Genomic DNA, 113,260 nt, shown 5'->3' with positions numbered 1-113,260 from the left:
ACGTCGCTACCACGCATTGCATGAGTCACGGGCCAGACGGTTAAAACGCTTGCAGGCTTTGCTGGCTCAGTTAAGGCGAAAACGGGAAAGAGTAAGCATCAGCGTGTCCGTATGCCTCAGGCACGCGAAATGACCGCTGGCTTAAGTGAGCGGATACCGGCCATCGCAGGATAAAAATCAGCCCCGTCGGGTGACGGGGCCGGGATTTTAAGGTTGTTCAATCCACACCGTCTGCGGATTGGTAAACTCACGCAGGCCAAAGTGCGACAGCTCGCGGCCAAAGCCGCTGTTTTTTACTCCGCCGATCGGCACGCGTGGGTCGGAGAAGCTCGGGCTGTTGATAAACATGCCGCCGGTCTCCACGCGCGACGCCAGCTGCTGCGCTTTCTCCAGATCGCGGCTCCACAGGCTGCCGCCCAGGCCAAATTCGGAGTCGTTAGCCAGCTCAATGGCGTGATCGGCATCTTTTGCCACCACCAGCGAGGCGACCGGGCCAAACAGCTCCTGCTTAAAGCTGGTCATCGCCGGCGTGACGTTAGCCAGCACCGTTGGCGCATACCAGTTACCCACGCCCGGCAGCGGCTTGCCGCCCAGCAGCAGTTCAGCGCCTTCGCGCAGGGTCGCCTGTACCTGACCGTCCAGCTCGTCGCGCAGATCGTAACGCGCCATCGGGCCGATCCAGACGCCGCTTTCACGCGGGTCGCCAATTTTCATTGCCTCAACCGCGCTGACAAACTTGTCGCGGAAGGTGTCATACACCGATTCCTGCACGATAATGCGCTTGGCGGCGATACAGATCTGGCCGCTGTTCTGGAAGCGCCCGGTGATGGCGCCTTTTACCGCAGCATCAATGTCCGCATCCGCCAGCACGATAAAGGCGTCCGAACCGCCCAGCTCCAGCACGCATTTTTTGATGGCGGCACCGGCCAGCGCGGCAATCGCCGAACCGGCGCGCACGCTGCCGGTGACGGTGACCGCTTTGATGCGCGGGTCGCGGATCGCCTGCGCCACGCCGTCGTTACCGGCGTTGATCACCGAAAACAGACCGACCGGCACGCCGGCATCCTGCAGCACCTGCTGCAGCAGCAGCGCGCAGCCGATAACGTTAGGGGCCGGCTTCAGCAGGTAGCTGTTGCCTCCGAGCAGGATCGGCACCGCGCCGCGCAGTACCTGCCAGATCGGGAAGTTCCACGGCATCACCGACAGCACCGGGCCCAGCGGCAGGTAGTCAACAAAGGCTTTGTTACCTTCCACCAGCGTCGGTTCGCGCGCGATATAGGCCGGGCCGTGCTCGGCGTACCAGTCGCACAGCTTCGCGCTCTTCTCCACTTCAGCCAGCCCCTGGTCGATCGGCTTGCCCATCTCGGCGGTCATCATCTCCGCCAGCGGCCGGGCGTGCTGACGGATCGCCCCGGCCATGGTGCGCAGCAGCTGCGCGCGATCGGCTACCGGACGGCTGCGCCAGGCCTTAAAGGCAGCATCCGTCTGCGCCAGCGCGGCGTCCACGTCGGCCTGGCTGGCAAACGGATAGCGCGCCAGCTCTTCACCGGTTGCGGGGTTACGGGATACGGCGACGGTTGTCTGGGTCATGATTGGCACCTTTTATCAGAGTTGACTGTGAAGTATGGCAGCCAGCGCCAGCTTCGAATGGACTTATCATAGGCTTGCGATACCTTCATGAAAAATGAATAATTAAGAAAATAACCGTACTGAAAAGAGAAAGATGATGGATCTGACCCAGCTGGAGGTATTTCGCACCGTGGCCGAAGAGGGCAGCATTACCGCCGCCGCCGGGAAGCTGCACCGCGTGCCGTCGAACGTCTCCACCCGCCTGCGCCAGCTGGAAGAGGAGCTGGGCTGCGAACTGTTTCGCCGCGAGAAGCTGCGGCTGCATATAACCGACAGCGGCCGCACGCTGCTCGACTACGCAAGGCGGCTGCAGGCGCTGGCGGACGAGGCGCGCGCCTGCGTTTCCGGCCAGCAGCCGGGCGGCATTTTTACGCTGGGGTCGATTGAGAGCACCGCCGCCGTGCGCCTGCCGCCGCTGATTTCGCGCTATCATCAGCGCTGGCCGCAGGTAGAGCTGGACCTGACCACCGGCCCGTCCGGGGCGATGATTGACGGCGTGCTGAGCGGCCGCTACAGCGCCGCCTTTGTTGACGGCCCGCCCAGGCATCCGCAGCTTGAGGGGGTGGCGGTGTTTGCCGAAGAGCTGGTGCTGATCTCGGCGCTCCATCACCCGCCGGTGCCGGACGCCGCCAGCATCTCCGGCGCGACTGTCTACGCCTTTCGCGCCAACTGCTCCTATCGACGGCGCTTTGAGAACTGGTTTGCCCGCGACGGCGCGGTGCCGGGTAAAATTTTTGAGATGGAGTCCTATCACGGCATCGTCGCCTGCGTCAGCGCCGGTGCCGGGCTGGCGCTGGTGCCGGCCAGCATGCTGGCGAGCATGCCGGGGCGCGACAGCGTGCGCGCCTGGCCACTGGCTGACGGTCAGGGTGCCGCCGAAATCTGGCTGGTGTGGCTGAAGGACAGCCAATCGGCTAACCGGCGGGCGATGACGGAGATGTTCGAACCGCTTGTTTAAGCAGCGAGGCTGGTGGGGCAAAAGATCTGAGGAACCACAGGGATTCTCTTCAGGATGCTGAAGATCAGATCGGTATTGCAACAGGGTTTGCGATTAGCGCATCAATTTGAGATTGAACAGGGGTCAGAAGGTCTACTTCAGTGCCCGGCACATGGATGGATACAATCAGGCTGTATCTCGCTTCCGAATCATATTTTTCAAGCGCCTGACGGGTTCTCCACCATCCCTGCCCCGGAAATACGGCCAGAAAGCCACAGTTAGCCAATTCAGCGGCGGTGCCCTGCCAGATGTCCTGATGGAGCGAGCCCTTATGGCGCTGAGTCTTACCCAGCAGCCAGTTTTTATCATTACCTGAAGCCATTGCCTCTTCGCCCACAACCTGGGCGGCAGCATTAATACGTGCTCTGAAATCATCGAACTGTTCTGTAGGGCGCTTCATCGCGAAACGCAAACGATGCGAAGGGTAATAGAATTTTGACACAGACCCTCGTGCCGATGGGTTGGGCTCAATGAAATAAGAAAGCGTCACCCTCATTTCAACAGGCGTATCACGAAGCTCAAGCAACTCCTGGACAGGCCAGGGAAGTGCATGAACGTTCATTTGATGGGTTTTAATACCCTCACGGGTTCTGTGATAGGGCCGCAGGCTGCTTTCTTCAATCAGGGACAGGCTGTTGTTGACGCTCCACATAGCTAGATTTTGGTCGGGTATACCCCAACCGCAGTGTCTGATGAGCCTTGCATACCCGGTCTGATTGTTCGGCGGATACATATCCAGCATTTTCGGCGTCCAGCGAGCTGAATGCGTCATTAACCCGCGGACGGTTTCAGGACGAAGGTCCGGAAAATGAGCCATCAGCTTCGCGGCCATGCTGGCAGCCAGGGCAGAAGCCGCACTGGTGGCATTGATAGTGGTAAATAAATTCCGGTGAAACCGGGCGTTTACCGTCAATAGCTCCAGGCTTTCGAAGTTATCGGACATTGTGCCATCAGTACCAGCATTACCGCCTTCAAATACAACATCCGGCTTAAGCGGCCAGACGTTGTCCCAGCCAGATGAAGTTGAGGTGAACGGACTAAGCCCACCTTCAGCTGCCAGCACGTTAAATCCGGGTTCATCCAGCGAGGTTTTTCTGGTGCTGGCCCCCACCGTCAGAGCATTCCACGCCTGCGCCGGATCGTGGATACGATTTACTGAAAGGCTGTCCGGGTATCTTTGCCAGTGGTCAGAATCGAAGATGTTACCGGCAGACAGGACAAACAGCCGCGGAAAAGCAGGTTCCGCTCCTGAGTCAGCAGCCAGGGAATCCACCATTGCAGACCACGATGAAGGTTTACCAAAATCGCGATAATCTGTGGCCGTTACTGCCGAGCTGAATACCCGCCTTCTCTCTGCAAAACGAATCTCCGGACGCGTTACGGCCATGCTGAACAGATAAGCGTGATCGTGGGCGTCACCATTTTGTTCTTCAGACGCTGAGTAAAGCTTCACAGACTCCAGTCGATGGCTAATACCGAGTTCGCCCGGAGAAACGAGTACGTCAAACATGTCGCCATACAGTGCCAGCCCGGCAAGTCCGGTGCCGTGACTGACGCGATCGTCGGTTCCCCAGGCCTCGTTAACGGTATAAACGTCATCTTCATGCACCAACGGGGAAATCAGAGGATGGGCACGATTTAGGCCCGAATCGAGCAGGCAAACATAAGGGATGGCCTCCCCCTCATCTGGCACGCACAGGCGTCCCAGCATTTCTTCAGCCCACAAGCTCTGCTCATTTAGGGATTCACGTGTGAAGAACTCTGCTGTCTCTTTTGCCCGGCGCAGCTCTGCCACGCAGTTGAGAAGCAGTCCTGAACGGGAAAACTCACGCTGCGAACCAAACATCCAGGTAACCGTTCGCTCCGGGAAAGTAACGGCATGCCCGCTGGCCTTACAGCCTGTCGTTGAGATTATTGTGCGAAAATCGGCGAGTACGGCGTCACGATTACCACGCACCGGCAGCCAGACTTCCCACCAGAACGATTCTTCCTGATCGGTTGGCAACAACTCATCATCATCCGTCCAGAGAGAGCGAATAGTGGAGAGACGGATAGCAGAGAGGGTATTAATTAATGGCTTGTGTGCGAGTGAAACGCCACTTACGCTCCGCCTGTCTTCCAGATAGGCTTTCAGGTATTTCTCAAAGTGGCTTATTTTACCGTCAGGGATGAAGACGTTTGCCGAGGTAATATCTTCTTCACTGACGTGCAGGCTCAGTACTTCAATGTTCCTGGAGCGGTCACGACTTCGTTCGTTGCTGAGGCTCTCAAAGGCCAGAGCAACGTCTGGCTGACCAACAAACTCAACCTGTATACCAATACCGCTTTGCAATGCCGCTGCTCTCTGCTGATCCCGAGCCTGCTCCGCCTTCTCACTTACCTGCCTAAGCTGGCCACTGAGCATTTGCCCGTGCTGCTGACGATCTCTCTCAGGCAATGGAGGAGAGCCACTACTACCCGAAGGAGGAGTGGTAAAAGGTTCGTTCTTTGCAGTACTCGGGAGAATGAAATGCGGTCGTTTATTTGCGGCTGGTTCCGTCATGATTCAAATTCTTATTTCCATTTTTCGCAAGCTTTAGGCTAATCTGATGCCGCTCTTCCAGCGCATGTCTGAGCAGAGTGATATCAACCGTAGTACGGTCGCTCATTAACGCATCTTTGATCGACTCATCCACCGCCCGGCAAATTTCCGCATAGTTCAGCCCATCGAGCAGGGCTGGCAGGCCAGTCTTCCTGAAGGGTTTTGGACTAAAGGCACCCAGTCTTACCCTAAGCAGATCCATTCCCTGTTCCGGCGTTGGCAAATGGTATTCAATCACATCATCAAATCGCCTGAAGAGTGCGTAATCAAGGATTTCCGGATGGTTAGTGGCGGCAACAATCACGCTATTAGAATTATCCTGCTCGATCATTTGCAGAAAGCTGTTCAGTACTCGACGAATTTCACCAACGTCATTCGCCAGGCTGCGCTGTGAGCCAATAGCATCGAATTCATCGAAAAAATAGACCCCGCGAATATCCGCCATAGCGTCGAACACCTGGCGAAGCTTGGCGGCGGTTTCGCCCATAAACTTGGTGATGAGAGCATCGAAGCGTACCTGAAACAACGGGATACCGAGTTCACCGGCCAGAGCGGAAGCGGTAAGCGTTTTTCCCGTTCCCGGCGGGCCGACCAGCAGAACTTTACGCCGCGGCGAAAGGCCGTGTTCACGGATGCGCGCCATCATTCGCTGTTCGCGAACAAGGCGGTTTAACTGTGCTTCCGCAGATTTTTCAAGCACAACATCTGAGAGGCGATAATCCGGCTCGCTTACGTTCAGCAGGTTCCCAAGATCGGTTCGCGATTTGGCTGCATTGGCAAAGGGCACCAGCTTGCCGTTTTTATCACCGGCCAGTTTTGCCTTACCTTTGTCGAGCATACTCACCAGCTCATCGGCTAAACGGCCATGGCCTTGTTTAGCTTCGTGCGCAGCAACTTGCATGGCCACCGAATAGAAGTGTCCATCATCGCGACTGATGTGCGATTTAATCAGTGCTTTAAGTTGGTCTGCGCTTGCCACGTTAGTAACCCTGTGTTCTGGTGCCTGAGAAAAAATATCATCCTTTAAGAGTTTAGAATGAAGCCGATCCTGAGTAAATGTGATTTAACTCTTGGGTTGACTACTTCTCCTGATCCCATTGGCCTGCGCATAAGATTAGATACAACTCACAGTTTGATCTGGAGTGACCCTGACCCGAAATCCTGCACACTTGTCCCTCCGCGCTCCTAACGTTCAGTAACGCATCATCACTGATTTCAGCCGGGTGTAATCCTGAATAAAGGCGCTGCCAAACTCGCGTCCGTTGCCGGAACCTTTGATACCGCCGAACGGCAGCGCCGGATCGAGGATGTTATGCATGTTGATCCAGACGGTGCCCGCCTGTATACCTTCGCTGTAGCGCAGTGCCTTGCTGAGGTCGTGGGTCCAGACGCTGGCGGAGAGTCCGTAAGGGGAGTCGTTAATCCACTGCAGCGCCTGTTCCTCCTGCTGCCAGGCGAGAAAGGCCCCGACCGGGCCGAAGGTTTCCTGCTGCATAATGGCGGAGTCCGCGCTGCGGGCGGCGATCGCCGCCGGCAGCAGGTAATATCCCTCCCCTGCCGGGCGGGTACCACCAAAGACCAGCCGGTCTCCGTCCTGCTGCGCGGCGGCAATCAGCCCCTGTACTTTTTCCAGATGCGGCGCGTTGGCCAGCGGGCCGAGCAGGCACTCATCATCCAGTGGCGAATCTGGCTTCAGAGCCGCCAGGCGCAGGCTGAGCGCCTGCAGCACCGCGTCTATTTTCCCTGCCGGCAGATAGAAACGTTCGGCGGAAGAGCAAATTTGCCCCTGGTTGAGATAACCCGCCTCCATAATGCCGTCAACCATCTCCTCAACGCTAAGATCGTCAAGGAACAGTGCCGCGTTTTTACCCCCCAGTTCCAGCGTGACCGGGATGCCGCGCTGGCTGGCGGCGTCCCCAACCACGCGTCCGGTTTTCATTGAGCCGGTGAAACTGACCTTCCCGCAGGCGGGGTGAGCAATTAACAGTGGCCCCAGCACCTGGCCATCGCCATTGACAACGTTCAGGGTACCGGGCGGAAACCCCACCTCATTCGCCAGCTCCGCCACCCGCAGCAAGGTTAGCGGGGTATACTCGCTGGGCTTCAGCACCACGGTATTGCCACAGATCAGCGCGGCAGCAAACTTCCATACCGCAATCATGATCGAAAAATTCCACGGCAGAATGCCAACCACCACGCCCAGCGGTTCGCGCACGGTGAAGGCGCGGTATTTCTCGTCAGCGAAGGGGGGGATTGATACCGCCAGGGTTTCCCCGTTAATCTTTCCGGCCCAGCCGGCGAAATAGCGCAGAAACGCCACCGACTGATCCAGCTCCAGCCCGCGTGACAGCGCGATGGTTTTGCCGGAGCAGAGGGTTTCCAGCTGCGCCAGCTCCTCACGATGTGCCTCCAGCGCTGCGGCCAGCTTCAGCAGCAGGTTGCCACGCGCCAGCGTTGGCGTGGCGGCCCATTCGCCGTTAAAGGCCGCCTGCGCGGCGGCCATCGCGGCGGTGACCTCTGCGGCACCGCCGTCGTGCACTTCTGCAATGCGCTTACCGCTGGCCGGATCCACCACCGGCCGCCGTGCGCCGCTGCCGCTGCGGCGTTGTCCGTTAATAAAGTGGCCGTGATCGCGCGGTAAAAACTCGCTTACCGTCGTGAGAAGTTGTGCCCTGCCCATATCGCCTCCGCTGAATTCTGACTGGTCAGATCATCTCAGCACCGGACAGCGGCGAAAAAAATCCCCCATACGGATGAGCGGCACAAAAGGTCAGTCGGCCAGCAGGCTCTTTAAGGGCAGCATCGCCAGGGTCACCGCCGCATTGAGCCGTTCGCGGCTGGCACCGTCGCGCGCCTGTACCGACAGACCATGCAGTACGGTGGCGTAATACTCCCCCAGCGGCTGCGCGGCCGCTTCCGCCCGCAGCTGCCCCTCCGCCTGCGCCTGTTGCAGCCGGGCAACGATTTCTGCAGTACGATCTTTACGTTGCTGTGCCAGCCACTGCGCCAGCGGTTGATTCTCCTCGCTCAGCCCGCCCGCCGCCGAGACCACCATACAGCCGGCGGGCGGTTCGCTGTCGGTGTACAGCACTACCGCCTGCTCCAGCATCTGGCGCACGGCGCTGAGGATCTGCGGATGCTGCAGCGCGCGCGCGGCAAATCCTCCTTCGTACTGTTCGTAGTGACCGATCGCCTCACGGTACAGCTGCTCCTTTGAACCGAAGGCCTTATAGATACGCGCCGAGGCAATGCCCAGCGCGGCCACCAGATCGGCCAGCGAGGTGCCCTCATAGCCGTGACGCCAGAACAGATCTCTGGCGGCAATTAACGCCTGCTCACGGTCAAATTCTCTTGGTCTGCCCGCCATCATGGCTCCATCGTTGGGTGCTGGTTGCCGGTTATTATGCTAATTATTCAGCCTGTTAGCACCTTAATCCGCTAATAAATACGCCGCGGGATGAGCGAATTGTGCGGCACACGGCCAACAGCCGTTGCCCAGGATGCTGATTTTACCCTATTGTTTGTCAATCAACAAACAATAGGAGTTCAGTATGCAAACCATTAAGGGTCCAAGCCTGCACCTTGCTCAGTACAGCGACGACGCGTTTCCGTTTAACAGTCTGGCGGCGGTGGCCGCATGGGCGCAGGAGAACGGCTTCCGGGCGCTGCAGATCCCGGCCTGGGACCGGCGTTTTATCGATATTAATCTGGCGGCGGAAAGCCAGTCGTACTGCGATGAAATCCGCCAGCTGATGGCACGGCATCAGCTGCAAATCAGCGAACTGACCAGCCATATCTTCGGCCAGCTGATGGCGGTACATCCGGCCTATGATGCGCTGTGCGACAGTTTCGCCCCGCCGCATCTGCAGGGTAATCCCATAGCCCGCCAGCAGTGGGCGGCCGGTCAGATGCTGGCGGCGGTAAAGGCGTCGGCGCGCTTCGGGCTGACCGAACTTGGCACCTTCTCCGGTTCGCTGGCCTGGCCCTATATCTTCCCGTTCCCGCAGCGCCCCGCCGGGCTGGTAGAGACCGCGTTTGACGAACTGGCCCACCGCTGGCTGCCGATCCTTGACGCCTGCGACGCGCACAACGTCAATCTGTGCTTTGAGATCCATCCCGGTGAAGATCTGCACGATGGCATCAGCTTTGAGATGTTCCTGCAGCGCACCGGCCACCATCCGCGCTGCCGGATGCTGTTTGATCCCAGCCACTTTGTGCTGCAGCAGCTCGACTACCGCGCGTTTCTGGAGATTTACCAGCCTTACATCCGCATGTTCCACGTCAAAGACGCCGAGTTTAATCCGACCGGCCGTCAGGGAATGTACGGTGGCTATCAGCCGTGGGCCGACCGCGCCGGGCGGTTCCGTTCCACCGGCGACGGCCAGGTCGATTTTAAGGCCATTTTCGCCACGCTAACCCGTCAGGGTTATGCGGGCTGGGCCACGCTGGAATGGGAGTGCTGCCTGAAAAACAAGCTGGACGGTGCACGGGAGGGCGCGGCGTTTATCCGCAGCCAGATTATTGAGGTTGCCGACACGGTATTTGACGACTTCGCTGCCGCACCGCTTGATCCGGTTGGCCTGCGTACGCTGCTGGGGATGACATCATGAAGACAATCTTTTCACCCGTCAGCCCCGATATGCTGCCGCAGGGCTGGCAGCACCACTATCCGCAGGTGTCCGGCCGTAAACTGCATCTGGTCACCGCCGGCGAGGGTAAACCGGTGCTGCTGCTGCCGGGCTGGCCGCAGACCTGGTACACCTGGCGCTATGTGATGCAGGCGCTGGCCGCGGCCGGCTTTCAGGCGATTGCTATCGACCCACCGGGTTGCGGGGAGTCAGACACGCCGGCGGCGGGGTATGACACCGGCGCGATTGCCGCCATCCTGCATCAGATGATGCTGCAACTCGGGCATCCGCGCTTTGCGCTGATCGGTCACGATATCGGGATGTGGGTCGGTTACGCGCTGGCGGCCGATTTTCCACAGGCGGTCGAGCGGCTGGTGCTGACCGAAGCGGTGATCCCGGGACTGGCCCCGCCGCCGCCGGTTTTTGTCGCGCCGGAAGAGAATATTTTCCTCTGGCACTTTATGTTTAATCAGCTGGCCGATCTGCCGGAAGCCTTAACCGTTGGCCGTGAACGGCAGTACCTCAGCTATATCTTCGACCGCTGGTCGTGGCGACGCGATGCGGTGGCGACAGAGGTTTATATCAACGCCTACAGCGCGCCAGGGAGGCTGCACGCGGGTTTTAACTACTATCGCGCGATCCCGGAAACGGTACAGCAGAATCTGCAGCGGGCGCAAACCCCGCTGGCGATGCCGGTGCTGGCCATCGGTGCCCGGCACGCCACCGCAGAGGCACCCTATCAGACGCTGCTGCCGGTGACCCGCGATTTGCAGCACGCCATCGTCGATGACTGCGGCCACTTTATTACCGAAGAGTGCCCGCAGGCGTTCTGCAATCTGCTGCTGCCGTTCCTGCAACAGGGAGCAGACCATGTCGCTTGATCCCGCCGTTGCCGCCTGGCTGGCGGCGCAATCCGGAGTCCCTGCCCCGCACACGCTGGCCGGGCTGCGTCAGGCCACCGATGCGTCACTAATCCGGCAACAGGGTGGCGATCGCGATGCGCACTATCAGTATCGCCTGAGCCTGCCCGCCGCGGACGGCACGCCGATCGCGGTGAGGATCTACGAACCCTATGCGCTGGCGAAGAGGCAAAACCGCCCGGCTCTGGTGTACGCCCACGGCGGCGGCTGGTCTCTGGGGTCGCCTGACGCATGGGATCGCCCCTGCCGGCGGCTGGCGGAGGCCACCGGCTGTGTGGTGCTGTCGGTCGACTACCGGCTGGCGCCGGAGCATCCCTGGCCGCAGCCGCTGGATGATTTTTATGCTGCGCTGTGCGGCATTCACCTGCTGGCGGAACCGCTCCGGCTGGATCCCGCACGTATCGCGGTGGGCGGCGACAGTGCAGGCGGCAATCTTGCGGCGGCGGCCTGCCTGCTGGCTCGCCAGCGCGGCGGGCCGGGCATCTTCCACCAGCTGCTGCTATGGCCGGCACTGGATGCGACGATGAGCAGCGCGTCATATCAGTATTTCGCTACGGGCTATGGTTTAACGGCGGAAATGATGACGCGTTGCTGGCAGGGTTATACCGCGGGAGCTTCGCAACAGGAGCCGCTGCTGTCGCCGCTGGCGGCCACGCAGTTGCAGGATCTGCCGCCGGCGACCATTCTGAGCTGTGAATACGATCCGTTACGCGATGAGGCGGAAGCGTACGCCGCACGACTCGCCGAAGCTGGCGTCAGGGTACGTTCTGAACGCCTGGCTGGGCAGATCCACGGCGCAATGCATATGACGGCGGTGACTTCACAGGCAGACCGCTGCTATGACCGGGCGGCGTTTCTTGAGAACCACCACTGATCCCCTTCCCCCCCACCCCAGCCGGTATACCGTACCGGCAATCCACAGGCAAAAAAACCACTGCATCAGAGATGCAGTGGTTTGCTGATTTTACCTGCCGATCGCCCGGCGATTAACGATCGCTGATGGCAATCCCGTTCGCTTCATTCAGCCCCCACAGGGAGGCGGTGCGTAAAGTTGCCTGACGGGGTTGTGGTTTTCCCGTCAGTTGCCCGTCCAGTGACACCAGCGTGGTGCTGCCGGTGACGTTAGACACCACCGCAGAAACCGGTGGAAGTGCCCCCGCAGAAGATGCAGCCAGGCTGGCACCGGACAGGGTGCTCAGGATGACGGCAACAAGGGCTAAAGATGTGCTTTTCATAGTTCCCCCTGATGCACCATCACATTTTGCTGTTACTGGTAGATAACCGCAGTGCCGTGCAGTTTGTTATTGCCGGATGCTGAGGTGATACGGAATGATTTTGCACCGGCCTGCTCTGCTTTTGCTGCCAGACGCGCTTCAAGAGAAGTCAGGTTAGAGGCGCCGCTGGCGGATACCACGCCGATCTCCTGCTGCTGTTCAGGCGCGCTGCTGACCTGATCGGCGGCAAAACCGGCGAAAGAAACGGTAGTCAGGGCGATGGCGGCCAGGGTCATTTTGATGGTTTTCATGATTTTATCTCGCTTTGATTCGTTGATTTAAGGTTGCCGTCGTTATTTATTAACGATCGATAGGTAAATGATAAGCAGAGCGTGGCAACCCGTCAACATCATTTTATTAACGATCGATAATTTAATAGTTAAGATACTGAATTTACGTTGAATAAAGTTAGAATTTTTTGTTCTTACTGCTGTGAAAATCTGCGAGCAATGTCACTCGACAGGCGCATATAATATTTTTATACTGATTGATAACTTAATCTTTTGTGCGCTAATGCGAAGTGAGGAGTAATGACGATGACTGAGCAGGACGCCGTAACACGTAAAGGCCGTGGCCGGCCAAAAACCTTCGACCGCGAGGCGGCGCTGGATAAAGCGCTGGAGCTGTTCTGGCGGCACGGCTACGAAGCCACCTCGCTGGCCGATCTGGTCGCCGCCACCGGTGCCAAAGCGCCAACGCTGTATGCGGAATTTACCAATAAAGAGGGGATGTTTCGCGCCGCCGTCGATCGCTACACGGATAAATTTGCCAGCCAGAGCGAGGCGCAGCTGGTCTGCCCGGAGAGCTGCGTAGCCGGGGGCATCGAGAACTATTTTCGCACCACCGCCGCCTGCTTTACCGACGGTGAAAAGCCTGGCGGCTGCTTTTTGATCTGCACCTCCACCGGCCTGTCGGCCGACTCAACCGAGGTGGCGGAGATGCTGCGTAAAAAGCATCAGGGCCAGGAGGCACAGCTGCTGGCGTTTCTGCAGGGCCGTCAGGCGGCAGGCGAGCTGGATCCGCAGACCCACGTGCAGCAGCTGGCAAGTTATCTTGGCTGCCTGCTGCAGGGCATGTCGGTGCGCGCGCGCGAAGGGGCTTCCCGCGCGGAGCTGGATGGACTCATCGATACCTTAATGCTGCAGTGGCCGCTGCTGAGCCGGCTGGGCTGCGACGCATCAGGCACCGAAACTGACTGAATCTCCGGGCGTGTAGGTTACGCCCGGTTTTTACCGCGGGTAGATCGCCTGCAGGCCGGTTATGCCCGGGCAGCCAGGTCTGATGGCATGGCCCTCAGCTGCGCTTTGCGCGTTCCGCCTGCACCTGCTGCGCGATACGGTCGCCGATCGTCCGATCGATTGCGCGCCAGTAATCAAAGGCGCGCGACAGCACAGGTTCTTCAACGCCGTTCAGCAGATGACCGCTGACGTTATTCACCAGCCGCTGACGGGCGGCGTCATCCATGACCTGATTAATCAGCGTATTCGCCTGACCTACGTCATCGTCATCGCGGCGCAGCGTGTAGGCCTGGCGCACCATCTCGCCGCTGGCCGGCCAGGCAGAATCGGTAGGATAACGCACGCCGTCGGCGGCCGGGCCGCCTTTAGAGTTCGGCGCATAGACCGGATCGCTGACCGGGTTAATCCGCATCGCACCGTCCTTGCTGTAGCTGTTGACCGGCGAGTGCGGCGCGTTGACCGGGATCTGCTTGTAGTTGACGCCCAGCCGTGCCCGGTGCGCATCGGCATAGGCAAAGATACGGCCAATCAGCATCTTGTCCGGGCTGAGGCCGATACCGGGGACCAGATTGTTCGGCTCAAACGCCGCCTGCTCGATCTGCGCGTGGTTATCCGTTGGATTACGATCCAGCGTCAGCCTGCCCACGCGAATTAACGGATAGTCAGCGTGCGGCCACACTTTGGTCAGATCGAACGGGTTAAAACGGTAGTGTTCCGCTTCGGCAAACGGCATCACCTGCATATACAGCGTCCAGCTGGGGTGCTCACCGCGCTTAATCGCTTCAAACAGATCGCGCGTATGGTAATCACCGTCCTGGCCGGCCAGCTGGTCAGCCTGCTCCTGCGCCAGGAACTTAACGCCCTGATCGGTTTTGAAGTGATACTTGACCCAGAACTTTTCCCCGGCGGCGTTAACCCACAGGTAGGTGTGGCTGGAGTAGCCGTTCATATGCCGCCAGCTTGACGGAATGCCGCGATCCCCCATCAGCCAGGTCACCTGATGGGATGACTCCGGCGACAGCGTCCAGAAGTCCCACTGCATATCGTTGTCGCGCAGGTTGTTATCGGCGCGGCGCTTCTGCGAACGGATAAAGTGCTGGAACTTCATCGGATCGCGGATAAAGAACACCGGCGTATTGTTACCCACCATGTCGTAATTGCCTTCCCCGGTATAAAACTTGATGGCAAAGCCGCGCGGGTCGCGCCAGGTATCAGGGCTGCCGCGCTCTCCCGCCACGGTGGAGAAACGCATTACCACGTCCGTTTTTACGCCCGGCTGAAACAGCGCCGCTCTGGTATAGCGGCTGACGTCATCCGTTACCTGGAAATGGCCGAAAGCGCCGCTGCCTTTGGCGTGGGGCTGGCGTTCAGGAATGCGCTCGCGGTTAAAGTTGGCCATCTGTTCGATCAGGTAGTGATCGTGCAGCATAATCGGGCCATCAGGGCCGACAGTCAGCGAATGTTCATCGCTGGCGACCGGTATGCCAGCGTCGGTGGTGGTGGGTTTGCGGGGATCGTGGCTCATCGTTGTCTCCTGACGAATTGAAGAATCAACGATTAAGGGTAGTTCAAACACCCACTTTTGGTGGGTGATTAGTGTACAAGCCGTTAAATAAGGCTGCCGGGCGGTGCAATCCGAGGTGGCATCACCACAAAACCATCCACCGCACGCTGCTGATACCACTGCGTCATGCGTTCCGCCAGTGAATCAGCCGTCGATAAAGCCGGAACCGGCGATCCATCGTCAGCCCGCGTAGCAGACTGTGGTTTCAGGGAACAGCGCCAGATGCATCGTCATATCGTTATCCTTTTGCAGGCTGATTGCTGACGGTAAGGTCACGCTCAAACCACTTTTCTGAAATCTTCTTCAGCGTGCCGTCGGCGCGCAGCTGTTCGATCGCCACGTCGACTTTTTTACGCAGCGCTTCACCGCGTTGATCCTTGCGGAACGGCAGCGCCACGGTTTTCTCACCGAAGGTTTCCCCCACCACCTTCAGCGGCAGGTTGCGGTGTTTAATCCGGCCCAGCAGCAGTACTTCACCGGAAACATAGGCGTCAACCTTGCCCTGCGCTACGCTGTTAATCACCACGTCGGAACCGTCAAAGGTCACCAGCCTGATTTTGTTTTCCGGATCAAATTCTTTCAGCACGTTGGCATAGTTGGAGCCGAGATCGGCGGCCACGGTCTTACCGGCCAGGTCTTTCAGCCCGTGCACGGTGGTATTGTTGACGCTCACCGCCAGCGCGGCGGCTGAGTAGTAGTAAGGCACGCTGAAGTCATACTTCTCGCGGCGCTGCGGGGTATCGGCAAAGTTACCCACCGTATCCACCTTGCCGGTTTCCAGCGAGCCGAGCACCCCCACCCAGTCCGAGGTGACCCACTCAATTTTGTAGTGGATTTTGTCCGCCACTGCCATCAGGATTTCGGCGCTGAAGCCCTTCACCTGTTTGCCTTCCACAAAGTAGTGCGGATAGCCATCCGGCGTGGCGCCGACCCGCAGCACCGGCTGATCCGCCGCGGAGTCAGCGGCCTTGTCGCAGCCGCTCAGCACGGCCAGCGCGCCGGCCAGCAGCGCAATTTTATAGCCTTTCATAACGTGATTTCCCGATGAGTCAGACGAGGTAAGGTTTGCCAACGGCCCGTTCCAGCCGGCGCTGCAGCGCGCTGAGCACGATGGTCAGCGCCCAGTAGATCAGGCCGACGGCAAAATAGGCTTCAAAGTACTTCAGTGATTCGGTGGCAATCAGCTTGCCGCCGGCCAGCAGTTCGCTGACGCCGAGGGTAAACGCCAGCGAGGAGTTCTTGATCAGTCCAATCCAGATATTACCTGCCGCCGGCAGCGCGTTGCGCCCGGCCTGCGGCAGCACGATGCGCCGCGAGGCCTGGAACCCGCTCAGCCCGGACGCCAGCGAGGCTTCCCACTGGCCTTTATCCACCGAGTCGATGGCGGCGCGAAACACCTCGGCCAGGTAGGCGGCGCTGTTCAGGCTCAGGCCGATGATCACCGCCCAGGTGGCGTTCAGGCTGTTCATCGCCGGAAACAGCTGCGGCAGGCCGAAGTAGATGATCAGCAGCTGCACCAGCACCGGCGTGCCGCGAAAGAAGGAGATATAAACCTGAGCGAAGACGGCCAGCGGCCGCGCGCCCCGTAGCAGCACCGCCAGGCCGATGCCCAGCAGCGTGGCCATCACGATGGAGAACAGTGCGATATACAGGGTGACCGGCAGGTAAGTCAGCAGCTGGGGGATCAGCGCCAGCATATAGTTCACATCAAAATTCATCAGCAAAACTCCCTTTTACCGGCTCAGGCAAACTCATGAAGAAAACGGTGGGCGCGGTGGTGCCCGCCGGCGTCAAACAGCTGGTCAGGGGCACCCTGTTCGATGATGCGGCCCTGATCCATAAAGAAAATTCGCTGGGAGATGTCACGGGCGAAGCGCATTTCGTGGGTGACGATCAGCATGGTCAGCGCACGCTCCGCCAGGCTGGCAATCAGGTTAAGGACGTCACGGCGTAACTCCGGATCGAGCGATGAGGTCGGTTCATCCAGCAGCAGCGCGGCCGGCTCCAGGCTCAGCGCACGGGCAATGCCCACCCGCTGCTGCTGGCCACCGGAAAGGGTAACCGGATAGGCGTCGGCCTTATGGGCCAGCCCCACCTGGTCCAGCAGCTCCCGGCCCCTTGCTTCAGCATCACCGCGTGAAAAACCGCGGCCGTAGATCAGCACTTCAGTGATATTTTCCAGCGCGGTTTTATTACGGAACAGGTTGTAGTGCTGAAACACCATCGCGCTCTGGCGACGAAATTCGGCGGTGCCGCGGCGGGTTAAACGCCCGGCGTCGATCTGCTTATCGCCGATCTGCAGCTGGCCGCTGTCCGGTTTCACCAGCAGGTTCAGGCTGCGCAACAGGGTCGATTTACCCGAGCCGGACGGGCCGATAATCGAGACCACTTCACCCCGCTTCACGCTGAAGTTAATGTCGCTAAGCGCCTGGTAATCTTTGAATTTTTTATTTAAACCGCTAACGCTGATCATTACTGTTTCCGCCCTTTTCACATGAAATTCAGTGTAACGCGGGCAAAAAAACAGGACGAATGATTAAAAAATATATGGTTAACCGGGAGATGGGTTAAGGCGAGGGGGCAGCGAACAGGACCCACGGTGCGCCGCAGTCAAAAGAGCAGGCAGGGAAATTCAGGGCGAAAAAAAACCCGACCTGGTAAGACGGGTTTGATTTCTGTTCCTGTTGTGGGTGGTGACCACGTCAGAAACTGTGCCACAGGCAATTTCAGCAAGAGGGTGATATTTTAATCCTGAACCTGGTGCTGTCAATCTGTAAACGCCATCGAAGTGATGAAGCATGCTAATTGTCACGCGGGTAATTATCGCTATGATGTGCTGGCTGAGAAATGTAAGTCATGGCATTCAATCGGGTGGCAAAGCGTCAGGCGCTCAGATTTTCCCGTTCGGCAACAGGTGGTGCTGTCCGTTCTGCCTCCACCCGGTTGAGTGCTACAGACAATTTCAGCAAGATACGCGTCGTGAGGGAGACCCAAAGGCATAAGCGACGTGTGGCACTCTCCGCGTGATGGAGAACGCCCAAGTGATTAATCTGGCAACCATCCTGGTAACGTTGCAGATCGTTTACGTTACCCTGCAGATTATCGTTGCAGTCAGGCAACTGACCGGAAGCCCGTAAGGGCCAAAGGGACTTGAAACAAGGCGGGGGCGACCACCCCTGCCTTTTTTCGTGGAGTGTGGGAAATTCAGGGGGCGAAAAAAAACCGACCCGGTAAGACGGGTTTAATTTCGGTTCCTGTTATGGGTGGTGACCACTTCAGGCGTTGTGCTACGGGTATCTTCTTGCAAAAGTAAGCCTACCCCCGCCATCGATTGTGTCAACAGGTTATCAGTTGTTAACCGGGATCACCGCACCTTTGTACTTGGTGCGGATCCAGTCCTGAATAGCTTTCGAGTGCAGCACGTCGACCAGCGCCTTGATGTCCGGCTTGTTCTCGTCGCCGCGATGCACGGTGATGATGTTGGCGTACGGGTTGTTCTCACCGCTCTCGACGGCGATGGGATCTTTCACCGGGTTCAGGCCGGCGTCGATGGCGTAGTTGGCGTTGATCACCACCGCGTCGCCTTCGTCGTTGTTATACATCTGCGGCAGCAGCGCGCCTTCCACGTTCGCCAGGAACTTCAGCTTTTTCGGGTTTTCCACCACGTCGCTGATGCGCGCGTCAACCTTGCTGACGCCCGGCTTCAGCTTGATGACGCCGGCTTTCTCAAAGATCGACAGGATACGCCCCTCTTCGGCTACCGCGTCACGCATAATGATTTTGCCGTTCTGCGGCAGATCCTGCAGCGATTTGTACTTTTTAGAGTAGATGCCGATCGGCTCGATATGGATCGCACCGGCGCTGACGAAGTCATAGGTTTTGTCGCCCGCGTGGTCTTTCAGCACGCTGTTCAGGTACGGGATGTGCTGGAAGTAGTTGGCATCGATATCACGGCTGGCCAGCGCGGTGTTCGGCAGGATGTAGTCCTGGAACGGTTTGATCTCCAGGTCAATGCCCTGCTTCGCCAGAATCGGTTTAGCCTGCTCCAGAATCTCCGCGTGCGGTACGTTAGAGGCGCCCACGGTCAGCGTGTCTGCCCATGCGCTCAGGCTCAGGGCTCCCAGGGTGGCCGCAGCCAGCAGCGTCAGTGTTTTTTTCATGTTTTAAGTTCCTAAAAGTTAACGTTTATCGAGCCGTGTAGTCAGTACATCACCTAAAAACTGGATAATAAACACGATCACCAGAATCATCACCGTTGCCACCAGCGTCACGTCGCCGTGGTTGCGCTGGAAGCCCTCAAGGTAGGCCAGGTTGCCGAGGCCGCCGGCACCGATCACCCCGGCCATCGCGCTGTAGCTGACCAGCGCAATCAGGGTGACGGTAATCCCGGAGACCAGCGCCGGCGAGGACTCCGGCAGCAATACGCGGAAAATCAGCGTGCTCAGGCGCGCGCCCATCGAACGCGAGGCCTCAATCACCCCTTTATCGACTTCGCGCAGGCCGATCTCCACCAGCCGGGCGTAAAACGGTGCCGCCCCGACGATCAGCGCCGGCAGCGCGGCGTCCGCACCGAGAATGGTGCCGATCAGCGCCTTGGTAAACGGGATCAGCAGCACGATCAGGATGATGAACGGAATCGAGCGGAAGACGTTGACCAGCAGCGAAATCGTCGAGTAAATGGCCCGGTTCTGAAACAGGCCGCCGCGGGCGGTCAGGAACAGCGCCAGCCCGAGCAGAATACCGAGCACAAAGGTCGCCACGCCGGACAGCGCGGTCATATACAGGGTTTCAAGCGTGGCGTTCCACAGCTGGTCGAGCTTCAGGTGGGGAAACAGGGACTCAGACATGGCTTACCACCTCGACAGAAATTTCGTGAGCGTGCAGATCCGTAAGGATGCTCTCCAGCTGGGGACCGCTGGCCGGGACCTGCAGCCACAGCTCACCGAAGGTGCCGTTGCTGGTCTGGGTCATTTTGCCGTGCAGGATGTTGAACGGCAGCGCATATTTCAGCGTCAGTTCACCGACAACCGGCTCACGGGTGCTCTGGCCGACAAAGGTCAGCTTCAGCACGCTGCCCGCCTCTGCATCCACCAGCGCCGGGTTAAACGGCGTGTCAGCATTGCTGTATTCGGTAGTCTGGCGAACGAACTGACGGGTAATCGGCTGCTGCGGATGGGTAAATACCGACAGCACTTCACCCTCTTCCACGATTCGCCCGGCTTCCATTACCGCCACGCGGTGGCAGATTTTGCGCACCACGTGCATCTCGTGGGTGATCAGCACGATGGTCAGCTTCAGCTGACGGTTAATATCTGACAGCAGGTCAAGAATGGCATCCGTGGTTTGTGGATCCAGCGCGGAGGTTGCCTCATCGCACAGCAGCACGTCCGGGCTGTTGGCCAGCGCGCGGGCGATACCGACGCGCTGTTTTTGTCCGCCGGAAAGCTGAGCGGGATAAGCCTGCTCTTTGCCGCTCAGACCAACCAGCTGGACCAGTTCAGCAACCCGGCGCTGGATGACCGCTTTCGGCGCACCGGCGATTTGCAGCGAAAAAGCGATATTCTCGCTGACGGTACGCGACCACAGCAGATTAAAGTGCTGAAACACCATGCTGATCTTCAGCCGCGCCTGGCGCAGCGCTTCGCCGCGCGCCCGGGCAATATCCTGCCCGGCGATGATCACGCTACCGGCGGTGGGTTTTTCCAGGCCATTCAGCAGGCGGATCAGCGTACTTTTACCCGCACCGCTGTAGCCAATAATGCCGTAAATCTGCCCCTGTTCCACACGCAGGCTGACGTCGTCTACGGCGGCGATCGGGCCGCTTCTGGCGTCGAATGTTTTGGATACGTGACGTAATTCAATCATCTGAGCTCTGTTTTTCTGCCGTAAATCAGCAAAATATGCTGATTAATTAATCTGATTATCGGTCGGGAATTATCGATAGCATTAATTGCTAAGCGATAGTAAGCAGCGGTGAAATAGTTGGAAACGACTGAAATGCTATGGCTTATAACGAAATGACATATCAAGGGCGCGGAGCGGATGAACAACAGGCTTTCTGCCGACGTTTACTGACGTCAGCCGCCTGTTCCGGCCTGTGCCGGGATGAGGGCCAGGATAGACTCTGCTCAGCCCACGCCCCAGTCAGAGTCAGAGTCAGAGTCAGAGTCAGAGTCAGAGTCAGAGTCAGAGTCAGAGTCAGAGTCAGAGCAGGTTAGCCCCCCTCAGGTACGCTGCAAGCAGAACACCCTGGGGAAAAGGGGAAGCCAACGTCGGGATCATTAGTGCCTGCGGGGGCCTCCCGCCTGCCGCCGTTTTACAGGCTGTTCACCGCCCGGGCGAAGAAGTCCCGCGCGCCGAAGTTGCCGGACTTCAGCGCCAGCGCCAGCGGCCGGCTGCCGCCGGAGACCAGCGCAGGCACGCCGGTGTCGATCTCCCGGCCGATGGTCAGCGCACCCAGATCCAGCGCGCTGACTACCGCGCCAGAGGTTTCGCCGCCGCCGACCACCAGCCGCCTGACGCCCGCCGCCACCAGCTGACGGGCGGTCTGGCCGAACAGGTCGTCCAGCGCGGCGGCAATACGTTCGCGCCCATACTCTTTCTGCAGCCGTTCGACGGTTTGCGGATCGCCGGACGAGTACACCAGCGGTGCCTCTCCCTGATGCATAAGAATAAATTCCACCAGCTGCTGCGGCCCGATTGTGCCGTTCAGCACCGATTCCACCTCAATCATCAGCACCGGATGCTGCTTCTGATGCTCGTCGATCTGCCCGCGGGTTGCGCCGGAACAGCTGCCGACGAGGATCGCTTCAGCGCCGCCGAGGGGCGTAATGCCCGCCTGCCGGCCGTGCGCCCTGCCCTGAGCGATAAAGTTGTGCGGCAGCGCCAGCGCGATGCCCGAGCCGCCGGTCACCAACGGTGCCCCCCGGCAGGCGCGGCCCAGGGTGGTCAGGTCGTGATTGCTGATGGCGTCCACCACCACCAGCGTTCGCTCTGCCTGCCCCTGCTGTGCCAGCGCCTCGCGCAGCGCCTCGCTGCCCTGCGCCACCTTTTGCCAGCCCAGGTGCGTTACCTTAAGCGAGGTCTGCCGCTGCAGCACCCGCCGCAGATCGGCATCGGTCATCGGCGTCAGCGGATGATGCTGCATGCCGGACTCATTCAGCGGCCGGTCATACACAAACAGGTGCCCCTGATAAACCGTCCGTCCCATCGCCGGAAAGGCCGGGCAGACCACCACGCTCCGCGCGTCAAGCTGCGCGGCCAGCGCCTCGGTCACCGGACCGATATTGCCTTCGTCGGTTGAGTCAAAAGTGGAGCAGTACTTAAAGACGATCTGTTCACACCCCTGCGCCTGCAGCCAGCGACAGGCGGCCAGCGACTGCGCCACGGCCGCGGCGGCCGTGAGCGAACGGCTCTTCAGTGCGATAACCCCCGCCTCAACCCCCGCTGCGGCCGGGGTGGACGGCACGCCCAGATACTGAACGGTGTGCAGACCGCCCTCACCCTCCAGCCCTTTTGACAGGGTGACAGCGATATCGCTGGCCCCGGTAAAATCATCTGCAATCACGCCAATTAACATCATTTCTCCTCGCCACAGTGGTTAACAGTGGCCTTAATCAGGCTGACTGCGGCGTGTGGCGCGGTCAGCACCGGGATGCTGACCCGGCTGCGTACCGCCTCAGCCGCATTAGAGGTCGAAAAGTGCGCCAGCATGATCACGTCGCAGTGCGCCAGTTCGTGCGCCCGCTCGGCCACCAGCCGGTTATGGCTCTCACGGTCACCTTTGCGCAGCAGATCGATGGCGTCCGCCACCAGCACCGTGGTCAGCCGTGCCTCACTGCCTGCCTGCGCCACAAACTCCTCAAATTCGGCGGTCATTGTCTCCACCGCCGGGCCGAAGGTGGCCAGCATGCCGATATTTTTGCCGCTGTTCAGCGCTTCGCGGAACATCGCCTCGTTGGGTTTAAGCACCGGGATCGGCAGTTCAGCGGCAAGCCGGTCAATGGCCGGGCCGAACGCCGAGCAGGTGACCAGGATAGCCGCCGCCTGCATATCGTGGGCGTATTCGCCCAGCCGGACAAAGCGGTCGGTGAGTTCAGCGGTCAGCCCGGGGGTTTTCGCACGGTCAATCGTCAGGCCGTCGTCCAGCAGGTTAACCAGTTCCGCTTCCGGCCACAGATCGGTAAAGGCACTGTGGATCGGTGCCATCGCCACCGGCGTGGCGTGCAGTAAAACAATTCGTGAAGTCATGTCAGTTTCCGTTCAGTCGGGTTCAGCATAATGTAAGGGCTTACAAATGTTCCTGTAAAGTGATGCTCGTCACATAAAATAGCGATACTTCTCACCGCACAGTGTTGAAATTTTATGCCACAGACAGCAATATTGAAAGCGCTTACAAAAATTCCCGCCAGCCGCCGACGACGTAACCCTTGTCGTGGCGCGTGGCAGCACCGCCAATGGAGTGTGAAACCTGTTATGACAACCTCAGTCAGCCCCTCATCGTTGACCGCCGCGGCTCCGGCCGTGACAACAGCCCCAGAGCCGGCAAAGAAAACGCCGCGTGCGTTCCGCGATCTGCTGTCGCTGGACGACTTTGAGCGCCATGCGCGCCGCCGGCTGCCGAATATGATCTATCAGTACGTCGCCGGCGGCGTGGAGAGCGGCCAGGGGATTGCCGGTAACTTTGACGCCTACCAGCGCTTTAAATTTATCCCGCGCATGTTCCGCGACGTCTCGGGCCGCAGCCAGGCCACCACGCTGTTCGGCCACACGTATCAGCATCCGTTCGGCGTGGCACCGCTGGGCGGCGCCTCCTTTGTCGCCTATCAGGCCGATATTGCGCTGGCTAAGGCCGCGCGGCAGATGAACGTGCCGATGATCCTCAGCGCCTCGTCGCTGGTCAGGCTGGAGGACGTGCACGCCGCCAATGCCGATGCGTGGTTCCAGGCCTATCTGGCCGGCGATCAGCCGCGCATTGACCGTCTGGTGGAACGCGTTGAAGCCGCCGGATACCAGACGCTGGTGGTTACCGGCGACACGCCAATGCTGGGCAACCGCGAGCACAACATCCGCAGCGGGTTCAGCATGCCGATTAAAATCACCCCGAAGGTGGCGTTTGAAAGCGCCATAAACCCGCGCTGGCTGCTGGGCACCGTCGCGCAAACCTTCCTGCGCCACGGCGCGCCGCACTTTGAAAACACCGACGCCGAGCGCGGCCCGCCGATGATGTCCGGCAAGGTGCGCAACACCAACGCCCGCGACAAGCTGTGCTGGAAAAACGTTGAGGCCATCCGCAAAAAATGGCGCGGCAATCTGGTGATTAAGGGGCTGATGTCGCCGGAGGATGCGTTTATCGCCCGCGACCTTGGTGCGGACGCGGTGATCCTCTCTAACCACGGCGGACGTCAGCTCGATCACACCATTCCGCCGCTGTATACGCTGGCGGAGATCGCCGCCAGCAAAGGCGCAATGAAGGTGATTATCGACAGCGGCATCCGCCGCGGCACCGACGTGATGAAGGCGATGGCGCTGGGGGCCGACTTTGTGTTTCTCGGCCGTCCGTTCCTCTACGCGAGCGTTATCGGCGGCCAGCGCTGCGTGGAGCATGCGATGCATATTCTTAGCGACGAGATCGACCGCGACCTGGCGCTGATCGGCGTGCGAACCCCGGCAGAGCTGGATGCCAGCTACCTGCGTAAACTGTAAGGAGATGGAGATGAGCGCCCAGCAAACCGTTAAGCTGTTCAGCGTACTGGCGATCCGCGCCGCCTTTGACCGGCTGCTGCCGCTGTGGCAGCAGCGCTGTCCGCAGGTGGAGCTGCAGGTAGAGTGGGCCCCCACCACCCGCATTGAGCAGTGGATAGCCGATGGCCGGCGCGCCGACGCGGTGATTGTCACCACGGAAGCCATGGACCGGCTGGTGGAGCAGGCGGTGGTGGAGGCCGGCAGCCGCCGCGAACTGGTGGATTCAACCATCGGGGTGGCGACGCTGCCTGATGCCGCACAGCCGGACCTCAGCAGCGCGGCGGCGCTGAAGCAGAGCCTGCTCCAGGCCCGCTCGGTGGGCTATTCGCTCGGCGGTGCCAGCGGCATCTGGTTTAAAACGGTGCTGGAGCGGCTCGACATCACCCAGGCGGTGAACGCCCGCGCCAGCACTATCGACGAGGGGTTTACCGCCCGGCTGCTGCTGGAGGGAAAAGCGGATCTGGCCGTGCAGCAAATCAGCGAGCTGCTCACCGTGCCGGGCATCAAAATCGCCGGGCCGCTACCGGATGAGCTACAAAAGGTGCTCTCATTCCCCGGCGCGCTGTTCCGCAACGCCGGCCGGCCCGCTGAAGCCGCCGCGCTGCTGGCGTTTCTGCGATCGGACGCAGCACGCGAGGTGTTTCAGGCCTGCGGCCTGACGCCACGAGCCTGATCGTACCGCGCGATGAAGCAGAGATAAGACAGGCCTCAGCGCGGCTGGCGCGGCGGTGAGCCGGTGCTGCCGCGCACGATCAGCTCCGGCTTCAGCAGCGTCTGGCGCGGCGCGGGCTGGTCGTTCAGCGTCGCCAGCAGGTAGTCGGCGGCGAGCAGGCCTATCTGGTCCAGTTCCACCCGCATGGTGGTCAGCGGATGCTCCAGATGTTCCGCGTACTCGTAGTCGTTAAAGCCGGTGATCGAAATGTCGTTTGGAATACGCAGGTAGCGTTCGGCCGCCGCGCGCATCGCACCAAACGCCAGCAGATCGTTACCACAAATCACCGCCGTTGGCGGCACCGGGCCGTCCAGCAGCCGGAACATGGCCTGACGGGCGTCATTCATGGTAAAAGCGCTGTTGATCAGATTCTCCTCCGCCAGCGTCAGCCCCGCCGCCGACAGCGCTTCGCGCGTGCCGGTAATACGATCGGAGACGCGGTCGTTGGACGGCGGGGTCCCGACGATCACCGCAAACTGCTTATGCCCCAGCCCCAGCAGATGGGACGTTATCTCAGCGGCGGCCTGCTCGTTGTCGTAGCCAATGCTCGGGTGGCCCGCGTCGACCGAGAAGGTCTGGATGCAGGGGATCCCCAGCTGGTTGATGCGCTCCCTCAGGCGCGGGTGGTGAGAATTCCCCACCAGCATCAGCGCATCGATGCCGTACTCGATCAGCTTGTTGACCTCTTTCAGCTCGGTATCCGGGTCGAAATCGGAGTTGGCCAGCAGCAGCGTGTAGCCAGACTGGTGGATCTTCTGCTGAAACGCCGCCAGCGGCCGCGAGAACGTTTCCGTCGCCAGCGTCGGCACCACCGCGCCAATGGTCATGCTGCGCCGGGAAGCCAGCGTGCGCGCCGCGCGGTTAATCACGTATCCCAGCTCCTCGCAGGCGCGTTCCACCGCCTGACGGCTGGCGGCTTTCACCGAGGTGCTGCCGTTAAGCACCCGGGAGACGGTGGCCGTTGAAACCCCGGCGTGGTGGGCAACGTCTTCCAGCGAGACCCGCGCGGGGGCGGGGAACTTGTCGGACATGTTGGAACTCCTGACTGAAATTAGTGACCTCGCCCACAAAATTTGCAGACAATCTGAGGTTCATTTTGAAAGCGCTTACTTTTGGCTTGACTGATTTTTGTAATCGCTTACTTTTAACGACATGTTATCAGACACCCGGAAAATTTCACCCGATGATAACAAAAAAAACCGGGACAACGGCTTCCCTGCGTTTCCACCTCAGCCGTGGAAAACACCGAGATAATAAAGGAATTCACCATGCGTAGATACCCACGAATCCGATGGCTGATGATCGCCTTCTGCTTTTTCGCTATCGCCATCAACTATATAGACCGTATTAACCTGGCCATCGCCGCGCCACATATTAAAGCCGACCTCGGGCTGGATGACACCAGCATGGGGCTGATCCTCGGTGCCTTCTTCTGGACCTATGCGCTGATGCAGATCCCCGCAGGGCGCATGATCGACCGCCTGGGCGCACGCGCCGGTCTGGCCATCGCGGTCGGCTGGTGGTCACTGTTTACGGTGTTCACCGCGTTTGGCCGCGGCTTCACGTCCATTTTCGCCTCGCGTTTAATGCTCGGCATCGGTGAGTCCGGCGGCTATCCCGGTTGCGCCAAGGTGGTCTACTCGTGGTTTGCCAAAAAAGAGCGCGGAACCGCCAGCGGCATCTTCGACGCCGGCCCGCGCGCCGGAAGCGCTATCGCCCTGCCGCTGGTGGCCTGGCTGATCAGCACCTGGGACTGGGAGACCTCCTTCGTGGTCACCGGCGCGCTGGGACTGATCTGGGTGGTTATCTGGCTGATGTTCTACCGCGAACCGGAGGAGATGAAGGGCCTCGACGAGCAGGAGCGCCAGAATCTGCTGGAGGACCGCAGCGTCAACGTGGTCGACAAAAGTGAGAAAGTCAGCATCCGCGCGCTGTTCCGCTACCGCACCGTCTGGGGGATGATGATCGGCTTCTTCTGCATGAACTTCGCCACCTACTTCTTCGTGACCTGGTTCCCGACCTACCTGACCATCGCCCACGGCTTCTCCCTGAAAGAGCTGGGGACGCTGGGTGCGATCCCGGCGCTGATGGGTATCCCCGGCAGCCTGCTGGGCGGTATCTGTTCCGACTGGATGTACCGCAAAGGTTTCTCGCTGACCACCGCGCGCAAAACCTGCCTGATCGCCGGCATGCTGCTCTCTTCGGTGATCGCCTTTGCCGCCTTTACCACCAGCATTCCGCTGATCCTGACGCTGTTCTCACTGACCTACGCGGGCCTGGCCTTTACCGCCTCCAACATCTGGACCCTGCCCGCAGACGTTGCGCCCAGCTCCGGCTATGTCGGCACGCTGGGAGGGATTCAGAACTTTGCCGGCAACCTGGCGGGGATCGTTACCGCTTCATTTACCGGCCTGATGCTGACCCTGAGCCACGGTTCCTTTGTCGTGCCGCTGCTGGTCGCAGGCGGTATCTGCCTGTTCGGCGCGTTTAACTTTATGTTCATCATGGGCAAGGTTGAACCGCTGGTGCTGAAAAACGCGGATGCTGACGCCAGACCTGCCGCCACCCATTCATAACAAACGAACCGAGAAACGCGATGAACAATGAACAACAGCTTCGTGAAGAGATCGTCTGGGCCGGTGCCAGCCTGTTCCGGCGCGGCTACACCGTCGGCACCGCCGGCAACATCAGCGCCCGGCTGGATGACGGCTGGCTGATTACGCCCACCGACGCCTGCCTCGGGCGTCTGGAGGCGGCGAAAATTGCCAAAGTCTCTGCCACGGGGGAGTGGCTCTCCGGCGACAAGCCGTCCAAGACGCTGCTGCTGCATCGCCAGGTGTATGACCGAAACCCCGAGGTGAACAGCGTGGTGCATACCCACTCCACCCATCTGGTGGGGCTGACGCTGCAGGGCGTCTGGCAGCAGAGCAGCATTCTGCCGCCGATCACCCCGTATCAGGTGATGAAGGTCGGCCGCATTCCGTTAATCGGCTATCGTCGTCCCGGCGCGGCGGACGTTGCGCACCAGGTCGCGCAGCTGGCCTGCGAAGTCCGTGGCGTGATGCTGGAGCGTCTCGGCCCGGTTGTCTGGGGCGGCAGCGTCATCAGCGCCTGTGCGGCGCTGGAGGAGCTGGAAGAGACCGCCCGCCTGTGGCTGCTGGCGGCGGAAAAACCGCAGCCCCTGAGCGAGCAACAGGTTGCCGAGCTGTGTGAGACGTTTGCCACCCGCTGGTAGGCGGGCTGCTGAACCCCGTCCACAAGGAGTCACAATGAAAAAAATGCTTACCGCGGCCGCGCTTCTGGCGCTGACCGCAGGCTGCGCCCAGGCGCAAAGCCGGGTTTACGTCTCCAATGACGTCAGCGGTACGGTGACCGGCTACCGGCTGGACACGTCACGCGGCACGCTGGAGGCCACTGGCACCTTCCCCGCCGGAAAAAAGGCGATGTCGTCGGTGGTCTCACCGGATCATAAAATGCTGTACGTTTCGGTGCGCAGCCAGCCTTACCGCGTGGTCGCGTACCACATTGAGGCCGACGGCCAGCTGCAGAAGCGCAGCGAAACGCCGCTGCCGCAGAGCATGGCGTATCTCTCCACCGATCGTTCGGGCCGTTTCCTGCTGAGCGCGTCGTTCGGCGGCGATCTGGTCAGCATCAACGCCATTGACGGCCAGGGTAATGTGGTGGAGAAGCCGGTGCAGGTGGTGCATACCGGCAAGCGCGCCCACGCCGTGCAGGTTGACGCGGAAAACCGCTTCCTTTACGTGACGCAGCTCGGCACCGACCAGCTGCTGCAGTTCCGCTTTGATGCCGGCAGCGGCCGCGTCACCCCGCTCGATCCGCCGTTTATCAATATCCAGCATGAGGCGGCCACCGGCCCGCGCCATTTTGTCTTCGCCCCGTCGCGCGACGGCCACGGTCAGCGCAATATGTACATCCTCAACGAGATGGCGGGCAATATTACCCGCGTCACGCTGGACGACCAGGGCCGCGCCACCGCGCACGAAGACGTTTCGTCCGTCTCACCGGATGAAGACATGCAGCGCGGCGAGGCGCGGCCGCTGACCGGCGATGACGATTTGCCGCCGTCGGCGAAGCCACGCATCTGGCAGGCGGATATCCACATCACGCCGGACGGCCGTTATCTCTACGCCACCGAGCGCACCAGCAGCACCCTGACCTCGTTCCGCGTCGATCCCACCGACGGCCATCTGACCCGCCTGGAAAGTATTAAAACCGAAGCGCAGCCGCGCGGATTTGCCATCGATAACAGCGGCCGGTTTCTGATTGAGTCCGGCCAGAAGTCAGATCACATCTCGCTGTACCGCATCAATCCGGCAGACGGTGCGCTGACGCTGGCCGGCCGCTATCCGGGTGGCGACGGTGCCAACTGGGTGACGCTGGTCGAACCCTGAACGTTCCTCCCGCCCGGCATAAGCAGCCGGGCTTTTCCCCTGCATTAAGGAGTTTTAATGAACCTCAAACCTCACGCCCTGCTCTGCGCCCTGCTTGCCACCGGCCTGATGACCGGCAGCGTTAACGCCGCCACCGCAGAGAAAGCGGCGGTGGCCGACGGCAAAGAGCAGGTGGTGGCGACCGATCTGGAGCCGCTGCACCACGTGATCCTGGAAAACCAGTACGTGACGGTAATGCGGGTGATGATTCGCCCGGGCCAGTCCACGCTGTTCCACGAGCAGCATCTTGACTACGTCAACACCCACGTTGACGGCAGCATGGTGCATATCTCCTACCCGGATAAACCGGCCAAAGACCACTGGATGAAAACCGGCGACGTGAAGTTTGGCCAGCACCAGGGCAAGTCGGACGAAGACAAGGTCACCAATACCGACACCACGCTGAACCACCAGGTTTCCTTCGAAATTAAGCAGAACGGCCCGCAGAACTTCGGCGACGCCAGCCGTCCGGCGGTAGCGCAGTTCCGCCAGGTGCTGGATGAGAAGACCGTGCGCGGCTGGAAGGTTGTCCTGCAGCCGGGGGAAGTCGCGCCGGGCTACGTCCAGCACGGGCCGGGGGTGCGGGTGTTCTTTACCGAAGGCCGCCTGCTGCTGGCGGTGCCGGGTAAACCCAACCGCACGCGGGAGATTTGGGTGCACCGCGGTGACGCCTTCCTGACCGAACCCGGCGAGGTGCAACTGATCAACGGCGGCGACACGCCGCTGCAGTTTAACGACTACGAACTGCTGTAACTCTTTTTTGCCCGCGCGCGGTTGTGCGCCACGCGCGGGCGTTTGCCGTACCGAAGTCCCTATAAAACTACAAAAATTTTTCATTTTACAGGAGCAAGTCAGGTGAGACGTCTTAGTCTTCCGCTGGCCGTCAGCCTGATCCTTTTCAGCGGGATGAGCACCGCTGAACCGGTTGATTCCGGGGATCGGGCGCTGATGGCCAGGGGACAATATCTCGCGACCGCCGCCGACTGCGGAGCCTGCCACACCTCGCCGCACCAGGGTGAACCGATGGCCGGCGGTTATGCGATCGCTTCCCCGATGGGAAGCATATATGCCAGTAATATCACCCCCTCCCCCACCGCCGGTATCGGTGACTGGAGCGAAGCGGAGTTTGCCCGCGCGGTGCGTGAAGGGATCAATAAACAGGGTCAGCACCTTTATCCGGCGATGCCTTACCCCTCCTACGCGAAAATCAGCGATGAGGATATTCACGCCCTTTACGTCTGGTTTATGCACGGCGTCAGGCCGGTGGACGTTGCCGCACCGCAAACCCGCCTGCCGTTTCCCTTCAGCCTGCGCGCGTCAATGGCGGTGTGGAACCTGCTGTTTGCTGATAACACGCGCTTTGTCCCTTCACCGACGGCGAGCGATGAGGTCAACCGGGGTGACTATCTGGTCAACGCGCTGGCCCACTGTGATACCTGCCACACGCCGCGTAACCTGCTGATGGGCCAGCAGAATGACCAGCCGCTGGCCGGCGGCAGCCTCGGCAGCTGGTACGCGCCCGACATCACCCCGGATATGCAGTCTGGGATCGGCAGCTGGAGCAAGGCCGAACTGGCGCAGTATCTGAAAACCGGCCACGTCAGGGGTAAAGCGCAGGCCGCAGGCCCGATGGCCGAGGCGGTTGAACACAGCCTGCAGCACCTGACGGACCCGGATATCAACGCCATCGTGGCCTATCTGCAGCAGGTGCCCGCCTCCGGCGGCGGCGCGGCGCGCTCCCGCGACGGCTTCGGCCAGCCCTCGTCCACAGAGCAGCAGCGGCGCGGCGATAACAGGGCGGATGATGCCGGCTGGCAGATTTACAGCAGCACCTGCGCCGCCTGCCACCAGCCTGACGGCCAGGGCACCGCCCGTTACCCTTCGCTGTTCCACAATACCGCCACCGGCGCAGAACAGGCCGATAACCTGATCGCCACCATTCTGTTCGGCGTGCAGCGCAGGGTGAAAGACGAGGCGGTGGCGATGCCCGCCTTCGGCCCCGCAGCGGCGTGGACCGACCGCCTCAGCGACCGTCAGGTTGCCGACGTCAGCAACTATGTGCTGCAGCAGTACGGCAATCCCGCGCTGCACGTTACCGAACAACAGGTACAAACCGTGCGCGAAGGCGGTGAAACCCCGCTGCTGGTCAGGCTGACCCGGCCCTGGGTGCTGACCGCAGTGGTTATCGTCGCGGGCGCAATCGTCGCGGGCGGCATTGCCCTCGCACGCAGAAAACGGAGGCGCTATGGCGCAAAATAATTCCGGCGCCGGACTGAGCCGTCGCCGCCTGCTGCAGGGGATGGCGGTGCTGTCGCTCAGCGCCGCCTGCAGCGCCCTGTTCCCCGCGGAGATGGCCCGTGCGGCGGCCAGCGCCGCTCCGCTACAGCGCTTCAGCGAAGTGTCTGCTTTCCTGGTCAGCCGCCCGGTCGGGGCGATCCTCAGCCGCCGCTATCTGGACGCGCTGACCCGTCACTACCCGAACTTTCCGGCGCAGCTCGACGCACTGGCCACCGCGCTCGCCCGGCGTAGCGATACGCATGTGGATGCGTTTCTGCAGGACACCGCCGCCGGTACGCCGCTGCACGACACCGCCACGCTGATCGTCAGCGCCTGGTACACCGGCGTGGTTGGCGAGGGGGCGAAGACGGAGCTGATCGCTTATGCGGACGCGATGATGTACCTGCCCACGCAGGGTATTCTGGCGGTACCCACCTACGGCGGCGGGCCGGATTCATGGGGCGAGAAGCCCGGGGTTTCAACGGCACAACAGGGAGCAACGGCATGAACCAGTATGATGCTGACGTGATTATTATCGGATCCGGGGTGATGGGCGGCCTGATCGCCACGCAGCTGGCGAAAGCAGGCAAATCGGTGATCATCGTTGAAGCCGGGCCAAGAGTGAAACGCCAGGACATCGTGGAGCGGTTCCGCAGTTCGCCGTTCAAGATGTCGCTGACCAATATGAAGCTGCAGGGGGTGGGTTCGCCTTATCCCGACCTGCCGCACGTACCGTCCACCTACGGCAGCTACCTGCAGCAGACCGGCCCGGTTAAGTACCCGACCAAATATCTGCGCGTGGTCGGCGGCACCACCTGGCACTTTGGTTCGGCGCTGTGGCGGATGATCCCCAATGATTTCAGACTCCACAGCCTGTATGGCCGCGGCCGCGACTGGCCGATTGGCTATGACGAGCTGGAACCCTGGTACGGCGCGGCCGAGCATGAGCTGGGCGTTTCCGGCGTCGACGGTCAGGATGAGAGCGGCCAGGGCGGTAAAGCATGGCCGCCGCGTTCAACGCCGTTTCCGATGCCGGGCCTGGAGCCGAGCTATCTGTTTAAGCGCCTTTCCGTGCTGCTGGGTAAGGGCGGGTTTAACCCGGTGATGGAGCCTAACGGCCGCGCCACCCGGCCGTGGAAGCGCCGTCCGGTGTGCGGCGGTAACAATAACTGCAACCCGGTCTGCCCGATCGCCGCCAAATACGATGGCTCGATGCACATTGATGAGGCGGAAGAGCACGGCGCGCGGCTGCTGGATAACTCGGTGGTCTGCCATATCGAAGCAGGTGACGACGGCGCGATCCGCGCTATCCACTATAAGAAGCCCGACGGCAGCCAGCACCGGCTGACGGCGAAGCATTTCGTGCTGGCCGCTTACGGCATCGAGTCACCGAAGCTGCTGCTGATGTCCACCTCAGAACGTTATCCCAACGGCATCGCCAACCGCTCCGACCAGGTTGGCCGCAATCTGATGGGCCATACCGGCATCAGCATGAACGTGATGATGAACGAGGACGTCTGGCCGGGCCAGGGCCCGACCGAGCTGCTGGTGTATCTGAACAACCGCGACGGCGCGTTCCGCAGGGATTTCCCCAGCTATAAGATCAAGGTGCGCAATACGGTGCCGACGGCGGACTATGCGGCCTCGCTGATCCAGAAAGGCGTGCTGGGATCGCAGCTGGACGCTGAGCTGCAGCGCCTTTCCGCACGGTCGCTGAACTTTGCTATCGACTTTGAGACGCTGCCGCTGGCGGAAAACCGCGTGGTGCCGAGCAAAACCAGAAAGGACGCCATCGGCATTCCTCTGCCGGAGATTTACTACAGCGTGAACGACTACTGGCACGCGGGTAAGGAACAGGGGCTGAAGGACTTCGCCGAGTTTGCCCGGCTGCTGAACGCGGAGGTGTCAAAGATTGATACCGGCTATCAGGACCGTCAGCACATTATGGGCACCACGATAATGGGCGACGATCCGAAGGATTCGGTCGTGAACCGGCACTGTCAGAGCCACGACCACCCTAACCTGTTTATCGCCGGCACCAGCGTGATGCCGTCCGCCTCCTGCATGAATCCGACGCTGACCGGTGCAGCGCTGAGCCTGCGGCTGGCGGATTATCTGCTGAATACGGTGAAGGTGTAAGCTGAAGGCGGGGAGCCGGGGTTTACCCGGCCCCCTGCCTCAGGTCAGCGGACTGAAGCCGCACGCCATTCCGTCAGAAGTTGTAATACCACGTCATCCAGGTTGAGTTGGGCTCTTTACTGCCACGCGCCGAGAGCGTCTGTTCCAGCGTCACCGAGACACCGTGACCAAAGTCAATGTTGGTTCCGAGATAGGTATGGGTTGCGTGGTACGGGTTTGAGCTGCGCAGCTGCAGGCTGTCTTCAGCCACGTAGGGTTGAATGCTGTTCAGGAAGGGTTTACCCAGCCTAAAGGTATAGCCGACATAGCCCTCCAGCCCGTAGCCTGAACCGGCAAAGTAGTGTGAGAGGTTTTTGCCACGCGTATCCGGCACAAAATCTTTGTAGTAGCTGGCGGTACCCACAATGTACCAGTTATCCGGCTGCCAGGTGGCCGCAAGGCCGGAGAGCTGCTGCCGGTAGCTTTTCTTCTGCGAACGCGCCCTGTCTTCCATCACGGCATCCGTATAGCTGTAAGCCGCACTGAGCATCAGCGTTTTCGTGGCGCTGTAATCAAAGCCAAAACCGCCGCCGCGACGTCGCCGGTAGGTGTTACCGTCCGCCATATGCAAACCGTCCTCAGGCAGCAGGTAATTGGCATAAAGTTTTACCGGCCCAAAGGTATTGGTGTACATAAAGCTGCGTTTGGGGCGGTTGGCACCATCGTAGTCGCCGCTGATGCCGTTAGCGGTGCCGCCCGCCAGGCCGTCGTTGTCCCACATATCACTCTTCATCCCCACCACCGAGTAGTAAATGCCAAACTGGTGGCCGTAGGTCAGCGTACCGAAGCGTTCATCCTTAAAGCCGCCGTAGAATTTACGCTGCCATTCTCGCTTGCTGCTCTCATCGTAGTGACCGCCCCAGCTTAGCACATGGGGAAGATCCACCCCCCACTCATAGTGAACGATCGCCGAGGTCTGTGGGGTCAGCGCGTAGTCGCCGCCAAAACGAAAACGCGTCCCCCCGTCGTGCCCGCGGCGATAATACCCGGGCTCCGGCCCCGCGTTAGAGATCCATTCCGGGCGGATGCTGCCGCCAACGGTCAGGCTGAGGGGGGCCAGCAGCAGATTACTGTTTGGGTTTTTATCTAAAACGGTAATTTCAGCACGTGCTCCTGCAGAAAAAATTAAGGACAGTGCTGATATACCGGAGCAAAGTTTAATTCCACGCATTGTTATCACTCCCTGTAAATTATTATTCAGACGCGTAACAGGCCGTCTGTCGGATCCCGGCGTAAGCGTGCGTCACCCTCATCAGGCGATGAGAATGAGAAACAACGCAGGGTAAAACCAGAGAATTGATAAGAAAAAATAGGATGATCAAACTCTTCCCTCGATGATTCGAAGTCAGATTTGAGCCATCATCAAATAATCGTAATTAATCCATTTTATTACGTAATTAACGCGGAGGATTTTATTGCCTCTGTCCTTAATTAGCATTCAGCCGACAAAAAATGAATAAAAGCAGAAACAGGACGAACAGATAAGAGGTGATTGACGTTATTTGGCGTCAGCTCACAAAATTAACGTTACGGCGAGAAGAAAAACGACGGCTATTTAGCTGGCGTACAAATTCGTATTCAAAATGACGGCATGTTATCTGCGCGCGGGTTCGGAGAAATGCACAGCGATGATACGGCCGCCTTCCCTGGCGACCGTGTGATGAAAGTTAAAGCACGCTGGCAAGAAACTCGCGGAAGCGCGGATGCTGCGGGGCATCCAGCAGGGTGCGGGCGTTGCCGCTCTCCACCACTTTACCCTCATCCATAAAGACGATATTGTCCGCCACTTCGCGGGCAAAGCCGATCTCATGGGTGACCACCACCATGGTGATACCGGAGTGGGCCAGCTGCTTCATCACCTGCAGCACTTCGCCCACCAGTTCCGGATCCAGCGCCGAGGTCGGCTCATCAAACAGCATCACCTCCGGCTCCATTGCCAGCGCGCGGGCAATCGCCACCCGCTGCTGCTGGCCGCCGGACAGCTCGCGCGGCCAGGCCATCGCGCGGTGCGCCAGACCGACCTGCTCAAGCAGTTTCAGCGCGCGTGACTCCACCAGCGGCCGCTTCTGGCGACGAATGCGCAGCGGCGCATCCATCACGTTCTGCAGCACGGTGCGGTGCGGAAACAGGTTGAACTGCTGGAACACCATGCCAATGCTCTGGCGCTGCAGGGCCACCTGATGTTCAGGCAGCTCGACCAGCTGCTGACCTTTGCGGCGATAGCCGATCAGCGTCTCCCCGACGTGGATGGTGCCCGCGTCGAGTTTTTCCAGATGATTGATACAGCGCAGCAGGGTGGATTTCCCCGAGCCGGAGGGCCCAAGGATCACCGTTACCGAACCGGCGGCAATGTCCATATCGATGCCGTGCAGCACCGTTTTACCGGAAAACTGTTTGCGAATACCGCGCAGACGGATGGGCTGACTCATAAACGTTCCTCCTGGGTCCCCGGCGAACGTTTAAACCAGCGGCGCGCCTTAGCGGGCGCGTTGCCGCGGCTGTACCACTGCTCCACGTAATACTGCCCTACCGAGAGCACCGAGGTCATCAGCAGATACCAGGCGGTGGCCACCAGCAGCAGCGGGATCACCTCATAGGTACGCTGATAGATGATCTGCGCCGAGTAGAGCACGTCCTGCAGCGCGATTACCGAGACCACGGCGGTGGTTTTCAGCTGTCCGATCACCTCATTACCCGCCGGTGGCAGAATAGTGCGCATCGCCTGCGGCAGCACGGTCTGACGGAAAATCTGCCCAGGGCGGTAGCCCAGCGCCTTCGCCGCTTCCAGCTGGCCGGGGTTCACGCTCTGGATACCGGCACGAATAATTTCTGCCGCATAGGCCGACTGGTGCATCACCAGGGCTATCACCGCCGCGCTGAACGGGCTGATAATCTCATTGGTGGTGGCACTCCACACTTCTCCCAGCCCGGGAAGGCTGAGCGACAGCTTAGGATACAGCGCGGCAATGTTGTACCACAGGAACAGCTGCACCAGCATCGGCACCGCGCGGAAAAACCAGGTATACGCCCAGCTGACGCCGACCAGCACCGGGTTCGCCGACAGGCGCATCAGCGCCAGCAGCGTGCCGCCGGCAAAGCCAAACAGCACCGAAATCAGCGTCAGCCTGATGGTCATCACCACCCCGGCGAGAATCGAATCCGCCGTCAGGTTCTCGGCCACCACGTCCCACTCAAACCGTGGGTTGCTGACCACCGACGAGGCCATCAGCGCCACCAGCAGCAGCACGATCAGGGCGCTGAACCAGCGCCCGTAGTGACGATGTCCAACGATCGGCAGCCCGGCGGTGTTGTCGTCAGGCCGCAGACTCATTTAGCAATCTCTTCGTTAAGACCGGCGGATTTCACCGCGCCAAAGCCGATTTCCCACTTGTCGAGGATCTGCTGATAAGTGCCGTCCTTAATCAGCGAATTCAGCGCCGCCTGAACTGGTTTTTCCAGCGGTGAGCCTTTCGGCAGGGCAATCGAGACGATGGTGTCTTCAATGGTGATCTCACCGGCCAGCGCCAGCGCTTTCACCTGGCTGGCCTGGTAGCGCAGGCCTTCGTACGGGCCAAAGAACATCGGCACGCGGCCGCTGATCACAGCCTGCACGCCCGCCGGGCGGTCAGGGAAGATCGGGATGTTAATCGCCGCTTTCCCGTCAGCGACGCAGGCGTCGCTGGCCTGCTGCAGGCGGGTCACCTGAGAGGTGCCGGCACCCGCGCCCACGGTCTGACCACAGAGTTCAGTGAAGGTGTTAAACGGCCCGAGGCCGGCGTCCTTGCGTGAAACCAGCGCCAGTTTTGAGGCATTGTAGTAGCCGACAAAATCGACCTGCTGCAGGCGTTTCTTGTTGGCGTCAATGTTGGAAGCCGCCACGTCATAGCGGCCGGACTTCAGGCCCGGAATAATATTGTCAAAGCCGCCGGTATCGCGCCAGCGCACCGGAATACCCAGACGATCGGCCACCGCGCTGACGATATCAATTTCACGGCCCGCCAGCGTTTTATTATCCGCCTGATAGAAGGTGGTCGGCGGCGTGTTCGGGTTAGTCCCCGCCACGATATAGCCTTTTTTAAGGATATCCGCAGGCAGCGTGGCGTGCAGGGCTGCATCCGCTTTGGGCTTAACGCTGCTGCTGAAGGCCACGTCCTGGTCTGCGGCAAGCGCGGAGGTCACCGGGATCAGTGCCAGTACGGCAACGGTCAGGGCTTGATATTTCATTGCTTATTCCTTCTCAGTCGCCAGTGCGGGCACGGCGGCAAAATTGGTTTCCACGGACGGCAGGCCGAGGTTCTCACGCAGGGTCGCGTACTGGTATTCGGTGCGGAAAAGGCCGCGGCGCTGCAGCTCAGGTACCACCAGCTCGACAAACAGCTCCAGCTGGTTTGGCAGCACGGCAGGCATGATGTTGAAGCCATCTGCGCCTTCCTGCTCCAGCCACTGCTGGAAGTCATCGGCGATGTCAGACGCGGTGCCGACGATCACCCGGTGACCGCGGGAACCGGCCGCAACGGCCGCCAGCTGACGCAGGGTCAGGTTTTCACGGGCGGCGAGGTCGGTTAACAGCTTGACGCGGCTCTGGCCGCCTTCGGTGCCGCCGATTTCCGGCACCGGACCGTCCAGCGGGTAAGCGGTCATATCGACGCCAAAGCGGGCAGAGAGCTGCTCAATGCCGTTATCGATATCCACCAGTTCATTGAGCTGGTTCCAGGTTTCCTGCGCCTCTTCCCGCGTGCGGCCAACGATCGGCATCACGCCCGGCAGGATCAGCAGATGGTCCGGGTGGCGGCCGGCGTCACGCACGAACTGCTTCTGGCTGCGGTAGAAGGCCTGGCCCTCTTCCAGCGAGGCGGCGGCGGTAAACACCACTTCCGCCGTCTCTGCGGCCAGCTTCTGCCCGGCAGGGGAAGAGCCGGCTTCGATAATCACCGGGCGGCCCTGCGGCGAACGGGCAATATTCAGCGGGCCCTGCACCTGGAAGTACTTCCCGGTGTGGTTAGCCGCGTGGATCTTCTCTTCGTCGGAGTAACGGCCGGTGGCTTTTTCACGCACGATAGCGCCCTCTTCCCAGCCGTTCCACAGCTTGAAGGTGACGTCGAGGAACTCACGCGCCATATCATAGCGCTCGGCGTGATTCGGCAGGTCGGCGCGGCTGAAGTTGCGCGCGGCGTCGGTGGAGAACGAGGTCACCACGTTCCAGGCACCGCGGCCACGGCTGATATGATCGACCGACGACAGCGCGCGCGCCAGGTGGAACGGCTGGTCGAAGGTGGTGGACGCGGTCGCCGCCAGGCCGATATGGCGGGTCTGCACCGCCAGCGCCGACAGCAGGGTCAGCGGCTCCAGGCGGGACATGGTGGACGGCAGACGGTGCACGCTGGTGGCCAGCGCATCGCCGACGAAGAACATATCGAATTTACCCTCTTCGCCCTTTCTGGCGATCCAGGTAAACCAGTCAACGTCGGTCGGCGAGCCTTGCGCACCTTCCGCGCGCCAGCCGCCAACGTGGTGGCCGAGCGCCTGAACAAACAGGCCAAGACGCAGCTGGCGGGGTGCTGGTTTTTGCACAGACATGGGAGATCCTTTTAATTATTTGCTAAGCAGTGAAATAAGGCGCTGCAGCGCCGCGTCGTCGGCGAGGCGGGCGTCTTCGAAGATGCGTTCCGCCAGCGAGGCGGGCAGTGCGCGAAGCTGGGTGTGCAGCTTTGCCTGTACGTCGGTGGGCAGCGCGGCTGTTTCGCGGCGGGTGACGCAGTGGCTCAGCCGCTGGCCGTTGCGCAGCAGCAGCGTGACGCGGTGGAAGCGCAGATCGGGATCCAGTTCGTCCGCCGGCGCGGTGCGGTCGGGATGGCGGCTGACGCGCGCGGCCAGCGCGGCAATATGCGGTTTAACCGGCTGTTCGGTGTAATTTTCCAGCGCCACGCTGCCGTTGATCAGCGCGTCGGCGATCACGTACTCCAGGCTGAAGCGCGCCTCAACGCCGTTGCGCGGCGTGATGATGTTCGGTGCGGTATCGGCTCCGGGCGGGAAGCTGACCTCGATACGGTCGATCGCGCCGATATCCGGCCCGTCGGCGGTCAGCAGTTGATCCCGCAGCGCAAACGCGGCCTCGGCGGCGCTGTGCGTGCCGCCACAGGTCGGGTAACGTTTGAACTCCAGTCCGGGCGAGACGATGCGCCAGGGTGCGCCCCAGCCTTCCAGCAGCTGCTGCGGCTGTTCGGCACCAAAGCCCAGCGCCTGCAGAAAGCTTTCGACCACGCCATCGGCCTGGCCGGCAAAGCCCGCCTGGGCCAGCAGCGCGCTGCCGACGGCGCTGCGCGCGGCCAGCCCGGCGTGCAACGGCTTGGCCGCGGAGCCAAACTGGCTGCGCAGGCCGGAGGCCTGGGTGGCGGCCAGCCCGAGGGCAATCTGCGTCTGGCTGAGGGTAAGGTTCAGCAAACGACAGGCGGCACCTGTCGCGGCGACGGTACCCAGCGTGGCGGTGCTGTGGAAGCCCGCGCTGTAGTGGCGGGTGCCGATCGCTTTGCCCAGCCGGCCGGCCAGCTCAACGCCGACGATATAGGCGTCAAGGAACGCCTGTACGCCCACCGCGGGCGCTTTATGGCTCAGGGCCATCAGCGCGGAGAGCACCACCGTGGTAGGATGGCCGCGGAACGTTGCGTGGTAATCGTCAAAATCCAGCGCGTGGCTGAGATAGCCAAACTGCAGCGCAAGGTTCTCCGTGGAGTGCTGAGAGGGATAGACGTGGATCACCGGTTCCAGCCCGCTGTCATGCACGCTGCCGTACAGCACCGGCACCATGCTGGCCAGCAGATCGGTAACGCCGTCGCGGGCGTGGTGGCGCTCCTGTTCTCCAGGCTGGCGGGTATGCAGGAGTTCGGCAAGTTGTGCGGTAAGCGACATAACTGGAAAGCACCTTTATTAACAAGGTATTGACATAAATCAAAAGATTATAAATTATCACCATTCTGTTTCCTTCACTGCCGGACAGCCAATAACCAACGGTTATAGCTCATAGCAAAATAATCTAAGCGCCCCCGTTTTATAAATTCCCGTTGTTTCCGGTTGACCACGCCTTGTAAATGGCTGACGCTGTTCCCATATCAGGCACGACCACAAAGACGTTTTGACAGGAGTGATCAACGATGGCGACAGAATACGCAACGATTGCCGGCGGCTGTTTCTGGTGTACGGAAGCGGTGTTTAAGCAGATTAACGGCGTTGAATCCATTGAAAGCGGCTACATCGGCGGCCATACGGCCAACCCCACCTATCGTGAGGTGTGCGGCGGCGATACCGGCCACGCTGAAGCTATCCGCATTGGCTTTGACCCCGGCGTGATTAGCTATGGCGACCTGCTGGATATCAGCTTTGCCACTCACGATCCGACCCAGCTGAACCGTCAGGGCAACGACGTCGGCACCCAGTACCGTTCTGCGCTGTTCCCGGCCACGCCGGCACAGGCGTCAGAGGCTAAGGCGGCGATCGCCCGCGCGCAGGCCGTCCACCAGGATCCGGTGGTGACCACCGTCGAGCCGGATGCGACCTGGTACCCGGCGGAAGATTATCATCAGAACTACTGGGCCGGCGAAGGCCAGGAGAATCGTTACTGCCTGGCGGTGATCCCGCCGAAGCTGCAGAAACTGCGCAAGCGTTTTGCCGCCAGGACCATCGACGGCTAACCTGTGCCCTGGCCTGCCGCGTCCGTTCTCTCTGCCCGGACGCGGCGAGCCGAGCTCAGCGCCGTCAGCGCGCCCGCCAGCGCCAGCGCCGCCAGCAGCCACATCACCCACCGGTATCCTGCCCCTTGCCCCCCGGCCCGATAGATCTGCGTCGCCACCGACAGCCCCACTACCCCACCCAGGTTATGCAGCGTCCACGACAGCCCGATGCCCTGTGCATGAAACGCTGACGGCATGGCACCAAGCGCAGCGGCGACCGAGGGCCCGAGGATCGCCCCCCAGCCCACCCCCATCAGCGCAAACGCCGCGATGGTCAGCACCAGCGGTTGCCCGACGGTGAAAAGACTTTGCAGCAGCGCCGAGGCGGTCAGCATAACGAACCCCAGCGTCAGGACGGGCCAGGGCCCGAAGCGGTCGCCGTAACGCCCGGCCAGCGGCGAAACGATCGCCATTACCAGCGTCACCGGCAGCAACATCAGGCCCAGACGGGCATCGCTCAGCCGGTAGATTTCCAGCAGCCTGAAGGGCATCAGCAGAAACGCGGCGCAGTAAAATATCGCCAGCAGCACCGACAGCAGGCAGGCACGGCGAAACAGACGGTTGCGGAACAGGCCGAAGGCGATCAGCGGTTCCGGCGTACGCTTCTCAATCCTGACCAGCGTAATACCGGCCACGGCACCGATGACCAGCAGCGCTGCCGTGGCCCAGGTCACAGCACCTCCCGGTGACAGCGTCACGCTTGCCAGCAGAACGGGGACCAGCGTGGCCACCAGCCACAGCCATCCGCGAAGATCGACGCTGCCGGCGTTCTCAGGACGCCTGGTGTTCACCACGCCCGCGCAACAGCTGTAGCTCAGCAGCAGCAGCGGGACGTTAATTAAAAACACGCTGCGCCAGCCGCTGAGGCTGACCAGCACGCCGCCGGCAACCGGGCCAAGCGTCAGCCCCAGGCCGTTGACCGCGAACAGCATCCCCAGCGCGCGCCCCCGTTTTGCCTCAGGGATAATCTCAATCAGGATCGCCGCACTCAGGGTATACAGTACCGCGCAGCCTGCCCCCTGTAACAGCCGGAACAGGTTCAGGGCAGCCGGCCCCGTCGTCAGTCCCGCCCCGAGTGAGGTCACGGCAAACAGCAGCATCCCGGCATAAAGCAGGCGGCCGCGGCCATACACTTCACCGAGCCTCGCGCTTAACACCATGCAGCAGCAGAGCGACATAACAAAAAGCGTCATCACCCAGTGCAGTTCATCCACGTTGCTGTTGAACTGACGCCCGATGGCCGGCAGGGCGGTATTCACGATGGTAAAATCGAGGCAGCCGAGAAAGCTGGCGAGGCAGATGCCCGCCTGCAGTCGGATTTGCGCGACGCGCGGCAGCGCCGTGGAGGGTGTGGACATACTCAAACCTCTGTAGACAGTAAAGTATCAGAGTGACATAACGCGCGGCGACGATTGCCGCCATTTCATCGACGGACTGGCGAACGGAGTTCGCCTCTCTGGCACAACCCGCTCCACACGCGTTAAGGTAGAGCCTACGACAACGCTACAGCGCCCACGGCGAACCAGGTCAGTTATGGCCTGGCTAAGGATTTCATATGATCAACACTGACCGCCTTAACGGCATACGGGCGTTTGTTCAGGCAGCGCAGGCCGGTGGTTTCAGCCTCGCGGCAGAACAGCTGGGGCTGTCACGGTCGACGGTCGGCAAGGCAGTCGCCCGGCTGGAGGCACGTCTGCAGGTGACGCTTTTTCTGCGCACCACGCGCACGCTGTCGCTTACCAGCGAAGGACGACAGTTTTATCAGGACTGTGTGCAGATCCTGGCGAACCTGGATGCGGCAGAGAATCGTCTGACCACTCAGGCGCAGCAGCCCAGCGGTCGGCTACGCGTGGCGGCACCGCCGCTGTTTGGCGAAAAATGGGTGATGCCGCAGCTGCTGCCGCTGACCCGGCGCTGGCCGGGGCTGGCGTTAGAGATGCTGTTCTCGGTTAAGCGAATTGACCTTGCCTCGGGGGGAACCGACCTGGCGATTCGCATTGGCGATCCGGGTCACCACAACGATCTTACCGCGCGGCTGCTTGGCCAGCAGAGGTTAGTGCTCTGCGCTTCCGCTGACTACTTCTGCCGGTTGTCCCAGCCTGCCACCCTCGGCGATCTCAGGACGCATGCTCAGCTCGGCCTGCTGGAACGGGGCAGGAGCCAGCCGTGGCTGCTCCGCAGCGGCGATGAGGATATCCACTGGCAGCCCGCTGACCGGCTGCGTTTCAGCAGTATGAGTGCTGTCTGTTCCGCCGCGCTTGCCGGTTATGGCATCGCCCAGCTGCCACGCTGGCTGGTCGGCGACGATCTTGCCAGCGGCCGTCTGGTCGAAGTGCTAGCGGAGTCTGCCGGAGAGGGCCTGCCGGTTTATGCCGTCTGGCTGAAAACAGCCGCGATGCCACAACGCCTGCGCGTTGCGATTGATACTCTGATGGCGGCGCTGTCTGATACGGGATTTCGGGTATATCCACCTTCCGGTAATCCTAATCACAATAAGTCTGTCGCCTGCCGGAACGGTGAATGATAGCGTCTGCTGCATCAACATGGAGACTACTACATGACACAACAACTTCATCGCCCGGTGGCGATTGTCACCGGCGGCACCAGCGGTATCGGCCGCGCGGTGGTTACCGACCTGGCCACCGACCATCAGGTTTATGCGCTGGGCCGATCGCCACAGGCGCTGGCAGAGCTGGAGTCCGTTGCCGGCGTCATTCCGGTTCAGCTGGACCTGATCGATAACGCCGCGCTGCGGCAGTTTATCAGCCAGTTCAGCGCCATTGACGTGCTGGTACACTCTGCGGCGGTTTCCGAACGGCTGAGCCTCGAGCAGGCTACGCCGGTGCAGTGGCAAAGCCAGTTTGCCATTAACGTATTTGCACCGGCAGAGCTGACGCGTCTTGCGTTGCCCGCCCTTCGCCAGCAGCGCGGGCAGGTGGTGTTTATCAACTCCGGCTCCGGCACGCTGGCGCTGGCCGGGCACACGGTCTACTCCGCCAGTAAATTTGCGCTCAGCGCGCTGGCACACTCGCTGCGTAACGAGGAGAGCGGGCACGGCGTGCGCGTCGCCACCGTGGCACCAGGGCCGACGGATACCCCAATGAATCGCAAAAGCCGTGAACGTGCGGGTGACTTTACCGACATCGATCCGCTGGCGTACAGCACGCCCGGGTCGGTCGCTGCCGCCGTTCGCCTGGTGGTCAACGCCACCGAGGATACACAGATTACCGATATTGCGGTAAGACCGCGTCGGGATGTTGCCCGCCGCTGAACAGGAGGACAAATGGTCAACTCAGAACACCGGTGTCGCTCATTGAGGCACCTTCTGCGCTGCTGTTACTGGAACGAACTGTGCGCGTAGTCGTTTCCTAAGCCAGCCGGTCATATTCCCTGTCCTGCCTCTTATTTTTCAGGCAGGGGATATCGCCGGCTGGTTTACTTCTCACTCAACGCTTGCATCACGCTCTCTTCTGTTTTTTTGTACTCTCACCCTCTTCCCATCCGCTAAGCCCTTGCCACAGAACGATGCTGATCCCATGGAGATTTCACGGTGAAATCCCTCTGGCATTCATATCAAAGTCATTATATTTCAATAAGTTAACAATAAAACTTAACTGGAGAACTCAAGGAGTTTCACAGGGGTGTTTCATGTCCACTTGCCTGTGGCACGGGCTTATCCCTAAACGCCTGTGGGGGAACGTTGCAGGGCTAAGGGCATGCATTATCCGTAATAAAAGATGCCTTCCTCATTCGTCAGGCTGTCCTCTTTACAGCGTATAAGTACTTCCACCCTACAGCGGAAATGACGCTTTCACGCTCATCAGGTACGGTCATTCACGCTGAAAAGCGACACTGCTGCCGAGTAGCGTAAATCCGAGTCTCTTATAGATGGAAACACCTGCCTCTGAGGCCTCAAGGAAACACGTCTCAACGTTCTGAGATCTGGCGTATTCCAGTGCATGGCGAATTAGAGCGCTGGCGTAGCCTCTTCCCTGCAACGTGCTCCGGGTCCCGACGTCATCTAAACGTGAAACCCCGCTTTGCATGGATAACGTCAGCGAACAGACTGCCCGGTCTGCGACAAAAAGAGAAAAATGGCGCAGCTGCCGGCCGGCCTCAACGGCATGCTGATGTCTTATCCGATACTGCAGCATGACTCTGTCATCCGTTTCGAACGCACTTGTCAGCGGTGCTCCCCAGTCCTCGAGACGGTAATCAGTAGCACAGATGTGATAATCATCGCTGCGTGGCTTTTGCGTCGTTAACGCCTTCATCGTCAGCTGCATCGGTGAAGATTTCCAGGCGACGCTCAGACCCAGCTCTCTGAGCGAATGCCCGATCCTGTCAGGATCATTATCGGGCAGCACCACGGAGAACGGCACACCTGCAGCGTCAAATAACCGCATGCCTTCTTTGATAATGGATTCTGTTTCAGGATCCCGCTGCTTCACAATCAGCAGATTCAGGCTGCCAGCGTCAACGCCAGTGAGATAAGCCGATGCCGTATTACCCAGAGAGTAAGTTTGCTGACTGACCGAGGAAAAGAAATAGTCCTCCATACTGCGGTAAAGCGTCATCCGCGAAACCTGGCCTGATACATTCATCATCGATGGTCCTGAAAAAAGTTTGTCGAAGTAACACCCGGTTTATTCCGGGTTATCTGATGATATCAGTGTACCCGAATCTCTTCGTGTGTATCGGGTCTTTGGGTCAGGGTACAGGGTACAGGGTACAGGGTACAGGGTACATGTTATTACGCATGTTGACGGTCGCCAGGGGGCAGGATGAAACTCAGCATCGGCAGGAGTGAAATAGTGGAGATTTCATCGTGAAATCCCCACGTAAAAGCACTTTATTTCATGCAGTTAGCGACGAAAATCGCCGGGAGAGGAGAACTTATTTCAGATGTCTGGCCAGCACGTTTGCAATCGCGCCATCGATAGCATCCTGCAGTTCGGCGGGCAGCCGGTTGAACTCATAGCTGAACGCGCGTCCGCGACTCTTTTTACGCGCATAGCGGTTTTTGTCCGGAAACTGCCACAGCGGCGTGGTGACGACCTTCTCTCCGGCTACCGGCTGGACAATCAGCGCGGCCTCTTTGCGAACTTCAGCGACGATTTTGTTTTTTATCTCATCTTCTGCCAGCGATGCCTGATCGCGAATGGCAGACACGGACTCGCTGATGCTGTCCGTCAGGTGGGATAAGGCAATCTGTTTCTCCTGCAGCAGCTCCTGCGCGGTCAGCAGCGTCCTGTAGTCGCCGTAGGTCAGCTCGGACTGAACCGGGAACAGCGCCAGCAGCTCTGCTGACACGCTGGCGGCCTGCAGCGCACGGGTGACTTTCGCCTGAGACATATTCTCATCTTCGGCAATATCCTTCTGCGAAAGGCCGCTGTCGCGCAGCGCCATCAGGCGCAGGCCAATCTCGCGGATGTTATGTTCGCGGGCGGTCTGAATTTCCTGGGCCAGCGTGCGGGCTTCCGCAGCGCTGACCGCAGAGTCGGTCACCAGAACGTCAAGACCTGCACCGGTCAGCAGCGCGGCGGCGCGGCGTCGTGAACCGTCAAGCACTTCAATTCTGCCGTCTGCCCGGCGGACGCCGATCGCCGGAAAGAACTGCTGCAGGCTCAGGGTGCGGGTAATATCTTTCAGCGACTCCGGCGTCAAACCCGCCTGATCGCGACCGTTGTTCTCCTGCACGACGTAGGTCTGTGACGCCACCTCGTCAGCACTCAGGGTAACGCGGCTGAATATCGCCTTCTTGCCTGAAGAGAGCGTAAAGACCTGTTTGAACGGTTCAGAGGCCGCTTCACTGTTCAGTACTGGCGCATTAAAGGTGCGTCCGATAGTGGTTCTTTTCATGGGTACCGGTGCCTCAGTTAATACGGATAAATTCGATACGGTCAAAAACCGCTTTGGCAAAATCTTCTGCCGCGGCGCGTGCGTTCTTCAATGCCTCACTGCTGCCAACGTAGGTCGACGGATTCGCTGAGATCACCGTGTCGAAGGATTCACCACAGCGCTCAAAGCCATCCAGACGGGGCAGGGCGGCGTCCAGCATATCGCCGCCGAAAATCTCCTTGGCCAGGCTGTGACAGACTTTGTGATCGGGCTTATTCGACAGCTTGGACATAAAGCCGATATTGCCCAGCAGGCGGCAGTGGCAGCCCGAAGACTCGATGATGCTGATCAGCTCAGGTAAACGGGTCAGATACTTAAGCGTTGAGTGGAAGTCGACCTGCGCGGGTGGAACCGGCGTCATCAGCAGATCGGCTGCGGCAATGGCGTTCTTAAGAAAAGCATCCAGATGCGGGCCGCTGTCGACAAAAATAAAGTCGTAATCTGACTTCAGTTTATCAATGATATTTTCACGCAGTACGGCGTGAGGATTCTGGCCCGGCAGATGTTCACTGCACAGCACCTCCCAGCCTGATGCGATGAAGGCATCATCAATTGACGCGGGTAATACATCAACGCCGGGTACCACCGATGAGACGATAAACTCTTCCAGCAACTCTTCACGCGTCACGTTCTGTAGCATTGCCTGCGCCGATGTGGTTTCCACCATACCCACAGCTCTTGTGTGGTTAAGGAACATCGTAGCGGATGACTGGGGATCGAGGTCGATCACCAGTATGCGCAGATCTTCAAACAGCAGGTGAGGGTGCGCGCGCATGGCGTGAGCCAGAGAGACGGTGGAGACCGTTTTAGATACGCCCCCTTTCAGATTACCGACAAACACGGTCAGGGCTTCATCATGGCGATCGCGATACTTAGGAACGCCGCGGTGATGGTAGATATCAACGATGTTCTGGATGGTCATCGCATATTTGGAGGACGATCCGGCGGCGCGTTTATCAAAGGCGTAACCGTTCTCTTCCATTTCGCTGACCGCGTAATCAACATTGGCACGGGTCAGTTTAGGCAACTTAGCGAGCGCCGCTTTGGCATAAACCTGAAAGTACTCGTTTTCACGCAGCTCTTCCTTCTGTGCCTGAATGTGCTCGGTCAGTGACGTGAGCATCTTTCCTGCGCGCTGGGCAATCTTGTCAGTCTGATGCGGATCGCTATTCATCATTGACTCCATTTATGTAGCATATCATCTTAAAATCAATAATCCTGCATATCAGTAATAATTGCAACATGATTTTGTTCATAAATAGTGCACTGAGCCGGATAAAGATGACGTTATCAGGTCTGCATCGTGCTGATGACCGAAGGGTGATGTCGATACGGTGTCTGAAATATCCTCAGGGATTTATCCCCGTTATTCACCGATCAGATCCAATTATTCGATCCCAGAGAGATCCTGATAAGATCCTAAAGAGATCCCCGCACCCTCTCAGGCCTTGTCACGCCTGGTCTGGAGGCCTGTTACTATCCACTAAAGAGAGTAAACCAACCGCTGTAAAGAGTAATATAACCGCTGTAGAGAGCACTGATAACCACGCTGGTGAGTGCTGTTTAACCACTGTAGTGAGCGGGCGGGGTATTGCTCTGTGATTAACTTTTCCGGGGTGAAATGCCGGCCAGACCGGATCTGTCGGGGATGTTCAGCGTGCAGTTACGATCCTGAGATAAGTTATTCAGAGATATCCCCATTTTTAGTGGATCGGATAACCGTTTTTATTCACCGATACGATCCAATAACAGATCCTTTTAAGTTCCTGAAAGACCCATAAAGATCCCCGATCGCCGCAAGCCCCGTGCTGCCTGCCCTCAGAGGGGATCGTTAACCACTGTGAAGAGTAAATTAACCACTGAGGAGAGCAGATTAACCGCTGTAGTGAGTAGCCTATCCGCTATAGTGAGTGCTACTATCCACTGTATTCAGTAACGGCGACGCGTGCTTGTGAGTTAAGGGAAACCTGGAAATGACAAAAAAAGAACCTGAAAACAAGATGATAGCTGAAGCTTTCAGTGAGACAGACAAAAGAACGGGTGAGGTTGTTACCCTGACGCCAAACAGCAATAACACCGTTCAGCCGGTGGCACTGATGCGGTTGGGGTTGTTCGTTCCTACCCTGAAATCCACGGCGCGCGGCAGAAAAAATCAGATGGCGACGATGGACGTCACCGATGAGCTGAAACAGCTGTCGATCGTGAAGTCAGAAGGCTATGAGAATATCAAGATCACCGGCGCCCGCCTGGATATGGATAACGACTTCAAAACCTGGGTGGGGATCATTCATGCCTTCGCCCGCTACAAGGTGCTGGGAGACAGCGTAACGCTGCCTTTCGTCGATTTTGCCAAACTCTGTGGGTTCCCCTCAGTGAGGTCCTCTGCGAAGCTCAGGAGCCGTCTGGACGCGTCTCTGACCCGTATCGCCACCAACACCATCGCCTTCAGCAGCAAAGAAGGGGAGTATTACATCACGCACCTGGTGCAGTCGGCTAAATACAGCACCAAATCCGACACGGTGACCCTGCAGGCCGACCCCAAAATCTTCGAACTCTATCAGTTCGATAAAAAGGTGTTACTGCAGCTGAGAGCGATTAACGAACTGTCCCGTAAGGAGTCGGCGCAGGCGCTGTACACCTTCATTGAAAGCCTGCCGCCTTCACCTGCGCCGATCTCGATGTCACGGCTGCGCGCGCGGCTTAATCTGACCTCGCGAACCATCACCCAGAACGCCACCGTCAGAAAGGCGATGGAGCAGCTGCGTGAGATTGGCTATCTTGATTACACTGAGATAAAGCGTGGGCGCTCGGTCTACTTCATTATCCACTACCGGCGGCCCAAGCTGAAGCCGGCGGATATTCCGCTCAGCCTGCCGGATCTGCCGGGTGACGACTTTGATGAAGGGCTGGATGCCATCGAGCCGGAGCCGGAGGGAGAGCTGGTGCTGCTTTCGCGTGAAGAGCAGGAACTGCTGGAGAAGATCCGCAGCGGAAAGATGAAGTAACCACTGTAGTGAGCAGCAACAGGCTTAGTATCCGCTGTAGTGAGCACATTTGTTTATCTTTTATCCTGTCAGATAGCGTTAAGCGCGATATTAACCACTGTAGTAAGCAGTATCTCTCTACAGTGGTTGTATGTATCTTCCGGTTGTTCTCCGTCTGCATTCTTCACTCGCTTATTGCAGCACCACTGTTCAGGTGCTGTCATCGTTCCCCTCATGTCAGTCCCGTTAACACCCCCTGTCATAACCAGCAGTAACCACTGTAGTCAGTTCTTTCTCACTACAGTGGATAGCGGCTTGCCAGAAAAACGAGGGACGTAACGGGCGGCATTCACTTCTGCGCGGAAGGGGAAGGGCATCGTCCTCAGGCCGGTCCGGCCTGCCTGCCACGGGCAACCGCTGCAGGGAGAGAAGTGCAGCCTGCTATGGCTGGCCATGGATACTGCTCTGCTGAATGGCGCGGCTGCCGTTAACCACTGTGGTCAGAGAAATTCGCAAAATATCCACTACAGAGAGCTTCCGGCGAATTATTTCGTAAAATATCCACTGTAGAGGGTAACCCCCCATCAGCGATTTTTCGCTGAGTAAGGTCAGAACCCTGGTAACCACTAACCTGCAACACCCTGATATACAATATGTTAGCATTCACTAACTCTATGGTTGTCAGTGAAGATCTCGCGTTTGCCGAAGGTCTGATGTAAGCGGATTGTCTCTCCACAGTGGATATTTCTTACTCCAGTGGATAGGGCTGCTGAGCCAGAAAACCTGTCCGGAGAGAGAGTTGGCTGATGCAACGTCAGTGATTTCTTACTACAGTGGTTACCAGGCGGACAGCTAACCAGGGGGTTCTCACTACAGTGGATAGCCGGACTGAATGTTCTGACCGTTCTGACCACAGTGGATGACCGATCGGAAACAGAGCGACTCTTCTCACAACAGTGGATTTCCGCTGCTAAAATCCACAATATACGCTCACCACAGTGGATAGTGACCGGGTCACATGGGCACCTGTTCTCATCCGGGAGGATCACCACCGTCTGAAACCTCAGCATTTACTCATTACAGTGGATGTTTATGGCTGAAAACAGTAAGCAGAATCTCACTACAGTGGATAAGGGTAAATCCTGTGTCTGATGACCTCTCTACAGTGGATGTTATCCCCTTCAAATCACATTTACACTCTTCATAGTGGATAGTTGTCTGTTGAAATGCGATCGGCATCTCACCTTAGTGGATGTTATCCACAAACGGCAGTGTCTTCCCTGAGAAGATATGAATGATTCGCCTCAGTAGCTGGCGATTGCCTTCTCACGCCAGTTACTCACTACAGTGGATAGTCTCCGGATCCTCACCACAGTGGTTATTGGTTCCGTTTACTCCCTGCAGTGGATATTGAAGATAACCGCTCCGTGCTGGTGCTGCGTTAAGCCTTGTCAGGGCATCGGTACTGCTTCTACACTACGACGCCTGACGCCCGCTGTTCTCTGGCGGGCGAGCGTTCGTTGATGCCGCAGGCTGGTAAACGGACGGCCTGCTGCTCTGATAAGGAGATTCTGTGTTCAAAGCCATTCTGATACGCCACGATAACGACCATTACAGTGCGGAGCTGACCGACGTCAGCGCTGCCGATCTGCCTGCCGGCGAGGTGACCGTTCAGGTTGATTACTCCTCCATTAATTACAAAGATGCCATGGCGATTACCGGGCGCGGCCCGATCGTGCGCAGTTTTCCGATGGTGCCGGGTATTGACCTCGCGGGCAACGTGCTGGCCAGCAGCAGCCCGGCTTACCGGGCCGGGGATAAGGTGCTGCTGACCGGCTGGGGCGTCGGGGAGCGTCACTGGGGGGGCCTGGCGCAGCAGGCGCGGGTCAAAAGTGAATGGCTGACGCCGATCCCTGAGGGCGCTGACAGCCACCAGGTGATGGCGATCGGCACGGCGGGCTTTACCGCCATGCTCTGCGTTGACGCCCTGCTGTGGCACGGCGTGAAGCCTGCTGACGGCGCGGTGCTGGTCACCGGGGCCAGCGGCGGCGTCGGCAGCTGCGCCGTAGCCATTCTGTCCGGCCTGGGTTATCAGGTCAGCGCCTCAACCGGCCGGCCGGAGCGCAGCGGTGCGCTGCTGCAGGCGCTGGGCGCCGCAGAACTGGTCGATCGCGAAACGCTGAGCCAGCCGGGTAAACCGTTGCAGAAAGAGCGCTGGGCCGCCGTCATCGACACCGTGGGAAGCCACACGCTGATGAACGCCTGCGCCACCACCCGTTACGCCGGCATCGTCGCCGCCTGCGGCATGGCGCAGGGGCTGGATTTCCCGGCCAGCGTCGCGCCGTTTATTTTGCGCGGCATCACGCTGCGCGGTATCGACAGCGTGATGGTTCCTGCCGGTTTACGTGCGGCAATCTGGCAAAAGGCCTCTCAGCACCTGACGCGCGGCGTGCTGGAAAAGCTGACGGAAACGGTGCCGCTGGACAAGGCCGTTGCGGCGGCCAGCCGCCTGCTGGACGGGCAGAGCCACGGGCGAATAGTGGTGGACTGTCGTTAAGGGGGCGTTTCACTCTGCTGCGCCTGACGCAAACGAGCAGGCTGAATTCAGCCTGCCCGGGGTTCAGCTGCCCGGTTGCTCCACCCTCTTAAATGCCGCGCGTAGCGTATCAGGCGTGACCGCGGTCGGCAGCGCATGAACCGACTCCTGCAGGCGCAGGGGGTGGGCGATTACCGCAACAATCTGCTCTGCGTTGTTAATATCTGCCGCCAGCGCGGCCAGGGGGCCGGCAGCCGGAAACGCTTACAGGCGGCGATCGGCTGGCGGTCTCTTTCTGCGACAGCAGCACGCACGGCAACAGCATACCCCAGGCCACTCTGGTGCCGTGCAGAGAGTCCGCGCTTTGCGTCAGCTACGTCCTCCCGGACTAATGCTTTTTTTGAGTTACATATTCCTTTTACTTCTTTGTCAGTGGGTTAGCGGCTGTGAAAAAGTGTCCGGATGGCTCAGGCCACCCGTTTACGCACCGTGCGTTTTTCACCGTCAATACAGGGATCACTGCAATGAAATCATTCGTATCGTTACTGGCGCTGCTGGTTGCCAGCGCATTACCCGTGCACGCCGCCACGCTGGCGCCGGTCCCGCAGGCCATCGCCAGCCATGATGGCCCGGTGCGCATCGCGGTGATCCGCAACCTCGGCTCTGACGATAACACCACCCAGTTTGTGCAGGGCGCGGTGCAGCAGGCGAAAGCGCTGGGCTTTAAGGTCAGCACCTTTTTATCCAACGGTGACGACGCGCGTTTCCAGGATTTTGTTAACCAGGCTATCAGCCAGAAGTATGACGGCATTATTCTCTCGCAGGGACGTGCGCCTTACTCCACCGCGCTGGTGAAGAAGATCGCGGACAGCGGCATCGCCGTATCGGTATTTGATACCGCCGTCGACGGTGAGGTGGCCGGTGCTACGGTCACGCAACAGGACGATGCCTCCCTGACCGAACTCTCCTTCGGTCAGCTGATTAAGGATCACAACGGTAAGGCCAGTATCATCAGGCTGTGGGTGGCCGGTTTCCCGCCAATGGAGCGTCGCCAGGCAGCCTACCAGCAGTTGCTGAAGGCGAATCCCGGCATTCATGAGCTGGAATCGGTGGGCGCCGTCTCCTCTGACGTGCAGGGCGATACCGCCAACAAGGTCGGCGCGCTGCTGGCGAAATATCCAAAAGGTAAGATCGACGCCATCTGGGGTACCTGGGATGCGTTCACTCAGGGCGCGGTAAAAGCGCTGAAGGAGAACGGTCGTAACGAAATTAAACTCTACAGTATCGACGTCTCTGACCAGGATCTGCAGCTGATGCGTGAAGCGGGCAGCCCGTGGAAAGTGACCGCGGCGGTGGACCCGAAATTGATTGGCGCAACCAACGTCCGCCTGATCGCGCTGAAGCTGGCGGGAGAAGCCACCCCGGCCAGCTACGAATTTAAAGCCACGGTGATCCCGCAGGCGCTGCTGGTCAGCCAGCCGGGGCCGGTTAACGTTGCCGGGCTGAGCAAGGTGATCCCGGGCTGGGGCCAGACCGGTGACTTTATTGCGCCGTGGTTTGCGACGCTGGAAGCGAAGGCGAAGAAGTAAGGAGCGACGATGACGAACTTCTTACCAAAGGCGGACTACAGCCGCAACATGCGGCTGATCGGCCACAGCGATCAGGGTGGACGCCCTGACGGCGTGCAGGTGATGGTACACCGCGGCTACGCCTATATCGGCCATATGGTGTCGCAGGGTTTCTCAATCGTTGACGTGCGTGATGCGAAAAATCCGCGCAGCGCGGGCTACGTAGCCGCGCCGCCCGGCACCTGGAACGTGCATCTGCAGGCGCACGACGACCTGCTGCTGGTGATCAACGCCCGCGATCTGTTCGCGGACGTGCGCTTCGCCGATGAGAAAGTCTATTACACCCGTTCGGTGGGGGAGACGGTCAGCGACGTACAGGATCGCGGCTGGAGCGCCGGGCTGCGCATCTTTGATATCTCCTCGCCGGAAAAGCCGCGTGAAATCAGCTTCCTGCCGCTTAACGGTATCGGTATTCACCGCATCTGGTACGTCGGCGGGCGCTGGGCCTACGTCTCGGCGCTGCTGGACGGCTTCAGCGACTATATCTTCCTGACCATCGACCTGGCCAATCCGCAGAAGCCGGAAGTGGCGGGGCGCTGGTGGCTGCCGGGAATGAACACGGCGGCCGGTGAACAGCCGGGCTGGCCGCAGGGCAGGCGCTATGCGCTGCATCACGCCATCATCAGCGGCGACGTGGCGTACGGCAGCTGGCGCGACGGCGGCCTGACGCTGCTGGACGTCAGCGATCGCAGCAATCCGACGCTGCTCAGCCACCGCAACTGGAGCCCGCCTTTTGGCGGCGGCACCCACACCGCGCTGCCGCTGCCGGACCGCGACCTGCTGGTGGTGCTGGATGAGGCGGTGCTGGACAGTCAGGAGGACGGAGAAAAGCATATCTGGCTGTTCGATATCCGCGATAAAACCAGTCCGGTCAGCATCTCGACCTTCCCGCAGCCGGATGAAGTCGACTATGTCGCAAAAGGCGCGCACTTCGGCCCGCACAACCTGCATGAAAACCGGCCGGGCAGTTTTATCAGCTCAACGCTGATTTTCGCCACCTGGCAGAACGCCGGGGTGCGCGCCTATGACATCAGCAACCCCTATCGTCCGGTGGAGACCGGCGCGCTGGTGCCGGCAGCGCCGCAGAAGATGATGGATACCCGCCCGGGCAGGCCGCAGATTATCCAGTCCTGCGACGTGTTTGTTGATGCGCAGGGGATTATCTACAGCACCGACTACAACGGCGGGCTGTCGGTGATTGAGTTCCTCGGCTGACTGGCGGGCGGCCATCGCTTCACGGCTGGTGTACGCGCGGCGGGCTTGTCCGTTTTCGGTCTCATCATGTCCCGAACCTGCCTTTTTTTCGCGCCCGGCCCGATCTAAGGTGAATGACCGTTGCCTGAAGGATAAACACCGTGCTGACACTGCGCCCCAACTGCGAATGCTGTGATCGTGATTTGCCAGCGGAATCGACGCTGGCGGTAATCTGTTCGTTTGAATGTACTTTCTGCCGGGACTGTGCGGAGCAGCGCCTGGACGGCCACTGCCCGAACTGCGGCGGTGAACTGGTGCGGCGTCCGATCCGCCCGGCGGTGAAGCTGGCTACTTTCCCCGCCTCGACGGTACGGGTAAACAAAGAGCATGCCGCCTGTGGACAGGCGTAGCATTAAAAACGCCGGAGCGGCGGCCCGGCGTTAATGGCGGTTGCGTCCGATATCAGCGGGCCGTTCAGACCGGGCTGAAGCGCAGCGCCAGCTGCCCGCCGGACCCTGCGCTGACATGCACACCGCGCTCATCTTCGCTGAACGGAATGTCCCCCTGAGCTAAACTGTCATGCACCTGCGCCAGCGAACGGGTGCGGAACCCCAGGGCGATCATGCGCGCCGAACCGTCATAATCCGCCGGTAACGCACCCCACTCAGCGCTGGCCCGATCGCTGCTCAGGAAGCGCACGACAGCGTCGCCTGCGCCAATCTGCCGCTCCCCGCTGTCCAGCACGTCCACCTGCTGCTCACCAAACAGCTGACCATACACCGCCGCTGCTTCGGCCGGGTCACGGCTGGCGATGACAAATTCGCTGATGTGCGTCACGCCATTCGGGTGCACCTGCCACGCCGGCTGCCAGACCGCGTCCGGGGTCAGATGCTGGCAGAAGAAGCTGCGCCCGTTCGGCACTTTTTCCGCCTGCAGCGCCACGGTGCGAAAGCGCGCTTCCTGCAGCGAACCGTCCGGCAGCGTCACCGGGCGGAAGAAGCTGGCGGCGGCATCGCCCGCCAGTTCGCGCTGCTGCAGGTGGCGGTAAACCGCATCGGCGTCCTGCGTTTTCCACACCAGCCCGGAAAGGCCGGGGGGCGACTGCCACAGCGCTTTGCGCAGGTGGCCGCGGCCGGGTTCGAACCCCAGCAGTTCAAGGTAATTATTGTGAAAAATGGCCAGATGGTTGCTGGAACCCAGCGAATGGTGGCCACGTTCGGTTAGCTGAAAGCCCAGGCGGCGATAGCGTTCGGCAGCCTCATCCAGCTGCTCACCCACGTTGATCACCACGTGATCCAGTTCAGGAATCAGTTCAGACATGACTTACTCTCCGGTAACGGGCAGGCGTTGCGCCTGCCCGCAAAAGCGGCACGTCAGGCGGCCGGGATAAAGGGTTCGCCCAGCGTCAGCATCAGGCGGTTGGCCCAGGCAAAGAAGGCGGTGCTCTGCACCAGATCCACCAGCTCCAGCTCGCTCAGCCCCAGCTCGCGCAGTTCCGTCAGCTGCTGCACACTGGCGGTCGGCGGCGTGGCGGAGAGCGACGCGGAGAACGCGATAATCGCCTGCCAGCGCGGCTGCTGCTCAACGGCCAGCGGCTGGCCGGGGGCGATAGCGATTAGCCGATCGATATCCTCTGGCTGCTTTGACAGCTGCGCGGCTTTGCGCGCATGCACCGAGGCGCAGAACACGCAGCCGTTGACCTTACTGGCCACGGTGGCCGCCAGCTCGCGCTCTTTGCGCGGCAGCCCGCCGGCGGTAAAGAAGATCCCTTTATCTGCCAGCGTGCGCTGCTCCAGCAGCGGCAGGTTGCGACCGAGCAGGCGGAAGTAGTCAGAGTCAGTGTGGCCGAACTTTGCCAGCGTCGCCTGTTCGACCGCGCTGAACTCCGCCAGCGGTTTGGCGGCGATCCACGGCTCCCAGCCCAGCTCGTCGCGGGTGAAGGCCGGCGGGGCGTTCTTACCGCTCAGCGTCAGTGGTTCGGTACGCCACGCGGCGGCCACCGCCGGTTCAGCGCTGGCTGCGGCGCCGTTCTCGCCGGCCAGCAGACGATAACCGCGCAGCAGGCGGCTCTGGTAGCTGACGAACGCCACCAGCTGCGACAGGGTGACGATCGCGTCCAGGCTCAGGCCGCCGTCAGCCAGCGCCTGCAGATGGGCCGGATCGGCGGCGGCCGGTTTAAAGGTCAGCAGTTCGGCGTGGTCGCGCAGCGGCTGCAGCCCGGCGTCAGGCTGACGCCCGTTCAGTTCGGCGGCATAGTGTGCGGCCAGCCGCTCTTCACCGTGCCAGCTGGCGACCTGCTGCGCCAGCGCCAGGCGTGAGGTCAGCGGCAGGCCGTGAGCGGCGGAGGGGCTGAACAGCACCTCGTAGCTGCCCTGGGTATTTTCGGTGGCGGCGTCGCGGGTCAGGCGGGCCTCGGCCAGCGCACTGCCGGGGGCAATATCGGCCAGCTGCTCTAACAGATCGGTGCTACGGGTCATACGCGCTCCTTGTGGGTCACTCTGGATACGGGCTTACGCCAGCCGAGCGCCGGGGCAACCTCGCTGGCCAGCAATTCAATTGAGGTGAGGATCTGTTCATGCGGCGGATCGATGGAGTGTACCTGGAATGACACATCGGTCACCCGTGCCAGGCTGCTGTCCTGCCGCAGAGAGGCCTCTACCTGTTCCGGCGTGCCGAGATGGACATCGAACGCGGCGATATAGTCATCAAGGGTGTCGCCCGCCACCTGATGGCCAGCGCGGCGATGATGCTCCGCCTGCGCGGTCAGCCCCGGCAGCGCCAGCCGCCGGGCCTCTGCGCCATCACGGCTGACAAAGGCGGTGCGTGAGGCGAGGATGCGCGGCTCCACCCCCGCAGGCAGGGCGGCGAGGTATGCGTCAATGATCGGGTTCTGGATCGCATCCAGCGCCAGGCGCGGCTGTCCGGGCGGGCGGGGCTGAGTGCGCGAGAGCATCAGCCCGTGGCCGGCGGCACCGGCGCGCGCGGCGCCCGCCACCGAGAAGGTGGCCTGCCACAGGCGATCGGCCAGCTGTGGGGCAGCAGGGTAGAGCCGGTTCTGTTCATGGCCGAGGGCGTCGCCACGCCATGCCTGTAACAGCGTCTCCAGGTTGGCAGAAAACGCCTCTGTACGCCGATCAAAAGTCAGACCGAACGGCAGAAACGAGTCCGGCGTGCCGCCGGAACCCAGCCCCAGCTCCAGCCGGTGGTCACTCAGCAGGTCCAGTACCGCCGCATCTTCCGCGACGCGCAGCGCATTCTCCATCGGCAGGGTGATGATCGCGGTGCCGAGGCGGATGCGTGAGGTCTGCGCGGCGACGCTGGCGAGGAACAGCAGCGGCGAGGGCAGGCCGCCTTCGGCCTCGTGAAAATGGTGCTGGGCAACCCAGGCGGTATCAAACCCCAGCCGCTCCGCGTGCAGGATCTGCAGGGTGGCGAGGCGGTAACGTTCCTGCGCGCTGGTTTGGTCCAGCAGGCGGGTAAAGAATCCAAGACGTTTGGCTGTCATGCGGTGTCCTTAGCGCGTGTCAGGGTGGGAATGGCGGCGATCAGCTCGCGGGTATAGTCGCTGACGGGATTGCTGAAAACATCGCCGGTGTTACCGTAATCGATCTGCTGCCCGGCGCGCAGCACCGAGACGCTGTGCGCCAGCTGACGCACGGTGGCCAGATCGTGAGAAATAAACAGATAGGTCAGCCCGAGGTCCTGTTGCAGCTGCCGCAGCAGAGCGAGGATCTGCGCCTGAATGGTGACGTCCAGCGCCGAGGTGGCCTCATCCAGCACCAGGATCTGCGGGCGCAGCACCAGCGCGCGGGCAATTGCCACCCGCTGACGCTGGCCGCCGGAGAGCTCGTGCGGTTTACGTTCCAGCAGCGGCAGCGGCAGCGCCACCCGGATGGCTGCCTCCTCCACGCGCTGACGGCGTTCGTCGCGGCTCAGGGGTTCAAAGTTCAGCAGCGGCTCCTCAATAACCCGGAACAGCGTCTGTGAGGGATCGAGCGAGGCAAACGGGTTCTGATAGACCAGCTGAATTTTGCGGCGCAGCTGCCGCAGCGCTTCGCCCTTCAGCTGCGTGGCATCAATGCCGTCGATAGTCACCCGGCCGCTGTCTGCCTGCTGAAAGCCGAGCAGAATACGTGCCAGCGTGGTTTTGCCGGAACCGGACTCGCCGACCAGCGCGTGGGTGGTGCCGCGCGCGACGCTGAAGGAGACGTTATTCAGCGCCTGGAAACCTTCGCCGCCACCGAGAGAGAAGTGCCTGCTGACGCCCGCAATCTCAATCGCCGGCTGGGAAAAGCGCGCCGCAGGGGGCGGCGGAATGGCGGCAGAGAGCGCGGGCGCATCGGCAAACAGCTGGCGGGTGTAAGGATGCTGCGGCCGCCGCAGGATATCGTCGGCCAGCCCCTGTTCCTGCACTTCTCCCTGACGAAACACCAGGATGCGATCGGCGCGCGCGGCGGCCACCGCCAGGTCGTGGGTGACAAACAGCACGGCGGTACCTGACTCGCGGCGCAGCTCGTCAATCAGGTCGAGAATGCGTTTCTGCACCGTCACGTCCAGCGCGCTGGTCGGCTCATCGGCGATAATCAGCGCCGGTTTCAGCGCGATAGCGATAGCGATCAGCACCCGCTGTTTCATGCCGCCCGACAGCTGGTGCGGATACTGCCCGGCCCGCCGCTCCGGGTGCGACAGCCCGACGCGGGTCAGCAGGGCCACCACGCGCTGCTGACGCTCCTGACGCGACAGCCGCTGGTGCAGCTGCAGCACTTCCTCAACCTGCTGGCCAATGGTTTTCACCGGGTTCAGCGAACTGCCGGGATCCTGCGGGATCAGGCTGACCACCGCGCCGCGCACGCCGTCCAGCCGCTTCTGCGACCAGCCGCCGATCTCCGCGCCGTTCAGCCAGATTTCGCCGGACTCTCGCTCGCCATTCCCGGCCAGCAGGCCAATTATCGCCTGGGCGGTGGTGGTTTTGCCGGAGCCGGACTCGCCGACCAGCGCCACCACCTCGCCACGATTCACCCGGAACGAGACGTTATGCACCACGCGCTTGCGTTGCCCGCCGCTGCGGTAGGCGATGCTGAGGTTGTCCACCTGCAGCACCGGATGGATGGATTCACTCACCGGCGACCTCCTGAAAAGTGATGACTGATGCGGTTGGTAGCCAGCACCACCAGCACCACGACGACGCCGGGGAAGGTGGTCAGCCACCAGGCGGTGGAGATATAGTTGCGCCCTTCGGCAATCAGCAGGCCCCACTCCGGGGTTGGCGGTGGGGTGCCGTAGCCGAGGAAGCTCAGGGTCGAGATAGCAAGGATCGCGCTGCCGAACTGCAGGGCCGAGAAGGCCAGCACTGGCGTCAGCGAGTTGGGCAGGATGTGCCGCCACAGCACCGAGAAAAAGGTGCCGCCGCTGCCGTAAGCCGCTTCAACGTACTCCGCGTGACGCACGCGCACCACCTCCGAACGTGCCAGGCGGGCAAAATTCGCCACCGAGGTGATGCCCACGGCGATGGCGGCGTTAACCGTGCCAAAGCCCAGCAGAATAATTATGCTCAGCGACAGCAGCAGGCCGGGGATCGCCAGCAGCACGTCCACGATGCGCATCACCACGCTCTCGCTGCGCCCGCCGAGCGCGCCGGCCACCACGCCGAGCAGCGTGCCCACGGTCAGCCCCAGCGCCACGGCTACCAGCGCGCCGCTCAGCGAATGTGATGCGCCCCAGACGATGCGCGCATAGAGGTCGCGACCCAGCTGGTCGGTACCGAGCCAGTGGCCTGCCTGCGGGGCCAGCCGCTGCGCGCCCGGCGTGCCCTCGGTCGGGCTCCACGCGGTAAACCAGCCCGGGGCCACCGCCCACAGGATCGCCAGCGCCAGCACCGCCCACGCCAGCAGCAGACCCGGCTTCAGCTGACCGGGAAAGAGCGCCCGCACGCCGCGCACGGACTTGAGGCTGTTGTCTGCGATCAGACTCATGATGTTGCCCTCTGGTAATGCCGGATGCGCGGATCGAGCAGCGGTGAGACCACGTCGACCAGCAGATTAATCGCCACAAAGCCGGTAGCGGAGATCATCACCACCGCCTGCAGCACCGCCACATCCTGATTATTGACCGCCTGCTGGGTCAGCTGGCCGAGTCCGCTTAAGCCAAACACCGTTTCAGTAATCAGCGCGCCGGCGATCAGCTCGCCGAGCAGCAGCCCGGCAATGGTCAGCACCGGCAGCAGAGCATTGCGCGCCACGTGGTGCCACAACACCCGGCGCTGGCTTGCGCCTTTGGCACGCGCCACCGCGACAAACGGCTGGGTCTGCACCTGGTCGATGCTGCGGATCAGAATTTGTGCCAGCGGCGCTGAAATCGGTATCGCGAGGGTAAGCACCGGCAGGATCAGGCCGGCGATCTCTCCCGGATTAATCACCGGGATCCAGCGCAGCTGGAAGGAAAACACCTGAATCAGTGCGATACCCAGCCAGAAGGTGGGTATCGAGATAAACAGCGCGGGCAGCGACTGCAGCGCATTACGCAGCCAGCGCAGCCCGGTAAGGCTGGAGACAAAAGCGATGGTCACGGCAAGCAGGGCCGCCAGCAGAAAGCCGGGCAGCGCCAGGCGCAGCGTGGCCGGGAAATTCTCGGCCAGCAGCTCGCTGACCGGGACCCCCGCCTGCACCGAGAAGCCAAAATCCCCGTGCAGCATGCTGCCGAGCGTGTGCAGATACTGCTGCCACAGCGGCGTGGTCGCCCCGTAGGCCTGGCGCATCTCTTCGATCTGCGCCGGGCTGAGGCCGAGGTCCGGGTTCTGAAACTTAATCAGCACCGCATCGCCCGGCAGCACCTGCAGCAGGAAGAACGACACGGTAAACGCCGCCCATAAAACCAGCAGGGCCTGGCCCAGCCTGCGCGTGAAATAGCCTGTCATCATGGTCAGCCTTACTTTTTATCCAGCCAGACGCCGTAGAAGCTCGGGCGGCCCACGGCCTCAAAGCTCAGCCCTTTCAGCCACGGCGCGCTGGCGAACACCTGCGGCTCTTCGAAGATCGGGATGTTATAGGCGTTATCGATAAGGTAGCGCTGCGTGTCGCCGGTCAGCGCGAGCCGTTTCTGCGGATCGGTTTCCGCGGCAATGCCTTCCAGCAGCGCGTTCAGCCTGTCATCACGGAAGTTTTTCACCAGGCTGCTGGAACCGCCTTTCTGCAACAGCGCATCGCGGTTGGTCGGGTAGAACTGGCTTTTCACCACGTCCGGGTCGGCGCGGCCGACTTCGGTGACGTTAACCGGGGTTTTCAGCGGATCGAGGCTGTCGACGGTTTTGCTGCCGGCATCGCCGGCCTTCACCGCCAGCGCCACGCCGACCTGCTTCCACTGCTGCGCCACCAGCTGCAGAACCTCTTTGTTCTGCGGCTGCGGCAGGGATTCGTACACCGTCAGCGCCAGTTTCTGGCCGTCTTTCTGGCGGATGCCGTCGCTGCCCGCCTTCCAGCCTGCTTCGTCCAGTAATTTATTTGCCAGCGCCGGATCAAACTTCAGCCTGTCGCTGAGATCAACGTAGCCTGCCGCCGAGGCGGCCAGCACGGACGTGGCCACCGGGTAGTTAGGCGAGAACAGCGTATCGACGATCTGACGGCTGTTGGTGGCGTGCAGCAGCGCCTGGCGCACTTTCAGTTCAGACACCAGCGGGTTATCCGGGCGGAAACTCAGGCTGTCATTGATGCCGCGGGTTGGTGCGGCGTAGATCGGGAAGTTCTGCTGCTGTGCCTGCTTCTCATCATAAGCCTGCACCTGACGGATCGCCCCGGCCTGGCCGGCCAGCAACGCGCCGATGCGCACGCTGTCTTCCGGCGTCACGATAATTTTGATCGCGTCGAGGTTAGCGCGGCCCTGCTGAGCGCCATTTTTCGGACCCCAGTTATAATCTTTGCGCACGCTGAGATCGACTTCACGTCCGAGCTTTTCGCCGGTGACCACAAACGGGCCGGAACCGATAATATGACGCGCATCGCCCAGCGCCTCAAAATTACGCGCAAGGGTGCTGAGAGAAACCAGACCGGAGCCTATCGTGGCTGTCCCCTGCAGAAAGCCCGGGGAGGATTTCTTAAAGTAGAATTTCACCGTCAGCGGATCGACCACTTCGCTGCGTTCATAGTTATTGATCACTTCTGATACCGGGAGGCGCTGCGCTTTATTTCCCAGACCATAGGTATCAAAGTTTTTCGCCACCGCACTGGCATCCAGCGGCGTGCCGTCGGAGAAGGTCACGCCCGGGCGAATTTTAAAGGTATATTCCGTTTTCTCCGCGTTGCTGCTCCAGCTTTCAGCAATCCAGGGTTCCACCTGCAGCGTTTCGGGATTTTGCCAGGTCAGCTTATCGGTAATTTGATTAAGAATACCGCCGTTAGGATAAAACCCACCGGCAGGGGGGTAAAGATTGGTGTGTGCCTGTTGCTCTAAATAGATCAGCGTACCGCCCTGCACCGGCTTATCTGCCGCATGGGCGATAACAGAACCGGTTAAAAGTGCCAAAGCCCCGGCAAGTGCCTGAAGGCGAAACGTGTTGCGCATAAGGAATTCCTTTATTGTCAGTTTGATGTGCCTGCTGGCAACCAATATCAGGCCTGACAACGGTCAAGGTGAAGCAAGGAATTCTTCTGGCTATTTGCGTTTTGCGCATAAGGCTGTGAAGGAGAAAGCTGAAAACAGAGCGTGTGACAGGGGATGGTTAAAAGGCAGGGCACAGATACCGCAGCAGAGGTGTCGATCGGACGGCAGTGGGGGGTAAATCTCAGGGACAACTGAGGTGGAAAACTGAAAGACGAGGGGAGTGGCAGGAAAAAAAACGGCCACCTGACGGGTGGCCGGTTTTGTTACTTGATCAGGAAATCTTCAAGTTTTTTGCCTGCGTCCAGCGCCTGCTTAATTACCGCCGGGGTACGGCCCTGGCCGGTCCAGGATTTGGATTCGCCGTTTTCGTCAGTATATTCATACTTAGCCGGACGCGGTGCACGCTTGGCACGGGTCTTGGTAGTGGTATTATCTGCAGCGGTCAGTTCGCTCAGGTCGATACCATCTTCCAGCAGCATCTGGCGGTATTTTGCCAGTTTCTGTTCTTTTTCTTTAATCTCAGAGGCGATAGCGGCATCTGCTTCACGTCTTTCGTTCACTACCGCTTCCAGTTTCTCCAGCATCTCTTCGAGCTCAGCTAAAGAAATTTCACGAGCCTGCGCACGCAGGGTGCGAATGTTATTTAATACTTTCAGCGTTTCGCTCATAACGGAATCCGTAACCTGTAAGGTGGTTTAAATTTAGTCAACATAGGTACCAGTGACAAGTGTACATTCAAATGAATGAGGAAAAAACAGTAATTTAAAAAAATGTTCAATTAAAGGTGAGGTTGTGCACATAAGTCAGCGGAGATGCAATCGAGGATGTAGCTATATTTACATCGAATGGGATGAATCTTAACACTATACTTCGAGGCCTTACGTGGCTTGTTGAAACTTTACACGGAAAGATCGGGTAAAACGCGTTGAATTACGTTAGCGAAGAATAACTGACTATCCTGCTGTTAATGATTGATTTTCTTCAGAGTATGCCACCTGTTCTTAGCGCAAAAAAAGCTAACTTTTTTTGCGGGTGTTACGCTGTCACCCGTGTAGCCTTATGGCAGGTGTGAAATAAACCGTCACCATCCCGTGTAAACCAGAAATCCCGCTATTCGTTCTCATTTTTGCGCATTCAATCTGATGATGCAGGCGTCTCTTAGCTGCTCAGCCCGCGAAGGTCGGCAGGGAGGAAAGTTAACCCAGGTTATTATTCCCGGTATCTGCGGGTCAGGTGAGCAGTCAGGTAACGGTCATTCTGGTTTGTCGGGGGGACGGTTTCGGACTATTCTGCTGACCGGATATAAAACGGCTTCAGTCGCTATATCCACTTTTTAGCCAGCGGGTTGCCGGTAAAAAGATATCATCAGCGCGTGAACAGAGTCAGTTTACGTTAAGCCGGTATGAAATCCCGTTACGACATTAACTAGTTACAACATACTTTTAACTTTTTAATGCTCCGCCAACAACAGCGTGCCTGCCTGCAATATTAGGGTCAGACAGGCTCTGTTCATGCGGGTTACGCTCTCCTGCTCGCGTTATTTCTTAACCGGTAGCTGGCCGCAGTGGCAATAAGGATGATGAGTGCGCCGCAGAACTGCCCTAACGTAAGGCGGTGGGCAAAGACCAGCCAGTCTACAACGATAGTGACCACCGGATAAATAAATGAGAGCGCGGCCACCAGGCTGCCGCTAAGTTTACCGATCCCCGCATAAAGCAAGGTCGACATCAGCGCAGTATGTACCACACCCAGTATTAACAGCAGCGACCATACCTTAACCGGGTTTTCTGCCTCAATCGGTGTCATAAAAGGCAGTAACAGCAGCGTCCCGGTAATCAGCTGGATGAGGACCAGCTTTTGGGGGGAGATATGCTTTACGCTACGGGCCACAATCGCAACCAGCGAGTAACAGAACGCGGCACCCAGCGCCAGCAGCACCCCGGAGAGATAATGCTCCCCGCCTGACCGGACGGGCTGCCCTCCGCTGACGATCAGTACGACACCCGCGAACGCCACCCCCAGCCACAAAGCCGCCTGCCGGGAGATTTTTTCGCGAAACAACAGCGCACTCAGCGCAGTCAGCATAAAAGGCTGAGTGTGGTAGGTCACGGTTGCGACACTGACCGAAGCCGACGCGTACGCTGTAAACAGTAACACCCAGTTTAAAACCAGTGCGATACCGCCAGCGACAACCAGCAGCCACTGATGCAGGGTTATTCTCACTTGCCACGATCCGGGCAGGGTAAAACAGACCAGCGCCATCGCCACTGCGCCAAACAGGCAGCGGTAAAAAACGGCGGTTAACGCATCCTGCCCGGAAGCGATTACCAGCCAGCCGGTGGTACCGGCGACCAGCATTGCCGCGGTCATTTGCAGTGTTCCCGTGGTTGAGACCATTTCTTGACTCCTTATCAGGTCCGTAAAGGTTTTCAGGTGTGGATTAACAGGTTAAATTGAACGAGCGGACATTATAATGAACGCATAAGAGGCGTTCGTCAAAAAGAACATTTGTACGATATGGAGAACACTATGAGTGATTTAACCCCGCCTGAATCTGCGGCAGGCTCACCCATACTGCTGCTGGCACAGGCGCTGCGCCGTGAACGGGAGCGGCTGGCGGTCAGCGTGACCGAGCTGGCAAAACGCGCGGGCATTGCCAAATCCACGCTTTCACAGCTGGAGAACGGCATTGGCAATCCGGGACTGGAAACCCTGTGGGCGCTGGCGATGGCGCTGAACGTGCCGGTCAGTCGCCTGATCGCCCAGCCGCGACAGCCGGTGCAGGTGATACGCGTCGGGGAGGGCACGCCGCTGGTCTCCGGCCAGGCAAACTATCTGGCCACGCTGCTGGCTACCTGCCCACCGGGGGCACAGCGTGATATTTATCGCCTGCAGGTGCAGCCGGGTGAACCGAAGATTTCTGCCGCGCATCAGCCCGGCACGCTGGAGCATGTGATCCTCAGCAGTGGCCGGGCGAGGGTGGGGCCGCTGGAGGGCTGGGTGGAACTGACCGCCGGTGATTACATCAGCTACCCGGCTGATGAACCGCACCTGTTTGAGGCGCTGGAGGAGAACACCACGGCGGTGATGCTGATTGAACAGGGATAAGGACCACGCGGCTGCGCACTGCAAAATATCGCACAACCGGTTATTTGTCAGATATGTTGTCGCATCCATCAACGGGCGTTAAATGAACGGCTATCACATTCTCTCTTCCACGGTTAAGCGGGTAAAAAACCCCCAGGATTTAACCCGGTTAACAAGGAGAGAAAATGAAAAAAACGGCTGTTTTACTGCTGTCGCTGGGCCTGACAGCGGTGGTTTCATGCCGGTCAGCGCAGCCCGCGTTTCAGACCGAGATGGACAGCGCTACCGCGCAGAAGGTGAACACCCTGCTGCGTACGGTGACGATCCCCGGACGGAACAAAAGCCACGGCGAACGGGTGCGCGACCTGTCGGCGGCCTTTCTCGGTACGCCGTATCAGGCCGACACGCTGAAGGGCTCTGCGTTAACCCCGGAAGTGCTGGTGGCAAATTTTAACGGCGTCGACTGCTATACGCTGATTGATTACGTCGAGGCACTGACGCGCGCAACCAGCGCGGATAACTTCCTGACCCGGCTCATCCGCGTGCGCTACGTCAACGATAAGGTCAGCTACCTGAGCAGAAAACATTTCTTCACCGACTGGTATGCCATCAGCCCGCACAACGCTGAGGATATCACCCGCAGCCTGAGTCCTGCGGCGATCGCGGTTGAAAAGACGCTGAACCGCAAAGCCGACGGCGGTGAATACATTGCCGGGCTGGGCAGCGTGCCGCGGACGATCGCCTACCTTCCCGGTAACGCCATCAGCCAGCAGGTCCTCGATAAGCTGCACACCGGCGATTACGTTGGCGTTTATTCTCCGCTGGCCGGTCTGGACGTCTCCCACACCGGGATCGTGATCAAACGGGATGGCCAGGTGTGGTACCGCAACGCCTCATCGCTGTCGCGTAATATGCGGGTGGTCGATACGCCATTTCTGGAATATATGGCGAAAAAGCCCGGCATCGTGGTGCTGCGGGTGAATTAGCGGCGGCATTATCTGCCCGCTGCCCGCTGGCGATCCACTGAACAACGGTATTGCGGCGTACGTGCAGCGGGCACAGGGTGGCAGGATTACCCCGGCAGCAGCCATCACCCTGCAGAGAATTCTGTAAATAACAGGTGAGGTACCTGCCATTCAGTCATTCGTGGTCAGCCTCAGGTTGATTTACGCTGATAAGTAGGTAGACTGGTCTACCTACTTTTTACTGAAACAAGAAGGCGACAATGACCCCCGACCGCGAAAGCGCCCACGATAAGCTGCTCCGCGCCGCGCAGGTGCTGTTTTACGCCCATGGCATCAGCAGTACCGGCATTGATGCCATTATTAAGCGCGCAGGCGTGGCAAAGAAGAGCCTCTACAATAACTTCAGCTCCAAGGATGCGCTGATTGCCGCCTATCTGCAGGTGCGCCATCAGGAGTGGCTTGACTTCTACCAGCGGCGGGTGGCACAGGCGGCCACGCCGCGTGAGAAGGTGATCGCGGTATTTGCTGCCTACGGCGATCACGCCGAATTCGCCTATGAGCACGGCTTTCGCGGCTGCGGCCTGCTAAATGCCGCCGCCGAATTCCCGGCCGATTCCGCGGGGCGTCGTGAAGTGCGCAAGCATAAAGAGCAGGTTGAAGCGATCCTGGTTACTCACCTTGCAGAACTGGCTAATCCGCAGGGCAGGGATATTGCGCTGCTGGCGAGGCATTTTTCCTTCCTGCTGGAGGGCAGCATTTGCCGCGCCGGGCTGGAGGGCAACAGCGCCTGTATCACTCAGGCCTGTGCGATGGCGCAGCAGTTAATGGAGGCACTGTGAGCAACACGGCAGAACAGCAAACCTGCACCACTACAGACGCCCGATCCGCGCAGCAAACCCTCGGCACGTTCGGCGTTCTGATTGCCGCCATTCTGTGGGGAACCACCGGTACGGCCGCGACCTTTGCGCCGGAGGTCAGTCCGCTCGCCGTCGGCGCGGTGGCGATGGGCTTCGGCGGTTTACTGCAGTGCCTGATTGCCCTGCGGCCGGTGGTGGCGCAGCGGCGTAAAATTCTGGCCCAGCGCCGTTATCTGCCGATCGGTGCGCTGGCCGTGGCGATCTACCCGCTGGCGTTTTATGCCTCGATGAACCTGGCCGGGGTAGCGGTGGGCACGGTGATTTCCATCGGCTCTGCGCCGCTGTTATCGGCACTGCTTGAGTACTTTTTTGACCGGCAGCGCTTAAGCCGCCGCTGGATGTGCGGTGCCGCCGTGGGCGTGGCCGGAATGGTGCTGCTGACGCTGGCGGAGAGCGGCCATGCCACCGCCGGCGCAGAACGCCCACACGCGCTGGCCGGTATTCTGCTGGGGCTGGTGGCCGGCTTAACCTATGCTCTCTACTCCTGGTCGGCCCGGCAGATGATGCAGAAGGGGGTCAGCGGCCCGGCCGCGATGGGATCGACCTTTGGCGCAGGTGGCCTGCTGCTGATGCCGGTGCTGCTGCTGACCGGAGCACCGCTGCTGCAGTCGTGGAGCAATGCTGCGGTGGGGATCTATATGGCGCTGGTGCCGATGTTTATCGGCTATCTCTGCTACGGCTATGGCTTAGCCCGCATCCGCGCCAGCACCGCCACCACCATCACCCTGCTGGAACCGGTGGTGGCCGCGCTGCTGGCCGTAACGCTGGTGGGCGAGACGCTGCCGGCCAGCGGCTGGGCCGGGATGGCGCTGATTGTGATCTGCCTGGCGATTATTACGCTGCCTGCGGGACTGTTTTCGGGGCGGCGCGTGCGGCCTGATCGTGAACCGGTCTGAATAAGCGGGTCAGCCCGGAGCTGACCCGCTTATTCTTCCGGCCGGAACCCGTTACACCGCTGCCCCCTCTTCCCGCCGCGCCGCAAACTGGTTTTCCGGTTCGCGGAGCCCCAGCTGTTCGCGCAGGGTGTTGCCTTCGTACTCGCGGCGATAGAGGCCGCGCGCCTGCAGGATCGGGATTACCTGGTCAACGAAGTCGTTAAACGCCGTCGGCGTGCCGCCGCGAACGATAAAGCCGTCCGCCGAGCCGCCGGTAAACCAGGCTTCCAGCCCGTCGGCCACCTGTCCGGCGGTGCCGGAAAAGGTCGGGCGCGGGGTGGCCTCTTCCAGCGCCACCTGGCGCAGGGTCAGGCCGCGCGCCTGCGCGTTGCGTTTGATGGTGTCGGTGGTGCTGCGGAAGCTGTTCTGGCCGAGATCGCCGATATCCGGGAAGGGCGCGTCCGCATCGTACTGACTGAAGTCATGATGCTCAAAGTAGCGGCCAAGGTACTCCAGCGCCTTTTCCAGTGATACCAGCTGCGCGGTCTGCTGGTAGCGCTCTTCTGCCTGCGCTTCGCTGTCGCCGATAATCACGCTGATCCCCTGGAAGACGCGGATATCATCGGCGTCACGGCCGTTGACCACCAGCTGGCGGCGCACGTCTTCACGGAAAGCGCGTGCCAGTTCCGGCGTTTCCTGGCGGGTGTAGATGGCGTCGGCGGTTTCAGCGGCAAACGCCTTGCCGGACTCCGACGCGCCGGCCTGGAAGATCACCGGCCGCCCCTGCGGAGAACGGCCGACGTTAAGCGGTCCCTGCACCGAGAAGTAGTGGCCTTTATGGTTCAGCGTATGCAGCTTGTCGGCGGCAAAGAACTCGCCGCTCTCTTTGTTGCGCACGAAGGCGTCCGCCTCCCACGAGTCCCAGAGGCCTTTGGTCACCTGCAGATACTCGCTGGCGATGCGGTAGCGCTCGCTGTGCTCCGGGTGGCGATCGCGTGAGAAGTTTTTAGCCGAACCTTCCAGCGGTGAGGTGACGACGTTCCAGCCCGCGCGGCCGCCGCTCAGCTGATCGAGGCTGGCAAACTGACGCGCCACGGTAAACGGCTCGCTGTAGGAGGTGGAGAGGGTGGCCACCAGGCCGATTTTCTCCGTCACCAGCGCCAGCGCGGACAGCAGCGTGATCGGCTCAAAGCGGTTGAGGAAGTGCGGGATCGACCTGGCGTTGATATACAGGCCGTCGGCGACAAACAGGAAATCGAATTTCGCCGCTTCGGCCTGTTTTGCCAGCGCTGTGACGAACTCAACGTTGATGCTGGCGTCGCTGACCGCATCCGGGTGACGCCAGGCGGACATATTGCCCGACGGGCCCTGTATAATTGCGCCGAGGCGCAGCTGTGTTTGGGTCTGACTCATGGCTGGTTTCCTTACGGGTTATTCAGGCAGCGCGGCCCGGCAGCGCCGGCTGCGCATCAAGAAGCTGTCGCGTCCACGGATGGCGCGGGTGGTTAAATACCTGGTTCACGTCGCCGCTCTCCACCACGCGCCCCTCCTTCATCACCAGCAGCTGGTCGGAGAGGTGGTGGATCACGCCGAGATCGTGCGAAATAAACAGCAGGGCGGTGCGGTGCTCCGCCTGCATATCGGCCAGCAGGTCGAGGATCTGCGCCTGCACCGACACGTCCAGCGCGCTGACCGGTTCATCGGCCACCAGCAGCGCCGGGTTGGGCGCAAAGGCGCGGGCAATCGCCACGCGCTGGCGCTGGCCGCCGGAGAGTTCACGCGGGTAGCGCTGCAGCAGCGACCGGCTGAGCCGCACTTCGTCAAGCAGCTGCAGCACCCGTTTACGCCGCTCCGCGCCGAAGATCTGCACCGCATCCAGGCTTTCGCCGATGATGCGCTCCACGTTGTAACGCGGATCGAACGAGCTCAGCGGATCCTGGGCAATCAGCTGCAGCTGCTGGCGGCGGCTGCGGCGCAGCGCTTCCGGCTGATGGTCCCAGCGCTGGCCGGCAATAACGATCTCGCCGCACTGCGGTTCGCTCAGGCCGAGCAGCAGGCGGGCCAGCGAACTTTTGCCGGAGCCGGACTCACCGACCACCCCCAGCGTTTCCCCGGCGCGCAGCGTGAAGGAGACGTTATTGACCACGTGGCGGTCGCCGTAATACTTATGGACGCCGTTGACCGCCACCACGATCTCTCCGGCCGGGGCGCGTTCGGGCAGCGCCTCCGGCTGCGGTGACGCCAGACGAAAACCGCGCGTCTCCGGGCGGGGGATAGCCTGCAGCAGGCGGCGGCTCCACGCGTGCTGCGGGGTACGCAGCACCTCACGGGTGGCACCGCTCTCCACCACTTCGCCGTCGCGCATCACCAGCACCCGGTCGGCCAGTTCGGCCACCACCGCCAGGTCATGGCTGATCAGCAGCAGCGCCTGGCCGTTATCGCGGCGCTGCTGCAGCAGCGACAGGATCTGTTTCTGCACCGTCATATCCAGCGCGGTGGTCGGTTCGTCGGCAATCAGCAGCGCCGGCTGCCCGGCCAGCGCGCAGGCGATCAGCACCCGCTGGCGCAGGCCGCCGGAGAGCTGATGCGGGTAAACCGCCAGACGCTGCTCTGCGTCGGCAATGCCCGCGTGCTGCAGCAGCTGAATGCTGCGCGGCACGATTTCGCGGGCGGGCAGCGGCTGGCTGGCCAGCAGGGCGTCGGCCAGCTGCTGGCCGACGGTACGCAGCGGATCGAGAGAAACCAGCGCGTCCTGCAGCACGTAGCCAATCTGCTTACCCCGTACCTGCCGCCACTGGCGCTCGCTGTTGCCCAGCGCGGGCTGGCCGAGAATATCGAAACGGTCGGCGCTGATGATTGCGCCTTTGGCCTGCAGCCCCAGCAGCGCGCGGGCGGTGACGGTTTTACCGGAGCCGGACTCGCCGACCAGCGCCACCGATTCCCCCGGCTGAATGGTCAGATTCAGCCCGTTAACCACCGTCTGTTCGCCAAAGCGGATGGCCAGGTTATGAATATCTACCGCAGCGGTCATGGTTGTTTTCCTTCAAAACGGGCCTGCCAGTAGCGGCCAACGGTATTCACTGCTACCACGGTCAGGGTAATGGCAACACCCGGCCAGACGCCGGTCCACCAGGCGTTACGCAGATAGTTACGGCCTTCCGCCAGCATCAGCCCCCACTCTGCCGTCGGCGGCTGCGGGCCCATGCCGAGGAAGCTCAGCCCGGCGGTGCCGATGATCGCCGTACCCAGACCGAGGGTGGCCAGCGCCGGCACCTGCGCCACCGCGTGCGGCAGCACGTGACGCAGCACCAGCTGCCAGCGCGGCAGACCAAAGGTGCGCGCCTGTTCCACGTAGCCGGACTGCGCCACCAGGAACGTCTGCGCGCGCACCACGCGGGCAAAGCGCGGCACCGAAGCAACGCCCAGCGCAATAATCAGGTTAACGGTGCCGGGGCCGGTAAAGGCGATCAGCATCAGCGCCAGCAGCAGGTCCGGGAAGGCGGAGATGACGTCGACCGTGCGGCCAGTCACCTCATCCACCACGCCGCGCGCCAGCCCGGCCAGCAGGCCCAGCAGCGTACCCGCCACCACTGCCAGCGCGATCGCCGCTACCGAAATCAGCAGCGAGTAGCGGCTGCCGTAGATCACCCGGCTCAGCAGATCGCGGCCCAGCTGATCGGTGCCCAGCCAGTGTTGCCAGGAAGGGGGCAGCATGGCGTTGAGCGGGTCGGCCTGCAGCGGATCGAAAGGTGCCAGCCAGCCGGGAAACAGGGCGGCCAGCGCCAGCAGCACCAGGAATAACAGGGCGGCCAGCAGGCCGTAAGGCAGGCTGCGCGCAAGGCGCAGCGTTAAGATTTCAGACATGATTCACTCCCTGCCCGGCTGGTGACGCAGGCGCGGGTCGAGCAGCAGGGCGAGGATATCGACCAGCGTGCTCATTACCACGTAGATCAGCGCCGACAGAATGGCGACGGCCAGCACCACCGGCAGATCCTTGCTCAGCACCGCGTCCATCGTCACCTTGCCGAGGCCGGGACGGCTGAACACCGTTTCGGTGATCACCGCACCACTCAGCAGGCCGCCGACCAGCCAGCCGGTCAGCGTCACCGCCGGCAGCGCCGCATGGCGCAGCGCGTGGCGCAGGCGCACGGTGCTGCCCTTAATGCCCCAGGCGCGCAGCGTCAGCGAAAACGGCTGATCCAGCGCCTCCTCCAGCCCGCGCCGCAGCACCTGTGACACCACCGCCCCCTGCGCCAGCCCCAGCGCCAGCGCCGGCAGCACCAGCGCGGCAGCGTTGCGGTCGCCGGCCACCGGGAACCAGCGCAGGGTAAAGCTGAACACGAACAGCAGCACAATTCCCAGCCAGAATGAGGGCGTGGAGGCCAGCAGCAGTTCAATGCCGTTGGCAACGCGACGACCCCAGCGACGGTGCGCGGTACTCACCGCCAGCAGCACGGCAAACGCCACGCTGACCAGCAGTGCGGCAGCGGTCAGCTTCAGGGTTGGCACCAGCTGCGAGGCCATCAGCTGGCCGACGTCGACATTGAGCATATAAGAGCGGCCAAAATCGCCGTGCAGCACGCGCCACAGGTAGCTGAGGTACTGCTGCCACAGGGGCTGATCCAGCCCCCATTCGGCGCGGATCGCCGCTTCAATTTCCGGGGTGCGGATCTGTTCACCGATCAGCAGGCTGACAATATCGCCCGGTGCCAGCCAGACGCCGATAAAGGACAGCGTCACCGCTGCCCACAGCACCATCACGCCGCCGCCCAGACGCCCGGTCGCCCGCCACAGCAGGGAGGAGGGCGCCTTCAGGCGCAGGGCCGAAGGGCTTTTGATCAGGGGAGTGGTTTCGCTGCTCATGATGACTCCGTTATCAGTGTTTGCTCAGCCAGACGCCCCAGGCGTTTTCCGGCAGCTGCTTAAAGGCACGGAAACCGACGCCGTGGACATATTTCGCCGAGGCGATCTGGTCTTCCGGCTCATACAGCGGTACCGCCACGGCCTGGTCCAGAATCACGAACTGCTGCAGCTGCGCGTAGGACTCGCGTTTTTTCGCCTCGTCCAGGGTGGTGGAGGCGGCTTTCAGCAGCGGCAGGATCTCCGGTGCCGAGGTGCGGCTGTAGTTGATGGCCCCGCCCGCTTTCACCGGCAGGTAGTGGTTTTCAATGTCGATGCCGTCGGTAGGCGTGTTGGAGTTGGCAATCGAACCAAACTGGCCGCTGTTACGCAGCTCGACGTAGGTGCCGGAATCGACGTAACGGATGTTCAGATCCACGCCGAGACGCTGGCGGGCCTGTGCCTGCAGCGCCTGCAGCAGCACGCCGCGCTGGTCACGGACGGTCGCCTGTGCCTGGACGATATCGATGGTCAGGCGTTTACCCTCTCTGGTGCGGAAGCCATCGGCATCACGCTGAGTCCAGCCTGCTTCATCCAGCAGTTTATTGCCCAGCGTCGGATTGTTGCCGTATTTGCCTTCCAGCCCTTTGTCATACAGCGGATCGATCGGTGAGGTGATGCCCCAGGTACGGGTGCGTTCGCCGCGATAGATCGATTTCAGTATGCCGTCGATATCCAGCCCCTGCAGCAGGGCCTGGCGCACCTTCTGCTCGCGGGTCGGGCCATATTCCACGTTAAGGAACAGCGAGTAAGGGGTGCCGGTGTTCAGCGCATGCCGGTAGTCGAAGTCCGGGTTATCTTTGAATTCACCGGCGTCATTACCGGAGATCCCTTCAATCAGATCCACCTGGCCGGAGAGCAGGGCACCGGTACGTACGGAAGATTCCGGCAGGAAGCGGTAAGTTACGCCATCGAGATACGCCGGGCCCTGGCGGCCGGCGTTGGCCGGTGCCCAGTTGTAGTCCGGGTTTTTCTTAAAGACGATCTGCTGGCCTTTTTCATAGCGCTGCAGAATAAACGGACCGGTACCGGCCACCTCAGCACCACCGGCTTTTACCGTTGGTGACTCCCAGGATTTCGGGGAAATCAGCTTCAGCCCGGCGGCGAACGACAGGAACGGCGTATAAACCTCTTTCAGGTTCAGCACCACGTGCTGCTCATCCGGGGTTTCAACGCTGGCCAGATGGCTGCCCAGCGCGTACAGGCTGGTACCCGCCGCGTAGGCGGGATCCTGAATGCGGCGGAAGTTTTCCGCCACCGCTGCCGCATTAAACGGCACGCCGTCGGTGAACTTCACCCCTTTACGCAGGGTGAAGGTGATGCGTTTCCCCTCGTCTTCCACCTTGTAGCTTTCGGCCAGCCAGGGTACGTAACTGCCGTCGGCGTTACGCGCCAGCAGCGACTCATAGGCGGCGCGCAGGATCAGCTCGGCTTTATCCTGGCCGTTCAGCTGCGGATTCAGCGGGCTGGGTTCAACTTCAACACCCCAGGTCAGGGTACCGCCGGTTTGCGGTTTTTCTGCGGCAAAAGCCGCGGAGACGGAAAGGGCCAGCAGTGAAACGGTGGCCATCATGGCCACGTTATTATTTACGCGCATAGTTTTCCCGGAATAATGTTTAAGAAGCCAGTCAGGCGGTCAGTTTGTTATCAGTAAAATCGTGCAGGGTTTCTTTATTTTTAGCCTGCTCATAACGCTGCTGGTCGAGTACGCGGGTTAAATAAACCAGCTCCACGCCCAGCGGATTTATTGCCCGGTGGAACGGCTGATAGCCGCGACGCAGATAAAGCTGCGACAGCCACGGATGTTTAATCGCGGTTGCCAGATACACCGCCGGTGCCTTCAGCGTGTCGCGCAGAAAACTCTCCTCCACGTAACGGATAATGCGGCTGCCGTAGCCCCTGCCTTTAAAGTCCGGATCGACGGCAAACCAGTGCAGGAACGGCCAGGGCGCCACCTGCTTCTTATCCGGCGTCCACGGGAAGCGGGCGGTCAGCGTCGCTACCAGCTGGCCGTCGCTTTCCAGTACAAAGGTCGATTCGCTGGCGATGACCGCCCGCACGTCTTCAACGCTGGAACGGGTAATGGTGAAATGTATTCCCTGCGGAATTAACGGCGCGTAGGCTCGCTGTAATAGAGCATGCAGAAATTCCGCCTCTTCAGGCTGGGCTAAACGAATACGCTCGGTCATAACGTGCCACCTTAACGGGTGTGAGAATGGCGTGATTATTAGCTGGCTGTTACGACACTGTGAACGATGAATATCTGATAAGGATACGCGGTTAAAAGCTTAATCCGTGGTTTAGCGCGGTAATGACCCCGGACGTTCACGGGGTCCGCGCGCGGTCATATGCCGCTGGCAGAGATAAAGCGTGGCCGATCCGCCCGCGCGGGTAAAAAAGCACTGCCCGTGGGCTCAGAGGTGATTGCCGGCAGCCAGCTCCCGCATCGCCTGCTCCAGTACCTGGAATACCCGCGGATCGCTGAGGTGCGCCACGTTAAAGCGCAGGAAATTTCCGGCGCTCTGCGAGACGCTGAACACGTTGCCCGGCGCGAGGATCACGTTCTCCTCACGGCAGCGGCGGGCCAGCGCGGTGGAGTCGATACCGGCGGGCAGCCGGCACCAGAGATAAAAACCGCCGCGTGGGATCAGCCACGGCGTCAGACCGCTCCGGGTCAGCCTCGCCACCGCCTCGCGCTGCGCCCGCGCCAGCCGGCGGGTGACGTCATCGAGGTGTTTGCGGTAGCTGCCGCCCGCCAGCACGCTGGCCAGCAGTTCGGTGGTCAGCGGACTGGGGCCACCGAAATTGCAGGCAATCTGCAGATCCACCAGCCCGTCGATCCACGGCTGGCGGGCGGCGATATAGCCGCAGCGCACCGAGGCGGAAAGCGTCTTGGAGAAGCTGCCCATGCGGATCACCCGCTCCAGCCCGTCCGGTATCGCCAGCCGCGCCGACATCTCCGGCTCAAAATCAGCGAAAATATCATCTTCCACGATGATCAGATCCTCGGCTTCGGCCGCGCGCAGCATCCGCCAGGCGGTCTGCGGCGACAGGCTGGCGCCGGTCGGGTTGTGCAGCGCCGAGTTGGTGATATACAGGCGCGGCCGTTCCGCGGCGAGAACCTGCTCAAAGGCGGTGATATCCGGCCCGGTCGGGGTCCAGGGGACGCCGGCGATCTTCACCTGATGGATCCGCAGCTGGGTCTGAAAATTAAAGTAGCAGGGGTCATCAACCAGCACGGTATCCCCCGGCCGCAGCAGAAAGCGGCAGATCAGATCCAGCGCCTGGCTGCCGGAGCCGGTCAGCATAATCTGTTGCAGCGGCACGTTCAGCCCGTCGCGGGCAAAACGGTTTTGCAGCCACTGGCGCAGGGCCGGTGCACCTCGGGTGCCGCCGTAGTCCACCAGCAGGCTGGCGTCCGACCGCGCCAGCTGGCGCAGCCCTTTACGCAGCGCTTCGGCGGGCATCCAGTCTTCAGGCAACCAGCCGCAGCCGGGCTTGAGCACCTCTTCTCCGGCATCCAGCGACTGGCGCGACACCCAGAACGGGTCGATCTCCGGCGGCAGCCGGGTGGCGCTCTCCACCAGGCTGCGGGGAGCCTGCTGACTGCTGCTGACGTAAAACCCCGCCCCCCGGCGTGAGCGGATCAGTCCGGCCGCCGCCAGCCGTTCATAGGCTTCCACTACCGTGGAAGGGGAAACCTGCATCAGGGCGGCATAGCGGCGGATCGACGGCAGTCGCTCACCGGCGGCCAGCGCACCGCTGCTGATTTTACGGCGAATATCGTCGGTCAGGCTTTCGGTTCGGGTCATTGACGGGGGTTCCGTGACTGTGAACACTGAACTGTATGGCTGGCGTTAGCCATACAGTTCGGGAGAATTGTACTGCATTGTATCTTCGTCTTGTTCGTCACGCATCCTACTATCGTTCGAAGCTAAAGCCGTTAACGGTGGGAAACTATGCACAGAGGAACCATGCAGCAAACAACGGAACAGACGCAGCAACGCACGACGGCAGGCTGGTGGAGCGGGCTGGCAGGCGTGATTATTTTCAGCGGTTCGCTGCCCGCCACCCGGGTGGCGGTGATGGATTTTTCGCCGTGGTTTTTAACCTCGGCGCGGGCGGTCATTGCTGCCGTGCTCGGTGGGGGGCTGTTGTGGCTGCTGCGGCAGCGGCTACCGACGCGCAGCGATCTGCTGCCGCTGCTGATCGTTGCCGCCGGGGTGGTGGCCGGTTTCCCGCTGCTGACCGCCATGGCGCTGCAGCACATCAGCGCCGGGCACTCGCTGGTATTTATCGGCCTGCTGCCGCTGGCCACGGCGCTGTTTGGCGTGCTGCGCGGCGGTGAGCGGCCTAAGCGCGCTTTCTGGCTGTTTTCGCTGCTGGGCGGCGGCACCGTGGCCGGGTTTGCGATCGGCAGCGGGCAGGGCGGCGCGATCGGCGGCGATCTGCTGATGATCGCGGCGGTGCTGGTGTGTGGGCTGGGCTACGCGGAAGGGGCCGGTTTGTCACGGCGGCTGGGCGGCTGGCAGGTGATCTGCTGGGCGCTGCTGCTGTCGCTGCCGCTGATGGCCGCGATCGGCATCGCCAACTGGCCCGTCAGTCTGGCCGCCGTTAGCGCACCGGCGTGGTTTGGCCTGGGCTACGTGTCTCTGTTCAGTATGCTGATCGGCTTCTTTTTCTGGTATCGCGGGCTGGCGCTGGGCGGCATTGCCGGGGTGGGGCAGCTGCAGCTGCTGCAGCCGTTCTTCGGTCTGCTGCTGACCGCGCTGCTGCTTCATGAACCGCTGGCGCTGAGTATGCTGGTCTGCTCCGCGCTGGTGATCCTCAGCGTGGCCGGAGCGAAGCGCTTTGCCTGATCATAAAAAAACCAGGCCCGGAGGCCTGGTTGATGGTCTGGCGTTACTGCAGGATCAGCTCTCCGGGAACGGCATGGTGCTGCCCGGCGCCTCGCGGTGGATGTGCAGGAAGGTCAGATGACGCTCGTACTGGTCGAGGATGTCGTTAATGATCTGCTCGCGCGTGTAGTCCATCAGGTCGTTGCCCTGGGTGCCCTCCAGCAGGAAGGTCTCCAGGCGGAAGTAGTCCGACTTGCCGCGGCGGGCGCGATAGGTGAACGCCGGCACCGAGTAACGCTGCGGCCAGATCTGGTAGATGAAGCTCTGCTCATCGCCGAGGCTGACCGTCAGCTCCAGATGATTCAGGCGCTCATCTTCCTGCGGCGGCAGTTCGCTGACCTGCACCTGGGCGCCGCGGCGCTCCAGCTCACGCCCTACCTCTTCCATTGCCGGGCGGCACACTTCATCCAGCATCTTTTTGGTGTGCGTGGAACCCGGATAGTTCATCACGCGGGAAATACGCTGCTTCCAGTTGAGGCGATCGTCGCGTGATACCGGCACCGGCGGCATATTCACCGTGGTGCTGGCGCGGCGGTGATCTTCCACCCGCAGCGATTTATACAGCCCGGCCATCACAAAGAAGATCACAAAGCTGAACGGCAGGCCCATGATCACCGTGGTTTTTTGCAGCGCGCTGACGCCGTTAACCATCAGCATACCCATGGTCAGCAGGCCGATCGCCACCGACCAGAAGATGCGCAGCCAGTTGGGAGCGTCATTGTTAATGTCGCTGAGGCGGGCGGTGAAGTTGCCCAGCACCAGCGAGCCGGAGTCCGCCGAGGTAACGTAAAACAGCAGGCCGGTAATGGTGGCGACCGAGGCGCTGAAGGTAAAGCCCGGGTACTGCGCCAGCAGGCTGTAGAAGCCACGTTCCGGGTGCGCCATCGTCTCCTGGGCAAACGCCAGGTTGCCGTGGATGATCTCGTTCAGCGCGCTGTTGCCGAAGATCGACAGCCACAGCAGGGTGAAGATAAACGGAATGGTCAGCGTGCCCAGTACAAACTGGCGGATGGTGCGGCCGCGTGAGATACGGGCGAGGAACAGGCCGACAAACGGCGACCAGGCAACCCACCACGCCCAGAAGAACAGCGTCCAGTTGTTCATCCACTCGGTCTGCGGGTCAAAGGCGAAGCTGTTCAGCGTCATCCCCATAAAGCGGTTGATATAGTCCCCGACGTTCAGCACCAGCGCGTTAAGCAGGAAGCCGGTATCGCCGACGAACAGTACAAACAGGATCAGGCCAAAGGCCAGCAGCACGTTGAGTTCCGACAGGAAACGGATGCCCTTATTAACGCCGGAGGTGACGGAAATGGTCGCCATGACCACCGACAGCACGATCAGCGCACTCTGCACGGTCAGCCCCTCCGGGATATCAAACAGCACGTTGAGACCGTAGTTCAGCTGCACCACGCCGATGCCGAGGGTGGTGGCGATGCCGAAGATGGTGCCGATCACCGCGGCGATGTCCACGGTGTGGCCGATCGGGCCGTTAATGCGTTTACCGAAGATCGGATAGAGCGCCGAACGGATGGTCAGCGGCAGCCCGTAGCGGTAGCTGAAGTAACCGAGCGCGATGCCCATCAGCGCGTACATCGACCAGCCGGTCAGCCCGTAGTGGAACAGCGTCCACACCATCGCCTGGCGTGCGGCCTCATGGGTTTGCCCCGCGCCCTCCGGCGGCATCATATACTGGGTGACCGGTTCGGCCACCGAGAAGAACATCAGGTCGATGCCGATGCCGGCGGCGAACAGCATCGCCGACCAGCTCATCAGGCTGAACTCCGGCTTCGACTGCTCCGGCCCGAGCTTGATCGAACCGAAGCGCGAGCAGGCCATAAACACCACAAACACGATGTAGAGGGTGGCCGCCAGCAGGTAGTACCAGCCAAAGGTGTTGGATACCCAGTCGAGCGCGTGATTGATCAGGTTGTCGGAAAAATCGGTAAACAGGATGGTGGTCAGTGAGAACAGCAGGATCAGCGCGGCGGAGGTGTAGAACACCACCGGGTTGATACGGTCCTGCTGAGCTTTCTCTGGCATGTCAATATCTGGCATAAGGTCTCCGCAAAATGAGAACGAATAACTGACCTGACGTTTGCTCTGCGAAGCGTGCATTAGCGCATACTGGGTGACTTCCGCCGACTATCCGCTAATTACACTTGACGAGGCATCAGGTGAGGTCGCTATGTGATGGAAATAGCGTAGTTAATTTTTCAGTAATTGCTCCCCGGTAACATTTTTTCTGTTAAAAAGTGTCCCCGATCATAGTTTTTATTGATTGAGCATTCAATTAAAAATAATTTCACCCTCGCCGGGCGGTGAAAATTGCACCTGATGTCCACAGAAAAGAGAAGGTGACAATCACTATTGTTATGTTATAACGTAACAATAATGGCGAGGGGCAGCGTGCCGCCTCGCTAATGCCAGTCTGTTACGCTGTGAGGAACTGATGAACGCTGAATACTTAACCCCTCTGCCACGCGATGCGCGCCTGCCGGTCACCGTGCTGTCCGGTTTTCTCGGTGCCGGGAAAACCACCCTGCTTAACCATATCCTGCACAACCGCGAAGGCCGCCGGGTGGCGGTGATCGTTAACGATATGTCGGAGGTGAACATTGACGCGGCGCTGGTGCGCGACGGCGGAGCCGACCTGTCGCGCACCGACGAGAAGCTGGTCGAGATGAGCAACGGCTGTATCTGCTGCACCCTGCGTGAGGATCTGCTGCTCGAAGTCAGCCGGCTGGCGCGGGAAGGGCGCTTTGACCAGCTGGTGATTGAGTCCACCGGCATCTCCGAGCCGCTGCCGGTGGCGGAAACCTTCACCTTCGAAGAGGAAAATGGAGAGAGCCTGTCGGCGGTGGCCCGGCTGGATACCCTGGTGACGGTGGTCGACGGCTACAACTTCCTGCGCGACTACCGGTCGCGCGACAGCCTGCAGCAGCGCGGGGAGTCGCTGGGCGAACAGGATCGGCGTTCGGTGGTGGACCTGCTGATCGACCAGATCGAGTTCTGCGACGTGCTGGTGCTGAACAAAACCGACCTGATTGACGAACAGCAGCGCGGCCAGCTGGTGGCGATCCTGCGCAGCCTTAACCCGCGCGCGCGCATTGAAGTGGCGCGTTTTGGGCAGATAGCGCTGGAGAAAGTGCTGAATACCGGCCTGTTTGACTTTGACGCCGCCGCCGAAGCGCCGGGCTGGCTGCAGGAGCTGCGCGGCAGCCACGTGCCGGAAACCGAGGAGTACGGCATCAGCCACTTTGTCTGGCGCGCGCGCCGGCCGTTCCATCCGCAGCGCTTCTGGGAATTTTTCAGCGGCGAGCTGCCGGGTATCGTGCGCTCAAAAGGCTTTTTCTGGCTGGCTTCACGCCCCGATTTTGCCGGTAACTGGTCACAGGCGGGCGGCGTCTCGCATCAGGGGCTGGCCGGCCGCTGGTGGGCGGCGGTACCGCCTGAACGCTGGCCTGAGGATGAGGATCTGCGGCTGTCGATTATGCAAAACTGGCAGCAGGGCAGCGGCGACGCGCGCCAGGAGCTGGTGTTTATCGGTATGCAGATGGATGAGGCGGCGCTGCGGCGTCAGCTCGACGCCGCGCTGCTGACCGATAATGAGATGGCGCTGGGGCCGCAGGGCTGGCAGTTCTTCAGCGACCCGGTGCCGGAGTGGTAACCGAATTCACACGGCGGGCGTTCGGCACCTCGCCAGTCTCTGTTCCCGCTGCGCTTCTGACGATGGCGGGTTGTTTCAGCGCGGAGGATCGGCGAGAATCAGCGCGCTAAACAATAAGAATTTCCTATGACCGGACGCCTGCAAAATGAATCGCACCTCCACGCTGCCTGCGCAGCTACGCCTTTTCCTTGGCCGCTTCTGGCCACACCCGCTGGCCGTGGCCCGCAAACAGATGCTCCTCGCCAGCCTCGGCGCAGGTATCGGCCTGGCGATCACCAGCCTGTTCAGCCACTGGCTGCTCGGCGAAGTGAACCTGTGGTTTGTCGCCCCCATGGGCGCGTCCGCGGTGCTGCTGTTTGGCGTGCCAAACAGCCCGCTGGCGCAGCCGTGGTCGGTGGTGGGCGGTAACGTGCTCTGCGCGCTGGTTGGCGTGACCGTCGGCCAGTGGATCGCCATGCCGGCACTGGCCTGCGGCGTGGCCGCCGCGCTGGCGATCGTCCTGATGTTTAAGCTGCGTTGCCTGCATCCGCCGGGCGGCGCGGTGGCGCTGACCGCGGTGATCGGCGGGCCGGCGATCCATCAGCTGGGCTACGGTTATGTCCTTACCCCGATCCTGCTCAACTCGCTGTCGCTGGCGCTGCTGGCGATTGTATTTAACAACCTGGCCGGCCGCCGTTATCCGCATCCGCTGGCCGCTGCGGAAGCCAGACCCGCGCCGGTGGTGGTGAACGTCTCCATTACCCGCGCCGATCTGCACGAAGCGCTGCTGGCCGGTGAGCTGCTGGACATCGATGAAGATGACCTGCAGGAGGTGCTGCAGCACGCGGAGCAGATTGCCCGGCGTCGGCAACAGCAGTCTGGCCCGGAACGCCGCGCGGCGTAAGGCGCATGAACGTGCTACTGCGGTCCGCCGCCCGGAACAGCCATCGCGGCTGAGCATATCGATCGGCCGGTAACGTTTCAGGCCGTATCCGCGGCAGCAAAATCTGACATCGTGCTTGACGGCGCGGCAGCAGATAAAATACAAATAGAACCGTCAGGGGAGTCTCGCCAGAGAGACTGAGAGGCTGGTAGCGATTATCGCGGCCCGGCGACCCTTAGAACCTGACCCAGTTGATACTGGCGTAGGAAGACGCGTTGCTTTGCCCCGCAGAGCAACCTGATGCGCTGGTCAACTTCGCCTGCCCGCGCGTACTCTCCCTGCCTTATCACGGGTCCTCTTTTAAACGAGGCCAACGTGAATTCTTCTGTAATTTATCCTGCATCTGTTCCTTTACGGACGCCTGCGCCATGAGCCGCTGGTCGGTTATCGGCGACGGCGTCAGCGGGCTGTGCGTCGCCACCGCGCTGGCCGAACGCGGCCAGTCGGTTGAGGTGATCGTCGATGAGTCCCGGCGTCCGGCGTCGCACTGGGCCGGCGGCATGCTCGCGCCCTGGTGCGAGGGCGAAAGCGCCCCCGATGAGGTGACCGAACTCGGCCAGCGCTCGGCCCCCTGGTGGGCGGCGCGCGTCGACGGCGTGCAGCATCAGGGCACGCTGGTGGTGGCCCCGCCGCGCGACGCGCCGGATCTGAACCGCTTTGCCCGCGTCACCCACGCGCATCAGTGGGTCGATCCCGGCGAACTGGAACCCCATCTTCAGGGGCGGTTTGCCCGCGGTCTGTTCTTCGCCGGTGAGGCTCACCTTAATCCGCGTGACGCCATGAACCAGCTGCGCGACAGGCTGCAGCGGTCCGGCGTGGCGTTTCACAGCGGCGGCCCCACCGGCCGGGTGATCGACTGCCGCGGCATTCACGCCGCCGACGCGTTAGCAGGCCTGCGCGGCGTGCGCGGTGAAATGCTGATCCTGCAGACGCAGGAGCTGCAGCTGTCGCGCCCGGTGCGCCTGCTGCACCCGCGTTTTCCCTGCTATCTGGTCCCACGCGCCAGCGGCCACTTTATGCTCGGTGCCACCATGGTAGAGAGCGATGACGCCAGTCCGATCAGCGCCCGCGCGATGATGGAGCTGCTCAGCGCCGCCTGGGCTATCCACCCGGCGCTGGCCGAGGCGCGGATTATCGAAAGCGGCACCGGCCTGCGCCCGTCATGGCCGGATAACGTTCCCGCCATTCGTCACCTTAACGGCCGCTGGTACGTCAACGGCATGTATCGCCACGGTTTTCTGCTCGCGCCGGTAATGGCGGAGAAACTGATGCAACACCTTACCCAGGACAACCTGTTATGAAAATTCAACTCAACGGACAGCGGATCGACACCGCCGCCACCACGCTGGCCGCGCTGCTGGCGGAGCAGCAGATCGACGCCAGTTGCGTGGCCAGCGCCCTTAACGGCCAGTTTATCCCGCGCGCGCAGTATGCTCAGCAGATCCTGCACGAGGGCTGCGAGCTGGAAGTCCTGTCACCGATGCAGGGGGGCTGAAGCATGTTTTACGACTTTACACCGCGGTCACGTTTCCTGCTCGGCACCGCCGGGTATCCTTCGCCGGCGATACTGACCCAGGCGGTCGCCGCCTCCGGCTGCGAAATTATCACCGTCAGCCTGCGCCGCGAAGGCAGCCAGGGCGGCGCGTTCCGCGAGATCCTGCAGCAGATGAACATGCGCGTGCTGCCCAATACCGCCGGCTGCCATACGGTGAAAGAGGCGGTGACCACCGCGCAGATGGCGCGGGAAGTCTTCGGCACCTCGTGGATCAAGCTGGAGGTGATTGGCAACGCCGATACGCTGCAGCCTGACCCGTTTGCGCTGGTCGAAGCCGCGCGCATCCTCTGCGCCGAAGGCTTTCAGGTGTTTCCCTACACCACTGAGGATCTGATCGTCGGTGAAAAACTGCTGGAAGCCGGCTGCCGGCTGCTGATGCCGTGGGGCGCGCCGATCGGCTCCGGCCAGGGGCTGCGCAATATCGACGGGCTGCGTGCAATGCGCGCCTGGTTCCCGGATACGCCGCTGATTATTGATGCCGGCATCGGTGCGCCGAGCCAGGCCGCGCAGGCGATGGAGCTGGGCTTCGACGGTATTCTGCTGAATACGGCGGTGGCGAAGGCGCAGGATCCGGTGAAGATGGCGGCCGCTTTTGGTGCGGCGATCCGCGCCGGCCAGGACGCGCATCAGGCGGGGCTGGTTGAGCGGCGCGATATGGCCGCCGCCTCGACGCCGGTGTTCGGGCTGGCGCAGTTCAGCTGAGTGGCACTACCGGTTCAGCGCGGCGTGCGGCCATGGCGGCACCGTTCAGGCTGGCATGACGGCTGAACTGCGATGCGCAGAGCCGTGTGCGCGTAACCGCGGCAATGGGTAAGCAGCGCCGCCACAGGGCGGCGATTAATCGGGGATCGGGACATATGAGTCGTTATCAACGGCAGTCGATGCTGCCGGAAGTGGGCGAGGCCGGGCAGCAGAAGCTGGCGCAGGCGCGGGTGCTGGTGGTCGGTGCCGGCGGGCTGGGCAGCACGCTGCTGCCGCTGCTGACCGGGGCCGGGGTGGGTTATCTTCGCCTGTACGACGGCGACGTGGTGGAAGAGCATAATCTGCACCGGCAGACGCTGTTTACGCTGGAGGATATCGGCCAGCCGAAAGCGCTGCGGACGGGTGATGCGCTGCGGGCGCGTAATCCCGACTGTGAGGTTGATGTCCGGCTGCAGGCGCTGAGCGCCAGCGGCGTTGAAGCGGCGCTGCACGGCATCGATCTGGTCGTCGACGCGGCAGATAACTTTGCCATCACCTATCAGCTGTCGGACGCCTGCCAGCCGCGCGGCATTCCGCTGGTCAGCGCGTCGGTTCTCGGCCGCCAGGGATACGTGGGCGGCTTCTGCGGCGGCGCACCCAGCTATCGCGCGCTGTTTCCGCAGCTGCCGAAAGCGGCGGGCAACTGCAACACCGCCGGGGTGATGGGCCCGGCGGTCGCCACCCTCGGCGCGCTGCAGGCGCAGATGGCGCTGAGCGTGTTGCTCGGCCTGCAGCCTTCGCCGCTCGGCTGCCTGCTCAACTGCGATTTTGTGCAGTGGCACTTTCGCCGCTTCCGCTTCGATGGTGCTGAAGAACCGGCTGCGACGGCGGTGCCGTTTATCGACCGCCAGCTGCTGGAGGCAACGGATTGCATCGTTGAGCTGCGCGGTCATGAAGAGGCGCCTCAGAGCATTGCGGCAGAGGAGGAAGTGGTGCGGCTGTTGCCGCCGCAGCTGGCCGCCTGGCAGCCGCCCGGCGATCGACGTATCGTGCTGGTGTGCGCCAGCGGCATCCGCGCCGCGCAGGCCGCGATGCAGCTGGAGCAGCGCGGGTTTACCCGGCTGGCGATTATCGCCGCGAACCGCTGAGCAGAGCGGATCCCGCCACAGAAACCGCATAGTAAGTACTGAGAAGGTGAGCGTGGGTCTTTATAACAGATGGAGAGAGAAAGACGGCCTGCGCTGCCTTTAAGGTTATCGGGTGATCTGGCGTTTTTTCAGGAGAATGAACAGATCAGGGGGGGGGCGCAAAGTGAGGCATCTGCTTCCGCCGCTCAGTGCGTCTCATCGCGACAGGGCAGGTTTCCCCGGGGCAAACCGGGGGAACAACGTGTCAGAACTTGTAGCTCAGGCTGACCGAGACGTTACGCGGTTCGCCGTACACCGCATAGTCGCTGGTGTAGGCGTAATATTCGCGATCGAACAGGTTGTCGACGTTAGCCTGCACGCCCAGCTGCTTCGTCACCTGATAGCGGGCAAACAGGTTCGCCAGCGGGTAGCTGCCCTGGAACACCCGCTGGGTGTCGCCGGAAGGCCCCGTGGCGTCCTGGTAGGTGCGATCCTGCCAGTAAACCCCGCCGCCGACGGTCAGCTGCGACAGCATCGGCAGGTTGTAGCTGCTGAACAGTTTAAAGGTGGTCTGCGGGGCAAAGGCGTTGGGGCGCGCGCCGCTGGCGTCTTTTGCCACGTAACGCGCCGCGCCAAAGGTCATCTGCAGGTTGTCGGTCAGCGCGCCGTTCAGTTCGAACTCCGCGCCCTTGCTCACCACGCCTTTTGCAGCGTAATACGCCTGTTCGCTGGAATCTCCCACCGTCTTATCGCCGTCGGCCTGTGCCAGATTGTCCTGCTCAATGCGGAACACGGAAAGGGTGGCGGTCAGGCGACCGTCCAGCCACGCCGACTTCAGACCAGTTTCATAGTTTTTGCCGGTGGCCGGTGCCAGGTAGTTGCCGCCCACGGTGCGCGAGGTCTGCGGCTGGAAAATTGAGGTGTAGCTGGCGTAAGCCGACCACGACTCGTTGAGGTCGTAAACCAGCCCGCCGTAAGGCGTCAGGTTGCTCTTGCGCATTGCGGCGGTGGTGCCGTTGGCGCTGTACTGCGTGTAGCGCGCGCCGAGGATCAGCGCCAGCGGATCGGCCAGCGAGAAGCGCGCGGCGGTATAAGCTGATTTCTGGCGGATCACATCATCAGAGGTGACCGACCAGTCGCCCCACGCCGGTTCAGCCACGTTGCCATCCCAGCCGTCGCCGAAGGCCGCCACATCCTCCGCATTAGATGCGCTGTAATAGACGTTGCTCTGGCGGCTGTAGCTGACGCCGGTCAGCAGCTGATGCTGGCGGCCCAGCAGCTCAAACGGCCCGCTGGCAAAGCTGTCCACCGAGTCCAGCCTGCGTTTTCCCTTATCCAGGCTGCCGTAGCCGGACATCCCTTCTCCGCTGGTGATATCCGGGAAGCCGGAGCTGTAGAGCAGCCTGCTGTCGAAGGTGGTTTCGCTGTGGGTGCCGTTAACGCGCAGGGCCCAGCCGTTGCTGAAGTCGTGGCTGGCGGAGGCCAGCAGCTTGCGCGACTCAAGGTAGTAGTGGGTCCAGTCGGCGGCGGAGTTAGTGCTGCGATCGTAACGGGTGCGCGAACCGTCGCTGTACCAGGTCGGCAGCCCGCCCCAGGTGGGACTGGCGGTGCTGCTGTCTGAATAGTCATAGCCCAGCGAGAGGGTGGTGCTGTCACCCACGTCGGCGTCGACAACGGCGTAGAGGAACTTTTTGCTCTTGTGGTAGCGATCCAGCCAGCTGTCCTGGTCCTGATAGCCGGTGACCACCCGGCCGCGCACGCTGCCCGCCTCATTCAGTGGGCCGGAGAGATCGGCCACGTAGCGCTGTCTGTTCCAGCTGCCGTAGCTGGCGGATAACGCACCGGTAAAGGTTTTGCTGTCGGCGCGCCTGCGTACCATATTGACCGACGCGCCCGGGTTACCGGCACCTGTCATCAGCCCGGTCGCACCGCGCACCACCTCAATGCGCTCGAAGGTGGCGGTATCGCCGGCGGCATCGCCGAAGTTCCACTCGTCGCTGACCGAGGTGGGAATATCGTCAAAGGTGTAGTTATTGATGTAGAAGCCACGGGAGAAGTAGCTGACGCGCTCGCTGTCGATAATGTACTGCGAAACGCCGGTGGTGTTATTCAGCACGTCGCCGATGGTATCCAGCTGCTGATCCTGCATGCGTTGTTGTGTGGTCACGCTGACCGACTGCGGCACGTCGCGCGGCGTCAGCAGCATTCTGGTGCCGGCGCGGGTGGTTTTTACGCTGTAGTCCTGCTGCTCCTGCCCGACGTCTGCCGCGCCAGCGCTGCTGGCGTTGACCACCATTTCCGCCGGGGCTGCAGCAGCCCCGGTGGTATCCGCAAAGGCCGCCTGTGCAGGCGTAAAGCTGGCGCAGATGGCCAGCGTCAGCAGTGACTGACTCAATGGATGAGTGCTGACGAACCCTGGCACACCAGCGCCGGTTTCCCTGCAATTGAACATGGTTTTTCCCCGTAAAAATCAGATTAGATAAGCGATGCCGGTTGTTTTTATTATTCCGTCGGTCCCGTTTTCCTGTACTGAACGGCGTCACCGGGCATAAAGCGTAAGAGAAGCACGAAATGAGAATTCGAATGATAATTATTTGTTTTTATCACGTCATGGTGGGATTTTGCTGTAATTGTAAATAAATGTAAACAAAAGGCTTATCAGTATCTTATACGGTCCGTCCACCGGGTGTCTGAACGCCACCGATTACGCGGTGAAAAATAGCGTTTGGTCAGAAAGCCATCCGAACCGCCGGAAAATTTACCGGATTACCGGGCGGTGTTCATCAGCCTGTGACGCCGTATACAGGCGGCATCGTGCAGAAAGGGATGACAGCGTGGAGAGAAGGGCGATGACGTCGTTATGGCCCGCGGTGGTTCTGCCAATGGTTTTCATTATTTCTCCCTATACTCCTTGAAAGATTGTTTTATTATTTTTTGTATCTGGAAATATATTTATTCAGATTTGACGAACTTCATTTAGCGTGAGCTATCACTTCCCCCCGGCCAGATCAAGAAAACTCCCGGTGACGTAGGACGCCTTTTCTGACAACAGCCAGGCAATCGCCTGGGCCACCTCTTCCGGCTGGCCGCCGCGCTGCATCGGCAGGCTGGCCTTAACCCGATTGACCCGGTCCGGTTCACCGCCGTCGGCATGCATATCGGTATAGATAAAACCGGGCCGTACCGCATTAACGCGGATGCCCTGGCCTGCCACTTCTACCGCCAGGCCGGTGGTCAGCGTATCGATGGCACCTTTTGATGCCGCATAATCAACATATTCATGGGGAGAGCCGAGCCGCGAGGCGGCAGAGGAGACGTTGACGATCGCGCCACCCCGGCCGCCGTGGCGCAGCGCCATACGTTTAACCGCTTCGCGGGCGCAGAGAAAACTGCCGGTGACGTTGGTGGCCAGCAGGGCGTTGATACGCTGTGCGGTCAGCTGCTCGATGGTCGCCTGGGGCTTCATCATCGCGGCGTTGTTAACCAGCCCGGTCAGTGGCCCCAGCTCGCGGTCGATCTGCTGAAATAGCGCTACCACCCGATCCTCCTGCGCGATATCCACCTGCACGGCGATGGCGGTGCCACCGCCGGCACGGATCTGCGCGACGACCTCCTGCGCAGCCGCGTGATTTGACTGATAGCCAATGCAGATATGATGTCCCTCCGCCGCCAGCTGTAGCGCGGTGGCGCGGCCAATACCGCGCGATCCCCGGTAATTAAGGTGATTTTAGATTGCATCATTCTGGCCCTCAGTCAACCCGGTCTACACGTTCAGTGACAACACATACTCTTTTCTGAACCCGGTTACGCTCATCACTTTTTCTACCGATAAACCGCTGCGAAGTAAAGAAATGGCAACTTCCTTTAACGCTTCGAAATGACCTTCTTCGCGACCTTTTTCACGCCCTTCTTCACGCCCCTCTTCACGACCTTCTTCACGACCTGCTTTGAAACCCTTTTCGTGGCCGATTGCTTCCAGTTGTTCTGCAATAGTCATCAGTTGCTCCTTGTGTCTGGGTAAGTGTTCTGCCAGTCGGCGTACAAAGGCTGCCGCATCATCGGCGCTTCCCGCCTGCAGAATGTAGTGGGTTAGCGATAAGAACAGCGCTTCGTCAGTACTTTCATCACGTAGCGCGTCAATCAGAGTATCCAGTTTTTCTGACAAGTTTTGTTTCCGAATATGCTTTTGGATCAACATCAGTGCGGAAAGCGGGCCATGTTGTAGCATTTCTTCATCCGGAATCACGGTGACGTCAACCAGTGGAAAAATGCCGTTGTAAAGCTCTGACGCCAGCGCGGGGTCATCAAACTCCTCAGCCCATTCGAGCGGGCCGGGGTAGGGCGACTCGCGACCGTTGTAATAGAGCACCGGCACCACCAGAGGCAGCGTTCGGTGACCAGTATCCAGATGTTTCTTCATTGCGGCGATGGCATAACGCATCATTCTGAACGCCATCAGGCGGTCGGGTGAGCTCTGATGCTCGATCAGCACATAAATGTAGCCTTCGCCGTTGCTGGTGCGCAGGCTATAGAGAATGTCGCAAAAGTACAGGCTGAGTTCGTCCGCAATAAACGAGTCTGGCTCCCGACGGAGCGTGCTGAGATCGCAGTTTTCCAGCAACGCCGGCGGTAAATAGTGTTGAATAAAATCCCGGGCGATTTCAGGCCGTGAAAGGAACTGCCGAAAGATGGCGTCATGGGGTGAAGTGGTCCGTTTATGTCTCATCAAAGGCTCCTTTTTTTTAGTGTCTATGTGGAGTCTATTGGAGTTATGTGGAAATAAATATCCGTAAAACGTCCATTATGGCTTGATACCTTCGTTATTGAGCACGTCATGACAGATACCGGTGTAAGTCAACCCTGCCGACTATCCTCGGTCTCCCGGCAGTTTTCGTATGATCCCTACAGAATGAGATGTTGTTAAAATTCTCACATTTCACTTTCTCTGCACTCAGACTATTTCTCTAATTCACTGGTTTATCAGTGGCGATCTCTGTCACAAATCTCACATCTCATCGTTGTTGTTGTGATTTTAATAACATTTAATGGGAAAAATTTCGCACGGAGAGAAATGATGTCTGTCGCTGTTATCGGTTCCAATATGGTCGATCTGATCACCTACACTAATACCCTGCCAAAAGCCGGGGAAACGCTGGAAGCGCCCGATTTTGCGCTGGGCTGCGGCGGCAAGGGCGCTAACCAGGCGGTGGCCGCCGCGAAGCTGGGCGCGGAGGTGATGATGGTCAGTAAGGTGGGGGAGGATCTGTTTGCCGCCAACACGGTTGCCAACCTGCAGCGCTACGGCATCAACACGGCGCACGTGACCGTTGCCGCCGGCACCTCCAGCGGCGTGGCGCCGATATTCGTCGACGATCGCTCACAGAACCGCATTCTGATTATCAAAGGTGCTAACGCCCGGCTGGCCCCGGCGGATATTGACGCGGCGGCTGAGCAACTCAAACGTTGCCGGTTAATCGTCCTGCAGCTGGAGATCCCGCTGGCCACCGTCTATTACGCCATCGATTTCGCCCGCCGGCACGGCATTCAAATTATCCTCAACCCGGCACCGGCCGTCGCCGGGCTGGATATCGATTACGCCTGCCAGTGCGACTTCTTTATGCCGAATGAGACCGAGCTGGAGATCCTCACCGGCCTGCCGGTTGAAACGGAAGAACAGGTGCTGCACGCCGGACAGACGCTGCTGGCGCGCGGGCTGAAAAACCTGATTATCACCCTCGGCGGCCGCGGTTCGGTGTGGATGCACGGCGACAGGGTGCACCGCGAAGCGCCGGTGCCGGTGCAGGCCGTCGACACCAGCGGCGCGGGCGATGCCTTTATCGGCTGCTTTGCTCACGGGCTGATGCAGCACGGCGACGTGGCGCAGGCGATGCGGTCAGCCTCCGCTTACGCCGCCCTCAGCGTCACCGGGCGCGGAACCCAGTCTTCGTATCCTGATGCCACGACCTTTCATCGCTTCCTTAACGCCTGAGGTTTACCATGCACACGAACATTGTCCAGCAGCCCGACGGTTACCTGAATAAGACGCCGCTGTTGCAGTTTATCCTGCTGTCGTGCCTGTTTCCGCTGTGGGGCTGCGCGGCCAGCCTGAATGATATTCTTATTACCCAGTTTAAAAGCGTGTTCGAACTCAGCGACTTTGCCAGCGCGCTGGTGCAGAGCGCCTTCTACGGCGGCTACTTCCTGATCGCCATCCCGGCCTCGCTGGTGATCCGCAGCAGCAGCTATAAAATCGCCATCCTGATCGGGCTGGCGCTGTATATCGCCGGCTGCGTGATGTTCTACCCGGCCTCGCATATGGCGACCTACACCATGTTCCTGGCGGCGATTTTTGCTATCGCCATCGGCCTGAGTTTTCTGGAAACGGCGGCCAATACCTACAGCTCGATGATTGGTCACCGCGATCACGCCACGCTGCGCCTTAACATCAGCCAGACCTTCTACCCGGTCGGCGCGCTGATGGGCATCGTGCTGGGCAAGTATCTGGTGTTTCAGGAGGGCGACAGCCTGGAGAGCCAGATGGCAGGCATGAACCCGGAACAGCTGCACCAGTTCCGCCTGAGCATGCTGGAGCACACGCTGGAGCCGTATAAGTACCTGGTGATGGTACTGGTGGTGGTGATGGTGCTGTTCCTGCTGACCCGCTACCCGCACTGCAAACCGCAGAGCGTTGACAACAAACGCCCGGGGCTGGGTGAAACCTTCCGCTACCTGGCGAAAAACCGCCACTTTAAACGCGGCATCGTGGCCCAGTTCCTCTATGTGGGGATGCAGGTAGCGGTCTGGTCGTTCACCATTCGCCTGGCGCTGACGCTGGGGGCAGAGAACGAACGTCATGCCTCTAACTACATGATCTACAGCTTTATCGGCTTCTTTATCGGTAAGTTCGTCGCGAACTTCCTGATGACCCGCTTCCGGGCGGAGAAGGTGCTGATCGCCTATTCGATAGCGGGCGTGGCCACGCTGCTCTACGTGATGCTGGTGCCCAACTTTACCGCGGTCTATGCGGCGGTGCTGGTCAGCGTGCTGTTCGGACCCTGCTGGGCGACTATTTACGCCGGTACGCTGGCAACGGTGGACAATAAGTATACCGAAGTGGCCGGGGCCTTTATCGTGATGGCGATCGTCGGCGCCGCCGTGATCCCTGCGGTACAGGGGCTGGTGTCGGATTCTCTCGGCTCGATGCAGCTGGCGTTTGGCGTGTCGCTGCTGTGCTTCGCCTGGGTCGGGGCCTTCTTCTACGGCGAGCTGCGTCATAAAAAGCCGGGTGCTGCCGCCGTTAACGCCGTGGAGGCCACGCGATGAAAACGATTCTGCCTTTACACGCCGCCCTGTTCGCTGAAACACCGCGGGTGCTGCTGAGTAATGACGCGTTCAGCGTTGAGCTGTTCCGTTATCCGTCCGGTATTGAAGCGGTAAAGCTTATTAACAGCCGCGGTACGGTAACCGTGCTGCCGTTTTACGGTCAGATGGTCTGGGACGCCAGCTTCGACGGGCACACCCTGACCATGGGCAGCGGCTTTAAGCAGCCGCTGCCGGGTAAAGATATCGTCGACACCTACGGCTGTTTCGCCTTCCACTCCGGGCTGCTGGCCAACGGCTGCCCGTCTCCGCAGGACAGCCACCCGCTGCATGGAGAGATGGCCTGCACGCGGATGGACAGCGCCTGGATTGAGCTGGAAGAGGGGGCGCTGACGCTGCGCGGTGAAGTCGAGTATATCAAGGGCTTCGGGCACCGCTACCGTGCGGAGCCGGCGGTAACGCTGCTGGCCGGGCGGCCACGGTTGCGTATGACCATGGCGGTGACCAACCTCTCCGGCAACCCGATGCCGCTGCAGTACATGTGCCACATGAACTACGCCTGGGTGGCCGGGGGCCACTTCAGCCAGAGCATCCCGGAGGGCGCATTCCGGCTCCGAACCTCGGTGCCTGCGCACGTGCGCCCGACGCCGCAGTGGCAGGCGTATACCCGCCAGCTGGCTGAGAAGCCCGAGGGGTTCGACGGGCTGCACCGGCCGGAGATGTGTGACCCGGAGATCGTCTTTTTCGCCGACGATCTGCCGCAGTACGGTGAACAGGTGACCTTCAGCCTGACCTCGCCGCAGGGCTACGGGTTCTCTACCACCTTCGACACCGCGCAGTTCAGCCACGCCACCCGCTGGCTGCTGCACAATGCCGATCAGCAGGTGGCGGCATTCGTGTTGCCCGCCACCTGCCGGCCGGAAGGCTACCTGGCGGCAGAACGCGCCGGAACGCTGCTGACGCTGGCGCCCGGAGAATCCCGGCAGTTTGAAGTGGAGACCGGGTTAACCGAGGCGTAAATCCGCTACCGCCGGCGGGCTGACAGCTGCGTCAGCCGCCGGCATTTTCTGACGCTAACCGGCAGTGCAGTGGGACAGGGCACCCCTTCACACCGCAAGGCATGAACGGATAACCTCAGAGGAAGTTACAATCCTGCCTGCATCCGCCGACGGCAGGTTTCCGCATCCAGATTCGCCGCCCGCTGCTCGTCGGGCGTCAGGGTCTGCCAGACGCCAGCGACTTTTTTACCGAGGTCGGGAATATATTCGGTTCTGTGCAGCGCGTAATCGGCATTACCGTCTTCTATCACCCGCTGCATATCCTGAACAAACTGACGACTGTCATCGTGAGAAATCGTGCAAAAAACGGCGGCGTACCAGGCTTTATCTTCAGCAGAGTGGTGCGGAATTAACCACCAGCCCAGCAGGGCGCAACATAACAGAGCCGGTATAACAATACGAAAATTAAACAATGACATAATTAAACCTGAATTAAAAAAAGAGTCGCCGGCCTGAATAAATAAGGTTCATCAGCGGGCTGATGATGTTTAATTCTACAACAGCAGCGATGCGGCAGCACTATATCATAGTGAGAATAGCGGGAAAAAATAATGGTAGCCGGCACCATGCCGTAATTAGGTGACGGTCGCCCACGCCGCACCGCCGGTAAAATCTGGCTGAATCTCCAGCACAAGTACGTTATCATCGCCACATTAAACGACATAAAAGAGCCGCGATGATGAATACACCGCAGAAACCGCCAGCCAGCAGAGATCGGGGGCGCCCGCGGGAGTTTGATACCGATCTTGCGCTGGACAGCGCGATGCTGGTTTTTCGTCAGAAGGGCTATCACGCTGCATCCATTGCCGATCTCAGCGAGGCAATGGGGTTAACGGCAGGCAGCATTTATAAGGCGTTTAAAGACAAGCGCACGCTGTTTCAGACCGTATTCGAACGCTATATTTATCATCGCGGTAAAGATCTGCGTGATCGGCTGGACCGCTATACCAGTGGCCGGGAAAAACTGGCCGAACTGCTGCAGTTCTATCTGGACTCGGCGCGGGAAGTTGAAGGGCGTCGCGGCTGCCTGGTGGTGGGCAGCGCGGTCGGGCTGCAGGTGTTTGACGATGAGCTGGCCGGGCAGATTCGCCAGGCCGTATTACGCAACAAAAGCTTCCTCACTTCGCTGATCCGTCTTGGACAGGAGGATGGCTCGATCGCCGCGGAAATCGCCGCCGGGACGGCCGCCGGGCTGATTCTGTGCATGATTTTTGGTATGCGGGTGGTGGGAAAAATTGAAGACAACCCGGACGAATCAGACACCATCCAGATGGCATTAAAAATACTGAACTGAGAAACAAACCACGCGCTGCGTCAGGCTGAAAAGCGGGGGCTGAATTAGATTTTTCGCTGTATAATGTGTTGTGCATCGGGCGTCCGTTGCGTCACGTACAATGGAAAGTAACTATGCTAACGACCCTTATCTACCGAAGCGATCTGCATCATGACTTGTCCACCGATTCATTAAAAAAATTGATTGAACGTGCGCGCAGTAATAATGAAAGTGTGTCGGTTACCGGGATATTGTTATTCGACGGGCGGACGTTTTTCCAGATTCTGGAAGGCCCGCGCGAGTCGGTCAACGCCACTTATCATCGGATCTGCCGCGACGACCGTCATAATAATTTCACCCTGCTGCTGCGTGATTACGCGCCTCAGCGCCGCTTCGGTCTGACCGGGATGGAGATCTACGATCTGAGAAACGCCGACCGGGCTGACGTTTTTACCGCCATTCTGCCGCAGCGCAGTTTTACTTCGTCGCAGACCTATGAAGACCGGCCGATACGTTTTCTGCGCTCTTTTCTGGAAGATAAAAACAGAAGCAGCTACGTCAGAGTGGCACCGGTCAGCAAGGATGATTTTTATCAGCAGGCCATTCCGTTGCATGATGAGCGGAATATCTGCCCCGCCAGCCGGCGCTGGACGTTTGCTTTCCAGCCGATCGTCGACACCGTCGAAAAAAAGGTCATCGCGTTTGAAGCGCTAATCAGAAGCCCGTCGGGCGGCTCGCCGCAGGATCTGTTCAGCAGCATGGCCAAAGATGAATTATACGAAGTAGATTTACTCTCCAAAGAATCGGCGTTTATTCGCGCAAAACAGATCGGTCTGGTAAACCGCAAGGTCTCGGTGAATCTGTTGCCTGGTTCGCTGGTCAGCCTGCCCGATGGTGTCGATCGCCTGCTGGCGCTGGTCGCCGCCGCGGGACTGGTGCCGGAACAGGTGGTGGTTGAAGTGACGGAGGATGAGATCATCTCCAACTTCACCGAGTTTCAGGTGGCGATTGATAAGCTGAAAGCGGCGGGGATCAGCCTGGCGATCGATGACTTTGGTGCCGGCTTTGCCGGCCTGTCGCTGCTGTCGCAGTTCCAGCCGGACAAGCTGAAAATCGATCGAAAAATTATCACCGGCATCCACCGTAGCGGCGCGAGGCAGGCGATCGTGCAGGCGATCCTTAACTGCTGTGCGTCGCTGGAGATCACCGTAATTGTGGAAGGTGTGGAACAGGTGGAAGAGTGGGCCTGGCTGCAGGCGGCAGGCGCGCGTTACTTCCAGGGGTTCCTGTTTGCCCGACCGGCGCTGAGCGGTGAAATGATCGTTCACTGGCCCGGCTAAGCCATACTCCTGTCACCTGAGCGAGGCGTCATCCACGACGCCCCGTCGCAGCGTTGTTTCTCAAAGCACCCGCAACTCAACGCCTTTTTCCTCGCACTGTGAATACCGTTTTCCCGCATCATTCGCACTCTGTCCAGATGCGCAAATATGCTGTTTTCCAGCAGAATGAAAAAATTAGTCTATGCTTTACAGGTCAGTTAAGATTTATTCCACTACAGGGAGTCATTATGAAGTCCAGAATAGCTACTGCGGTATTCCTTACGTCACTATCGCTGATAGCGTTGACGGGATGTTCATCTAATCAGTCGATCAGGACCACCGACGGCCGCACCATCGTCACCGACGGAAAGCCACAGATTGATAATGAAACCGGGCTGGTTTCCTATAAAGATGCCCAGAGCGGAAAAACCGAGCAAATTAACCGCGATCGGATTTCAAATATGAGTGAACTTGATAACTGAGTGAAGGAGAGGGGCAATGAATAAAACTGTGATGACTATTGCTGCGGCCATCGTGGCCTGCACGGCGTTAAGCGGCTGTACCCGTACCAGTTATGCTATCCATACCAACGACGGGCGCACCATCGTCAGCGACGGCAAACCGACCAAATCGGAAACCGGGCTGTTAGGTTACAAAGACGCCAACGGCGTCAAGCAGCAGATTAACCAGTCTGATGTGAAAGAAGTGTCGGAAATTCCACACTGAGAAGAATAAGCCGCCGGAAGGCGGCTTTATTAACTGGCCGTCTGGCTGACGATTTTATCCATTCTGCGCTGCCCTCAGGTTTCGCTTACACCCCGCTGGTACTGGCTTAAGCTGACCGGCTGCAGTTAAGTTAAAGTACGGGCTATCCTCCTCTCAACGAGATCTGAGACGACAGGCAGACCGTCTTCATGACGGATAAGCGTTAATTGTTTTGTTTTCAGATAATATTGTTGCTCGCGTTTAAAATTGCTTATCCACTGACAGCGTAATGCTGTGCTGGCGATAGCTGTAAAAATCGATATTGCTGTTAACCCGCTTCTCACTGAAGTTCAGCTTTGGCATCAGCCCGAGGAAATGCAGGTCGCGATGCCAGACGGCAAGGTGGTAAAACTGTTCGTTATCGCGGCGGCGCACGGCGAAGATATCGCTGTCCGCCTCATAGTTGCGTTGTGAAAACGCGCCCAGTGCAGAAAACGAGATCTTCCACGGCAAATCAACCTGTACCGCCGCCCGCACGCCGGCGCGGTGATTGCTTTCACTCGCTGTGCTGGTTTGCTGCTCGAGGAGATCCACGCCGCCGGACAGCGCAACGCGCGGGTTCAGCGCATGGGAAAGCGTGGTTGAAGCATAGCGCGTGTAGCCGCGCAGAAACTCATAGTCCTGATTGTCGTAGCCCATCTTCTGATATTCCAGTGCCTGGCTGACCTGCCATTTGGGTGATATCAGATAGCTGTATTCCAGCCGGACACCCGGGCCGGAAGAGTAGGCGTCCGTTCCGTACCAGCGTTTCTCATAAAACGGCAGCGCGGCGAACTGCTGGCGGAAGTTGCGCCACAGATATCCCGCATAAATCCGGCTGGTAATGTCGTCATAATCATGGTTATTCCAGTAGTCTTTACCGTAGACGGTACCCAGAAAGCGCAGGCTGTGCTGATCGTAGAGAGGTAAATCCTTTTGCAGTGCCGCGCTGAACGACACGCCTTCTCCACGCTGGGGGAAACTGTCTTTGTTACGGATAAACTCCCGGTTACCAATGCGAATGATGTCGCCGGACGAAGCGTTATTCACGTTGCTGTCGTTAAGATAGCTCAGGTTAATACTGCCGCTCAGCGTACCCTTTCTCTGAATTCGCTCCAGATACTGAGCGATGATGTGCTGAACGTTATCCGGTGGACTGGTCTGCAGCACCCGGCGGAAGTGATACTGCGCAATATCCACCTGATTATTTTCATACAGGGTGCGTGCCAGCTCCAGACGCACGGCGGCCAGCTCGGGATGTTCACTCAGGATGGCCCGGTAGCGCGCTACAGCCAGCGCGTGGTGGCCTTCGCTGCGCGCCAGCCCGGCACCGGCGAACAGCACGAGGGTCCCATCGGGATGCGGCGTGGCGGCATACACCGGCAATATTTCACGCACGACATCCCATCTGCCCTGGGTGACGGCGCCGTCGAGCAGGGCTTTCGCCAGTTCAGGACGGGCAACAAGATCCCGGTTGGTGATGTGCTGCGTATCAGCGCGATGGCTTTCTGCGGGTTGCTTAGAGAGGCGATCTAAATGGCTGGCAGCAGGGAGGTAGCGGGTTTCCGGCGGGGCGGCGAAAACGCAGCTGCACGGCCACAGCAGCAGAGATGCCACTAAAACGGGAACTTTCATCACGGGGATCACCATCACTGGAAAACCGGCCAGACGGGCTGGCCGGAAAGCGCGTTACTGTTTTGTGGCACCAAAGGCGGTGTTTTTGCTGGTGTCAGTAAACTGTGCCACGCCGGCCAGTTCTTCTGCTGCGGGGCCCATAAAGTGGCCGATAAAGGTGCCTTTTTCTCCCCCGGACTGTGCATCACCGCTGAAACCGCCGTTGGAAATTTTGCCCTGCATCGCCACCTCACTGCCGAAGTTATCCGCTTCCACTGGGGTAAGCGTACCGCTGATGGTTTTGCTGGCGAAATCGACGTTGAAGCTGGCATCACCGCGTTCGGTTCCGCGCAGCGCGGTACCGGTATAGCTCGCTGAACCCTGCGTCGGCACGCTGGCGGTCGCGGTGGCTTCACCGGTGTAGAAGACCTCATGCTTATCAGTATCGTAGTTCGTCCATGTACCAAAGGTGGTGTAGCTCATACTGCCGCAACACCAGGAGGTAGAGGTGACTCGCGTATTGTCGGCACGGACTAAAATTTCATTACGAACGCCGCTAACGAACACGCCGCCGCCGCGCATCACATATTCACGACCATCCGGCGTCGTGTAGGTGTAACCGTCCAGTTTGCCGCCGCTGGCATAACTCGTCGCCGGGGTCGTTGGCAGAGCGGGTGTGGTACTGGTGTTATCATCGGTCTGAACCGGTGAGGTTGTTACCGGCGGTTCGCTGTCGCCGCCGCCGCCGCCGCCACCACCGCCGCCGCCACCACCACCGCATGCGGTTAGCGCAATCACTGACAGTAACAGGGTCGATTTAATGTTAAGCATGAAAAAATCCCTCTTAATGAAACACGTATCTTTTCCTAATAATTTGACGCTATAAGTTACACAAAATTTCGGTTTTTTTACTCAACTTATGCCTGAATTGAGGGTTTATAGGAATTTTCTTATCACTACCGGTAAGCAATCAGCGTTTTTACCTTTGCGCTCTCAGGCGGGTTTATCTTATCGTTGACGTCTGTTCGTCCGCCCGGTAGCCCTGTGAATACAGGCTTAACCGCTGACGTTGATGGTATTCCATACGCATGGAATGACGTGGTGTAATTTCGCAATAAGCCAAATCAGAAGGGGAGAGGGAATGACGGTGAAAACCCTGGAGCGGCGCTCCGGTGGCAGGGGGATGGATACGCCCGCACGCTACGGTCTGGTCAGCCGCGTGCTGCACTGGGGGATGGCTTATCTGCTGCTCTGGCAGTTTGTGATGGTGTTCAGCTGGCGGGCCTTTGGCGACTCCGCTGTCGTTGACTGGCTGGTGCGGATGGGGCCCGGTCACGGCACGGTCGGTCTGCTGACGCTTGCCTTCGTTGTCGTGCGGGCCGCCTGGGTTCTCGTCAACCGCCGCCGCCGCCCGCCCCGCGTATCCGGATGGCCGGGTGCCGTCGGCCAGGCCGTTCACGTGGCGTTCTACCTCCTGATGCTGGCGATCCCCGCGATTGCCCTGCTGCGCGCCTACGGGAACGGAGAGGGCTGGAGCCCCTGGGGCATTGCGCTGATCCCGAAAACCGGCGTCGAAGTCAGCTGGATGGTGGCGCCGGCCAACGCGCTGCACAGCCCGCTGTCATGGCTGCTCTGCGGCCTGATCGCCGTACATATCCTTGCCGCGTTGTACCATCGCCTGATCCTGCGCGATGGTGTTCTGGGGAGAATGGCGGGGTTACGTAAGGCGCAGAAGTAACCGAGGGCAAGGGGCTAACCATTGCCGCGAAACTCCGGATAGAGCGTCATGCCGCCATCGACAAACAGCGTGGTGCCGTGCACGTAGTCGGAGAGGTCGCTGGCCAGCCACAGCACCGCGTTAGCGATATCCTGCGGTTCACCGATGCGGCCGTAGGGGATCAGCTTTAACAACGCCTTCGCCGCGTCGCCCTGGGTGGCATCGACGTTTATCGCGGTGGCGATCGCGCCGGGGGCGACGGCGTTGACCCGGATACGCTCTTCACCGATCTCCTGCGCCAGGCTGCGCATCAGCAGGTCGATGCCGCCTTTGGAAGCCGCGTAGTTCACGTGGCCCGCCCACGGGATCAGCTGGTGCACCGAACTCATATGAATGATTTTTCCGCGAGCCCGCCCGGCGGACGGGCGTTCGCCCTGCTGACGGAACTGGCGCACCGCCGCCCGCGCGCAGAGAAACTGCCCGGTCAGGTTGACGTCAATCACCGTATTCCACTGCTCCAGCGTCATCTCAGCGATGGCGGCGTCGCGCTGCAGGCCAGAGTTGGCTACCAGAATATCCAGCCCGCCAAACCGATCCACGGTCTGCTGAAACAGGCGCTCCACGTCGGATTCCTGCGAAACGTCGCCGGCAAGGGCAATTGCCTGGCCGCCGTTAGCCGTAATCTGCTGCGCCAGCTGCACGGCCGGCTCCGCGTTTCGGTTATAGTTGATCGCCACCGCGGCCCCGGCGGCGGCCAGCGTCCCGGCGCAGCCGTAGCCGATGCCGGAGCTGGCTCCGGTGATTAATGCCACCTGGCCGTTAAGTGAAAGTTGCATAAGCGTGCCTCCTGACAATGGGTGTCCACCAGTAAATTAATGTAGAACACCCGGTGAGGGTTGCCAGCATCATCGGGCTCCTGGCGCGCTAACGTATTGAATATCCGCTATGCGGTTATGCTTTTTTACATTTTTGGGTACACTGCGATTGAGTAAACGCAATCAGGTATATTTCCATTTAGAAAATTTCATATCTGCAATATCCCTTTATTGCAGATATCTGGCATTGTCATGGTTATTTCACCGCTGTACTGATACATCAGGAGCGCAGTTTCCGGTTATCTGTACGCACCTGAAACATCCCACTGCGTTTTTAACACGCCCTTGACATATAATGGTCTGCTGAATATAAATATGAGCCCGACGACGACGACATGAACATGCACTGAAAGGGATGATAGTGTTAGCATAATAACTCTGGGATCGCCTCTGTGCAGCAATAATTCAGTTAACTAACTATAACGGTACGTAAATGAAAAGAAATCTGTTTGTCCTGCTGCCTGCAACATTTATAGCCCTGCCTTTTTTGCTTAATCCGGCCAGTGCTGCCCAGCCTGTTCACCCGGTAGACGTAAGATCTTTCGACGTGGCAGGCGTGAAGAGTGGTATGAGCGTTGAAGAAGCGCGTAGCGCAATGCAGAAGAACTTCGGGGTCTCAGCCGATAAAATTGTCGCTTCTGACTCAATGGATTACCAGACACCGACGGTGATCACGGGCAGCAAGCAAGTGATGTATCTTGTCTACGAAAACGACGGCACCAGAATGCAGGTAAGTTTTCAGCCACGCGTTCCTTATAATAAGACAAATCCTATGGCAGCGGATTTAATTAGCTATGAAATACCCTGGACAAATGAAAATCAGGAAGCAATGAAAAAAGCTGCTCTCGCAAAATATGGTCCGGTCTCAATAAGCAGCATGTATCCATTATGGTGTGAAAAACCGATCCCCGGGACGGGTATGGGGTGCGAATCAGGTTCTGCCCAGCTGGAGCAAAGCAGCACAAAAATCACCCTGACCGATCCTGCCTGGCAAAATGCCGTTATCAAATACATGGATGAGAAAAAAACCACAAAGCCACAGTTTTGATTTTCCTCCTCGCTCAGCATGGGCTTTCCCTGCAGCAGGGGGAGTCCACGTGCTGGACAGATCCTGACGGGAGTGATATTAGGAAATGTCTTAAAAACTGAGTTAATCAATTCAGACTGAATGCAATGTCAGGCGTTAACACAGTATTCTTCACTCTGTTGAACAGGTTTTTCACTGTATTACGACAGGGGCGTCATTTTATTATCGCATCCACTGAAAATTAACTATAAATATGAGAGTTACTGAATGGGCTTAAATAATATCTCAAAAATCGCAACCGCACTCAGTTTTGCAGTGGCGATTGGCTGCACTATAAACGTAGCTTCAGCTGCCAACGTTGACGCAACTGAAAAATCAGCCGCCAGTAGTGAAACTGTCTCCTTGCTTGACGGAAAGCAGCTGTTCAGCCTGCAGGGCTATGTGGTTCAGCCTGTTCCCGGCGGCGCGCCTGGCAACATGTATGTCAACAAACAGGCTAAGCGCGTGCTGATCGTCAATGAAGATGAAAAACCGCTGATTGCCCGTGGTGGCAGTGACAAAGATTTTCTGGATGGCATGAAGTCCATCAAAGATAAGCAGAAGGAATCTTCTCCCTCTTACACCGTGGTGAGTGAAAAAACGGAAAACGTCAAGGGGCTTGAGGTTTACCACGTTGAAGCGACCAGCAATATGGGGGGTAACGAAGTGCAGCAGGCCACCCTGATTGCCGTTGCCGGGAAAAAATTCTCTGTTATCCAGATCATTTCAAATTACCGGGATAAGGCCGGGCATGTTGCTGCGGTGAATAATATTCTGGGAAAATAAGCTGAAAGCCCTGGCTGGTGAGTGACGTTCATCAGTCAGGGTGAATTCTCTACTCTCTTCTTTAACCCTGTAACCGCATCCTCAGCGTTGACCTGCGCACCGCTGCCGGGGCGTCTGATGCTGTTTCCACTATGGAGTTGTGGTACAGCCTGCCGCACGCGGTAAATCTTTCTGCACGCCGGGTCCCTGATTTCACACTCTTCCGTAAAATGTCATACGCGCTGTCTCTGATAATGCAATGCCGGGCTGAGTATTGTAGGCCAGAACTGCCAGCATCCGCGTGATCTCCCCTTCAGTCGGGGTCACGCGGTGCAGGGAATTACGACCACGAAATAGCACCAGGTCACCTGCATCAATCGCCAGTGCTTCAACAGGCCTACGTTCATCCAGAACAGCCTCGACACCCGCGAAGTTCATCTCTCCGCTATCGGCATCACGCAGGTCTTTCACGTACTGAAACACCCCGCCCGCCAGCGGTTTCTGTATCAGCAAGGTGATGGCAAAAGAGGAATTGTCGAAGTGCCAGCCCAGTTCCTGGCCGTGAGGCGCGTAGTGCAGGTTAACGGAGGAAAGAGGGTCAGCGTAGGGGTAAAGCGCCTCTTCGCCCAGTACATAGCACAGGAAACTTTTGAACAGCTCATCATTATAAAGTTGGCGCAACGGCGACTCAGCAGGGATTATATCATCGGTGATACATCCTTTGGTGCTGACCACATCACGGTTGCGTGGGTGTTCAGGGCTGAACGCCTCATCAGGTTTCATCAGATAAACGTTATGTTTGCTGAGGGTGTGATAAGCCAGATGGCGTTGCGCATTGCCTTCTTCGATGATTGCCTGTAAGGCCGTGGGTTGCAAAAACTGACGCAGCACCAGCGCGCCAGAATGGTTCAATTGTTCACGACAGCGTTGACGCCAGTCGTGATCGACCAGCGGATGCAGATCCAGACGAATAAGAGAGCCAGACATAGCAACAATTCTCATGGTTAACAGGTGTGATGTTACTTTAACCGTCACCTGTTAAGCAGCGTAACGATAAATACTTAATACCCTGTTAAGGAAGAATTAATGCCTGCTCAATCGTCAAGATTACCAAAAATCAGCGTCATCCAGTCATTTAAAGTGGCCTCCGAACTGGGTAGCCTGACGAAAGCGGCCGCACAGCTGGCGTTAACCCCGGCAGCGGTCAGTCAGCAGATTCGCCAGCTGGAGGAGCAACTGGGGAGTACCCTGTTTTTACGCACACAAAATGGCGTAATGCTGACTGAAACCGGTAAGGAGTATCTGCGTTATGTCACTGAAGCCTTTGATATTTTGCATCTCGGTCAGCAAAATATCCACAAGGCGGCCAGTGTACCCAGATTGACGGTGTATGCCTTACCGGCGCTGGCGTCGAAATGGTTGTTACCTCAGCTGGCTGGCTGGCGCGCCCGTTGCCCGAATATCGATCTGTCGTTACACGGTACCCACGCTCAGGTCGATTTCGCCGCAATGCCAGCGGATTTTGTTATCTGTTTTGGTGAAGATCGTTATCCGCAACTGGATAAGCAGTGGCTGTTCCATGATGAGGTGCTGCCGGTCGCCAGCCCGGCCTTATTACAGCGTTTTTCATATGAAGACATCCTCAGCCATGCACCTTTGATCCACCTCGACTGGGGTAACGAAGGACGTTTCCTGCCTGACTGGCGTAGCTGGTTTCAGGCCAGAGGCATGGATGAGCCGCCGTCACAACCCGCGTTCAGCTTCAATCTCACCTCGCTGGCGATTGATGCCGCAGTGCTCGGTTGCGGGCTGCTTCTGGGGCAGCGACGCCTGATTGCAGGGGAACTGGCGCGTGGCGAGCTGGTGGTGATTGATAATCTTTCCCTGCCGCTCAGCAAACCGTATTTTCTTGCCTGGCCGCAACGTACTTTGAGCCAGCCAGGCGGTGAAGCCATGATTCACTGGCTACGTGAGTCAGGTGCGGATTGCCGGTAGCGGGTCAGTCAGAAGAGGGCGGCCTGGCAGAATTTTCAGTGAATGTCTTCGGCAGCGTGCGCTGGTCTGCCACCGGCGCGCTGCGGCCGGCACTACTCAGCCCGCCGTAGTGAATACAGAACGCGCCAGCCAGTATCAGGGCGACGCCGGCCACGCGGACCAGGTTGATCGGCCGCGGCGTCAGGTTCATCAGGCCAAAATGGTCCACCAGTACCGCGGCGATCATCTGACCGGCCACCACCAGCACGAGGAAGCTGCCCGCACCGAGCTTTGGCGCAAACGCGGTGGCGCTGACCACGTAGAGCGCGCCGAACAGGCCGCCGATCCAGATCCACCATGGGGCCTGCAGCGCGGTGGCGACGCGAGGGGCGGGCACTTTAAACAGCCAGAGCAGCGGCAGCAGCACCAGTGCGCTGACGGCCAGCGAGACCAGCGCCCCCCACAAAGGATGCCCCAGCGCTTTACCGACGGCGGCGTTGCTGCTGGCCTGAAAAGGCAGCAGCGCACCGGCCAGCAGGGCGATGGTGACGGGCAGGAAGGTGAGAAACAGGGTTTTACTGAGCATGGCAACCTCATCAGGAAAGGATGTGATGGGGCGATTGTGGATTATCAGTTATAGTTATAGAAATCGTTTATCTGCATTATGGGTATGCATCATATGGATGAACTGCGCAGAATAGATCTGAACCTGCTGCTGACGCTGCACGCGCTGCTGACGGAAAAACACGTCACCCGCGCCGCCGTCAGGCTGCACAGAAGCCAGCCGGCGGTCAGCCACGCGCTGGCGCAGCTGCGGACGCATTTTAACGACCCGCTGCTGGTTCGTCAGGCGGGGCGGATGGCGCTGACCGCGCGGGCACAGAGCCTGTTACCGACGCTGAACAGTGCGCTGGCGGAGCTGAACGACCTGCTGGGCGCGGCGGAGTTTGATCCGGCTACGCTGCGGCGCACCTTCCGGGTGGCGATGTCGGACTATGCGGCACGCATCGTGCTGCCTGAGCTGGTACGTCACCTGAGAAAAACGGCACCTGGCGTTAATCTTGCCATCAGCCAGGCGAGCCGGGAACTGATGCTGGCGCAGCTGGCGGAGGGCGAGCTGGATCTGGCGCTGGGAGTGTTCCCGGATGCGGAAGATGCTATTCAGCAGCAGGCGCTGTTTAACGAGCACTTTATCTGCCTGGCGGACCGCGACACGCTGCCCGCGGGCAGGGCGCTCACGCTGGATGAGTGGCTCGGCAGACCGCACGTGATGCTGGCGATGAAGCCGGACGCGCGGGATGAGATCGAACGGGTGCTGGCAGCGAAAGGGCTGCAGCGGCGTATCTGCATGGCGCTGCCGCACTGGAGCGCTGCCGTCAATCTGCTCCCCGGCACCGACCTGGTGCTGACCGTGGCCAGCCGTTCGGTCAGCGCGCAACGCTATCCGTCGTCGCTGTGTCACTTTACGCCGCCGCTGGCGCTGCCGGAATTCACCTACCACCAGGCCTGGCACGGCAGAAAGGAGCGCGACCCGGCGCATCGGTGGCTGCGCAACGCGTTGCGCGCGTGCTGTTCCGCGATGAACTGACCGGTGAGCCTCTTCCGGCATTAAGCTGAAAGAGGCGGCCGTGCAACGGTCTGGCCGTTGGCATCTGATGGCAGCATCAACCGATGCGTGAATACAGCGGCCCGATGTTCTGCCCGGACTGTTTCTGATGGCTGCGCAGAGGCCTGAAGCGTCCTCAGCGGGTGATCTGCGTTGCCAGGGTAACGCGGTAACCGCTCACGGCAGTTTTTTGTGAAAAGTTACACGGTCACCCGTTTCTGCTGGTACGGCGTGGCGTGGAACTGGCGTTTAAAGTAGATCAGCCCGCTGCCCTGCGTCGCCAGCGCGATATGTCTGACCTCCAGCAGATAGACCCGATGGGTGCCGATGGTATCAATTTGCTGAATCTCACCCTCCAGGCTGGCCAGCGCCCGTTGCAGCACCGGCTGCTGCAGTTCACCCTCGCGCCAGCCCTCCAGCCCGAAGCGCTGCTCCATACTCAGTTCGGTCATGCCGGCAAAGTGGCGCGCCATCTCCTCCTGCTGGTGGTTCAGCACGTTGACGCACATGCGCCCATTGCCGGTAAAGACCGGGTTCATCGCGCTGCGGCTGTTGATGCACACCAGCAGCGTTGGCGGCGTGTCGGTCACCGAACAGACGGCGGTGGCGGTAATGCCGCAGCGCCCGGCGCTGCCCTGGGTCGTCACAATATTGACCGCCGCCGGTAAGCTGGCCATCGCCTCACGAAAATTCAGGCGGTGCTGTTCTTCACTGGACATAAAAACCCCCCTTATTTCAGTAAACGGTCAAGCTGGCTGATGTCGTGGTTGTTGTGCAGGTGCGGCACCGTCCAGCCGTGGCGGTCATAGTCGGTCAGGCAGCGGTCAACCATCGCCATCATGCCCTTCATGCTGCCCGAGTCCTGCGCGTGGCGCAGGCACTGCAGGCGCACCTCATCCTGGCTGCCGGCATAGTTAATTTCATACAGCTCGTGGCGGCCGCCAAACTCGCTGCCCATCGCGTCCCACATCAGCCTGAGGATCTTGATACGCTGTTCGTGGTCCATACCGTTGGAGCCGCGCACGTACTGCGCCAGATAGCGGTCGATCTCCGGGTTGTTCAGGTCACGCACGCTGGAAGGCAGGTAGATCAGCCCGCTGGCAACGTTGCTCTCAATGATGTTTTTGATTTTGCTGTAGGCCATGGGTGCCATCACCCGGTAGGTCTGCATCGCCTGCATATCCGGCAGCCAGGCACCGTTTTTCCACGGCTGTGCTTCTGCGGCCATCGCATCGCTGAGCGACCAGAACAGGTTGCGCCACGCCACCACTTCGCCCAGCGCCGCCTGCACGCCGCGAAACTCAATGACGCCGGTACATTCGAGGCTTTTCTGCAGCAGCGCGGTGATGAAATCAAGCTTCACCGCCAGCCGCACGCAGGCCTGCATCGGATAGAGGCGGGCAAAACCGGCCTCGATGCTCCAGCGGCGGCAGCGGTCAAAGTCGCGGTAGACCAGCACGTTCTCCCACGGGATCAGCACGTTATCCATCACCAGAATCGCGTCGTTTTCATCAAAGCGGCTGGAGAGCGGATAGTCGAACGGCGATCCGGTCGCGCCGGCCACCAGTTCAAAGGAGGCGCGGGAGATCAGCTTAACGCCGTCGGCATCCATCGGCGCGATAAACATCAGCGCAAAGCTGGGATCGTCGCCCATCACCTGCGCCGAGCCGAAGCCGATAAAGTTGTAGTGGGTCAGCGCCGAGTTGGTGGCCACCACCTTGGCGCCGCTGACGATAATGCCGGCGTCGGTCTCCTTCTGCACCTGCACGTAGACGTCTTTCACCTCGTCCGACGGCTTGTGGCGATCGATCGGCGGGTTAACGATGGCGTGGTTAAAGTAGAGGCCGGCTTCCTGAATGCGCTGATACCAGCGGCGCGCGTTGTCGGCATACTCGCCGTAGAACTCCGGGTTGGCGCCCAGCGAACAGCAGAACGCCGCCTTATAGTCCGGCGAGCGGCCCATCCAGCCGTAGCTGAGCCGCGACCAGTCGGCGATCGCATCGCGCTGCTGGCGGATCTCCTGCGCCGAGCGGGCAAAGCGGAAGGTGCGGTGGGTGTAGCCGCCGTTGCCGGTATCGGTCTGCCAGCACAGCCGGTCGATGCTCTCCGGCGCGTGCAGCGCGTCGTACAGCTGCGCCACGGAAGCGGCGGCGTTGCGAAACGCCGGATGGGTGGTGACGTCTTTGACCCGTTCACCGTAGATAAAGATTTCACGGCCGTCCTGCAGGCTGTTAAGGAACTCGGCGCCGGTAAACGGGCGGTTGCTGGCGGAGCGGTGGGCTTCAGGTTGCATGGTTCTGCCTCATTATAGTGACGACGTCGCCTCGGCGAGCGTCCGGTTTGTTATCTGAGTGATTTTTTCTGTTAACCGATTTAAGCGCTGCAAGGCGGCGTGCGGAAGAGACGTTTCAGGCGATTGCGGGTACTTTTCACCGGCTCCGGCGCTTACCGGTTGCGGAACTCGCTCGGCGAGCAGCCCGCCATACGATGAAAAAAACGGGCGAAATAGGCCGGATCTTTGTAGCCCAGCGCCCAGGCGATCTGGTGCACGCTGTCGCTGCTGTAGCGCAGCAGGCGTTTAGCCTCGCGCAGCACCCGCTCGAATATCAGCCGCTTCGGCGACTGGTTGGCAAAGCGCCGGCACAGCCCGGTGAGCCGCGATTCGCTGACGCCCAGCTCACGGGCGTAGTCCGGCACCGCCAGATGCTGACGATAATGCTGGTCGATCATACGGTTAAAGCGCTGAAACTGACGCATCTCGCCGCGCACGCCGCAGGGGCCGTGCTCCCACGGCGGCGCTTCGCGCAGCAGCAGGGTAAACAGCGCCTGCGCCAGCGCGTTAAGTGCCAGCTCGCGCCCGGCCGCCGCGCCGCTGAACTCTGCCGCGATCAGCGGCCAGTAGTGATCCAGCGCGGCCAGCGTCAGGGGTGAGGCGGCCAGCGACAGGCAGACGCCCGCGCGGTTGATCGTGTCCGCCTGACCCGGCCACAGCTTTTCCGCCAGCGACCACACCAGCTCCTGGCGCACCGTTAAGACGTGCCCATCGCTGTCCGCTTCGGTAATAAACGCGTGCGGCACCGATGGCGGCGTCAGGATAAACAGCGGCGCGCAGACGTCGTAGAGATGGTCATCCAGCTGCAGGGTGATCTTACCGGTGGCGAGATAGTGCAGCTGGAAATAGCGATCGTGCCAGTGCGCGTGCATATCGCGGCCGAAGAAGTGCGCCAGCCGGGCGAAGGTTTCATAGTGCACTTCGGCATCGGCGTAGCCTGAGTCATACGCTTTGCTGATATCGATATTGTCACCGCCAGCGCTCATCGCTCCTCCTTAGCGCAACGGATGCGACCGCGCGGCCAGCGGCGTCGGTTGCCGGCCTTCCCCGTTCATCGGAATGCGGCTCAGTACCACTGCGCCCAGCACCAGCAGCCCGGCCACCAGCCACAGCCCGGCGTTGAAGCTGCCGGTGGCGTCGCGCAGAATACCAATCGCCAGCGGGCTGACCGCCGAGCCGATGTTGCCCACCGCGTTGATCGCCGCCAGCGCCAGCGCCCGGGCCTGAAAGCTGATAACGCGGTCCGGGGTGG

General features: G+C 60.2%; 103 protein-coding genes, 1 pseudogene and 1 riboswitch (2 of these 105 only partly in view). Of the genes and pseudogenes, 46 read left to right on the top strand and 58 right to left on the bottom strand.

The window, feature by feature from the left end:
• A protein-coding gene (locus GKQ23_RS01000) for an LLM class flavin-dependent oxidoreductase (RefSeq protein ID WP_212408192.1) crosses the window boundary here: on the top strand, positions 1–24 show its 3' portion. The gene continues 1,017 nt to the left of window position 1, outside the view; the window shows 24 of its 1,041 coding nt (coding positions 1,018–1,041); the start codon falls outside the window, past its left edge; the stop codon is at positions 22–24.
• A gap of 183 nt (positions 25–207) precedes the next feature.
• Here the strand turns inward: GKQ23_RS01000 and GKQ23_RS00995 are convergent, their stop codons facing one another.
• Complete coding sequence (locus tag GKQ23_RS00995) at positions 208–1,590, bottom strand: aldehyde dehydrogenase family protein (RefSeq protein ID WP_212408191.1); 1,383 nt, start codon at positions 1,588–1,590, stop codon at positions 208–210.
• 136 nt (positions 1,591–1,726) lie between these two features.
• On the opposite strand from GKQ23_RS00995, the gene GKQ23_RS00990 reads away from it, so the two are divergent.
• Positions 1,727–2,587 carry a LysR family transcriptional regulator gene (locus GKQ23_RS00990; RefSeq protein ID WP_212408366.1) on the top strand — a complete coding sequence of 287 codons (861 nt, stop codon included), beginning with the start codon at positions 1,727–1,729 and terminating at the stop codon, positions 2,585–2,587.
• A 64-nt stretch (positions 2,588–2,651) separates the two neighbouring features.
• Here the strand turns inward: GKQ23_RS00990 and GKQ23_RS00985 are convergent, their stop codons facing one another.
• The 4 genes from GKQ23_RS00985 to GKQ23_RS00970 all read right to left on the bottom strand — a co-directional run bounded on the left by GKQ23_RS00985 (position 2,652) and on the right by GKQ23_RS00970 (position 8,574).
• Positions 2,652–5,168 (bottom strand): S8 family peptidase, encoded by a 2,517-nt coding sequence (locus tag GKQ23_RS00985; RefSeq protein ID WP_212408190.1) that lies wholly within the window; start codon positions 5,166–5,168, stop codon positions 2,652–2,654.
• Complete coding sequence (locus GKQ23_RS00980) at positions 5,146–6,186, bottom strand: AAA family ATPase (RefSeq protein WP_212408189.1); 1,041 nt, start codon at positions 6,184–6,186, stop codon at positions 5,146–5,148. The genes GKQ23_RS00985 and GKQ23_RS00980 overlap by 23 nt, the downstream gene beginning before the upstream one ends.
• Positions 6,187–6,399: 213 nt before the next feature.
• On the bottom strand, positions 6,400–7,887 hold the full coding sequence (locus tag GKQ23_RS00975; RefSeq protein ID WP_212408188.1) for an aldehyde dehydrogenase family protein: 1,488 nt from the start codon (positions 7,885–7,887) through the stop codon (positions 6,400–6,402).
• Positions 7,888–7,977: 90 nt separating this feature from the next.
• On the bottom strand, positions 7,978–8,574 hold the full coding sequence (locus GKQ23_RS00970; RefSeq protein WP_212408365.1) for a TetR/AcrR family transcriptional regulator: 597 nt from the start codon (positions 8,572–8,574) through the stop codon (positions 7,978–7,980).
• Positions 8,575–8,758: 184 nt separating this feature from the next.
• Between GKQ23_RS00970 and GKQ23_RS00965 the strand changes: the two genes are divergently transcribed.
• Genes GKQ23_RS00965 through GKQ23_RS00955 form a run of 3 tightly spaced genes read left to right on the top strand, consistent with a single transcriptional unit; the run spans position 8,759 to position 11,629 of the window.
• Entirely contained in the window at positions 8,759–9,817 is a 1,059-nt protein-coding gene (locus GKQ23_RS00965; RefSeq protein WP_212408187.1) for a sugar phosphate isomerase/epimerase, read from the top strand.
• Entirely contained in the window at positions 9,814–10,716 is a 903-nt protein-coding gene (locus tag GKQ23_RS00960) for an alpha/beta fold hydrolase (protein WP_101505089.1), read from the top strand. The genes GKQ23_RS00965 and GKQ23_RS00960 overlap by 4 nt, the downstream gene beginning before the upstream one ends.
• Positions 10,706–11,629, top strand: coding sequence for an alpha/beta hydrolase (locus GKQ23_RS00955; protein WP_212408186.1), 924 nt, complete (start codon positions 10,706–10,708; stop codon positions 11,627–11,629). The genes GKQ23_RS00960 and GKQ23_RS00955 overlap by 11 nt, the downstream gene beginning before the upstream one ends.
• Positions 11,630–11,741: 112 nt before the next feature.
• Here the strand turns inward: GKQ23_RS00955 and GKQ23_RS00950 are convergent, their stop codons facing one another.
• Together GKQ23_RS00950 and GKQ23_RS00945 are read right to left on the bottom strand one after the other, a co-directional pair.
• Positions 11,742–11,990, bottom strand: coding sequence for a hypothetical protein (locus GKQ23_RS00950; protein ID WP_056237523.1), 249 nt, complete (start codon positions 11,988–11,990; stop codon positions 11,742–11,744).
• A 32-nt stretch (positions 11,991–12,022) separates the two neighbouring features.
• Positions 12,023–12,280 carry a YdgH/BhsA/McbA-like domain containing protein gene (locus tag GKQ23_RS00945; RefSeq protein ID WP_056237527.1) on the bottom strand — a complete coding sequence of 86 codons (258 nt, stop codon included), beginning with the start codon at positions 12,278–12,280 and terminating at the stop codon, positions 12,023–12,025.
• 285 nt (positions 12,281–12,565) lie between these two features.
• Between GKQ23_RS00945 and GKQ23_RS00940 the strand changes: the two genes are divergently transcribed.
• Complete coding sequence (locus GKQ23_RS00940; RefSeq protein WP_056237530.1) at positions 12,566–13,228, top strand: TetR/AcrR family transcriptional regulator; 663 nt, start codon at positions 12,566–12,568, stop codon at positions 13,226–13,228.
• A gap of 94 nt (positions 13,229–13,322) precedes the next feature.
• Here GKQ23_RS00940 and GKQ23_RS00935 read toward each other — a convergent pair whose 3' ends face one another.
• From GKQ23_RS00935 to GKQ23_RS00895, 9 genes are all read right to left on the bottom strand, one after another.
• The gene (locus GKQ23_RS00935) at positions 13,323–14,792 is read right to left on the bottom strand and encodes a catalase (RefSeq protein WP_212408185.1); all 1,470 of its coding nucleotides are present in this window, start codon (positions 14,790–14,792) and stop codon (positions 13,323–13,325) included.
• 277 nt (positions 14,793–15,069) lie between these two features.
• Positions 15,070–15,861, bottom strand: coding sequence for a transporter substrate-binding domain-containing protein (locus tag GKQ23_RS00930; protein WP_212408184.1), 792 nt, complete (start codon positions 15,859–15,861; stop codon positions 15,070–15,072).
• Between the two features lie 19 nt (positions 15,862–15,880).
• Positions 15,881–16,549 carry an amino acid ABC transporter permease gene (locus GKQ23_RS00925; RefSeq protein ID WP_212408183.1) on the bottom strand — a complete coding sequence of 223 codons (669 nt, stop codon included), beginning with the start codon at positions 16,547–16,549 and terminating at the stop codon, positions 15,881–15,883.
• A 23-nt stretch (positions 16,550–16,572) separates the two neighbouring features.
• Positions 16,573–17,304 carry an amino acid ABC transporter ATP-binding protein gene (locus GKQ23_RS00920; protein ID WP_212408182.1) on the bottom strand — a complete coding sequence of 244 codons (732 nt, stop codon included), beginning with the start codon at positions 17,302–17,304 and terminating at the stop codon, positions 16,573–16,575.
• 874 nt (positions 17,305–18,178) lie between these two features.
• The gene (locus GKQ23_RS00915; protein WP_212408181.1) at positions 18,179–18,991 is read right to left on the bottom strand and encodes a MetQ/NlpA family ABC transporter substrate-binding protein; all 813 of its coding nucleotides are present in this window, start codon (positions 18,989–18,991) and stop codon (positions 18,179–18,181) included.
• 18 nt (positions 18,992–19,009) lie between these two features.
• A complete protein-coding gene (locus GKQ23_RS00910; RefSeq protein ID WP_056237545.1) occupies positions 19,010–19,678 on the bottom strand; it encodes a methionine ABC transporter permease in 669 nt (222 codons plus the stop codon).
• Complete coding sequence (locus GKQ23_RS00905; RefSeq protein WP_212408180.1) at positions 19,671–20,696, bottom strand: methionine ABC transporter ATP-binding protein; 1,026 nt, start codon at positions 20,694–20,696, stop codon at positions 19,671–19,673. Before GKQ23_RS00905 ends, GKQ23_RS00910 begins: the two co-directional genes overlap by 8 nt.
• A 451-nt stretch (positions 20,697–21,147) precedes the next feature.
• Positions 21,148–22,410, bottom strand: a complete 1,263-nt coding sequence (gene otnK, locus GKQ23_RS00900; RefSeq protein ID WP_212408364.1) for a 3-oxo-tetronate kinase — start codon at positions 22,408–22,410, stop codon at positions 21,148–21,150.
• Positions 22,410–23,081 (bottom strand): aspartate/glutamate racemase family protein, encoded by a 672-nt coding sequence (locus GKQ23_RS00895; protein ID WP_212408179.1) that lies wholly within the window; start codon positions 23,079–23,081, stop codon positions 22,410–22,412. Before GKQ23_RS00895 ends, otnK begins: the two co-directional genes overlap by 1 nt.
• Positions 23,082–23,306: 225 nt before the next feature.
• On the opposite strand from GKQ23_RS00895, the gene GKQ23_RS00890 reads away from it, so the two are divergent.
• Together GKQ23_RS00890 and GKQ23_RS00885 are read left to right on the top strand one after the other, a co-directional pair.
• Positions 23,307–24,536: an alpha-hydroxy acid oxidase gene (locus GKQ23_RS00890; protein WP_212408178.1), complete on the top strand. Its 1,230-nt coding sequence runs from the start codon at positions 23,307–23,309 to the stop codon at positions 24,534–24,536.
• A gap of 10 nt (positions 24,537–24,546) precedes the next feature.
• On the top strand, positions 24,547–25,248 hold the full coding sequence (locus GKQ23_RS00885; RefSeq protein WP_212408177.1) for a substrate-binding domain-containing protein: 702 nt from the start codon (positions 24,547–24,549) through the stop codon (positions 25,246–25,248).
• A 35-nt stretch (positions 25,249–25,283) separates the two neighbouring features.
• Here the strand turns inward: GKQ23_RS00885 and GKQ23_RS00880 are convergent, their stop codons facing one another.
• Complete coding sequence (locus GKQ23_RS00880) at positions 25,284–26,318, bottom strand: LacI family DNA-binding transcriptional regulator (RefSeq protein WP_212408176.1); 1,035 nt, start codon at positions 26,316–26,318, stop codon at positions 25,284–25,286.
• 237 nt (positions 26,319–26,555) lie between these two features.
• Here GKQ23_RS00880 and GKQ23_RS00875 point away from each other — a divergent pair, with 237 nt between their 5' ends.
• The 7 genes from GKQ23_RS00875 (at position 26,556) to GKQ23_RS00845 (ending at position 34,154) form a co-directional block, all read left to right on the top strand.
• Positions 26,556–27,863, top strand: coding sequence for an MFS transporter (locus tag GKQ23_RS00875; protein ID WP_212408175.1), 1,308 nt, complete (start codon positions 26,556–26,558; stop codon positions 27,861–27,863).
• A gap of 20 nt (positions 27,864–27,883) precedes the next feature.
• Positions 27,884–28,522 (top strand): aldolase, encoded by a 639-nt coding sequence (locus tag GKQ23_RS00870; protein WP_212408174.1) that lies wholly within the window; start codon positions 27,884–27,886, stop codon positions 28,520–28,522.
• 34 nt (positions 28,523–28,556) lie between these two features.
• Positions 28,557–29,699, top strand: a complete 1,143-nt coding sequence (locus GKQ23_RS00865) for a beta-propeller fold lactonase family protein (RefSeq protein ID WP_212408173.1) — start codon at positions 28,557–28,559, stop codon at positions 29,697–29,699.
• Between the two features lie 57 nt (positions 29,700–29,756).
• Complete coding sequence (locus GKQ23_RS00860) at positions 29,757–30,491, top strand: hypothetical protein (RefSeq protein ID WP_249168387.1); 735 nt, start codon at positions 29,757–29,759, stop codon at positions 30,489–30,491.
• A gap of 102 nt (positions 30,492–30,593) precedes the next feature.
• Complete coding sequence (locus GKQ23_RS00855; RefSeq protein WP_371819985.1) at positions 30,594–31,997, top strand: cytochrome c; 1,404 nt, start codon at positions 30,594–30,596, stop codon at positions 31,995–31,997.
• Positions 31,984–32,523, top strand: coding sequence for a sugar dehydrogenase complex small subunit (locus tag GKQ23_RS00850; RefSeq protein WP_212408172.1), 540 nt, complete (start codon positions 31,984–31,986; stop codon positions 32,521–32,523). The genes GKQ23_RS00855 and GKQ23_RS00850 overlap by 14 nt, the downstream gene beginning before the upstream one ends.
• A complete protein-coding gene (locus tag GKQ23_RS00845; RefSeq protein WP_212408171.1) occupies positions 32,520–34,154 on the top strand; it encodes a GMC family oxidoreductase in 1,635 nt (544 codons plus the stop codon). Before GKQ23_RS00850 ends, GKQ23_RS00845 begins: the two co-directional genes overlap by 4 nt.
• Before the next feature lie 73 nt (positions 34,155–34,227).
• Here the strand turns inward: GKQ23_RS00845 and GKQ23_RS00840 are convergent, their stop codons facing one another.
• The 6 genes from GKQ23_RS00840 to GKQ23_RS00815 all read right to left on the bottom strand — a co-directional run bounded on the left by GKQ23_RS00840 (position 34,228) and on the right by GKQ23_RS00815 (position 41,099).
• Positions 34,228–35,364 (bottom strand): porin, encoded by a 1,137-nt coding sequence (locus GKQ23_RS00840; RefSeq protein ID WP_212408170.1) that lies wholly within the window; start codon positions 35,362–35,364, stop codon positions 34,228–34,230.
• 496 nt (positions 35,365–35,860) lie between these two features.
• Entirely contained in the window at positions 35,861–36,622 is a 762-nt protein-coding gene (locus GKQ23_RS00835) for an amino acid ABC transporter ATP-binding protein (protein ID WP_212408169.1), read from the bottom strand.
• Positions 36,619–37,524 carry an amino acid ABC transporter permease gene (locus tag GKQ23_RS00830; protein ID WP_056237588.1) on the bottom strand — a complete coding sequence of 302 codons (906 nt, stop codon included), beginning with the start codon at positions 37,522–37,524 and terminating at the stop codon, positions 36,619–36,621. The genes GKQ23_RS00835 and GKQ23_RS00830 overlap by 4 nt, the downstream gene beginning before the upstream one ends.
• The gene (locus tag GKQ23_RS00825) at positions 37,521–38,417 is read right to left on the bottom strand and encodes an ABC transporter substrate-binding protein (protein WP_056237589.1); all 897 of its coding nucleotides are present in this window, start codon (positions 38,415–38,417) and stop codon (positions 37,521–37,523) included. Before GKQ23_RS00825 ends, GKQ23_RS00830 begins: the two co-directional genes overlap by 4 nt.
• Before the next feature lie 3 nt (positions 38,418–38,420).
• Positions 38,421–39,770: an LLM class flavin-dependent oxidoreductase gene (locus GKQ23_RS00820; protein ID WP_056237594.1), complete on the bottom strand. Its 1,350-nt coding sequence runs from the start codon at positions 39,768–39,770 to the stop codon at positions 38,421–38,423.
• A 15-nt stretch (positions 39,771–39,785) separates the two neighbouring features.
• Complete coding sequence (locus tag GKQ23_RS00815; RefSeq protein WP_212408168.1) at positions 39,786–41,099, bottom strand: MmgE/PrpD family protein; 1,314 nt, start codon at positions 41,097–41,099, stop codon at positions 39,786–39,788.
• A gap of 242 nt (positions 41,100–41,341) precedes the next feature.
• Between GKQ23_RS00815 and msrA the strand changes: the two genes are divergently transcribed.
• Positions 41,342–41,878 carry a peptide-methionine (S)-S-oxide reductase MsrA gene (msrA, locus tag GKQ23_RS00810; RefSeq protein ID WP_212408167.1) on the top strand — a complete coding sequence of 179 codons (537 nt, stop codon included), beginning with the start codon at positions 41,342–41,344 and terminating at the stop codon, positions 41,876–41,878.
• Here the strand turns inward: msrA and GKQ23_RS00805 are convergent.
• The gene (locus GKQ23_RS00805; RefSeq protein WP_212408166.1) at positions 41,875–43,275 is read right to left on the bottom strand and encodes an MFS transporter; all 1,401 of its coding nucleotides are present in this window, start codon (positions 43,273–43,275) and stop codon (positions 41,875–41,877) included. The two genes, msrA and GKQ23_RS00805, sit on opposite strands and share 4 nt — an antisense overlap.
• Positions 43,276–43,472: 197 nt before the next feature.
• Between GKQ23_RS00805 and GKQ23_RS00800 the strand changes: the two genes are divergently transcribed.
• Together GKQ23_RS00800 and GKQ23_RS00795 are read left to right on the top strand one after the other, a co-directional pair.
• Positions 43,473–44,441: a LysR family transcriptional regulator gene (locus GKQ23_RS00800; protein WP_212408165.1), complete on the top strand. Its 969-nt coding sequence runs from the start codon at positions 43,473–43,475 to the stop codon at positions 44,439–44,441.
• 33 nt (positions 44,442–44,474) lie between these two features.
• Entirely contained in the window at positions 44,475–45,188 is a 714-nt protein-coding gene (locus tag GKQ23_RS00795) for an SDR family oxidoreductase (protein ID WP_212408164.1), read from the top strand.
• A 559-nt stretch (positions 45,189–45,747) separates the two neighbouring features.
• Here GKQ23_RS00795 and GKQ23_RS00790 read toward each other — a convergent pair.
• The 3 genes from GKQ23_RS00790 to GKQ23_RS00780 all read right to left on the bottom strand — a co-directional run bounded on the left by GKQ23_RS00790 (position 45,748) and on the right by GKQ23_RS00780 (position 48,992).
• Positions 45,748–46,524 (bottom strand): GNAT family N-acetyltransferase, encoded by a 777-nt coding sequence (locus GKQ23_RS00790; protein WP_212408163.1) that lies wholly within the window; start codon positions 46,522–46,524, stop codon positions 45,748–45,750.
• 289 nt (positions 46,525–46,813) lie between these two features.
• Entirely contained in the window at positions 46,814–47,779 is a 966-nt protein-coding gene (locus tag GKQ23_RS00785) for a ParB family protein (RefSeq protein WP_212408162.1), read from the bottom strand.
• 13 nt (positions 47,780–47,792) lie between these two features.
• A complete protein-coding gene (locus tag GKQ23_RS00780; protein WP_056237615.1) occupies positions 47,793–48,992 on the bottom strand; it encodes an AAA family ATPase in 1,200 nt (399 codons plus the stop codon).
• A 799-nt stretch (positions 48,993–49,791) separates the two neighbouring features.
• On the opposite strand from GKQ23_RS00780, the gene GKQ23_RS00775 reads away from it, so the two are divergent.
• From GKQ23_RS00775 to GKQ23_RS00755, 5 genes are all read left to right on the top strand, one after another.
• Entirely contained in the window at positions 49,792–50,823 is a 1,032-nt protein-coding gene (locus tag GKQ23_RS00775) for a replication initiation protein (protein WP_056237616.1), read from the top strand.
• A gap of 1,552 nt (positions 50,824–52,375) precedes the next feature.
• Positions 52,376–53,359, top strand: coding sequence for an MDR family oxidoreductase (locus GKQ23_RS00770; RefSeq protein ID WP_212408161.1), 984 nt, complete (start codon positions 52,376–52,378; stop codon positions 53,357–53,359).
• A gap of 503 nt (positions 53,360–53,862) precedes the next feature.
• Positions 53,863–54,927, top strand: a complete 1,065-nt coding sequence (locus GKQ23_RS00765; RefSeq protein ID WP_212408160.1) for a sugar ABC transporter substrate-binding protein — start codon at positions 53,863–53,865, stop codon at positions 54,925–54,927.
• A gap of 9 nt (positions 54,928–54,936) precedes the next feature.
• Entirely contained in the window at positions 54,937–56,181 is a 1,245-nt protein-coding gene (locus GKQ23_RS00760; RefSeq protein WP_212408159.1) for an LVIVD repeat-containing protein, read from the top strand.
• Positions 56,182–56,321: 140 nt separating this feature from the next.
• Entirely contained in the window at positions 56,322–56,570 is a 249-nt protein-coding gene (locus GKQ23_RS00755; protein ID WP_072166386.1) for a DUF1272 domain-containing protein, read from the top strand.
• A gap of 64 nt (positions 56,571–56,634) precedes the next feature.
• Here GKQ23_RS00755 and GKQ23_RS00750 read toward each other — a convergent pair whose 3' ends face one another.
• The 9 genes from GKQ23_RS00750 to GKQ23_RS00710 all read right to left on the bottom strand — a co-directional run bounded on the left by GKQ23_RS00750 (position 56,635) and on the right by GKQ23_RS00710 (position 67,110).
• A complete protein-coding gene (locus GKQ23_RS00750) occupies positions 56,635–57,480 on the bottom strand; it encodes a VOC family protein (protein WP_212408158.1) in 846 nt (281 codons plus the stop codon).
• Positions 57,481–57,533: 53 nt separating this feature from the next.
• Positions 57,534–58,637 carry an alkylhydroperoxidase domain protein gene (locus GKQ23_RS00745; protein ID WP_212408157.1) on the bottom strand — a complete coding sequence of 368 codons (1,104 nt, stop codon included), beginning with the start codon at positions 58,635–58,637 and terminating at the stop codon, positions 57,534–57,536.
• Complete coding sequence (locus GKQ23_RS00740; protein ID WP_056237634.1) at positions 58,634–59,665, bottom strand: putative FMN-dependent luciferase-like monooxygenase; 1,032 nt, start codon at positions 59,663–59,665, stop codon at positions 58,634–58,636. Before GKQ23_RS00740 ends, GKQ23_RS00745 begins: the two co-directional genes overlap by 4 nt.
• A complete protein-coding gene (locus GKQ23_RS00735) occupies positions 59,662–61,281 on the bottom strand; it encodes a dipeptide ABC transporter ATP-binding protein (RefSeq protein ID WP_371819984.1) in 1,620 nt (539 codons plus the stop codon). Before GKQ23_RS00735 ends, GKQ23_RS00740 begins: the two co-directional genes overlap by 4 nt.
• A complete protein-coding gene (locus GKQ23_RS00730) occupies positions 61,278–62,132 on the bottom strand; it encodes an ABC transporter permease (protein ID WP_056237636.1) in 855 nt (284 codons plus the stop codon). Before GKQ23_RS00730 ends, GKQ23_RS00735 begins: the two co-directional genes overlap by 4 nt.
• The gene (locus GKQ23_RS00725; protein ID WP_212408360.1) at positions 62,129–63,073 is read right to left on the bottom strand and encodes an ABC transporter permease; all 945 of its coding nucleotides are present in this window, start codon (positions 63,071–63,073) and stop codon (positions 62,129–62,131) included. Before GKQ23_RS00725 ends, GKQ23_RS00730 begins: the two co-directional genes overlap by 4 nt.
• Positions 63,074–63,084: 11 nt before the next feature.
• Positions 63,085–64,713 carry a TIGR04028 family ABC transporter substrate-binding protein gene (locus GKQ23_RS00720; RefSeq protein WP_212408156.1) on the bottom strand — a complete coding sequence of 543 codons (1,629 nt, stop codon included), beginning with the start codon at positions 64,711–64,713 and terminating at the stop codon, positions 63,085–63,087.
• A gap of 302 nt (positions 64,714–65,015) precedes the next feature.
• The gene (locus GKQ23_RS00715) at positions 65,016–65,420 is read right to left on the bottom strand and encodes an H-NS family nucleoid-associated regulatory protein (protein WP_056237642.1); all 405 of its coding nucleotides are present in this window, start codon (positions 65,418–65,420) and stop codon (positions 65,016–65,018) included.
• A gap of 850 nt (positions 65,421–66,270) precedes the next feature.
• Positions 66,271–67,110 (bottom strand): DMT family transporter, encoded by an 840-nt coding sequence (locus tag GKQ23_RS00710; protein ID WP_249168399.1) that lies wholly within the window; start codon positions 67,108–67,110, stop codon positions 66,271–66,273.
• A gap of 171 nt (positions 67,111–67,281) precedes the next feature.
• Between GKQ23_RS00710 and GKQ23_RS00705 the strand changes: the two genes are divergently transcribed.
• From GKQ23_RS00705 to GKQ23_RS00690, 4 genes are all read left to right on the top strand, one after another.
• Positions 67,282–67,860: a helix-turn-helix domain-containing protein gene (locus GKQ23_RS00705; protein ID WP_056237647.1), complete on the top strand. Its 579-nt coding sequence runs from the start codon at positions 67,282–67,284 to the stop codon at positions 67,858–67,860.
• Positions 67,861–68,024: 164 nt separating this feature from the next.
• A complete protein-coding gene (locus GKQ23_RS00700) occupies positions 68,025–68,825 on the top strand; it encodes a DUF1460 domain-containing protein (RefSeq protein WP_056237651.1) in 801 nt (266 codons plus the stop codon).
• Between the two features lie 239 nt (positions 68,826–69,064).
• Complete coding sequence (locus GKQ23_RS00695) at positions 69,065–69,643, top strand: TetR/AcrR family transcriptional regulator (protein WP_056237654.1); 579 nt, start codon at positions 69,065–69,067, stop codon at positions 69,641–69,643.
• 77 nt (positions 69,644–69,720) lie between these two features.
• A complete protein-coding gene (locus tag GKQ23_RS00690; protein WP_249168398.1) occupies positions 69,721–70,617 on the top strand; it encodes a DMT family transporter in 897 nt (298 codons plus the stop codon).
• A 51-nt stretch (positions 70,618–70,668) separates the two neighbouring features.
• Here the strand turns inward: GKQ23_RS00690 and GKQ23_RS00685 are convergent, their stop codons facing one another.
• The 7 genes from GKQ23_RS00685 to GKQ23_RS00655 form a co-directional block, all read right to left on the bottom strand.
• A complete protein-coding gene (locus GKQ23_RS00685) occupies positions 70,669–72,009 on the bottom strand; it encodes an LLM class flavin-dependent oxidoreductase (protein WP_212408346.1) in 1,341 nt (446 codons plus the stop codon).
• A 22-nt stretch (positions 72,010–72,031) separates the two neighbouring features.
• Entirely contained in the window at positions 72,032–73,627 is a 1,596-nt protein-coding gene (locus GKQ23_RS00680; protein ID WP_212408345.1) for an ABC transporter ATP-binding protein, read from the bottom strand.
• Positions 73,624–74,460 carry an ABC transporter permease gene (locus tag GKQ23_RS00675; RefSeq protein ID WP_212408344.1) on the bottom strand — a complete coding sequence of 279 codons (837 nt, stop codon included), beginning with the start codon at positions 74,458–74,460 and terminating at the stop codon, positions 73,624–73,626. Before GKQ23_RS00675 ends, GKQ23_RS00680 begins: the two co-directional genes overlap by 4 nt.
• A gap of 3 nt (positions 74,461–74,463) precedes the next feature.
• Complete coding sequence (locus tag GKQ23_RS00670) at positions 74,464–75,459, bottom strand: ABC transporter permease (protein WP_212408343.1); 996 nt, start codon at positions 75,457–75,459, stop codon at positions 74,464–74,466.
• Between the two features lie 13 nt (positions 75,460–75,472).
• Positions 75,473–77,092, bottom strand: coding sequence for an ABC transporter substrate-binding protein (locus GKQ23_RS00665; RefSeq protein ID WP_212408342.1), 1,620 nt, complete (start codon positions 77,090–77,092; stop codon positions 75,473–75,475).
• A 31-nt stretch (positions 77,093–77,123) separates the two neighbouring features.
• Positions 77,124–77,684, bottom strand: a complete 561-nt coding sequence (locus GKQ23_RS00660) for a GNAT family N-acetyltransferase (RefSeq protein WP_056237663.1) — start codon at positions 77,682–77,684, stop codon at positions 77,124–77,126.
• Positions 77,685–77,909: 225 nt separating this feature from the next.
• Positions 77,910–79,307 (bottom strand): PLP-dependent aminotransferase family protein, encoded by a 1,398-nt coding sequence (locus GKQ23_RS00655; protein WP_212408341.1) that lies wholly within the window; start codon positions 79,305–79,307, stop codon positions 77,910–77,912.
• A gap of 162 nt (positions 79,308–79,469) precedes the next feature.
• Here GKQ23_RS00655 and GKQ23_RS00650 point away from each other — a divergent pair, with 162 nt between their 5' ends.
• A complete protein-coding gene (locus GKQ23_RS00650; RefSeq protein ID WP_212408340.1) occupies positions 79,470–80,354 on the top strand; it encodes a DMT family transporter in 885 nt (294 codons plus the stop codon).
• A 54-nt stretch (positions 80,355–80,408) separates the two neighbouring features.
• On the opposite strand, the gene GKQ23_RS00645 is transcribed toward GKQ23_RS00650, so the two are convergent.
• Positions 80,409–82,433, bottom strand: a complete 2,025-nt coding sequence (locus GKQ23_RS00645; protein WP_371819990.1) for a choline transporter — start codon at positions 82,431–82,433, stop codon at positions 80,409–80,411.
• A 409-nt stretch (positions 82,434–82,842) separates the two neighbouring features.
• On the opposite strand from GKQ23_RS00645, the gene zigA reads away from it, so the two are divergent.
• The 6 genes from zigA (at position 82,843) to GKQ23_RS00615 (ending at position 88,366) form a co-directional block, all read left to right on the top strand.
• Positions 82,843–84,060, top strand: a complete 1,218-nt coding sequence (gene zigA / locus GKQ23_RS00640) for a zinc metallochaperone GTPase ZigA (protein WP_212408338.1) — start codon at positions 82,843–82,845, stop codon at positions 84,058–84,060.
• Between the two features lie 145 nt (positions 84,061–84,205).
• Positions 84,206–84,943: an HPP family protein gene (locus GKQ23_RS00635; protein WP_212408337.1), complete on the top strand. Its 738-nt coding sequence runs from the start codon at positions 84,206–84,208 to the stop codon at positions 84,941–84,943.
• A 145-nt stretch (positions 84,944–85,088) separates the two neighbouring features.
• Positions 85,089–85,208, top strand: a riboswitch (TPP riboswitch).
• 142 nt (positions 85,209–85,350) lie between these two features.
• Positions 85,351–86,283, top strand: a complete 933-nt coding sequence (locus GKQ23_RS00630) for an FAD-dependent oxidoreductase (protein WP_056237679.1) — start codon at positions 85,351–85,353, stop codon at positions 86,281–86,283.
• Positions 86,280–86,477: a sulfur carrier protein ThiS gene (thiS, locus tag GKQ23_RS00625; protein WP_056237681.1), complete on the top strand. Its 198-nt coding sequence runs from the start codon at positions 86,280–86,282 to the stop codon at positions 86,475–86,477. The genes GKQ23_RS00630 and thiS overlap by 4 nt, the downstream gene beginning before the upstream one ends.
• Positions 86,478–86,480: 3 nt before the next feature.
• Positions 86,481–87,239, top strand: a complete 759-nt coding sequence (locus GKQ23_RS00620) for a thiazole synthase (protein WP_056237684.1) — start codon at positions 86,481–86,483, stop codon at positions 87,237–87,239.
• Positions 87,240–87,394: 155 nt separating this feature from the next.
• On the top strand, positions 87,395–88,366 hold the full coding sequence (locus GKQ23_RS00615) for a HesA/MoeB/ThiF family protein (RefSeq protein WP_212408336.1): 972 nt from the start codon (positions 87,395–87,397) through the stop codon (positions 88,364–88,366).
• Positions 88,367–88,610: 244 nt separating this feature from the next.
• Here GKQ23_RS00615 and fhuE read toward each other — a convergent pair whose 3' ends face one another.
• From fhuE to GKQ23_RS00600, 4 genes and pseudogenes are all read right to left on the bottom strand, one after another.
• The gene (fhuE, locus tag GKQ23_RS00610) at positions 88,611–90,797 is read right to left on the bottom strand and encodes a ferric-rhodotorulic acid/ferric-coprogen receptor FhuE (protein ID WP_212408335.1); all 2,187 of its coding nucleotides are present in this window, start codon (positions 90,795–90,797) and stop codon (positions 88,611–88,613) included.
• Positions 90,798–91,103: 306 nt separating this feature from the next.
• Positions 91,104–91,238, bottom strand: a complete 135-nt coding sequence (locus GKQ23_RS24035) for a hypothetical protein (RefSeq protein ID WP_256442786.1) — start codon at positions 91,236–91,238, stop codon at positions 91,104–91,106.
• Positions 91,239–91,334: 96 nt separating this feature from the next.
• Positions 91,335–92,083 (bottom strand): annotated as a pseudogene (locus GKQ23_RS00605) (SDR family oxidoreductase).
• 25 nt (positions 92,084–92,108) lie between these two features.
• The gene (locus tag GKQ23_RS00600) at positions 92,109–93,071 is read right to left on the bottom strand and encodes an Rpn family recombination-promoting nuclease/putative transposase (RefSeq protein ID WP_056237692.1); all 963 of its coding nucleotides are present in this window, start codon (positions 93,069–93,071) and stop codon (positions 92,109–92,111) included.
• Positions 93,072–93,419: 348 nt separating this feature from the next.
• Here GKQ23_RS00600 and rbsK point away from each other — a divergent pair, with 348 nt between their 5' ends.
• Genes rbsK through GKQ23_RS00585 form a run of 3 tightly spaced genes read left to right on the top strand, consistent with a single transcriptional unit; the run spans position 93,420 to position 96,684 of the window.
• The gene (gene rbsK, locus GKQ23_RS00595) at positions 93,420–94,334 is read left to right on the top strand and encodes a ribokinase (protein ID WP_056237694.1); all 915 of its coding nucleotides are present in this window, start codon (positions 93,420–93,422) and stop codon (positions 94,332–94,334) included.
• A gap of 8 nt (positions 94,335–94,342) precedes the next feature.
• Positions 94,343–95,668 (top strand): L-fucose:H+ symporter permease, encoded by a 1,326-nt coding sequence (gene fucP, locus GKQ23_RS00590; RefSeq protein WP_212408334.1) that lies wholly within the window; start codon positions 94,343–94,345, stop codon positions 95,666–95,668.
• Positions 95,665–96,684, top strand: a complete 1,020-nt coding sequence (locus GKQ23_RS00585) for an aldose 1-epimerase family protein (protein WP_212408333.1) — start codon at positions 95,665–95,667, stop codon at positions 96,682–96,684. The genes fucP and GKQ23_RS00585 overlap by 4 nt, the downstream gene beginning before the upstream one ends.
• 125 nt (positions 96,685–96,809) lie before the next feature.
• On the opposite strand, the gene GKQ23_RS00580 is transcribed toward GKQ23_RS00585, so the two are convergent.
• Entirely contained in the window at positions 96,810–97,142 is a 333-nt protein-coding gene (locus tag GKQ23_RS00580) for a hypothetical protein (RefSeq protein ID WP_056237699.1), read from the bottom strand.
• A 260-nt stretch (positions 97,143–97,402) separates the two neighbouring features.
• On the opposite strand from GKQ23_RS00580, the gene GKQ23_RS00575 reads away from it, so the two are divergent.
• The 4 genes from GKQ23_RS00575 (at position 97,403) to GKQ23_RS00560 (ending at position 100,041) form a co-directional block, all read left to right on the top strand.
• A complete protein-coding gene (locus GKQ23_RS00575; RefSeq protein WP_212408358.1) occupies positions 97,403–98,017 on the top strand; it encodes a TetR/AcrR family transcriptional regulator in 615 nt (204 codons plus the stop codon).
• Between the two features lie 113 nt (positions 98,018–98,130).
• Positions 98,131–99,336: a diguanylate phosphodiesterase gene (locus GKQ23_RS00570; RefSeq protein WP_212408332.1), complete on the top strand. Its 1,206-nt coding sequence runs from the start codon at positions 98,131–98,133 to the stop codon at positions 99,334–99,336.
• 227 nt (positions 99,337–99,563) lie between these two features.
• Positions 99,564–99,797, top strand: coding sequence for a YgdI/YgdR family lipoprotein (locus GKQ23_RS00565; RefSeq protein ID WP_056237702.1), 234 nt, complete (start codon positions 99,564–99,566; stop codon positions 99,795–99,797).
• A gap of 16 nt (positions 99,798–99,813) precedes the next feature.
• Positions 99,814–100,041, top strand: coding sequence for a YgdI/YgdR family lipoprotein (locus GKQ23_RS00560; RefSeq protein WP_056237705.1), 228 nt, complete (start codon positions 99,814–99,816; stop codon positions 100,039–100,041).
• A gap of 240 nt (positions 100,042–100,281) precedes the next feature.
• Here GKQ23_RS00560 and GKQ23_RS00555 read toward each other — a convergent pair whose 3' ends face one another.
• Together GKQ23_RS00555 and GKQ23_RS00550 are read right to left on the bottom strand one after the other, a co-directional pair.
• Positions 100,282–101,694: a porin family protein gene (locus GKQ23_RS00555; RefSeq protein WP_212408331.1), complete on the bottom strand. Its 1,413-nt coding sequence runs from the start codon at positions 101,692–101,694 to the stop codon at positions 100,282–100,284.
• Positions 101,695–101,748: 54 nt separating this feature from the next.
• Positions 101,749–102,504 (bottom strand): Slam-dependent surface lipoprotein, encoded by a 756-nt coding sequence (locus tag GKQ23_RS00550; protein ID WP_212408330.1) that lies wholly within the window; start codon positions 102,502–102,504, stop codon positions 101,749–101,751.
• A gap of 310 nt (positions 102,505–102,814) precedes the next feature.
• Here GKQ23_RS00550 and GKQ23_RS00545 point away from each other — a divergent pair, with 310 nt between their 5' ends.
• On the top strand, positions 102,815–103,411 hold the full coding sequence (locus tag GKQ23_RS00545) for a cytochrome b (RefSeq protein ID WP_249168396.1): 597 nt from the start codon (positions 102,815–102,817) through the stop codon (positions 103,409–103,411).
• Positions 103,412–103,425: 14 nt separating this feature from the next.
• Here GKQ23_RS00545 and GKQ23_RS00540 read toward each other — a convergent pair whose 3' ends face one another.
• Positions 103,426–104,226: a glucose 1-dehydrogenase gene (locus GKQ23_RS00540; protein WP_212408329.1), complete on the bottom strand. Its 801-nt coding sequence runs from the start codon at positions 104,224–104,226 to the stop codon at positions 103,426–103,428.
• Between the two features lie 472 nt (positions 104,227–104,698).
• On the opposite strand from GKQ23_RS00540, the gene GKQ23_RS00535 reads away from it, so the two are divergent.
• Positions 104,699–105,313: a hypothetical protein gene (locus GKQ23_RS00535; protein WP_212408328.1), complete on the top strand. Its 615-nt coding sequence runs from the start codon at positions 104,699–104,701 to the stop codon at positions 105,311–105,313.
• 246 nt (positions 105,314–105,559) lie between these two features.
• The gene (locus GKQ23_RS00530; protein WP_249168395.1) at positions 105,560–106,117 is read left to right on the top strand and encodes a hypothetical protein; all 558 of its coding nucleotides are present in this window, start codon (positions 105,560–105,562) and stop codon (positions 106,115–106,117) included.
• A 192-nt stretch (positions 106,118–106,309) separates the two neighbouring features.
• Here GKQ23_RS00530 and GKQ23_RS00525 read toward each other — a convergent pair whose 3' ends face one another.
• A complete protein-coding gene (locus GKQ23_RS00525) occupies positions 106,310–107,083 on the bottom strand; it encodes a 2OG-Fe(II) oxygenase family protein (protein WP_212408327.1) in 774 nt (257 codons plus the stop codon).
• A gap of 99 nt (positions 107,084–107,182) precedes the next feature.
• On the opposite strand from GKQ23_RS00525, the gene GKQ23_RS00520 reads away from it, so the two are divergent.
• Positions 107,183–108,091, top strand: coding sequence for a LysR substrate-binding domain-containing protein (locus GKQ23_RS00520; RefSeq protein ID WP_212408326.1), 909 nt, complete (start codon positions 107,183–107,185; stop codon positions 108,089–108,091).
• 4 nt (positions 108,092–108,095) lie between these two features.
• Here the strand turns inward: GKQ23_RS00520 and GKQ23_RS00515 are convergent, their stop codons facing one another.
• Entirely contained in the window at positions 108,096–108,656 is a 561-nt protein-coding gene (locus tag GKQ23_RS00515) for a DMT family transporter (RefSeq protein ID WP_212408325.1), read from the bottom strand.
• Positions 108,657–108,749: 93 nt separating this feature from the next.
• Here GKQ23_RS00515 and GKQ23_RS00510 point away from each other — a divergent pair, with 93 nt between their 5' ends.
• The gene (locus GKQ23_RS00510; RefSeq protein ID WP_212408356.1) at positions 108,750–109,658 is read left to right on the top strand and encodes a LysR family transcriptional regulator; all 909 of its coding nucleotides are present in this window, start codon (positions 108,750–108,752) and stop codon (positions 109,656–109,658) included.
• A gap of 218 nt (positions 109,659–109,876) precedes the next feature.
• On the opposite strand, the gene hpaC is transcribed toward GKQ23_RS00510, so the two are convergent.
• From hpaC to hpaX, 4 genes are all read right to left on the bottom strand, one after another.
• Complete coding sequence (gene hpaC / locus GKQ23_RS00505; protein WP_212408324.1) at positions 109,877–110,395, bottom strand: 4-hydroxyphenylacetate 3-monooxygenase, reductase component; 519 nt, start codon at positions 110,393–110,395, stop codon at positions 109,877–109,879.
• Positions 110,396–110,406: 11 nt separating this feature from the next.
• Entirely contained in the window at positions 110,407–111,969 is a 1,563-nt protein-coding gene (gene hpaB / locus GKQ23_RS00500; protein WP_212408323.1) for a 4-hydroxyphenylacetate 3-monooxygenase, oxygenase component, read from the bottom strand.
• Positions 111,970–112,121: 152 nt separating this feature from the next.
• Positions 112,122–112,994, bottom strand: coding sequence for a 4-hydroxyphenylacetate catabolism regulatory protein HpaA (gene hpaA, locus GKQ23_RS00495; RefSeq protein ID WP_056237729.1), 873 nt, complete (start codon positions 112,992–112,994; stop codon positions 112,122–112,124).
• Positions 112,995–113,003: 9 nt separating this feature from the next.
• A protein-coding gene (hpaX, locus tag GKQ23_RS00490) for a 4-hydroxyphenylacetate permease (RefSeq protein WP_212408322.1) crosses the window boundary here: on the bottom strand, positions 113,004–113,260 show its final stretch. It continues 1,102 nt past the right edge of the window; the window shows 257 of its 1,359 coding nt (coding positions 1,103–1,359); the start codon falls outside the window, past its right edge — the gene reads right to left on this strand; its stop codon occupies positions 113,004–113,006.

Source organism: Erwinia sp. E602, from assembly GCF_018141005.1.
In the GTDB taxonomy this organism is placed as follows: domain Bacteria; phylum Pseudomonadota; class Gammaproteobacteria; order Enterobacterales; family Enterobacteriaceae; genus Erwinia.
This window is presented reverse-complemented; position numbering and strand designations above follow the sequence as displayed.

What these genes read in the sequence shown, in the direction of transcription:
- GKQ23_RS00995 (WP_212408191.1), bottom strand. Translation starts at nt 1,590, where the DNA reads ATGACCCAGACAACCGTCGCCGTATCCCGTAACCCCGCAACCGGTGAA.
- GKQ23_RS00990 (WP_212408366.1), top strand. Translation starts at nt 1,727, where the DNA reads ATGGATCTGACCCAGCTGGAGGTATTTCGCACCGTGGCCGAAGAGGGC.
- GKQ23_RS00985 (WP_212408190.1), bottom strand. Translation starts at nt 5,168, where the DNA reads ATGACGGAACCAGCCGCAAATAAACGACCGCATTTCATTCTCCCGAGT.
- GKQ23_RS00975 (WP_212408188.1), bottom strand. Translation starts at nt 7,887, where the DNA reads ATGGGCAGGGCACAACTTCTCACGACGGTAAGCGAGTTTTTACCGCGC.
- GKQ23_RS00970 (WP_212408365.1), bottom strand. Translation starts at nt 8,574, where the DNA reads ATGGCGGGCAGACCAAGAGAATTTGACCGTGAGCAGGCGTTAATTGCC.
- GKQ23_RS00965 (WP_212408187.1), top strand. Translation starts at nt 8,759, where the DNA reads ATGCAAACCATTAAGGGTCCAAGCCTGCACCTTGCTCAGTACAGCGAC.
- GKQ23_RS00960 (WP_101505089.1), top strand. Translation starts at nt 9,814, where the DNA reads ATGAAGACAATCTTTTCACCCGTCAGCCCCGATATGCTGCCGCAGGGC.
- GKQ23_RS00955 (WP_212408186.1), top strand. Translation starts at nt 10,706, where the DNA reads ATGTCGCTTGATCCCGCCGTTGCCGCCTGGCTGGCGGCGCAATCCGGA.
- GKQ23_RS00950 (WP_056237523.1), bottom strand. Translation starts at nt 11,990, where the DNA reads ATGAAAAGCACATCTTTAGCCCTTGTTGCCGTCATCCTGAGCACCCTG.
- GKQ23_RS00945 (WP_056237527.1), bottom strand. Translation starts at nt 12,280, where the DNA reads ATGAAAACCATCAAAATGACCCTGGCCGCCATCGCCCTGACTACCGTT.
- GKQ23_RS00940 (WP_056237530.1), top strand. Translation starts at nt 12,566, where the DNA reads ATGACTGAGCAGGACGCCGTAACACGTAAAGGCCGTGGCCGGCCAAAA.
- GKQ23_RS00935 (WP_212408185.1), bottom strand. Translation starts at nt 14,792, where the DNA reads ATGAGCCACGATCCCCGCAAACCCACCACCACCGACGCTGGCATACCG.
- GKQ23_RS00930 (WP_212408184.1), bottom strand. Translation starts at nt 15,861, where the DNA reads ATGAAAGGCTATAAAATTGCGCTGCTGGCCGGCGCGCTGGCCGTGCTG.
- GKQ23_RS00925 (WP_212408183.1), bottom strand. Translation starts at nt 16,549, where the DNA reads ATGAATTTTGATGTGAACTATATGCTGGCGCTGATCCCCCAGCTGCTG.
- GKQ23_RS00920 (WP_212408182.1), bottom strand. Translation starts at nt 17,304, where the DNA reads ATGATCAGCGTTAGCGGTTTAAATAAAAAATTCAAAGATTACCAGGCG.
- GKQ23_RS00915 (WP_212408181.1), bottom strand. Translation starts at nt 18,991, where the DNA reads ATGAAAAAAACACTGACGCTGCTGGCTGCGGCCACCCTGGGAGCCCTG.
- GKQ23_RS00910 (WP_056237545.1), bottom strand. Translation starts at nt 19,678, where the DNA reads ATGTCTGAGTCCCTGTTTCCCCACCTGAAGCTCGACCAGCTGTGGAAC.
- GKQ23_RS00905 (WP_212408180.1), bottom strand. Translation starts at nt 20,696, where the DNA reads ATGATTGAATTACGTCACGTATCCAAAACATTCGACGCCAGAAGCGGC.
- otnK (WP_212408364.1), bottom strand. Translation starts at nt 22,410, where the DNA reads ATGTTAATTGGCGTGATTGCAGATGATTTTACCGGGGCCAGCGATATC.
- GKQ23_RS00895 (WP_212408179.1), bottom strand. Translation starts at nt 23,081, where the DNA reads ATGACTTCACGAATTGTTTTACTGCACGCCACGCCGGTGGCGATGGCA.
- GKQ23_RS00890 (WP_212408178.1), top strand. Translation starts at nt 23,307, where the DNA reads ATGACAACCTCAGTCAGCCCCTCATCGTTGACCGCCGCGGCTCCGGCC.
- GKQ23_RS00885 (WP_212408177.1), top strand. Translation starts at nt 24,547, where the DNA reads ATGAGCGCCCAGCAAACCGTTAAGCTGTTCAGCGTACTGGCGATCCGC.
- GKQ23_RS00880 (WP_212408176.1), bottom strand. Translation starts at nt 26,318, where the DNA reads ATGTCCGACAAGTTCCCCGCCCCCGCGCGGGTCTCGCTGGAAGACGTT.
- GKQ23_RS00875 (WP_212408175.1), top strand. Translation starts at nt 26,556, where the DNA reads ATGCGTAGATACCCACGAATCCGATGGCTGATGATCGCCTTCTGCTTT.
- GKQ23_RS00870 (WP_212408174.1), top strand. Translation starts at nt 27,884, where the DNA reads ATGAACAATGAACAACAGCTTCGTGAAGAGATCGTCTGGGCCGGTGCC.
- GKQ23_RS00865 (WP_212408173.1), top strand. Translation starts at nt 28,557, where the DNA reads ATGAAAAAAATGCTTACCGCGGCCGCGCTTCTGGCGCTGACCGCAGGC.
- GKQ23_RS00860 (WP_249168387.1), top strand. Translation starts at nt 29,757, where the DNA reads ATGAACCTCAAACCTCACGCCCTGCTCTGCGCCCTGCTTGCCACCGGC.
- GKQ23_RS00850 (WP_212408172.1), top strand. Translation starts at nt 31,984, where the DNA reads ATGGCGCAAAATAATTCCGGCGCCGGACTGAGCCGTCGCCGCCTGCTG.
- GKQ23_RS00845 (WP_212408171.1), top strand. Translation starts at nt 32,520, where the DNA reads ATGAACCAGTATGATGCTGACGTGATTATTATCGGATCCGGGGTGATG.
- GKQ23_RS00840 (WP_212408170.1), bottom strand. Translation starts at nt 35,364, where the DNA reads ATGCGTGGAATTAAACTTTGCTCCGGTATATCAGCACTGTCCTTAATT.
- GKQ23_RS00835 (WP_212408169.1), bottom strand. Translation starts at nt 36,622, where the DNA reads ATGAGTCAGCCCATCCGTCTGCGCGGTATTCGCAAACAGTTTTCCGGT.
- GKQ23_RS00830 (WP_056237588.1), bottom strand. Translation starts at nt 37,524, where the DNA reads ATGAGTCTGCGGCCTGACGACAACACCGCCGGGCTGCCGATCGTTGGA.
- GKQ23_RS00825 (WP_056237589.1), bottom strand. Translation starts at nt 38,417, where the DNA reads ATGAAATATCAAGCCCTGACCGTTGCCGTACTGGCACTGATCCCGGTG.
- GKQ23_RS00820 (WP_056237594.1), bottom strand. Translation starts at nt 39,770, where the DNA reads ATGTCTGTGCAAAAACCAGCACCCCGCCAGCTGCGTCTTGGCCTGTTT.
- GKQ23_RS00815 (WP_212408168.1), bottom strand. Translation starts at nt 41,099, where the DNA reads ATGTCGCTTACCGCACAACTTGCCGAACTCCTGCATACCCGCCAGCCT.
- msrA (WP_212408167.1), top strand. Translation starts at nt 41,342, where the DNA reads ATGGCGACAGAATACGCAACGATTGCCGGCGGCTGTTTCTGGTGTACG.
- GKQ23_RS00805 (WP_212408166.1), bottom strand. Translation starts at nt 43,275, where the DNA reads ATGTCCACACCCTCCACGGCGCTGCCGCGCGTCGCGCAAATCCGACTG.
- GKQ23_RS00800 (WP_212408165.1), top strand. Translation starts at nt 43,473, where the DNA reads ATGATCAACACTGACCGCCTTAACGGCATACGGGCGTTTGTTCAGGCA.
- GKQ23_RS00795 (WP_212408164.1), top strand. Translation starts at nt 44,475, where the DNA reads ATGACACAACAACTTCATCGCCCGGTGGCGATTGTCACCGGCGGCACC.
- GKQ23_RS00790 (WP_212408163.1), bottom strand. Translation starts at nt 46,524, where the DNA reads ATGATGAATGTATCAGGCCAGGTTTCGCGGATGACGCTTTACCGCAGT.
- GKQ23_RS00785 (WP_212408162.1), bottom strand. Translation starts at nt 47,779, where the DNA reads ATGAAAAGAACCACTATCGGACGCACCTTTAATGCGCCAGTACTGAAC.
- GKQ23_RS00780 (WP_056237615.1), bottom strand. Translation starts at nt 48,992, where the DNA reads ATGAATAGCGATCCGCATCAGACTGACAAGATTGCCCAGCGCGCAGGA.
- GKQ23_RS00775 (WP_056237616.1), top strand. Translation starts at nt 49,792, where the DNA reads ATGACAAAAAAAGAACCTGAAAACAAGATGATAGCTGAAGCTTTCAGT.
- GKQ23_RS00765 (WP_212408160.1), top strand. Translation starts at nt 53,863, where the DNA reads ATGAAATCATTCGTATCGTTACTGGCGCTGCTGGTTGCCAGCGCATTA.
- GKQ23_RS00760 (WP_212408159.1), top strand. Translation starts at nt 54,937, where the DNA reads ATGACGAACTTCTTACCAAAGGCGGACTACAGCCGCAACATGCGGCTG.
- GKQ23_RS00750 (WP_212408158.1), bottom strand. Translation starts at nt 57,480, where the DNA reads ATGTCTGAACTGATTCCTGAACTGGATCACGTGGTGATCAACGTGGGT.
- GKQ23_RS00745 (WP_212408157.1), bottom strand. Translation starts at nt 58,637, where the DNA reads ATGACCCGTAGCACCGATCTGTTAGAGCAGCTGGCCGATATTGCCCCC.
- GKQ23_RS00740 (WP_056237634.1), bottom strand. Translation starts at nt 59,665, where the DNA reads ATGACAGCCAAACGTCTTGGATTCTTTACCCGCCTGCTGGACCAAACC.
- GKQ23_RS00730 (WP_056237636.1), bottom strand. Translation starts at nt 62,132, where the DNA reads ATGAGTCTGATCGCAGACAACAGCCTCAAGTCCGTGCGCGGCGTGCGG.
- GKQ23_RS00725 (WP_212408360.1), bottom strand. Translation starts at nt 63,073, where the DNA reads ATGACAGGCTATTTCACGCGCAGGCTGGGCCAGGCCCTGCTGGTTTTA.
- GKQ23_RS00720 (WP_212408156.1), bottom strand. Translation starts at nt 64,713, where the DNA reads ATGCGCAACACGTTTCGCCTTCAGGCACTTGCCGGGGCTTTGGCACTT.
- GKQ23_RS00715 (WP_056237642.1), bottom strand. Translation starts at nt 65,420, where the DNA reads ATGAGCGAAACGCTGAAAGTATTAAATAACATTCGCACCCTGCGTGCG.
- GKQ23_RS00710 (WP_249168399.1), bottom strand. Translation starts at nt 67,110, where the DNA reads ATGCTGGTCGCCGGTACCACCGGCTGGCTGGTAATCGCTTCCGGGCAG.
- GKQ23_RS00705 (WP_056237647.1), top strand. Translation starts at nt 67,282, where the DNA reads ATGAGTGATTTAACCCCGCCTGAATCTGCGGCAGGCTCACCCATACTG.
- GKQ23_RS00700 (WP_056237651.1), top strand. Translation starts at nt 68,025, where the DNA reads ATGAAAAAAACGGCTGTTTTACTGCTGTCGCTGGGCCTGACAGCGGTG.
- GKQ23_RS00695 (WP_056237654.1), top strand. Translation starts at nt 69,065, where the DNA reads ATGACCCCCGACCGCGAAAGCGCCCACGATAAGCTGCTCCGCGCCGCG.
- GKQ23_RS00685 (WP_212408346.1), bottom strand. Translation starts at nt 72,009, where the DNA reads ATGAGTCAGACCCAAACACAGCTGCGCCTCGGCGCAATTATACAGGGC.
- GKQ23_RS00680 (WP_212408345.1), bottom strand. Translation starts at nt 73,627, where the DNA reads ATGACCGCTGCGGTAGATATTCATAACCTGGCCATCCGCTTTGGCGAA.
- GKQ23_RS00675 (WP_212408344.1), bottom strand. Translation starts at nt 74,460, where the DNA reads ATGTCTGAAATCTTAACGCTGCGCCTTGCGCGCAGCCTGCCTTACGGC.
- GKQ23_RS00670 (WP_212408343.1), bottom strand. Translation starts at nt 75,459, where the DNA reads ATGAGCAGCGAAACCACTCCCCTGATCAAAAGCCCTTCGGCCCTGCGC.
- GKQ23_RS00665 (WP_212408342.1), bottom strand. Translation starts at nt 77,092, where the DNA reads ATGCGCGTAAATAATAACGTGGCCATGATGGCCACCGTTTCACTGCTG.
- GKQ23_RS00660 (WP_056237663.1), bottom strand. Translation starts at nt 77,684, where the DNA reads ATGACCGAGCGTATTCGTTTAGCCCAGCCTGAAGAGGCGGAATTTCTG.
- GKQ23_RS00655 (WP_212408341.1), bottom strand. Translation starts at nt 79,307, where the DNA reads ATGACCCGAACCGAAAGCCTGACCGACGATATTCGCCGTAAAATCAGC.
- GKQ23_RS00650 (WP_212408340.1), top strand. Translation starts at nt 79,470, where the DNA reads ATGCAGCAAACAACGGAACAGACGCAGCAACGCACGACGGCAGGCTGG.
- GKQ23_RS00645 (WP_371819990.1), bottom strand. Translation starts at nt 82,433, where the DNA reads ATGCCAGAGAAAGCTCAGCAGGACCGTATCAACCCGGTGGTGTTCTAC.
- zigA (WP_212408338.1), top strand. Translation starts at nt 82,843, where the DNA reads ATGAACGCTGAATACTTAACCCCTCTGCCACGCGATGCGCGCCTGCCG.
- GKQ23_RS00635 (WP_212408337.1), top strand. Translation starts at nt 84,206, where the DNA reads ATGAATCGCACCTCCACGCTGCCTGCGCAGCTACGCCTTTTCCTTGGC.
- GKQ23_RS00630 (WP_056237679.1), top strand. Translation starts at nt 85,351, where the DNA reads ATGAGCCGCTGGTCGGTTATCGGCGACGGCGTCAGCGGGCTGTGCGTC.
- thiS (WP_056237681.1), top strand. Translation starts at nt 86,280, where the DNA reads ATGAAAATTCAACTCAACGGACAGCGGATCGACACCGCCGCCACCACG.
- GKQ23_RS00620 (WP_056237684.1), top strand. Translation starts at nt 86,481, where the DNA reads ATGTTTTACGACTTTACACCGCGGTCACGTTTCCTGCTCGGCACCGCC.
- GKQ23_RS00615 (WP_212408336.1), top strand. Translation starts at nt 87,395, where the DNA reads ATGAGTCGTTATCAACGGCAGTCGATGCTGCCGGAAGTGGGCGAGGCC.
- fhuE (WP_212408335.1), bottom strand. Translation starts at nt 90,797, where the DNA reads ATGTTCAATTGCAGGGAAACCGGCGCTGGTGTGCCAGGGTTCGTCAGC.
- GKQ23_RS24035 (WP_256442786.1), bottom strand. Translation starts at nt 91,238, where the DNA reads ATGAAAACCATTGGCAGAACCACCGCGGGCCATAACGACGTCATCGCC.
- GKQ23_RS00600 (WP_056237692.1), bottom strand. Translation starts at nt 93,071, where the DNA reads ATGAGACATAAACGGACCACTTCACCCCATGACGCCATCTTTCGGCAG.
- rbsK (WP_056237694.1), top strand. Translation starts at nt 93,420, where the DNA reads ATGTCTGTCGCTGTTATCGGTTCCAATATGGTCGATCTGATCACCTAC.
- fucP (WP_212408334.1), top strand. Translation starts at nt 94,343, where the DNA reads ATGCACACGAACATTGTCCAGCAGCCCGACGGTTACCTGAATAAGACG.
- GKQ23_RS00585 (WP_212408333.1), top strand. Translation starts at nt 95,665, where the DNA reads ATGAAAACGATTCTGCCTTTACACGCCGCCCTGTTCGCTGAAACACCG.
- GKQ23_RS00580 (WP_056237699.1), bottom strand. Translation starts at nt 97,142, where the DNA reads ATGTCATTGTTTAATTTTCGTATTGTTATACCGGCTCTGTTATGTTGC.
- GKQ23_RS00575 (WP_212408358.1), top strand. Translation starts at nt 97,403, where the DNA reads ATGAATACACCGCAGAAACCGCCAGCCAGCAGAGATCGGGGGCGCCCG.
- GKQ23_RS00570 (WP_212408332.1), top strand. Translation starts at nt 98,131, where the DNA reads ATGCTAACGACCCTTATCTACCGAAGCGATCTGCATCATGACTTGTCC.
- GKQ23_RS00565 (WP_056237702.1), top strand. Translation starts at nt 99,564, where the DNA reads ATGAAGTCCAGAATAGCTACTGCGGTATTCCTTACGTCACTATCGCTG.
- GKQ23_RS00560 (WP_056237705.1), top strand. Translation starts at nt 99,814, where the DNA reads ATGAATAAAACTGTGATGACTATTGCTGCGGCCATCGTGGCCTGCACG.
- GKQ23_RS00555 (WP_212408331.1), bottom strand. Translation starts at nt 101,694, where the DNA reads ATGAAAGTTCCCGTTTTAGTGGCATCTCTGCTGCTGTGGCCGTGCAGC.
- GKQ23_RS00550 (WP_212408330.1), bottom strand. Translation starts at nt 102,504, where the DNA reads ATGCTTAACATTAAATCGACCCTGTTACTGTCAGTGATTGCGCTAACC.
- GKQ23_RS00545 (WP_249168396.1), top strand. Translation starts at nt 102,815, where the DNA reads ATGACGGTGAAAACCCTGGAGCGGCGCTCCGGTGGCAGGGGGATGGAT.
- GKQ23_RS00540 (WP_212408329.1), bottom strand. Translation starts at nt 104,226, where the DNA reads ATGCAACTTTCACTTAACGGCCAGGTGGCATTAATCACCGGAGCCAGC.
- GKQ23_RS00535 (WP_212408328.1), top strand. Translation starts at nt 104,699, where the DNA reads ATGAAAAGAAATCTGTTTGTCCTGCTGCCTGCAACATTTATAGCCCTG.
- GKQ23_RS00530 (WP_249168395.1), top strand. Translation starts at nt 105,560, where the DNA reads ATGGGCTTAAATAATATCTCAAAAATCGCAACCGCACTCAGTTTTGCA.
- GKQ23_RS00525 (WP_212408327.1), bottom strand. Translation starts at nt 107,083, where the DNA reads ATGTCTGGCTCTCTTATTCGTCTGGATCTGCATCCGCTGGTCGATCAC.
- GKQ23_RS00520 (WP_212408326.1), top strand. Translation starts at nt 107,183, where the DNA reads ATGCCTGCTCAATCGTCAAGATTACCAAAAATCAGCGTCATCCAGTCA.
- GKQ23_RS00515 (WP_212408325.1), bottom strand. Translation starts at nt 108,656, where the DNA reads ATGCTCAGTAAAACCCTGTTTCTCACCTTCCTGCCCGTCACCATCGCC.
- GKQ23_RS00510 (WP_212408356.1), top strand. Translation starts at nt 108,750, where the DNA reads ATGGATGAACTGCGCAGAATAGATCTGAACCTGCTGCTGACGCTGCAC.
- hpaC (WP_212408324.1), bottom strand. Translation starts at nt 110,395, where the DNA reads ATGTCCAGTGAAGAACAGCACCGCCTGAATTTTCGTGAGGCGATGGCC.
- hpaB (WP_212408323.1), bottom strand. Translation starts at nt 111,969, where the DNA reads ATGCAACCTGAAGCCCACCGCTCCGCCAGCAACCGCCCGTTTACCGGC.
- hpaA (WP_056237729.1), bottom strand. Translation starts at nt 112,994, where the DNA reads ATGAGCGCTGGCGGTGACAATATCGATATCAGCAAAGCGTATGACTCA.